Below are 115343 nucleotides of genomic sequence, written 5' to 3' on the forward strand. Positions count from 1 at the left end.
CGGCCGCGATCTCCTGCTCCGGGTCCCCGGGCACCGGTCCGCGGCGGACCTGGTTGACGACCACGACCGGCTCGACGTCGGGCAGCACCTCGCGCAGGTGCCCCAGCGCTCGGACCGTCCGCTGCAGCGCCACCGGGTCGGCGCCGCTGACACACAGCACGGTGTCCGCCTGCTCGAGCACGGTCGTCGTCGCCCCGTTGCGGCGGGGGGCTGCGGTGTCGAAGGACAGCTCCTCGTCCTCCTCGACGCAGAAGGCGCAGTCCACGACGGTCAGCTCGGACAGCCGCCGCGCCTGGTCCAGGACGGTGGCGACGGCCTGCGGACGCAGCTCCGGCCACCGGTCGGCCCGGGCCAGCCCGGTGAGGACCCGCAGCCGGGGCGACACCGCCCACGCCAGGCGGGCCAGCCGGGCGACGTCCAGCGTGCCGGCCGTGGCCTGCCGGGCGGCCGCCGCGACCCCGGGCGCCTCGTCGAGCAGACCCAGCACCTGGGCGACCACCCCGCCGTAGACGTCGGCGTCCAGCAGCAGCGTGGAGACGCCCAGCCGGGCCGCCTCGTCGGCCACCCCGACGGCGACCGTGGTCCGGCCCGGCGCCCCGGTCGGGCCCCAGACCGCCACGACCCGGCCCCGGCCGGCCGGGCGGTCTGCGGGGTCCTCGGGCACGCCCAGCGCGGGCAGCGCCGCCCGCGGGTCACCGACGTCGCGCCCGGTCGCCGGCGCCCCGGTGACCGCCTCGCGCAGCGCGGTCGCGATCCGGGCGGCGTCGGCGTCGGCCGGGAGGACCCGGGACACCCCGAGCTGCCGGAGCCGTCCGGCGGCGTCGTCGTCCCCCGGCTCGACGAGACCGACGACCGCGACCCCGGCGGCCAGCAGCCGGGACACCGCGTCGCCGTCGAGTCGACGGAGCTCGGCGGACAGCAGCGCCGCCTGACCGACCCCGGTCGCCGCCGCGGCCAGCAGGTCCGCGACGTCGACACAGCGGCGGACCACGGTCACCCCGTGGTCGGCCCGGTCGAGCGCGCCGACGAGCTCGGACTCCCAGGGCGCCCCGGTGACGGCGGTGAAGACCTGCAGTGCCATCAGCCGGTCGGCCCGGCGGTGGCGGGTGCGACGGGGGTGGCGGCCGGGGCAGGGACCGTCGCCGAGGCCGAGGCCGTGGCCGGGGGCACGCCGGGCGCGGGCGTCGGTCCGGCGTCCAGGGCGTCCCGGACGACGACCACCAACGCCCGGCCGCCGATGCCGGCCAGCACCTCCTGCACGTCGTCGGCGGCCACCGCGACCACCACCTGCACGGTCGTCGTCGCGGTGGACAGCACGCCCTCCCCGCGGCCGGAGACCGCCTGCACCGGAGCACCGCCCACGACGAGGGACACGTCCCCGGCGGCCTGCCCCGCGCCGGCCGCGGGGTCGGCCACCGCGTAGACGTCGATCAGCTGGCCCCGGGCCAGGCTCGGCGGCACGTAGCCCGCCTGGACCGGGAGCGCCAGCTGCACCAGCTCCGACGCCGGGTCCAGCGCCGCACGCGGCAGCAGGTCGCCGGCGGACACGGAGCGACCGAGCACCTGACCGGCGGGGCGGGTCGTCGTGGACAGGTAGGAGCCGGCGGCGTCGTCCAGCCGCACCGAGACCGCCACCAGGTCCTCGGCGCTGAGCACGGTCCCGGCGGCCAGGTCCCCCGAGGCGGCCCACACCGGGACGGTCGCGTCGGCGGCGGTGACCACCCGGGCGCCGACCAGGACCGAGCCCAGCACGAGGAGCACCCCCAGCACCAGCCGCAGGTCCAGCCACCGGGGTGGCCGGACCCGGCGCGGAGCCGGCCCCGCGATCTCCTCGGGGGCCGTCGTGGTGCCTGTCGTCATGCCGCTCCCCGGTGGTCGACCCGACCCGTGCGGTCGGTGGCCCGACCGCCTCCGGTGGCCGATGGGGCCACTGACCTGCGATCGGACGCAGATGATGCCGTAGGAGACCCTTCGCGTGCGGTCGCTGTCCACACCCGGGCCTGTGGACCCACCCCACGGGGGCAGCGCCGGACTGCCACACTGGGGCCCACCTCTGGAGGGAGACGACCGACCCGATGGCCACCCAGCGCTTCCTGACCCTCGACGACGTCGCCGAGATCCTCAACGTCTCGTGGGCGCAGGCCTACGCCCTGGTGCGCCGCAAGGACCTGCTGGCCATCCAGATCGGTGGCCGTGGCCAGTGGCGGGTGGAGAAGGACGAACTCGAGCGGTTCATCGAGCAGAAGTACGCCGAGGCCCGCGGCAGCACGCCCCCGTCGGCGTCGGCAGCCCGGTCCGACGCCGCGGTCGACGTCGAGGCCGAGGTCCCCAGCCAGGGCTGACCCGTCCGGGTCGGACGCGTCCGGCTCAGCCCGACGCGGGCACCTCCCCGACGAGCGCCGCCACCGCCTCCAGCGGCACGAGCCGCACCTGACGCACCGCGCTGCGACGTCGGGCCTGGTCCAGCGGGTGTTCGGCCAGCTCCAGGAAGTCCGCGCCCACCCGGTCGACCGTGCCGGTCAGCACCGTGCCCTCGTCGAGCAGGCACCGGACCGGTGCCCGGTCGCGGGCCAGCGCCCGCACCGACCGCCGCAGGTCCCAGGCCCGGGCGACCGGTCCGTCGTCCTCCCCGGGCCCGGTCTCGCGCCCCGGCCCGGCGACGGCTCGGACGGCTGACCGGGCGACCAGGACGTCGCGGCGCTGGTCGTCGACGAGCAGCAGCCAGTCGACGCCGACGTCGGCCAGTCGACCCCGCAGGTCACCCGCCCCACGACACGTCAGCAGCACCGGGTGGCCCACGGCGCCGCGCAGCCGGTCCACGAGCAGCACCCCGCCGGCCTCGGCCCTCGCCCGGGACCCTGCCGACGCCTGCACGGCCGCCTGCTCCTCGACGTCGAACCGTGCCTCGAGGTCGGCGAACAGCTGTTCCCAACGCATGGCGCGGAGCCTAGCTCGTCCACAGATCATCACGTTTGGTTGCGTTTGGTGTATTCAGTCGTGTTCAGTGCTGTTCATGACGACGACGAGGTGGTGGGCGTGACGGTGCGCCGGTGGGCGTCGACGACGCTGGCGATGGCCCTCGTGGGAGCGGGGTTGCTGACCCTCGCCCCGGACCTCGAGCTGGTCCGGGCCGCGGTCGCCGGCCCGCAGGCACTGGCCGACAGCCGCGGGCCGGACAGCCTGGTCGTGCTGCTGGCCTGGGCGCTCGCCGCGCTGACGTGGGCCTGGGGTGTGCTCGGTCTGCTCCTGACCGGCCTGGGGACACTGCCCGGCGTCGCCGGTCAGGTGGCCCGGGTCGCCGCGGTCGCGGTGGTGCCGGCGACCCTGCGGCGCGCGGCTGCCGTCGCGGTCGGGCTCTCGCTGGTCGCCGGCCCCGCGGCCGCGGCGACGGGCCCGGCGGCAGCGTCCGCCACCGTCACCGTCACTGCCGCCTCCACCGAGCAGGCGGCGCCCGCGGCCGGGGCCCCCGACTGGCCGGGGACGGCACCGGCGACCGAGCAGGCACCGGCCGTCGACCCCACCCCGGGACCCGGCTCGGACCCCGTCCCCGACTGGCCCGACGCCCACCCTCCCGGGGCGCACGTGGTGGTGCGCGGGGACACCCTCTGGCACCTCGCCTCCGACTGGCTGGTCGACCGGCACCCGGGATCGCCGCCGTCCCCCGCGGCGGTCGCCGCGGCCGTGCACACCTGGTGGCAGACCAACGCCGACGTCATCGGTGCCGACCCCGACCTGCTGCTGCCGGGCCAGGTCCTGCTGCCCCCGGCAGCGCCGTGACACCGCCACCGGTCACGGCCGCAGCGCCCGCACCTCCCCCGCCGACGGCCCGAACAGCTCGGCCCACGCCCACCCCGCACACCCGAGGAGCCCGACCGTGAGCGCACCGCTGCCCCTCCCCCCGACCGACGGCCCGCACACCCCCGCCCGGGCCGCCGCCCCGGTCGCCCCCGCTCCGGCAGACACCACCCCGGACGCGACCCCGGACTGCTGGGGCACGAGCGCCTCCGACCGGCCGAGCCGGGCGACCCGCCCGCACGGGGTGCACCTGCGACTGGTGCGCACGCCGGGCCCGCCGCTGGACACCCGGCCCGTCACCCGGCTGACCCTGCCCGGGGTGCCGTCACCGAGGCCCGCGCCCGTCCCCGGCCCACGCCCGGCGCTGGACCTGCCCGAGCCCGAGGAGTTCGGCCCCGTCGCCTCGCGGCGCAGCGACCTGCCCGACCCCGCGGTCGCCGGCCGCCGCCTGGTCACCACGACCCTGGAGGCCTTCACCGGGCGCCGCTCGTTCACCCAGTTGCACTCGGCCTTCACCCTGCCGGTCTTCGCCGCGGTCAGCCGCGGACGCCGGCCCCGGTGGTGCACCGAGGGCACCGGCCCGCTGCTGGTCAGCTCGGTGCGGGTGACCGAGCCGGTCGACGGGGTCGCCGAGGTGACCGCGGTGGCCCGTCGCAACGGGCGGGCGCACGCCGTCGCGGCGCGGATGGAGGGCATCGACGGCCGGTGGCGCTGCACCGCCCTGCAGGTCGGCTGACCAGGGCCTGGACCCGGCCACGACCCCGGACACGACCCCGGACACGACGACGCCCTCCCGACCGCAGGTGGTCGGGAGGGCATCGTCACGAGACGGGCTCGGTCGGGCTCAGCCGGCCTGACCGTGGCACTGCTTGAACTTCTTGCCCGACCCGCACGGGCAGGGTGCGTTGCGGGCCGGCGCCTTGGTCCCGGTGACCGTCGCGGTCTTGGCGGCCTTCGCCGCCCCGGACGTGGTCGGCGAGGCGTCCAGCGAGGGGGCCGAGTAGCTCAGCTGGGTCTCCGGGCGCTCGTCGAGGCCCTTCACCGCCAGCTCGGGCCCAGTGCCGGAGGACGCCGTCGCCGGCGCGGGGGTGTCGGCGGCGGGTGCAGCGGCCGGGGTCGACCGGCGGGCCTTGGCGGCCGGGGCCGCCCCGTCGGTCACCGACCCGCTGCCGGTGACCGGGACCGTCGGGGTGGCCGCCGGGGCCGCGGGCGCAGCTGCGGCGGCGGCTGCCGCGGCCTGACGGGCCAGGACCCGCTCGTTGCCGGCCTGGGCCCGCGCCAGCGCCTCGGCCTCGGCGGTGTCCTGCTTGGCCTTCGCCTCGGCCTCCTGCTGCTCCTTGGTCTTCACCTCGAGGTTGAAGAGGAACCCGACGGACTCCTCCTTGATCCCGTCGAGCATGGCGTTGAACATGTCGTAGCCCTCGCGCTGGTACTCCACGACCGGGTCGCGGTTGGCCATCGCGCGCAGGTGGATCCCGGCCCGCAGGTAGTCCATCTCGTAGAGGTGCTCACGCCACTTGCGGTCCAGCACGCTCAGCAGCACCCGGCGCTCGAGCTCGCGGGTGACGTCACTGCCCAGCGTCTCCTCGCGGGCCTCGTACCGGGCCTGCACGTCGGCCAGCAGCTCCCGCTTGAGGACGTCGGCGGTGAGTGCGGACTGGTCGCCCTCGGCGTGGTCGTCGAGCAGCTCCTGCTGGGTCAGGCCCACCGGGTACAGCGCCTTGAGCCCGGTCCACAGCTGTTCCAGGTCCCAGTCCTCGGCGTAGCCGGCCTCGGTGGCGCCGTCGACGTAGGCGGCGACGACGTCGTCGAGCATCGACTCGATCTGCTCGTGCAGGTCCTCCCCGTCCAGGACCTTGCGGCGCTCGTCGTAGATGACGGTGCGCTGGCGGTTGAGGACCTCGTCGTACTTGAGGACGTCCTTGCGGGTCTCGAAGTTCTGCTGCTCGACCTGGGTCTGCGCCGACCGGATCGCCCGGCTGACCATCTTGGACTCGATCGGCTGGTCCTCGGGGACCCGCAGGGTGTTCATCATCGACTCGAGCATCGGGCCGTTGAACCGGCGCATCAGGTCGTCGCCCAGCGACAGGTAGAACCGGGACTCGCCCGGGTCGCCCTGTCGACCGGACCGGCCGCGCAGCTGGTTGTCGATGCGGCGGCTCTCGTGCCGCTCGGTGCCCAGCACGTACAGCCCGCCCGCGGCGACGACGTCCTCGTGCTCCTTGGCGACCTGGGCCTTGGCGTCGGAGAGGGCCTCGTCCCAGGCGGCCTCGTACTCGTCGGGGGTGTCGGTGGGGGTGAGCCCACGGGCCCGCAGCGCGTCGTCGGCGATGACCTCGGCGTTGCCGCCGAGCTGGATGTCGGTGCCACGGCCGGCCATGTTGGTGGCCACGGTGACCGCGGCCAGGCGACCGGCCTGGGCCACGATCGAGGCCTCCCGGGCGTGGTTCTTGGCGTTGAGGACCTCGTGCGGGATGCCGCGCTTGAGCAGCAGCTTGGACACGACCTCGGACTTCTCCACCGACGCGGTGCCCACCAGCACGGGCTGGCCTGCCTCCACGCGCTCGGCGATGTCGTCGACGACCGCGTCGAACTTGGCCTTCTCGGTCTTGTAGATGACGTCGGAGCGGTCCTCGCGGACCATCGGGCGGTTCGTCGGGATCGGCACGACACCCACGCCGTAGGTCTGGTTGAGCTCCGCGGCCTCGGTCTGGGCGGTGCCCGTCATCCCCGAGAGCTTCTCGTAGAGCCGGAAGTAGTTCTGCAGCGTGATCGTGGCGAGGGTCTGGTTCTCGTCCTTGATCGCGACCTTCTCCTTGGCCTCGATCGCCTGGTGCATGCCCTCGTTGTAGCGGCGTCCGGCCAGCACCCGGCCGGTGAACTCGTCGACGATGAGGACCTCGCCGTTGGTGACGATGTACTCGTGGTCCTTGTGGAAGAGCTCCTTGGCCTTGAGCGCGTTGTTCAGGTAACCGATGAGCGGGGTGTTGACCGCCTCGTAGAGGTTGTCGATGCCGAGCTGGTCCTCGACGAACTCGACGCCCTCCTCGGTGACGGCGACCGTGCGCTTGGCCGCCTCCACCTCGTAGTGCCGGTCCTTCTTCATCAGCGGCACCATGCGGGCGAACTCGCCGTACCACTTGGCCGACTGCTCGGCCGGGCCGCTGATGATCAGCGGGGTGCGCGCCTCGTCGATGAGGATCGAGTCGACCTCGTCGACGATCGCGTAGTGGTGGCCGCGCTGGACCAGGTCGCCCCGGCTCCAGGCCATGTTGTCGCGCAGGTAGTCGAAGCCGAACTCGTTGTTCGTGCCGTGGGTGATGTCGGCGGCGTACTGCTCACGGCGCACGTCGGGCTTCTGGCCGGACACGATGGTGCCCACCGACAGCCCGAGGAAGCGCTGGACCCGGCCCATCCACTCGGCGTCGCGCTTGGCGAGGTAGTCGTTGGTGGTGATGACGTGCACGCCGTCACCGGTCAGGGCGTTGAGGTAGGCCGGCAGCACACCGGTCAGGGTCTTGCCCTCACCGGTCTTCATCTCCGGGATGTTGCCCAGGTGCAGCGCCGCACCGCCCATCAGCTGGACCCGGTAGTGCCGCTGACCCAGCGTGCGACCGGCGCCCTCGCGGACGACGGCGAACGCCTCGGGCAGCATCGAGTCCAGCGACTCGCCGTCGGCGTACCGCTCCTTGAACTCGTCGGTCTTGGCCCGCAGCTGCGCGTCGGTCAGGTCGACGACGTCGGGCTCGAGGGACTCGACCGCATCGGCGATCTTGGACAACCGCCGGACGAGCTTGCCCTCACCGGCACGCAGGATCTTCGAGAACACCACGTCGTCCAATGTAGTGCCGCCCCGCCACCGACCCCGGCCGCCGAGACGGGACGGCGACCGCCGGGTCGCCCGGTCGCCCGGTCAGCGCAGGACGAGCGTCCCGGCCCCCGGGTCCAGGACGACCTCGCGGCTGCCGCGGCGCACCCCGTCGAGCACCGTGTCCACCAGGGCCCGCTGGTCGTACCCGGCCGGCAGCCGCGGCGGGGTCCCGGCCAGGGCCCGGTCGACGAGACCGGTGTCCACGTGCGGGGGCTTGACGTCCAGCACGGCGACCTTGCGGGACCGCAGCTCCCGGCGCAGCACCGAGGCCCAGGCCGACAGCGCCGCCTTGGAGGCGGAGTACTCGGCCATCTGCAGGGTCGGCGCGTCGGCGACGATCGCGGACAGCAACACCACCGCGCCGCCGTCGGCCAGCCGGGGCAGAGCGGCCCGGACCAGGCTCATCGGGCCCAGCGTGTTGACCGCGAAGAGCTCCTCGACGACGGCGTCGTCGGCGTCGGCCGCGGGACCGAAGGCCACCACCCCGCTGGCCACGACGACGACGTCCAGCCCGCCCAGCGCCTGGACCGCCGCGGCGAGGGCCGCCCGGCCGGACTCCACGTCGACGGCGTCCACCGGCTGGGTGGGCACGCCCCCGAGCTCCTCGGCCAGCGCGGCCAGCCGTTGCCGATCGCGCCCGGCCAGGGCCACCCGGGCACCGGCCGCGGCCATCCCCCGGGCCAGCGCACCACCCAGCACCCCGGTCGCCCCGACCACCCACACGCGCGCACCCTGGAGTTCCACGGGACGATCCTGCCCCGCCCGCGCCGTCCCCGCCCACCGGCGCTTGCGCAGGCCGGGGAGGCGACGCCGGCGCCCCGTAGCCTGCAGCGGTGGCCCTGGACCTCTCCGACGACCTGCGCACCTTCTTCACCGAGCGGCACCTGGCGACGCTGACGACGCTGCGGGCCGACGGCACCCCGCACGTGGTGCCTGTCGGGGTCACCTTCGACATCGACGCCGGCACCGCCCGGGTCATCACCTCGGGCACCTCGGTCAAGGCCGGCCACGTCCGTGCCGGCGCCGGCACGGCGCGGGTGGCGGTCTGCCAGGTCGACGGCCGCCGCTGGACCACCCTGGAGGGCGTCGCCACCCTCCGGGACGACGAGGCCTCCGTCGCCGACGCGGTCGCCCGGTACGCCGCCCGCTACCGGCAGCCGCGGGTCAACCCGGCCCGGGTCGTGCTGGAGATCGCCGTGGACCGGGTGCTGGGCAACGTCTGAACGCGCCGCGGGCCGCCCTCCCGGCGTGGGAGGACGGCCCGCAGCTCCCCCTCAGGCGTTCGCGGTCTCCCGGACGGCGTCCTCGACGCGCCCGGCCGCCGGCTCACCGAGCCGGATCAGGCCGTAGTCGTAGGCGTGCCGGCGGTAGACGACCGTCGGGACGCCGGTGTCGGCACAGGCGAAGAGGAAGAAGTCGTGCCCGACGAGCTCCATCTCGTGCAGCGCCTGGTCCACCGTCATCGGGGTGGCCGGGTGCTGCTTCTCCCGGACGACGCGTCCGGGCAGGTGCTCGTCGAGGTCGGTCCGGTGCTGCCCCTCGGCCAGCTGCTGGTCCAGGGCGACCGCGGCGACGGCGTCGATGCGCGCGGCGCTGCCGTCGAGCCGGACGCTGGCCGGGGTGCGGCGCCCGTGGTGGACCCGCCGCCGGTCGGCGGCCCGTCGGAGCCGGTTCTCCAGCTTGGTGACGGCAGCGTCCAGGGCGGACTGGAAGTCCGCCGAGCAGGCCTCGGCACGCACGACGGGGCCCTTGCCCCGCAGGGTGATCTCCACGCGCTGGCAGTTCGCGGACTGGCGTGGGTTCTTCTCGTGGAGCAGTTCCACGTCGAAGCGCTCGATCTTGGCGTCGAAGCGCTCCAGCTGGCCGACCTTGTCCTCGACGTGCTGCCGGAAGTGCTCGGGCACCTCGACGTTGCGACCTCGGACGACGATCTCCATGTGACCTCCCGAACTCGGGTGTGATCGATCCGACGCTAGCCCCGGACGGGCCGGTCCGACAGTCCTGACCCACCCCTCCTGGGTGTCCTCACAGGTCACGGACGGTGAACACGCCGGGGCCGGGGTCCGTCGGGACGGCGCGTCGGCCCAGCGGGGTGGCCGCCACGACCGCGCCCACCACCGGCGCGTCCCGGGCGTGGCGGTGGCCGGCCAGCACCCCGGCGGCGACCGTGAGGGTCGCCCCGGTGGTGACGACGTCGTCCACCAGGACGAGCAGGGCGGGCCGCACCCCGTCCCGCCCCGGCCCGTACCGCCGCCCCCGCGCGACCGGGACGACGCTGCCGGCCAGGTTGGCCCGCCGCTCGTCCGCCGACAGCCCGGCCGAGTCCCGCACCCGGCCGCGCCGGGCGAGCAGCGGGGCGGCCGCGACCGGCAGTCCGGCATCGCGCAGCTCGCGCACGGCGGCCGCGGTCAGCTCACCGACGTGGTCGCGGCCCCGCTCACGGAGGGCGGCCCGGGTGCTGGGCACCGGCACCAGCAGCACCGGGCGGCCCGGGCCGGGGCGCACGCCGCCCGGTCCGTCGCGGGCCGCGCGCAGGACCGCGGACACCGCCAGGGCCAGCGCGGTGCCCAGCGGCGCGGCCAGATCGGCCTGTCCGCGTTCCTTGAAGGCGTTGACGACCGGGCGCACCGACCCGGCGTACCCGCCGGCGGCGACGGTGGGCGGGAACCCGGTCGGGTGGCGCCGCGGCTGGGCCGGGCGGGGGTCGGCCAGCAGCGCCGCGCACCGCGGACAGAGCACCCGCCCCGGCCGGCCGCACCCGGCGCACGCCCGGGGCAGCACCAGGTCGGCCAGCGGGGCCACCAGCCCGGTGCCCACCCGTCCCCACCACGTCACCCGGTCATGCTGCCCCGCCCCTCGCCGCGCCGGCGGCCGCACGGCCGGGTCGGGGACACCGCCACCCGGTGTGGACAGCGGACCGCGCCCACGGCTCAGAGCGGGTAGAAGGGCGCGCCTCCGGGCAGCGGTTCCGCACCGCGGACCAGCGTGCTCCAGGTGCCACCGGCGAGCTGCCAGAGCGTGCCGCCGGCCACCACCAGGGGGAGCCGGCTGGGCGCCGCGGCGACCGCGGTGGGCTGGGCGGGGAGACCCGAGGTGGTCACCGCCGTCACACCCCAGCCGTCCACCCCGACGGCGTAGGGCACCGTGCTCTCGGCGCCGGCGTCCCCGGCCAGCACCAGCAGCGCCGCGGAGTTCCGCCAGGCCACGTCCACGACCTGGGACAGCGAGGGGGCCACCGCCCGCAGGTCCCGGACGGCGACCTGGTCGTCGCTGCGCACCACCGTGCCCACGAGCACCTGGCCGCCGTCGGGCCCGTCCACGACCAGCGCGGCCCGGACACCGTCGGGTGAGAGCTGGAACTCCCGCGCCGCCCCCTGCCCGGCCAGCGTGGTCGCGCTCACCGTCTGCGGCGCACCGGACGCCGGGACCCGGATCACCTCCGTGCCGTCGCGCACGGTCCACACCTCGGGCCGGGTGGCCGCCGTGGTGGGGTCGGTGAGCGTGCCGGCGGTGAGCAGCGGGGCCAGCTCGCCGCCGTAGGGACCCAGCAGCAGGGTCGCACCACCCGCCGAGGCCGACACCCCGGCCAGGGACCCCAGCTGGTTGGTGGTCGGGTCCGCGGTCGCCGCGGCCGACCGCAGGGCGTAGACGCCCGTCCCTGCCGGTCCCGGCACGGGCTCCCCCGAGGTCACGGTGCGCAGCGCGCCGGCGTCCACGTAGTGCCCGACCGACCCCACCGGGACGGCGTCGGGGTCCAGCGCGGCCCAGTCGTCCACGGACTGCACGTCCGGGACGCCGGGGACCCGCAGCTGCTGGCCGTCGACGAGGACCCGCACCGCACGGACGTCGTCGAGCTGGTCCAGCGACCAGACCAGCTGCGCGCACAGCGCACTGGGGTCGTCGACGACGTCGGGCGGCAGCCCGGTCAGGTCGACGACGGCCACCTGGCGCTGCACGTCGACGTTGCTGCGCAGCTCGGACCCGGCCAACGGGTTGACCACGCCGGCCGCGACCGGCGTCGACGCCCCGGTGAGGAGCCGGTCGACCAGGGCGGTGGGCTGCGCCTCGCCGTCGACCAGGAAGCGCGGGTCGGGCACCACCCGGGTGCCGGTGGGGTCCAGGAAGTAGGCGCTGACCTGGTCGTAGGTGCGGGCGAAGTCGGGTTCCAGGAGCACCAGGCCGTCCGGCGGGTCGGTGATCCGCCACTCCCCCCGCTCCTGCGTGAGGGCCATGCTGCGGGTGTACGCCTGGCCGGTGCCCACGGTGAAGACGCCCTGGGTGTCCACGGCACCGACCAGCTCGGCGGTCACCTCCACGGTGCTCGCGTCGGTGGCCACCGGCGCGTAGTCCGCGCTGATCACCGTGACGCCCTCGGTGTCGCTCCACCGGTCCGCCGCCTGGGCGGTGAGGAACTGGCGGGCCACCGGGTGGTTGCGGGTGGTGCTCGCCATCGCGTCGACGAAGCCCCGCACGACCTCCTCCGGACTGGCACCGACCTCCGGCGGCAGCGCCTCGACACCGACGTCGGCCGGGGGGTCGGCGATCTGGGTGATCTCGACCGTCGGGGAGCTGGTCGGCACGGTGGTGCAACCGGCCAGTACCGCCGTCAGCACCGCGGCCAGGAGCCCGGCGCGGCCCCGCCTCACCGGGTGCCGCCGGGTCGACGGACGACGGCCGGCCGCAGCGGCAGGGGCGAACCGGTGAGCTCGGTGCCGGCGGTCAGCGGCACGGTGAGGCGGAACTGCGCGCCCTGGTCGGGCTGGCCCCAGACCTGCAGCCACCCGCCGTGCAGCCGGGCGTCCTCCAGGCTGATCGACAGGCCCAGCCCGGAGCCGCCCACGGTGCGCACCCGGGCCGGGTCGGCCCGCCAGAACCGGTCGAACACGTGCTGGGCGGCCTCGGAGGTCAGCCCGATCCCGTGGTCCCGGACGGTCACCGCGGCGGCCGTGCGGTTCGCGGCCAGGGTCATCTCCACCGGGCGTCCGGCACCGTGCTCGATGGCGTTGCCCACCAGGTTGCGCAGCACCCGCTGCACCCGGCGGGCGTCGACGTCGGCGATCACGGGGCGGGCCGGGGTGGCGACCTCGAGCCGGCACCCGTGACGCTGCGCCAGCGCGGACATGCCGTCGGCCACCCGGTGCAGCAGCGGACCCAGGTCGGTCGGCTCGGCCTCCAGGACCGCGGCCCCGGCGTCGTACCGGCTGATCTCCAGCAGGTCCGACAGCAGGAGCTCGAACCGGTTGACCTCGGCGTAGAGCAGCTCGGCCGAACGGGCGACGTGCGGGTCGAAGTCCGCCCGGGACTCGTGCAGCACCTCTGCGGCCATCTGCACCGTCGTCAGCGGGGTGCGCAGCTCGTGCGAGACGTCGGAGGTGAAGCGCTGCTGCAGCTGGGAGAGGCCCTCGAGCTGGACGATCTGCTTCTGCAGGCTGTCGGCCATCGCGTTGAAGCTGCTGGCCAGCCGGGCGAGGTCGTCCTCGCCGCTGACCGCCAGCCGCTCCTCCAGCCGCCCCTCGGCCAGCCGCTGGGCGCCCCGGGCGGCGCGCCGCACCGGGTCGACGACCAGCCGGGTGACCAGCACGCCGATGCCGACGACGAAGAGCGTGAGGGCGATGCCGCTGATGACCACGGTGCTGCGGACCAGGGACAGCGTCTCCTGCTCCTGGTCCAGCGGGAAGGCGTAGTAGAGGTCGACCTGCTCACCGCCCTGCCCGTCGATGGGCACCGGGGCACCGATCAGCAGGGTGGGGACCTGCTCCTGCGAGCCGTTGGGCACCAGGGCGTACCGGTAGACCTGGGTGCCGTCGTCCACGGCGTCCACCAGGTCGGCGGGCAGCGCCGAGTACAGGAACGGTCGACTGGCCGCCGGGCGCGGGGTGTCCCCGGCTCGGTAGACCAGCACCGTGTCGAAGTTTCCGGCCTCCCCGTTGCGGCTCTGCAGCTCCCGGACCGTCCGGTCCAGGGTGGAGCGCACGCTGGCGGCGTCGCCGGTGACGATGCCCGCCACCTGGGACTGGGCGTAGGAGACCCCGGCCTGGGCCTGGTCGACGGCGGCGTCCCGCTTCACCCGGAGCAGCTGGTCGCTGATCTGGTTGAACAGCACCACGCTGACGATGACCACGACCACGCCGGCGACGGCCATGGTGATGGCCCCGATGCGCAGCTGCAGCGAGGAGCGCCAGGCGTGCCAGGCGACGGCCGACCACCGACGCACGACCCGCTGGGCACGACGGCGTCCCCGCAGCACGCGCCGCTGCACCCCGCGACGCAGCCGGCGGAGCTCGCTGCGCCGACGGACCGGGCGGGCCGCCGGCGGCGGGGACGGCGGCGCCGGCGGTCGGGCGGTGGACGCGCTCACGCCCGGGGGCGTCCCGGCCCGGTCACGGCGGGCCGGCCTTGTAGCCGACGCCGCGCACCGTCAGCACCACCTCGGGGCGCTCGGGGTCGCGCTCGACCTTGGCGCGCAGCCGCTGCACGTGCACGTTGACCAGCCGGGTGTCCGCGGCGTGCCGGTAGCCCCACACCTGCTCCAGCAGCAGCTCGCGGGTGAAGACCTGCCGGGGCTTGCGGGCCAGGGCGACCAGCAGGTCGAACTCCAGCGGGGTCAGCGCGATCGGCTCGCCGGCCCGGGACACCTGGTGCGCCGGGACGTCGATGGAGACGTCGCCGATCACCAGGTTCTCGGCCTGCCCGGTCTCCCCCCGCCGCAGCTGGGAGCGCACCCGGGCGACCAGCTCGACGGGCTTGAAGGGCTTGGTCACGTAGTCGTCGGCGCCGGCCTCCAGGCCCTGGACGACGTCGATGGTGTCGCCCTTGGCGGTGAGCATGATGATCGGGACGCTGGACTGGGTGCGGATGTCCGCGCAGATCTGCAGCCCGTTGCGCCCCGGGAGCATGAGGTCCAGCAGCACCAGGTCGGGGCGGACCTGCTGGAACGTCGCGACCGCCCGGGCGCCGTCGGAGACGAAGGCGGGCTCGTAGCCCTCGCGCCGCAGCACGATGCCGAGCATCTCGGCCAGCGCGGCGTCGTCGTCGACGACGAGCACGCGGCCGCGGGAGGAACCGGACAGCGGAGCGGAAGGCGGCACGCCCCCCATTGTGCGTGAACCGGTCCCAGACGGACCGCACCCTCCAGGGTCGTGCCCCTGGAGGGTGCGGTCGTGACTGGCTGGAACGGCCTGCTCGCAGGGTCCCGGACCGCGCGGAGCGTGGTGCGGGGGGCGAGCAGGTCCTGTCTCAGTAGCGGTAGTGGTCGCTCTTGTACGGGCCCTCGACCGGGACGCCGAGGTAGTCGGCCTGCACCTTGGACAGCTCGGTGAGCTTGACGCCGAGGGCGTCCAGGTGGAGGCGGGCGACCTTCTCGTCGAGGTGCTTGGGCAGCACGGTGACGCCGGGGGTCTGGCCCTCGTAGGCGGCGCGGTTGCCCCACAGCTCGATCTGGGCGAGCACCTGGTTGGTGAAGGAGTTGCTCATCACGAAGCTGGGGTGCCCGGTGGCGTTGCCCAGGTTCAGCAGCCGGCCCTCGGAGAGCACGATGATCGTGTGGCCGTCGGCGAACCGCCACTCGTCGACCTGCGGCTTGATGTTGGTCTTCACGACGCCGGGGATCTTGGCCAGGCCGGCCATGTCGATCTCGTTGTCGAAGTGACCGATGTTGCCGATGATCGCCTGGTGCTTGGTGGCGGCCAGCTGCTCGGCGGAGATGATGTCCTTGTTGCCGGTCGTCGTGATGATGATGTCGGCGGTGCCGATCACGTCGTCCAGCGTGGTGACCTGGTAGCCCTCCATGGCGGCCTGCAGGGCACAGATCGGGTCGATCTCGGTGACGATGACCCGGGCGCCCTGGCCGCGGAGGGCCTCGGCGCTGCCCTTGCCGACGTCGCCGAAGCCGCAGACGACGGCGACCTTGCCGCCGATCATGACGTCGGTGGCGCGGTTGATGCCGTCGATGAGGGAGTGGCGACAGCCGTAGAGGTTGTCGAACTTGCTCTTGGTGACCGAGTCGTTGACGTTGATCGCCGGGAAGAGCAGGCGGCCGTCGCGGGCGAGCTCGTAGAGCCGCAGCACGCCGGTGGTGGTCTCCTCGGTGACGCCCTTGATCTCCTGGCCGATGCGGGTCCAGTACTGCTCGTCGGCCGCGATGGTGTCGCGCAGCACCTGCAGGACGACCGAGAACTCCTCGCTGTCGGACTCGGTGGTGTCGGGCACCGCGCCGTCCGCGGCGAACCGGGTGCCGAGGTGGACCAGCATGGTGGCGTCGCCGCCGTCGTCCAGGATCATGTTCGGGCCGATGACGGTGCCGGCCTCGTCACGGAACTCGAACAGGCGCTGGGTGCACCACCAGTACTCCTCCAGCGACTCGCCCTTCCAGGCGAAGACGGGGGTGCCGGAGGGGGCGTCGACGGTGCCCTCGGGGCCGACGGCGATGGCCGCGGCGGCGTGGTCCTGGGTGGAGAAGATGTTGCAGGAGACCCAGCGGACGTCGGCGCCCAGCGCGGTCAGCGTCTCGATGAGGACGGCGGTCTGCACGGTCATGTGCAGCGAGCCGGCGATGCGGGCACCGGTGAGGGGCTTGTCGTCACCGAACTCGGCGCGCAGCGCCATCAGGCCCGGCATCTCGTGCTCGGCGAGGGAGATCTCCTTGCGGCCGAAGCCGGCGAGGGAGAGGTCGGCGACCTTGAAGTCGTCGGCGGTCAGTACGCGTGCGCCTGTAGAGGCGGTCATGTCGCTCCAGAGTGTCCCGGCCGCGCCAGAGGGGCTGCGGCAGCGTCGGATCTGTTCGTGAGCGAGCATGCCGAGGCTTCGGCGGGGCTCGTGCCGTGGTCCAGGGTACGGGTTGGAGCCCTCGACGTCTCGCGTGTCGGGGGTTCGTCACACCCCCGACCGCGGGTTCACGTCGCGCGCAGGCCCGTCGTCGCGCGGTAGAGGACGGCCGGCCCCTGCGCAGTCAGCGGGGCACCGGCCGGGACGAAGGCCGACTCGCCCTGGTCCAGTACGAGTTCGCCGTCGTCGGTGCCGAGCACCGCCCGGCCCTCGGTGCAGAGCAGGACCTGCGGGCCCGAGGTGCGCAGGCTGCCCGGGTCCGCGCCCAGCTCGCAGCGGGTCAGGTCGAAGTCCTCGACCGGCACCGGGTACCGCAGGCCACCGGGCCCCAGGACGGGACGGATGACCGGCACCCGGCCGTCGGTGAAGTCCAGCACCTCGACGAGGGCGGCCAGGTCCACGTGCTTGCCGGTCAGACCGCCGCGCAGCACGTTGTCCGAGCTGGCCATCACCTCGACGCCTGCCCCGGACAGGTAGGCGTGCAGGTTGCCGGCGGGCAGGAAGACGGCCTCACCGGGGGCGATCGTCAGGTGGTTGCACAGCAGCGAGATGACCACCCCGATGTCACCGGGGTAGGTCGTCGCCAGGCTGGCGGCCCAGCGGTAGGTGTTGATGAACTCCGGGTCGTGCGCGGCCACGAAGGTGGCGGCCCGCTCGGCGACGGCGCTCACCAGGGACTGCCTGCGCCGTGCGGACAACGCCAGCAGTTGCGGGACCGCGACCTGCAGCCCACCGCGGGCCAGTGCGGCGATGGTGGGCTTGAGCTCGGGCAGCTGCAGCTTGGCCAGGCAGTGCAGCGACTCCTCGACCGGCCGGAAGCCGCACAGGGCCTCGACCGGGGTGATCGCGAGCAGGATCTCCGGCTTGTGGAAGGGGTCCTTGAAGGTGCGGGTCGGGTCGTCCTGCGGGACCCCGGCAGCCTCCTCGGCGGCGTACCCGACCTGCGCCTGAGCCGTCGTGGGGTGCGCCTGCAGGGACAGCGGGCTGTCCGCGGCGAGGACCTTCATCAGGAACGGGAGGCGGTCACCGAAGTGCTGACGAACCGCACCGCCGAGGAGGCGGTCGGGTTCCTCGGCGATGGCCGCGTCCAGGGCTCGCCCGTCTGCCAGCACACTGGGGGCATCGGGGTGCGCCCCCATCCACAGCTCCGCATGCGGCTCAGCCGCGGGCGAGGCCTCCCCCAGGAGCTCGGGGATCACGGTGCGACTGCCCCACGGGTAGTGCCGGATGGTGTTCGTCAGCTGCCACATCGTGGGGCAGGTTACCGGGGCGAGGGTCATCCCCCTGTCGTCGACGCACCGGTCCCCGGTGTCGAGTGCTCCGCGCGCCGGATGTCGGGCTCCAGGTAGATCACCCTCGCCATCGGGACGGCTGCCCGGATGCGGGCCTCGGCCTCGTCGATGGCGCGGGCGACCGCGGCGGCGGTGTCGTCGTGCCGCACGGCGATCTTCGCGCCCACCAGCAGCTCCTCGGGGCCCAGGTGCTGGGTCTCCATGTGGACGACCGAGAGCACGCTGCCCGAGCCCTCGAGGGCGGCGACGATCTGCCGCTGCACGTCCGGGGTGGCGGACTCGCCGAGCAGCAGGCTCTTGGTCTCCACGGCCAGGATCGCGGCGACCACGATGAGCAGCAGGCCGATGGCCACGGTGCCCAGCCCGTCGTAGACCCCGTTCCCGGTGACCACCGACAGCCCGACACCCAGCAGCGCGAGGACCAGGCCGGTCAGCGCAGCGGTGTCCTCCAGCAGGACCACGGGCAGCTCGGGTGCCCGGGCGTGCCGGATGAAGGCCCAGTAGGACTCCCCCGGCTTGCGCACGGCATCGGTCTCCTTGCGCGCGGTCCGCAGCGAGAAGGACTCCAGCACGATGGCCACCAGGAGCACGCCGAAGGCCCACCCCGGGCTGGTCAGCTCCTCGGGCTCGAGCAGCTTGTGCACACCCTCGTAGACGGCGAAGACGCCGCCGACGCTGAAGAGCACGATCGCGACCAGGAAGCCGTACACGTAGCGGTCGCGGCCGAAGCCGAACGGGTGCTGCGGCGTGGGGGCGCGTCGGGACGTGCGGCCACCGATCAACAGCAGCACCTGGTTGCCCGAGTCCGCGACGGAGTGGATCGCCTCGGCCAGCATCGAGGAGGCGCCGGTGACCAGGAAGGCGACGAACTTGGCGATCGCGATGCCCAGGTTGGCCGCCAGGGCGGCGATGATCGCCCGGGTGCCACCGTGTGCACCGGCGTCAGCCGCAGCGCCCTGGGTGTCGGGCGCGGGCTCGGCCGGGGTGCTCACGAGCGCTGGGTGTCCAGGGCCAGCGCGAGGTAAACGGCGCTGAAGTCGGCCACCGCGAGCTGGCGCGCCACCCGGGCCAGACGCGGCTCGGAGTCGTGCCCCCCGGGCTCGCCCAGTGCGCTGACGGGCACGTTGCGGTCGGTGGCCAGGCGCAACACCTGGCGCATCGCGTCCGCGGCGTTGGAGGGCTCCCGCTCCGCCCGGCCGTCGTGGTCGGCCTGGGCGTCGCGCAGGGTGATCAGGCGCAGGCGACGCCCCTCGTCGTCGGTCCGGTCCCGGAAGAAGTCGTCGGAGTCCCCGGCCGCCAGCGGCCCACCGACCACGGCGCACGCGGCGACCCGCTGGTCGGGCAGGCGGTAGTGACTGGCAGGGAGGCCGGCCAGGGTGGCCAGCTGATCGGCGACCCTGGTGGCGGCGGCCCCGGCCAGGGGGCCCTCGGCAGCGATGACGGGCAGCGCGTCGAGCAGTTCCAGGGCCAGGGTCTTCGCCGGGTTGACGAAGGACTCCCGGGCCGGCCCGCAGGCGGCGGCGACCTCGTCGAGCGCGGCGGCGACGACGTCGGTGTCGGCCGCGCCGGGGGCCAGCAGCCCCAGGTCGGTGGCCAGGCGCAGCATCGGTGTCAGCAGAGACCAGAGCGTGGCGTGCCGCACCCGCGTGTCGGGGAGTGCCACGTAGGGGGAACGCGCGGCCGCACACGCAGCGTGCAACGGAGCGCCCTCCGCCCCGATCCCGACGACGGCGACGCCCCGCCGGGCCGCCTCGTAGGCAGGGGTCACGGCGTACCGGCCGGCGCCGGTCCTGGTGGCCACGACGGCCACGTCGGAGGCGCCCATCCACACCGGCAGGTCCGGGCCGGGGACGACGTCCACGGTCACCGGGCTCGAGGGCCCCAGCAGCGCCCGCAGCACGGACGCCGCCACCGCACCCTCACGCCGGGCCACGACGACCAGACCCCGCGGCCGCCCGGCACCGGTCACCCGACCCAGGCCGGCCTCCTCGGTGAGCCGCGCGGTCTCCCGGACCTGCGCACCGGCACCGGCCACGGCCGGGAGCAGGCCGTGGGGGTCCCGGGCCCGCAGCAGCTCCGGGTCGTCGAGGACCTCCTCGGCCAGCTCGGGGGAGGTCATGCCGACCGGCGTCGTGCCTCGTCGAGCAGCAGCACCGGGATGCCGTCCCGCACCGGGAAGGCCCGGTCGCAGGTGCTGCACAACAGCTCGGCAGCCGTGGGGTCCAGGGTGAGCGGGCTGTGGTGGGTGTCGGGGCAGGCCAGGATCGCCAGCAGCGCCGGGTCGATGCCCAGGGTCTCGGGGTGGGTCGTTCCGGTCATGCGCGCACCAGCTCCAGGACGTGGTCGCGGATCTCGGTCATCCGAGCTCCGTCAGGGGCCTCGACGTTGAGTCGCAGCAGGGGTTCGGTGTTGCTGGCCCGCAGGTTGAACCAGGCCCCGTCGGGGAGCTGGACCGTGAGGCCGTCCAGCTCGTCGAAGGCGACCCGCTCGTCGGTGCCGTAGGCCGCTCGCACGGCGGCGACCCGGTCGGCGGCGTCGGCCACGGTGGAGTTGATCTCCCCGGAGGCCACGTAGCGGCTGTAGTCGGCGGTCAGCTCCGAGAGGGTGCCCGGCTGCTCGCCGAGGGCCGCGAGCACGTGCATCGCGGCCAGCATGCCGGTGTCGGCGCGCCAGAAGTCACGGAAGTAGTAGTGCGCGGAGTGCTCGCCACCGAAGACCGCGTCGGTGCGGGCCATCTCGGCCTTGATGAAGCTGTGGCCCACCCGGGTGCGCACCGGGTCCCCGCCGTGCTCCCGGACGATCTCGGGCACGGCCGCCGAGGTGATCAGGTTGTGGATGATCGTCGTGCCGACCCCGCGGCGGAGCTCACGGACGGCGACCAGGGCGGTGACCGCCGAGGGGCTGACCGGCTCGCCGCGCTCGTCGACGAGGAAGACCCGGTCGGCGTCGCCGTCGAAGGCCAGCCCGACGTCGGCGCCGTGCTCGACCACGGCGCGCTGCAGGTCGACGAGGTTGGCAGGGTCCAGCGGGTTGGCCTCGTGGTTGGGGAAGGAGCCGTCGAGCTCGAAGTACATCGGGACGACGTCCAGGGGCAGACCGGAGAGCACCACCGGCACGGTGTGCCCGCCCATCCCGTTGCCGGCGTCGACGACGACCTTGAGCGCGCGGATGGCCGAGAGGTCGACCAGACCGCGCAGGTACTCGGAGTACTCGCTGAGCACGTCTCGCGAGGAGACGCTGCCCACGACGCCGGGGTCACGGTCGAAGACCGACTCACCCTCGAGCAGCCGCTCGCTCCAGTCCCTGATCTCGGCGAGACCCGAGTCCTGACCGATCGGTGCTGCACCGGCTCGGCACATCTTGATGCCGTTGTACTGCGCCGGGTTGTGGCTGGCCGTGAACATCGCCCCGGGCAGGTCCAGGCTGCCGGCGGCGAAGTAGAGCATGTCCGTGGAGCCCAGCCCGGCCTCGACGACGTCGACCCCGCGGCTGAGCACGCCCTCGGCGAAGGCTCGCGAGAGCGGCACAGAGGTCTCGCGCATGTCGTGGGCGGTGACCACGGCCGACGCACCGGTCTCGGCGTGGACGAACTCGGCGAACGCCGCGCCGATCGCCCGGGCGACGGACTCGTCCCACTGGTCGGGGACGACTCCCCGCACGTCGTAGGCCTTGATGAGCGACGACAGGTCCGGCACGCTGATCCACCTCGGGTCCGTTGGAGCCACCCCATGACGAGGTGGCCCGACGACCCTATCGGCGCCGTCGCCGCCGTGCTGCAGCCACGGACCACGCGACGTGTGACCCCGGCGGGATCCTCAGGGCAGGTTGGGCAGCACCCGCAGGTGCCCCCGCTGCCGGCCGGAGCCGTTGTCGACCGGCTCCGCGTCGGACTCCTCCGGGCGGGCCGCCTCACGCACCGCGTCGGCCAGCGCCAGCAGGTCGTCCCCGGTCGGACCGGCGTCGTCGACCTCGACCTCGTGCCGGACGACGTCCCAGCCCCGGGGCACGGTCAGCCGCTCGGCGTGGAACTCGCACAGGTCGTAGCTGTGCGGCTCCGAGTAGGTCGCCAACGGTCCGACGACGGCCGTGGACTCTGCGTAGACGTAGGTCAGGGTGGCCGCCGCCGGTTGCGCGCAGCCGCTGCGCGAGCAGCGACGTGACTGCCTCACCACCGGTTCCTCACGGCTCGCACACTAACCGCGCCACGCGCCGAGCGTCAGCAGGCACACCGGACCGCTCGTGCCGCGGCGGCCCGGACGTAGGCTCGCCCCGCCATGGACCGTCCTCCCGCCCGCGCCCGCCGCGACCGCCACGGTCGCGGTCTCCGCGGCCGCCTCGTCCCGCCCGGCGTCCCGTTGTCCCGCAGCCGGGCCGAGCAGTTCGACGATCTCGTCCTGGACGCCGTCGAGGACCTGGAGCGGCGCTGGGAGCGCGAGCTGGCCGGTGTGGAGTTCGCCGTCGAGGACGTGCCGTGGGTCGACCACAGCAGTCCCGACGAGGTCGTCCTGGACGCCGACGTCCTCGACGACGGCAGCGTGCCGCTGGCCCGGGTCCTGCCGGGACGGCGCGAGGGCAGCACCGAGCACCCGCCGCGGATCGTCGTCTACCGCCGCCCGCTGGAGATCCGCGCCCACGACCGGGACGACCTCGCCGACCTGGTGCGGGACGTGGTCGTGGACCAGGTGGCGGTACTGCTGGGCCGGGACCCGGAGGAGATCGACCCCACGGGCTGACCGGCGCCGACCGCGCACGGACGGGTGACATGCTGCGAGGTGATGGACGCGCAGCGAGCACCGGCCCCCCTCGGACGACGACGCGGACCCCTGGTCGGTGGGGGCGTCGTCGTCGGCGTGCTGCTGGTGGTGCTCGTCGCGCTGGCCGTGACCACGGCCTCGCCGGGCCTGTGGGTGGCCGCACTGCTGGTGGCCGCGCTGGGGCTCGGGGGCGCGGCGGTGTTGCTGGCCAGCACCCCCCCGGCGGCACCGGTCCCGGGCCCGGCCCCCGCTGAGGACACCGCGACCGGGAGCCCCGAGCGCCCGGCGGCGGCGGTCCGGGAGGTCGACGACCTGCAGGCCTTCTTCGACGCGCCCCCCGGTTCGCCCACCGTCCTCCCTCCCGCAACGCCTCCCACAGCGCCTCCCGCGCCGATCCCGACGCCGACCCCGGCCCCGGCCCCGGCCCTGGCTGCCGCGCCGGTCACCCGGCCGGCTCCCCACCCCCCCCGCCGACCGGTCGCCGCCCTCGCGACGGCAGCGGTGGCCCTCGTCGTCGCGGCCGGCACGCTGGCGGTGCTGACCGACCACGGTGGCCGGCGCGACGACCGGGGCCGGGACGAGGGCCGCCCCGCAGCGGCGGCCACGACCCGGACTGTGCCGACGACCGCGTCCTCGACACCGACCACCACGCGCGCACCGCTCACCGCCGCGGCGGCCGGTGACCTGGCCTCGACCAGCGTCGACCCCGGCCGGGACGGTTTCACCGCCCGGGCCGCGTTCGAGGGCATCGTGCTGGAGCCCCGCGCAGTGGGCGCGACCGTCAGCTACCCGCGTCTGGACGTCAGCAGCGACGGCACCACGGGGGTCGCCCACCTGGAGCTCACGACCTGGAACTGCATCACCGCCACTCCCCCGGTGGACCCGGCGGCGGCCGGCTGCACGGCGTCGCTCACCGAGTACGCCGACCTGCCCACCCCCGCGCTGGAGCTGCGCGAGGTGGCGGGCGAGTTCGAGCTCAGCGGTGACTTCGAGACCTACACCCGACCCAACGGGTCCTCGCCGGTGTACACCGGGCGCAGCTACCCCATCACCGTGGAGGCCGGACCCGACGGCCGCGCGGAGGACGGGACGGCGCCGCTGGTGGGCGACCTGGAGCTGGGCACGTCGACCGCCGTTACGACGGCCGACCGGACGGCGAACACGGTCACCGCCGGCGGCTGAGTCCCGCCGAGGAGGCGGTCAGCGACACCAGGGGCCGCCCCGGGGCCTCATCGAGCCCGCCGACCTCCGTCCAGCCCCACCAGGGACGGCGGCCGTCGGGCCCCAGGAGGGTGAGCAGGCCGGCCACGACCCGGTCGCCGTCGCGGACGACGGCGTGCTCCAGGAGCCCGATGGCCGCGTGCGTCCTGACCAGCGCCCGCAGCACCGGCCGGGACCCGCCCGCGGGACGGTGGTCGAGGAAGTCCGGCAACCACTGCTCCAGGGCAGCCGCGTCGCAGGACCGCTGGACCTCACCGACGTCGTCCAGTTCGTCACGCAGGGCCCGGCTGCGGACGGTGGCGAAGGAGGCCCCGGTCCCCAGCCGGGCGGCGAGGGCGGCCGCGGTGGGGTCGCCGAGGGGCAGTCCGGTCAACGCCAGCCGCCAGGGACCGCGGATCGTCGCCACCTCGGCCACCACGGCTGCGGCCAGCTGCCCTGCCGTGTCGGGGTCCGCCGCCAGCAGCCGCCGGGGCGGCCCGCCAGGGGGCGGTGGGGCGGTGCCGTCCCCGAGCAGCCGGACCTCGGTGGTCGCCCCGCGGCGCCGCAACGACAGCAGGGCCGCCCCGGAGGGACGGCCCTGGTGGTGCGCCTCGACGACGACCGCGCGCAGCTGGGGCCGGACGAGACCGACCCGCGTGGCGTTCACCGCAGCAGTGAGCCACGGTCCCCGGGCGGTGGCCGGGGCGGAGAGCTGGGACATCAGCGGAGCGGCGGCGCGGATCTCCCGCACCACGCGTGCTCGCCCGACGGCGACCCTGCTGGACACACCCGGAGTCGACCACACGCCGTCGGGCTGCCTGCAGGACCCCGGGGCGCACGCAGCGTGACCGACGGGGCAGGCAGGCCGTCTCAGACGGCGCGGCGGCGCAACCGGCGGCGCTCACGCTCGGACAGGCCGCCCCAGATGCCGAAGCGCTCGTCCTTGCCCAGGGCGTACTCCAGGCACTCGAGCTTGACCTCGCACCCGGTGCAGATCTTCTTGGCCTCGCGGGTCGATCCGCCCTTCTCCGGGAAGAACGCCTCGGGGTCGGTCTCGGCGCACAGGGCGCGCTCCTGCCAGCCCTGCTCGTCCTCCTCCAGACCGGCGGACCAGTCCAGTGCCGACAGCCCGGCCGTGCCCTGACCGAAGCCCGACCCGGAGGTCGGCGCCGCCTGGACACCGTGCTGCTGCTTGTACTCGCTCAACCACGACACCTCTGCCATGACGATGCGTCCCCTCTCGCCTTCGTCACGGTGCGTTACTTTCCGGGCCGATCCCGGGGTGCTGCACCTGGTGACAACGAGGGAATTACACGCGTGTCGTTGTGCTGGGGTCAAGTCGGTCCGGTGTAACGCGGAGTACCACGAGTCACAGGCGTCACGGAGGGTCTCGACAGGGTCACTAAAGCCCAGGACACGCCGCACCCCTGCACAACTTCTGCCGTCGGTACCCCGGGAGTTGGTGCAGATCATTCCCGCCAGAATCCGGTGGGGACCACGGGTCTTGCCATCGGGCACCATGGTGTGCATGCGGATCGTGGTGGTGGCCGGCGGCGTCGGCGGGGCGCGCTTCCTCCGCGGCGTCCTCGCCGCGGAGCCCGGTGCCGAGGTCACCGCCGTGGTCAACACCGGCGACGACGTCACGATGCACGGCCTGCGGGTCTGTCCCGACCTGGACACCGTGATGTACACGCTCGGTGACGGGATCGACCCCGGCCGGGGCTGGGGCCGGCGCGACGAGACCTGGACCGTGAAGAGCGAACTCGCCGCTTACGGGGCCGAGCCGACCTGGTTCGGACTCGGTGACCGCGACCTCGCGACGCACCTCGTGCGCACCCGGATGCTCGACGCCGGTTACCCCCTGTCGCAGGTGACCGCGGCCCTCGCCGAGCGGTGGCAGCCCGGGGTGACCCTGCTGCCGATGTCCGACCAGCGGGTGGAGACCCACGTCGTGGTCACCGACCCCGACACGGGACGCCCGCAGGCCATCCACTTCCAGGAGTGGTGGGTCCGCCACCGCGCCGCCCTCGACGCCTCGGCCTTCGTGCAGGTGGGCGTCGACGAGGCCCGCCCCGCGCCGGGCGTCCTGGAGGCCTTCGCCGCCGCGGACGCCGTCCTGCTCGCCCCGTCCAACCCCGTCGTGTCCGTGGGCACCGTGCTGGGGGTGCCCGGCCTGCGGGAGGGGCTGCTCGCCTCCCCCGCGCGCGTCGTCGGGCTCTCGCCGATCGTGGGCGGCGACGTCGTCCGCGGGATGGCCGACCGCTGCCTGCCCGTCGTGGGGGTCGAGGTCAGCGCCGAGGGCGTCGGCCGGCACTACGGCTCCCGGGCGGACGGCGGCCTGCTCGACGCGTGGCTGGTGCACGAGACCGACCGCGCCGACGTGCCCGGTGTCGACGTCCGCGCGGTCCCGCTGCTCATGGACTCCCCCGAGGCGACCGCGGCCATGGCCCGGGCTGCGCTCGACGCGGCCGGTGTCTGAGCCCAACGGTGTCTGAGCCCACCGGCATCCGGGTCCTCCCGGTCCACGGGCTGCCCGAGTTCGCACCCGGCGACGACCTGGCCGGTGCGCTGGCCACGGCCGCGCCCTGGCTGGCCGACGGGGACGTCGTCGTCGTCACCTCCAAGGTCGTCTCCAAGGTCGAGGGCGCGCTCGTCCGGGTGCCGCCGGGCGCGGACCGGGAGGCGGTCCGCCAGGCGGCCATCGACGAGCAGACCGTGCGGGTCGTCGCCCGGCGGGGACCGCTGAAGATCGTGGAGACCCGGCAGGGCTGGGTCGTGGCAGCGGCCGGCATCGACGCCTCCAACGTGGCCACCGACCTGCTCGTGCTGCTGCCCGCCGACGCCGACGCCTCGGCCCGGGCGCTGCGGGCGGCCCTGCGGGAGCGGCTGGGCGTGACCGTGGGGGTCGTCGTCAGCGACACCTTCGGCCGCACCTGGCGGGACGGTCTCACCGACGTCGCCGTCGGCTCGGCCGGGCTCCCCGCACTGGTCGACCACCGGGGTGCGGTCGACGCGTACGGCAACCGGCTGGAGACCACCCAGGTCGCCCTGGTCGACGAGCTGGCCTCGGCGGCGGACCTGGTGAAGGGCAAGCTCGCCGGGGTGCCGGTGGCGGTCGTCCGCGGTCTCGACGTCGCCGAGCCGGCTCACGACGACGGGACCCGGCCGCTGGTGCGCCTGGGCCCCGGCGACCTCTTCGCGTACGGCACGCGCGACCTGGTGGCCTCCCGGGTGCCCGCTCCCGACCTGGTCCCCCGCGACGGCGCGACGCAGGCCGTCGCGACCGCCTTCCGCGTCGCCTCGGCGGCGCTGCCGGAGTTCCCGGTCGTCTTCTCCTACGGCGGCGCGGACGACGGCGTAATCGACGTGCACCTCACCGACACGGTGACGACGACGACCGCGCTGTCCCTGGGCGCCCTGGTGGGGGCCGCCCTCGTGCACCTGCAGGCGGAGGGCTGGGCCACCCGGTGGGAGCCGGTGGGGTCGCCGGGCGGCTCGTCGCTGGTGGGCCGGCTCTGGCTGGGGTCCCGAGCGGGCTGAGTCAGGCGCGGAAGCCGCTGGCCATCGCCGATGTGAGTGCAGACCGCCAGTGCTGACGTCCCGGCAGACCGGCCGCGTCCCACGCCGAGCCGTCGAGCACTGAGTACGCGGGCCGGGGCGCTGGCCTGACGAAGTCCGCCGAGGTCGTCGGGAGGACCCTCGACGTGTGTGCGCCCAGCTCCTCGAAGACCGCCTGTGCGAGCCCGTGCCAGCTCACCTGTCCGGCGTTCGTGTAGTGCAGGACCGGGGGCACGGCGCCGTCGGCCTCCCCGAGCGCGACCAGCCCGGCGGCCAGGTCGGCCGACCACGTGGGGGACCCGACCTGGTCGTCCACGACCGAGATCGTCTCGCGCTGGGCCTCCAGGTTGGTCATCGTGCGCACGAAGTTCCCACCGTGGCGCCCGTACACCCACGCGGTCCGGACGACCGAGGCGTCGCCGTCCACCGCCCGGACGGCCTGCTCCCCCGCCGCCTTGGTCCGGCCGTAGGCCGACCTCGGCGCCGTCGGTGCGTCCACCGGGTACGGCTCGGTGGCGTGGCCGTCGAAGACGTAGTCGGTCGAGACGTGCACCAGGCGACCGTGCCCGGCGAGCTCCTCGGCCAGCCAGCCCGGGGCGCGTCCGTTCACCAGCAGTGCGGTGTCCTCGTCGGTCTCGGCGGCGTCCACCGCCGTGTAGGCCGCCGCGTTCAGGACCACGCGCCGTTCGGCGTCGGTGGTCTCGAGCCACCCGCGGACGGCACCGCGGACCGAGGACTCGTCGGTGAGGTCCACCTGGGCGCGCGTGACGGCGGTGACGACGTCCGGACGGCCGGCGAGGGCGGCCAGCAGGTCGTGGCCGAGCTGGCCGCCCGCGCCGGTGACGAACCAGGCGGTGCTCACCGGCGGGCCGTCGCGGCGGCGGCCTTGAGCGGCTCCCACCACGAGCGGTTGTCCCGGTACCACTGCACCGTCAGCGCGAGGCCGTCCTCGAAGGACATCCGCGGCGCGTAGCCCAGCGCCCCGGTCTTCGAGTAGTCCACCGAGTAGCGCAGGTCGTGGCCGCCCCCGCGGGGGTCGACGATCTCCTGGACGTGGCTCCAGTCCCGGCCGGTCGCCTCGAGCAGCTTCTCGGTGAGCTCGCGGTTGGACAGCTCGCGGCCGCCACCGATGTTGTAGTACTCCCCCGGCGCGCCCTTCTCCACCACGAGCTGGATGCCGCGGCAGTGGTCGTCGACGAACAGCCAGTCCCGGACGTTGGCGCCCTCGCCGTACAGCGGGACCTCGTGACCGTCGAGCAGGTTGGTCACGAAGAGCGGGATGACCTTCTCCGGGAAGTGGTAGGGCCCGTAGTTGTTGCTGCACCGGGTGATCGAGATGTCCAGCCCGTAGGTCTTCGCGTAGGCCCGGGCGATGAGGTCGCTACCGGCCTTGGCCGCGGAGTAGGGCGAGTTGGGCTCGAGGATGTGGTCCTCGACCCAGGACCCCTCGTCGATGGAGCCGTACACCTCGTCGGTGGAGACGTGCACGACCCGGCCGATGCCGTGCCGGAGGGACGCCTCGAAGACCTGCTGGGCGCCCAGCACGTTGGTCAGCACGAACTCGGCCGCACCCGTGATGGACCGGTCGACGTGCGACTCGGCCGCGAAGTTGACCAGGACGTCGTGGCCCGGGAAGGCGGCGTCGAGGTCGGCGGGCACGCAGATGTCGCCCTGGACGAACCGGTACCGCGGGTTGTCGGCGACGGGGGCGAGGTTGGCGAGGTTGCCGGCGTAGGTCAGCTTGTCGAAGACCGTCACCTCGGCGTCCTCGTAGCCCGGGTAGCCGCCGGAGAGCAGGGTCCGGACGTAGTGGGAGCCGATGAAGCCGGCTCCGCCGGTGACCAGGATGCGCATGCCGAGACGGTATCGGCGGGTGGTCCCAGGACCTCAGCGCCTCACCCGTACCGGGCACTGTGCTGATCGCCTCACGCTCCCGGAGGTGGTCATCCCCTAGCGTCAGGGCAATGCGCGGGATCATCTTGGCCGGGGGGACCGGCAGTCGCCTGTTCCCGATCACCCAGGCCGTCAGCAAGCAGTTGATGCCGGTCTACGACAAGCCGATGGTGTACTACCCGCTGTCGACGCTGATGATGGCCGGGATCCGCGAGGTACTGGTGATCACGACACCTGCGGACAGCCGCGCCTTCCAGGACCTCCTGGGTGACGGCTCGCGGCTGGGCATGCGGATCGAGTACGCCGTGCAGGCCGCCCCCGAGGGACTGGCCCAGGCGTTCTTGATCGGCGCCGACTTCATCGGTGACCAGACCGTGGCACTGGTGCTGGGGGACAACATCTTCTACGGCGCGGGGCTGGGCACCGCGCTCGCCCGACTGCCCGAGCCCGCGGGCGGGCACGTCTTCGCCTACCACGTCGCCAACCCGCGGGAGTACGGCGTCGTCGAGTTCGACGACGCCGGGCGGGTGCTCTCCATCGAGGAGAAGCCCGACGCGCCCAGGAGCTCCTACGCCGTCCCGGGGCTCTACTTCTACGCCGCCGACGTGGTCGACGTGGCCCGCTCCATCACCCCCAGCGCCCGCGGCGAGCTCGAGATCACCGCTGTGAACGAGCACTACCTGCGCGCAGGCACCTTGACGGTGACAGCACTGGACCGCGGGACGGCCTGGCTGGACACCGGCACGTTCGCCTCCCTGCGCCAGGCGACGGAGTTCGTTTCCGTGGTCGAGGAGCGGCAGGGACTCAAGATCGGCTGCATCGAAGAGGTCGCCTGGCGCAACGGCTGGCTCGACGACGACGGCCTGCGGCAGGCGGCGGGGCCGTTGGGGAAGAGCGGTTACGGGGACTACCTCCTGGGCCTGCTGACCGACCGGCCGGCCTGATGGACATCCGCGAGCTCGCCGTCCCCGGCGCCTACGTCCTGGACCTGACGCCGCACGGTGACAGCCGGGGACGGTTCACCGAGTGGTACCGGGCGGACGTGCTCAGCGAGGCCACCGGCTTCGGCCTCACCCTCGCCCAGGCCAACCACTCCGTGTCCGCCCGAGGCGCGCTGCGCGGCGTCCACTTCGCCCTCGTGCCACCCGGGCAAGCGAAGTACGTGTACTGCCCCAGCGGCAAGATCCTCGACGTGGTCGTCGACATCCGGGCCGGCTCGCCGACCTTCGGTGCTGTCGACGCCGTCGAGCTGGACAGCGAGAACCCCCGGGCGGTGTACCTGTCCGAAGGCCTCGGGCACGCCTTCGTGTCGCTCGCGGACAACAGCTCGGTCACCTACCTGGTGTCCAGCGGCTACTCCCCCGGCCGGGAGTTCGGCATCAACCCGATGGACCCCGACCTCGGGCTGCCCTGGCCCACCGACGTCGAGTTCGAGCTGTCCGCCAAGGACACCTCCGCCCCGACGCTTGCCGAGGCCCGGGAGCAGGGGCTGCTGCCGACGATGGCGCAGTGCACGGCGCGGTACGACGAGCTGCGGGCTCAGTACCGCCGGTAGTCCGTCGGGGCCATACGTGGCCCGCGCTTGGGTGGCCGACTGCCCCCGATCTCCAGCAGCCGGACCACCCGCTGCCGGTGGCCGCGCCAGGGCTCCAGCAGCTCGAGCATGCCGGCGTCGTCGGTCTTGCGGCCGGCCAGTGACCAGCCGACCAGGTTCTTCAGGTGGTAGTCGCCCACGCTGACCTGGTCCGGGCAGCCGATCGCCCGCTGGGCCACCTCCGCCGCCGTCCACACGCCGATGCCGGGCACCGACCGCAGCCGGCGCCGCAGGTCCTCGCAGTCGGTGTGGTCGTCGCACTCCAGCCGGGAGGCGACGCCGGCCACCGCCAGCAGGGCCCGGCGGCGCGCGCCGTCCAGGCCACACCGGTGCCACTCCCAGTCGGTGACCGCCCGCACCCGCTCGGCCGAAGGCACCACCCGCATGCCGGCGGGGGCCGGTCCGGGCGCCGGCTCACCGGCCAGTAACAGGAGCTGCCTCCAGGTGCGGTGCGCCTCGATGCCGGTGACCTTCTGTTCCAGCACCCCGGGCACGAGCGCGTCCCAGACCCGGCCGGTACCGCCGATCCGCAACCACGGCGAGCTCCGGTGCAGCCGCTCGACCAGCGGGTGCAGGGCCGCCCGGAAGTCCTCGGGCCGGTCGTCGTCGCCCAACCACCGGGGGACGACACCCAGGGCCCAGTCGGCCCCCGGCCCCCATGCCTGGGCGTGCACCTCGCCGCCCCGGACGACGATCCGGACGGTCGCGGCGCCGGTGGGTGTGCTGGTCGTGCGCCACGCCGCCCCGTCGGGGGCGTACTGCAACGTGGGGTCACTCGTCCCCCGACGGTGGGGGGAGAGCGCACGGCGGACGTCCAGGGGCCAGTCCGGCCGCCAGGACGCCTCATGCGGGGTCTCCACCGTCACGGTCACGACACAGCCCTCCCTGTCAGCGCCAGAGGCGGCCCGATGGCTCCGTCCGCCTCGACGAGGGTAGGCCCGCAGTCAGCTGTAGCGGCCGGGGAAGCGCTCCTCCGCCGCGGCGAGCAGCTGCTTCACGCGCTCGGCATCACCCACCGGACAGACCATCGTGACATCGGCGGTGTGCACGACGACGCTGTCCCGGACGCCGACCAGGGCGACCAGGTGATCGGGATCGTCGGACAGCACGACGTTCCCGCTGCTGTCCAGTGTCACGACCAGGCCGCGGACGGCGTTCCCCGCCTCGTCGGTGTCCAGCGTGCCGGCCAATGCGGGCCACGAGCCGACGTCGAGCCAGTCCACGTCGAGGTCCACGACCAGCACCCGTCCAGGCTCCGCCGCGGCAGGCTCGAGGACCGCGTAGTCCACGCTGATCTTCGGCAGCGTCGGGAACACCTCGGCGAGCACGGCCTCGCGGTCCTCGGCAGCGACGATCCGGCGCAGGCCCTCGGCGCTCTCCGGCAAGTGGTCGGCCAGGGCGTCCAGGACCGTCTGGGCGCGCCAGACGAACATGCCGGAGTTCCAGACGTACTCCCCCGAGGCGAGGTAGCCCTCGGCAGTGGCCCGGTCGGGCTTCTCCCGGAAGGAGGCGGCCTCAGCGGCGCCGGCGACCTCGGTCGGGGCGCCCTTCTGGACGTAGCCGAACCCGGTCGCCGGAGAGGTCGGGGTGATGCCCAGCGTGACCAGCGAGCGGGGGCGCACAGCGAGGCAGTCGTAGGCCGTCCGCAGCGCGTCGGCGAACCGTTCTACCGGGCGGATCACGTGGTCGGCGGAGACGACCGCGAGCTCGGCGTCGGGGTCGACGTCGGCGACCAGCGCGGCCGCCAGCCCGACGGCGTTGGCCGTGTCCCGGGCGACGGGCTCGAGGATCAGCCGGTCGGGCCCGAGCTCGGGCAGCGCCTCGCGCACCATGTCGCCGTACCGGGCGGCGGTGCACACCCAGATCTGCTCGGTCGGCAGCACGGCCTGCAGCCGGGTGAACGCCTCGGCGAGCAGGCTGTGCGCCCCGCCGCCGTCCTCGGCGACGACGTCGAGCAGCTGCTTGGGGCGAGCCGACCGGGACAACGGCCACAGGCGGGTGCCCGACCCGCCGGCCATGATGACTGCGTGCCTCATGACGACGGCTCCTGTTCGTTGACGGTCCGTTGGAATCGGGCGCCGGCGGCGACCCGGCCGCTGACGTAAGAGAGCAGCATGCGGGCGCCCAGGCCCGCCCGGAGCGCGCCGCGAAGCGGTCTGTGCCTCCTGCGGGGGTACCGGCTGGAGAGGTAGCGGAGGGCACTGGTGTGGTGTACGCGCTGCATCCGGTGGGGCTGACGACGGGTGGCGTGGCCGCCCTCGTGCACCACGACGGCGGAGGGTGCGTAGACGTGGAGGTACCCGGCCCGGCCCAGCCGCTCGGCCAGGTCGACGTCCTCGAAGTACATGAAGTAGCCGGGGTCGAAGCCCCCCACCATGTGGAAGGCCTCGACGTCGATCAAGAAACACGACCCGGACAACCACCCCGCGGTGCGCTCCCGCGGCGCCTCGCGTTCGCGGCGGTAGCGCGCCGTCCACGGGTTCGCCGGCCAGGCCCAGCCGAACACCGCGTGGCCGGCACCGGTGGACAGCTGCGGGAGGTCGCGGGCTGAGGGGTAGAGCTCCCCGTCCTGGGTCCGGATGGCCGGCCCGACCGTGGCGGCCCTCGGCCAGCGTGCGGCAACAGCGAGCAGCTCGTCCACCGCCCCGGCTTCGAGCACGACGTCGGGGTTCGACACCAGCGCCCAACCGCGTCGGACGTCGGCCAAGCCGGCGTTGACCGCCGGGCCGTACCCGAGGTTGCCGCCGGTCGGCAGCAGCCGGACGTCGGCGTGCGCTCGCGCAGCTGCCTCGGGCGCACCGTCGGTGGAGCCGTTGTCGGCGAGCACGACGTCCACCGGTCGGCGGGTCGACGTCGGCAGGCTCGCCAGGAAGTCCTCGAGCGAGGCCCCGGGCGAGTAGGTCACCGCCACCACGCGCAACGTGTCGCTGTCCACGTGCGTCTCGTCGGTCACGTCCGCCGCCACCAGGGCCCCCTCGTCGCTGCTTGACGGTAGGCCGCCAGGTGCTGTCCGGCCGCACGGTCCCAGGTGAACGAGGCCGCCCGCTCCTGCGCCGCGGCACCCAGGGCGCGCCGGACAGGTGCGTCGGACAGCAACCCGTTCAGGCCCGCCGCGATCGAGTGCTCGTCGGTCCCGCAGTAGACGACGGCGTCCCCGCCCACCTCCGGCAGCGCGAGACGGTCGGTGGTCAGCACGGCCGCGCCGCAGGCCATCGCCTCGAGCACCGGCAGCCCGAACCCCTCCCCGAGGCTGGGGTAGGCCACCACGTCGGCGCCGGCGAGCAGGGCGGGCAGGTCCCCCAGGGGGAGATACCCGGGACGGACCACCGTGAGGCCGGCCGGGACGCCCGCCACTGCTGGGTCGACCGCGGTGTCCCAGCCCGCCCCGCCGGCCAGCACCAGCGCGGGGGGCTCGGGGAGGTCCTGCACGGCCCGGACCCAGCCGCGGACGAGCGCCGGGACGTTCTTGCGGGGCTCGATCGTGCCGAGGAAGGCGATCCAGGTCCTGCCCTGCAGGCCCAGCGTCAGGGCCACCCGGTCGAGGTCCTCGGGCGTCGGGGGGTGGAAGACCGTCCGGTCCACCCCGTGGGGCGCCACGATCGTGCGAGCGGGGTCGACCCCGCCCTCCCGGGCCACCTCGCGGGCCGTCGCCTCGGACGGGACGACGAGACCGGCTGCGAGTCGGGCCGCGATCCGCGTGGCGGTCCGGAAGAAGCGGGCCTTCACCGGTGAGTGCACCGCGGGGTCGGTGAAGAAGGTGGCGTCGTGCAGCGTGACCACGACGGGCACCCCGACAACCAGCGGCATCGTGTAGTGCGGGCTGTGCAGGACGTCGACGCGGAGCCGCCGGGCCAGCAGCGGCAACCCCACCTGCTCCCAGGCCAGTCGGGCCGGCGGGCGGGTGGCCCAGGCCGGCGCCGGGACGACCTCGGCGGCGGGGACGGCCGCCACGAAGGACGCCACGTCGTGGGCCTGTGCGACGACGACCAGGTCGACGTCCTGTCGGCCCAGCGCGGGCAGGAGGTCGTCGAGGTAGCGACCGACCCCGCCCCGGGCGACGGGGACGGCGGTCGCGTCGACGAGGACCCGGAGGGTCACGGTCGGCTCACCACTCGGTCACCCTACGGTCCGCCCGCGCCCGCCCCGGCGCCCCCCGGCCGATGGCTCTACGTTCGTGCGGTGCCCGAGCCCACCACCCTGCGCGTGGCCATGACCGTCGAGCAGTGCTGGCAACCGGTGCCCGGCGGCTCGGGGACCTACATCAGGGAGCTCGCCCGGGCCTACCGGGCGCTCGAGCACCTGAGCGTCACCGGTCTGGCCGCCAGGCACGGTGGCCGACCCGCGCCCGACGGCTCCCCGGACCTGCGGGTGTCCGAGTCGGCACTCCCCCGCCAGCTCCTCTACCGGTCCTGGCAACAGACCCGCAGCCCCCGGGCACCCCGCGGCCACGACGTCGTCCACGCCACGACCTGGGCCGTGCCGGGGCATCGGGTCCCACTCGTGGTGACCGTGCACGACCTGGCCTTCCGTCATGACCCGGGCCACTTCACGCCGAACGGGGTCGCCTTCTTCGAGCGCGGCCTGCAGATCGCCCGGGACGAGGCGGCCGCGGTCGTCGTCCCGTCCGAGGTCACCCGGGAGGACTGCGTCGCGGCGGGGATCGACCGCGACCGGGTGCACGTCGTCCTGCACGGGGTCCGGGTCGCGACGCCCTCCCCCGCCGCCGTCACCGCCTTCCGGACCCGGCACGGACTGGCGCGTCCCTACGTGCTCTGGGTCGGCACCCGGGAGCCCCGCAAGAACCTGCCCCGGCTCCTCGCGGCCTTCGACCACGTCGTGGACCGCGGCGCGGACCTGGACCTGGTCCTGGTCGGTCCGGACGGGTGGGGCGGTGCCGCGGACCGGGTCTCCGCGGTGACGCAGGACCGCGTGCACGTCCTGGGGCGGCTCGGTGTGGACGAGCTGGCCGCGTCCTTCGCCGGCGCGCGGGTGTTCTGCTACCCCTCACTGCGCGAGGGGTTCGGCATGCCGGTCTCCGAGGCGATGGCCCACGGGGTGCCGGTCGTGACCTCGCGCGGGACCGCAATGGAGGAGGTGGCTGCCGGCGCCGCCGTCCTGGTGGACCCCCTGGACGCCGCCGACGTAGCCCGCGGCCTGCTGCAGGCCGACGGCCCTGAGCACGGCCGCCTGGCCCGGGCGTCTGCGGCCCGGGCCGGGCACCTGGACTGGGCGCGCGCTGCCCGCGAGACGGTCGACGTGCTCCGTGGGGCAGCGCGCGCCTGACCGCTCAGAGCTCGCTGCGGGCCAGTTCCAGATCGTGCTCCACCATGCGGGTGACCACGTCGGCGAACACGACGGAGGGTGCCCATCCCAGCTGGGCCTGCGCCCTGGCCGGGTCGCCCACCTGCTCCGGTGCGTCCGACGGTCGGGCGAACCGGGGGTCCAGGGTCACCAGGCCCTCCCAGTCCGTGATCCCGGCTCCGGCGAAGGCGGCCGCCACGAAGTCGCGCACGCTGTGCGCCTGCCCGGTGGCGATGACGAAGTCCCCGCCGGACTCGTGCCGCACCGCACGGACCATGGCGTCCACGTAGTCCGGAGCCCAACCCCAGTCCCGGCGCGCATCCAGGTTGCCCATGGACAGCACGTCCTGACGGCCGGTGGCGATCCGGGCGACCCCCGCGGTGATCTTCCGGGTGACGAAGGTCTCCGGACGCCGTGGGGACTCGTGGTTGTAGAGGATGCAGCTGGCGGCGCGGAGGCCGCGGCGGCGGTACACCCCCACCAGGTGGTGCGCGTACGCCTTCGCCGCGCCGTACGGGGTCACGGGCCGGATCGGGGTGTCCTCGTCCTGGGGCACGTGCTCGGCCCAGCCGAAGACCTCTGCGCTCGAGGCCTGGACGAAACCCACCGCACGCCCGGTCCGCTCCTGGAGCTCGTGGGAGGCCTTGAGCAAGTGTCCCACGGCGACCCCACTTGCCTGGGCGGTCAACGCGGGCTCGGACCAGGACAGCGCGACCGAGCTGATCCCCCCGAGGTTGTAGACCTCCTGGGGCTCGACCTCGGCCACCAGCGCCTCGAGGTCGGCCCCACGCGTGAGGTCACCGGTGTGCCGGTGCACGCCGTCCGGGAGGGAGGGGACCCGTTCCTCCCCCTCCCGGACCAGCGCGTGGACCTCGGCGCCCTCGGCGACGAGTCGCTCGACCAGGTAGCTGCCGTCCTGCCCGGTCGCCCCGGTGACCAGTGCCCGGGTCGGGGTCACTGGCCGGCGAGCTTCTTCTGCTCCGCGACGTCGGAGTCCACCATCATCGTGACGAGCTCCTCGAAACCGACCTTGGGCTCCCAGCCCAGGTTCGCCTTCGCCTTGGCGGGGTCGCCGATGAGCAGGTCGACCTCGGCCGGGCGGAGGAAGCGCGGGTCCTGGAAGACCTTGTCCTCCCACTCGTCGATGCCCACGCGCTTGAAGGCGACGTCGAGCAGCTCGCGGATGGAGTGGGTCTCCCCGGTGGCGACGACGTAGTCGTCGGCCTCGTCCTGCTGCAGCATCCGCCACATGGCGTCCACGTAGTCACCGGCGAAGCCCCAGTCGCGCTTGGCGTCCAGGTTCCCCAGGGCGATCGTGTCCTGCAGCCCGAGGGAGATGCGGGCGACCGCCTGCGTGACCTTGCGCGTGACGAACTCAGGGCCGCGCCGCGGGGACTCGTGGTTGAACAAGATCCCCGAGGAGGCGTGCATCCCGTAGGACTCGCGGTAGTTGATCGTCATGTAGTGGCCGTAGACCTTGGCCACGCCGTAGGGCGAACGCGGCCACAGCAGGGTGCTCTCCCGCTGCGGGACGTCCTGCACCTTGCCGAACATCTCCGAGCTCGACGCCTGGTAGAAGCGGACCTTGGACATGTCGTTGCCCGAGTGCAGACGGGTGGCCTCCAGGACGTTCAGCACGCCCAGGCCGGTGACGTCGGACGTCAGCTTGGCGTTCTCCCACGAGTAGGCCACGAAGGAGATCGCGCCGAGGTTGTAGACCTCGTCCGGCTGGGCTTCACCGAACGCGCGGAGGAGGCTGGCCAGGTCGGTGATGTCGCCGGTGAGCAGCTTGACGTCGGGCACGGTGCGGCGGACCAGGTCGACCTTCGGGTTGTTCTGGCCCCGGATCAGGCCGTAGACCTCGTAGCCCTTCGAGAGCAGCAGCTCCGAGAGGTAGAGGCCGTCCTGGCCGGTGATGCCGGTGATGAGTGCGCGCTTCATGAGTCCTTCAATCCTCGGGGCTCGGAACCCGAGCTAGCGTAGCCGGACCACCCCACCGCCGATCCGCCGTGTTCGGCGTACCCCCAGGAGGTCTCGTGCGTGTAGGACTGGACGCCACCCCCCTGCTGGGGCAACGCAGCGGTGTGGGCAGGTACGTGGCCGGCCTCCTCTCCGGGATGGGCGAGCTCGTCGACGGCCCGGAGCTGCTCCTCACCCTCTTCAGCCTCCGCGGCCAGCTGCCCCCGACCCCGGGGCACCAGTTCTCCGAGGCCCCGCGCAGGCTCCCCGCCAGGCTGCTGCGGCGGACGTGGGCCCACTCAGCGCTGCCACCCGCCGAGGTGCTGACCGGCCGGATCGACGTCTTCCACGGCACCAACTTCATGACCCCCCCGACCGCGCGGGCGGCCAGCGTCGTGACCGTCCACGACCTGGCGTTCCTGCACCACGCGGACACGGTGACGGGGGACGCCGTGCACTACCGCACGCTGGTGCCCCGGGCGTTGTCCCGGGGGGCGCACGTGATCACGGTCAGCCGGGCAGTCGCGGAGGAGGTGAGGGACACCTACCGCCTGCCGGCCGAGCGTGTCTCCGTGGCCCACCACGGCGTGGACCCCGCGTGGGCGGCCGCAGCGCTCCCCGACGCCGGGACGCGGGAGCGTCTGGGCCTGCCACCCCGCTACGTCCTCTTCGCAGGGAACCAGGAGCCGCGGAAGAACCTCGGCCTGCTGGTCCGCGCGCACCGCGACGCGCGGCAGAGCCTGGAGGGCGTCCCACCCCTCGTCCTCGTCGGCCCGGCGGGCTGGGGCGACCGGTGGCAGGGCACACCTCCCGACCCCGCCGACGTGGTGGTGCTCGGCTACCTCTCCGACGACGACCTCCCGTCCGTCGTCCGGGGGGCCTCGGCGCTCTGCATGCCGTCGACCTACGAGGGCTTCGGGCTCCCCGTCGTCGAGGCGCTGGCCGCCGGGGTCCCCGTCCTCGCCAGCGACATCGCGGCCCACCGCGAGGTGGGCGGGGACCAGGTCCAGCTGGTGGACCCCCGCGACGCCTCGGCGTGGTCCCGGGCACTGGGCGAGCTCGACCAGGCACCGGGCACCCCCGCCACCCGCCGGGCCTGGGCGTCCCGCTACACGTGGCGCGAGTCGGCGCTGGCCCACCTGCGGGCCTGGGAACGAGCGGTCGAGGCCCGCTGATCCTCGCGCCCCGGGCGGTCCGGAGGGGTCCGGCTCAGGGGAAGCGCCGCACCGCCCGCTCGGCGTACTCCGGGCTCGAGGCGATGAGGGCGACGACGTCCACGTCGCCCCGGCCGGCGAGGGTGGCGGAGAAGATCGCCCGGCCCACCGGGTCCACGTCGCGCCCCAGCAGGGCTCGGTAGTACTGGTTCAGCCGACGCTCCCGGGCCTCGTCGGAGGTGGAGACGGCCAGGACGACCGCCGTGCGGCCCACCTCTCCCGCCGTCTGGTCCCAGTACCGACGCTCGTCCGGGTTCGCACCGCGGCCCAGGAGCGACTGGTACAGCCCTTCGACCCAGGCGAGCCCGCCGCCCTGACTGCGGACGGACTCCGCGGTCGACCACACGGCCGCCGTGAACTCGTTGGGGTTGCCGCCACCGGCCAGGAAGTCCAGCCAGTAGACAGCCCCGCCGGGGTCGGGCGCCCGACGCAGACCCAGGACGTAGGTCGTGCTGATCATCTGCCGGAACCGCTCGTCGGAGGCTGCGAAGCCCTGGGCCACGGTGAGCGGGTCTGTGCCGGCCGACAGACGCGCGGCCCAGTAGTCGATGCCGCCCCGGTCACCGGCGTGACCCAGCACGTCCAGGTAGAGGCTCTGGGCGACCGCGCGCTGCGGCGTCGTCGTCGGACCGAAGAAGAACCAGTCGCTCTTGAGGCCCAGGGCCACCCGGACCTGGTTCCCGGTGTAGGTGCGGACACCCGACGGCGTGGTCACGGACACCTGCAGGGCCCGGCCGCCGTCGGCCCCCAGCCCGTTGGCCTGTGTCACCGCGATGGCGCTGAAGCTGGACAGGCCCAGGCGGGACGCGATGGTGGCGCGGCTCAGCACCGTCGACCAGTCGTGGTTGGGGTTGCCCGCTGTCGCATCACCCAGGTCCTCGACGGCCGGGAAGGCCCCACCCGCCGTCCAGCCTCCGGTCGACGCGCTGAACTCGGTGCGCACGACGGCGCCGGACGGGCTCCTGCGGACCTGCCCAGCCGTGGCGGCGATGGCTGCGTCCGAGCGACTGTCCTCAAGCCAGCTCACCGCGCCGCCGGTCGGCTGGGTGTACGCGCCGCCGTAGACCTGGCAGCTCGTGGTGTCGCAGGTCTTGGCGTAGGACGTCCACTGCGACGACAGCGCGTAGCTGCGCGCGGCGACGGCCTGGACCTTGAGCGCCTCCATGCCACGGCCCGATCCAGCGGACCCCCAGCCGGCCGGCATCTCACGGGGGACGACGCCGCGCAGGTAGTCGTCCACGGACACGTTGTTGACCGTCGTCTGGAAGCCCCCGCCGTCCACCACCGTCATGGACCCGCGGTAGGCCCGCACCTGGCCGCTCTCGCAGGAACGGAGCTCTCCGGTGACCGTGGCCCCGCCCGCGACGGTGCCGGTGGTCGGCCACGCGCGCCAGGGGCCGGTGCAGCTTTCTCCAACGGTGACCTCGAACGTGTTGGCCGCGACCCCACGGAGGCGGACCACCGCCGCACCCACCGGGACGCCGTTGACCGCCAGAGCGGGCCCGGTCAGGACCGTCTCCCGGTTGCGTGTGCTCACGAGCTCCACGCTCACTGTCGGGGAGCCGGCGTCCGACGCCTGGGTCGTTCCGCCGTAGTAGTGGTCGAGGATGGCGCGGTGACCCAACCCACGGTCCACGGCGTACCCGTAGGCACCCCACTGGCTCATGCCGCGGCCGTGGCCGTAGCCGTGACCGGTGATGGTCACGTCGTCCGGTGCGGCGCTGGCCGGGGCCGGCGCCGGCGCTGCGACGGCGGCGACCGCGCCGACCACACAGGCCACCAGGACACGGGTCAGCCGAGAGCGGACGGCCGGACGAGCATGGGACATGGGTTGCACCCCTGACGGAGGAGCTCACGAGAGCGGTGGCCCGCGGCGGCGGTCCTGGCGCCCCGGGTCGTGCCGCGTCGTGCAGGACAGGGCGGAGACCCGGTCCGGCGACGCACTCTCCTCGTCGGCGTCAGGACGGGCGGTCTTGAGGCCCCACATCCGGGACCGCCCCCTCCGAGGGACTCCCTCAGCCGAGGGAGTCGAAGAGGGCCCCGTACTCCTCGATCGTCCGCTCGGCGCCGTAGACCGCTCGGGCCGCCGCCGCCCCGGCGACCCGGTCGGGCGGGTCCTCGAGGAGCTCGACCAGTGCGCGGTGGACGGCGGCCGGGTCCCGAGGCGCCACCACCCTCCCGAACTCGGTCCGCTGGACGGGCACCCGTACGCCCGGGATGTCGCTGGCGATGGACGGGACACCGGTCATCATCGCCTCGACCTGGACGATGCCGAAGGCCTCGAAGGAGTTCACCGAGGGGAGGGCGAAGACGTCCAAGGAGGCGTACAGGTCGGCCAGCCGCTCGTCGGGCAAGAAGCCCAGCAGGCGGACCCGGGGGTCCTCACCGACCGCCCGTCTGACCCGGTCCACGACGCTCCCTCCCGCGATCTTCGTGTGGTCTCCCGCGATGAGCAGGCGGGCGGAGGGGTCCTCCAGCATCCGGAACCCCTCCACCAGGTGCTCCAGCCCCTTCTCCTCGACGATGCGCCCCACGAAGCCCACGTGCGGACCGTGGCCGTCGCGGAACGACGGGGCTCCGCCGCGCCGGTCCAGGCAGGCGGGTGAGATCGCGTGCGTCTTGCCCTGCATCGCCGCCCGCACCCGCGAGTGGTCGGCGTAGTCGTCGCTGGAGGGCACGACGACCGCGCTGGCGCGCATCGCCGAGGCCGACGACCAGTCCATGACCCGCTGCTGCAGCCGGTCCACCCGGTTGTCCGACATCGACACGTCGCACTGGTAGGTGAGGACGGTCGGGGTGTGCCGGACCAGTGCGGTGATCGCACCCGCCTCGAGCAGGGGCATGTGGAGGTTGAGCACCCGGGCGCGACGCGCGTGCCGGGCCACCGCCAACGGGAAGGCCGGGCTGATGACGCCCTTCCCGAGACGGGCCACCACCGGGGTCCGGACCACCCGGACGCCGTTGAGCACCTCGGTCTCGGGCAGCGTGCTGTCGTGCCTGGTGGTCACGACGACCACCCGTCGGCCGCGGGCTGCCAGCCCCTCAGCCACGATGCGGGCCGCCTCGGTCAGTCCGCTCACGTAAGGGGCGTAGTACGTCAGCCCCATCACGACATCGACGTCCACTCGGTCACGGGACACGTTCGACACCTGCCATCTCGATCCAGTTGAGGGCTTGCGAGCCCGGCGGCGTGGTGGCCGCGAGGCTGATGACCGTGGTCTGTTGGCCGGACCGCATGGCGACGTCGACCGTGACCGGCTCCGGGGTCAGGTCCTCGACGGTGCTGGGCCGGTTCCCCGGCGCCGCGACCGTGAGGTCGAGGGGATCGGCGGACTCGGCGCGGAGCGTGAGCGCGACGTCGCCGGTCGCCTGTTCCGACCGCACCACCAGCACGTCCGCGTCCCCGAGGGTCGTGAAGCCCCCGTCCGGACGCGCACCGGTGTTCCACGTGTCGAGCCCGAACGGGATCGCCATCACCACGGATGCCCGATCGAGGTCCAGCAGCCGGAAACGGTCGTTGGAGTAGACGACCGCGTCGGGGTCGGCGTCCACGGCCACGCCGACCCCGACCAGCCAGTAGCGGTCGACGCCGCCGTCCCAGAAGGACTGGGTGCGGAAGTAGTCGGAGCGGACCGAGGGGTACTCCACGTCCGGTTCACCCTCCAGCGACAGCGCGAGCCACTGCTGCTCGAAGAAGCTCGGGACGACCACCGACACCCCCTCGCCGTCGGCCCCCCCGACCTCGTCGACCCAGCCCACGGCGTCGGAGAAGTCGGTGTCCACGTGCCTGGCCTGGAGGTCCACCGGAGTCAGGTACGCCGCCAGGGAGCTGCGCGTGTTGACCCCCGCCCAGGTGAGCACCGGGACGAAGGCCACGAGCACCACAGCCACGGCCGCCGGTCTGCGCCAGCGCACCGGACGGGCCGGGTCCCCGGTCCCACGTCCGACCGCCGGGGACGCCGGACGTGCCAGACGCCGGGCGAGTCGGGTGACCAGGGCACCCCAGCCGGCGACGGCCATGAACAGGAGCACGGGGACCGCGATCTCCAAGGCGCGTCGCTGGGTGTAGCCCAGGCCCGATGCGGAGAGGTAGCCGATGAACGGGACGCCGGCCGCCAGGAACCCGAGCCAGGTCCTCCGGTCGGGACCGGACACCAGGGCGAGGACTGCACCCACGACGACGAGCACCGCCAGGACGGGAGCCAGCGTGCTCGGGTCCAGCGCCGCCCCGAGGGGTCCGACCCCCACGAGGCGGCTCACGATCACCGGGAACGGAGCGTCCAGGAGCGCGCCGGGCAGGGTCTCCGTCGCTCCGCCCCGGACGCCGGTGAGGGTCTGGTAGGCGCGCCACCAGGCCAGCGGAGCGAGCAGCACACCCCACCCCACGACGGCGAGCGCGCGGCCGACGGCCGGCTTCAGACCCTGGCGGCGCAGCAGGGTGAGGGCCACCAGGGCCGGCGCGACGAAGGGCGTGTACTCGGAGTAGGTGCCCAGCAACGAGGCCAACATGAGGCCGGCGAGCACGGGGGGGACCCCTCGCCGCTCGACGGCGGACCCCACGCACGCGAGCACCAGGGGCACGAGGGCGATGCCGAGCAGCGACGCGGCGTTCTGGTTGTACAGCTGCTGGATGAGCAACGCGGAGCTGGCGACCACCACGCCGGCGGCGAGCCCGACGAGACGACGCAGTCCCAGGACGGACGCGGCGGCGATGCACCCCCCGGGGACGAGCAGGACCCAGGTGGCGATCCACGGCGTGAAGGTCACGATGGGCGAGGTGCCGGTCACGACGTTCAGCGACGCCTGCACCAGCTCCTGACCCACGCGCATGGGGAACGTGAGGGCCGACACCGCAGGACCGTCGGCGGGGACCCCGCCGTCGACGACGGGCCCGGTGCCGATGTCGGGCACGTCCAGGATCGAGTGGTCCGTGAGCCAGCTGCTCACCGAGACGTACCAGACCCCGTCGTTGCTCTGGTTGGGACTCACCACTCGGGAGTCCCCCACGACCTCCGTGGGCGCCAGGGCCACCGCGGTGAGAGGGACGGCGACGAGTACGCCGAGGACCAGCCAGGCGACCCCGCGGCGGTCGGCGAAGGACCGCAGGTGCCCTCGGCGCAGCCCGACCACGAGCAGCACCACGAGCACCGCGGCCGCGCCGAGGAGGCCGGCCCGCACCGAGAAGAAGACCCCGGTCGTGTGCAGGACCACCACCAGGAACGCCGCCCCCACGAGCGGGGCGGCCGGCAGCAGCTTGCGCCGGACCTCTGCCGAGACCGGGGCGAGGCAGACAGCACCCACGAGGGACAGCAGCAGCCAGGAAACGGCGATGAGCACGACCGTCTGGAGCATCGTGGGTCCTCCTCGTGTGGACGCGGTACCCGCGCGGAGCACCCAGGAGGGCCTGCGGACGGTCGGGACACGTCGCCGCTGTACGGCGACCAGGGCTTGCGTCCGCCACGGTCGGTAGCACCCTGCCGGGGGGACGACCGTGCCGGTGACGGTGTGACAGCAGACTAACCACGCACGCCGGGCGGACCGCGGCGCGTCGGTGGTGATCCGCGCGCCACCGCCCCGCGAGCCACACGCGACTCTCGGGTCCCTCGACACGCCCGCCGAGCCGCGCGCCGCCGGAGGGTGCCGCACCCCCCGGCCAGACGCCTGGACACCGGGCCGGGCGGACCTGGCGAGCCGGTGCACGGACCGTGACGCCCGGGCCGGACGCCTTACCATCGCCCCGTGCCTGAAGACGGTCCGTTCATCTCCTTCGCCCAGAACGCCGAGGACGTCGTCCTGTGGCGGGCCCTCTCGGGCGTCTCGCGGGGCCGCTACGTGGAGGTGGGGGCCAACGACCCCACGTCCTCGTCCATCACCCGCGCCTTCTACGACCGGGGGTGGACCGGCCTCGAGATCGAGCCCGTCACGGCCTTCGTCGACGCCTACCGGGAGCAGCGTCCCGCGGACACGGTCGTACAGGCCGCGGTGACCGACGACGGTGCCGACTCGGTCGTCATCCACGTGGTCGACGGGACCGGGCTCTCCACGCTGGACGGGTCGATCATGGACCGCCACCGCGACAGCGGCTGGACCGCCCACGAGGAGGTGGTGCCGGCCAGGAGGCTGGACGACGTCCTCGAGGAGAACTTGTCCCCCGACGAGCCCATCCACTTCCTGGTGGTGGACGTCGAGGGCTCGGAGGGCGCGGTCCTCCGGTCCGTGGACCTCCTACGGTGGCGGCCGTGGGTCCTCGTGGTGGAGGCCACGGCACCCAACTCGACCGAGCAGACCCACGGCGAGTGGGAGCCCCGGGTCCTCGAGGCCGGATACGAGTTCTGCCTGTTCGACGGACTGTCCCGCTTCTACGTGGCCGCCGAGCACGCCGACGAGCTCCGGGTCGACCTCTCCGCCCCGGCCAACCCCCTCGACCGTTTCGTCACCCACGACAGCTCACGCGCAGCAGAGTCGCTGTCCCGGAGCAAGGCCGAGCTCACCGCCCTGCGCAGCCGCCACGCCGAGGTGCTCCAGGACCTCATCCGCTGGCGGGGCAGCGTGCTCGCGCGCTGGACCGAGGCCAGCCGCGCCGGGGGGGACGGACACCCCGGCGCCCGGACCCACGAGGTGGTCCGGCTCCAGGAGGAGCTCGCCGCGATCCGCGAGACGGTCTCCTGGCGGGTCACGTCCCCCCTGCGGACCGTGCAGAAGCGTCGACTGCAGGGCCGGAGTTGAGCGGCACCGCTGTCGACGAGCACGGCGTCGGGGTGCTCGGGCGTCGCCTGCGCGCTGCCGCTGACGTCCTGGGTCTCGACGTCCCGGCCGCCGAGGGCGTTCCCGAGATCGACGCCTCGATCGTGTTCGGCGTGGTCGTCGAGCACGTCCACCGCAGTGCGACACCCGACCTCTGGCTCGTCCTGGCAGCCCTGACAGGGTCCCTGCCTGGGCATGACCTCGTGGTCGCGGCCCTCCGCCAGCGTGACCTGCAGAGCGCGGGCAACTTCGCCGCCTGGCTGCTCGAAGCCGGACACCGGGAGGCCCTGGCCGGGCACCCGGACGCCGAGATGGAGATCGTCACGGGCGTGGTCGTGGACGTCGACTTCTCGGCCAGCCACGACCTGCACACCGGCATCCAGCGTGTCGTCCGTGAGACGGTCCCGCGCTGGGACGCCGCCCACGACGTCGTCCTGACCGCGTGGACCCCGGGCGGCGGTGCCATGAGGGCCCTGCAGGGGCACGAGGCCGACCGGGTGCTCCGCTGGGGCCAGGTGGCACCTGCTGTGTCCGGGGGCAGGAACACCAGCACGCCACCCCCCTCCACCCCGACCCTGGTGGTGCCCTGGCGCAGCTCTGTCGTCCTGTTGGAGAACCCCCGCCCCGAGTGCTGCGCGGCCATCGTCGGCATGTCCCGGTTCTCCGGCAACGCGGTCTCCCTCATCGGCTACGACTGCATCCCCGCACTGAGCCCCGAGCTGATCCACCCGGGGTTGCCCGACCGTTTCATGCGCTACCTCGAGGTGGTCAAGCACGCCCGCACGGTCGCCGGGATCAGCGCCGCCGCGACCCAGGAGTTCCGCGGCTTCCGTGACATGCTCGGGGCCCAGGGGCTCACCGGTCCCGACGTGGTCGAGTGCGTCCTGCCCGTGGCTGCTCCGCCCGGCGGGGACGCCGCTCGGTCCGAGATCCCGATGGTGGTGTGCGTCGGGAGCTTCGAGCCCCGGAAGAACCAGCTCGCGGTGCTGCACGCCGCCGAGCACCTGTGGCGTTCGGGCCTCGTCTTCGAGCTGCAGTTCATCGGGGGTGGAGGCTGGCCCACCGAGTTCGACCTGATGATGCGCCGCCTCCTCGCCGAGGGCCGTCCGGTCCGCCGGCGGACGGCAGTCTCGGAGGAGGAGCTCTGGTCAGCCCTGCGTGGGGCCCGCTTCTCCGTCTTCGTCAGCCTGCACGAGGGCTTCGGACTCCCCGTCGCGGAGTCGCTCGCCTGCGGTACCCCCTGCCTGACGAGCGACTTCGGCAGCACCCGCGAGATCGCGGACGGTGGCGGTGCGCTCGTCGTGGACCCCCGTGACGACCTCGCCATCGCCGAGCAGATGCGTCGGCTGCTGACCGACGACGACCTGGTCGAGCAGCTGACCCTGGCGGCGCGGCGACGGCCCCCACGCGGGTGGGACGACTACGCGGAGCAGCTGTGGTCGCTGACGTCCCCGCTGCCCATCCACGAGAGCACGGGAGCCCGACCATGAGGACACGTCCGACGACGACCGTGTCGCTGTCCCACCGGCTCGCCTTCTCGACCCCAGCCGTCCGCCGTGCCCTGAACGCACGGGTCGCGACGGTCGTCGGTTGCCTGGAGGGCGACGTCACGGCCTCGGCCGCCGGGGACCTCCCGGACCGCTTCCTGGAGGCGTTGGCGGGTGCCGACGCCTCCGCGGTGTGGTTGGCCCTGGCCGTGCTCGACGCCGAGCTACCCACGACCGAGGACGTCCAGCGGGTCGTGCGGGCCATCCGACTGGACGGCGTCGACGTGGCCTTCGGGGCACCGGTCTCCCGCACCATCGGGGCCTGGGCCGGCCCCGGCACGGTGACCGAGGTGCAGGTCGTGCGCGGCGGCACCCTGGTCGACCTCGAGCACACGGCCCGCGCCGGGTTGGCCACCGGCATCCAGCGGGTCGCCCGTGAGACGTCCAGACGGTGGGTCCGGGACCACGACGTGCAGCTGGTCGGTTGGGGCGGGTCGCACACCCACCTGCGCTCCCTCACCGCGGGCGAGCAGCACCGGGCCCTGCACGGGGGCCCCGCACCCGCCCAGGACCGGGGCAGCCGGGAGGTCGTCGTGGTGCCCTGGGAGTCCACGTACCTCCTGCCCGAGCTGTCGCCGGAGCGGCCGCGCAACGAGCGCATCGCCGCCCTCGCCCAGTTCGCCCGGAGCCGGACCGGTGTCATCGGCTTCGACTGCGTCCCGATCACCACGGCGGAGACCACGGCACTGGGCGTGAGCGAGGCGTTCGCGACCAACCTGGCCGCCGTCCGGCACATGGACCGGGTATCGGCGATCTCCGAAGCCGCCGCGACCGAGTACCGCGGCTGGGCGAGCATGCTGGCCAGCATCGGGCAGGTCGGGCCCTCCGTGCACGCGGACGTCCTCCCGGCCGAGGCTCCGCCGGCGACCCCCGAGGCGCTGGCCTCCGTCGGCGCCGACCTCACGCTCCCCGGCCTCCCGATGGTCTTGTGCGTGGGGACGCACGAACCCCGCAAGAACCACGTCGCTCTCCTCCACGCAGCCGAGCTCCTCTGGGCCTCCGGCCTGCAGTTCAACCTGGTGCTCGTCGGCGGGCGTTCCTGGAACGACGACGCCTTCCAGGAGGCCGTGGCCGTGGCCCGGGGGCGCAACCGCCCGCTGGACGTCGTGACGTCGATGACCGACGACCACCTCTGGGCCGCCTACCGGGTGGCCCACTGTGTCGTCTTCCCGTCCCTGAACGAGGGGTTCGGGCTGCCCATCGCAGAAGCCCTCGCCTGCGGCACACCGGTCGTCACCTCGGGCTACGGCTCGATGGCCGAGATCGCGGCCGCAGGCGGTGCGGTCCTGATCGACCCGAGGGACGACGCCAGCATCGCCTCCGGGCTGCGGGCACTGCTCACCGACGTCGGCCTGCACACTGCTCTCGGGGCGCAGGCGCGGTCCCGCCCGCCACGCTCCTGGGACGACTACGCCGGGGACGTGTGGGCGTCGCTGACAACGTAGGCACGGCACCGCCCCTCCACCACGGAGGTGCGACCACCCACCTGGGGGCGTCCACCCGGTCCTCAGGCGACCCGACACCGGCTCTGCCGCAGTCCCCCCGGGGACGATCTCAGTACGGAGACACATGAGCACGCTCGAATCCGAGGGACGCAGCGCCCGCCTGGCCCAGGAGGACTGGCAGTCGAGCGCACCTGGCGGAGGCCTCTTCTCCGGCACGTTGCGGTCGGTGCGGGAGATCGCCGGACAGAAGGAGCTCCTGGGGCTCCTGGTGAGGCGAGAGCTGAAGGCCCGGTACAAGGACAGCACCCTGGGCTTCCTCTGGAGCCTGCTGCGCCCGCTGTCCATCCTGGTCGTCTACTACGTCGCCATCGGGAAGTTCCTGGGTGCCGAACGGCAGATCCCCGAGTTCGCGATCTACATCTTCACCGGTCTCATGATCTGGCAGCTCTTCTCCGAGATCGTCAGCTCGAGCACCGGGTCGATCGTGGGGAACGCAGGGCTGGTGCGGAAGATCTACCTCCCCCGCGAGGTGTTCCCGTTCGCCACCGTGGGCTCAGCCCTGTTCAACTTCCTCACCCAGCTGGTGATCCTCATACCGGCCATCCTGCTGTCGGGGAGCATCCCCACCGGCAGCCGCCTGCTCTACGTGCCGCTGTCGCTGGCGGTCATCGTGGTCTTCGCCACGGCCCTGGGCCTGGCCCTCGCCGCGGTCAACGTCTACCTCCGCGACGTGCAGTACCTCGTGGAGATCTCCTTGACCATCCTGTTCTGGGCCTCCCCCGTGGTCTACAGCTGGGCCCTCGTCCGGGACGCCCTGGGCTCCGTGGCCGAGGGCATCTACCTCGACAACCCGATCACCCTGGCCGTGCTGGGAATGCAGCGGGCCCTGTGGGTGGCCGGCACCGACCAGCCGAGCCCGGAGGGCCTGGCCGGCCGACTGGGTGTCTGCCTGGTCGTCGGACTCGTCCTGTTGTGGCTGGCGCAGCGGCTCTTCGCCCGCCTCGAGGGCAACTTCGCTCAGGAGCTGTGATGACCACGTCCCGCCCCGCCGTCATCGAGGTCAAGGACCTGTCCAAGCGGTTCGTGATCCGCAAGGACAAGTCGATCAAGGAACGGATCGTCAACGCCACGCTGTCCCGGCAGCACCGCGAGGACTTCTGGGCCCTCAGGAACGTCGACCTCACGATCGAGTCCGGCTCCACGGTGGGCCTCATCGGTCCGAACGGGTCCGGTAAGAGCACGCTGCTCAAGGCGATCGGGGGGATCATCCAGCCCACCTCGGGGACCGTCCGACGACGCGGGCGACTGGCCGCCCTCCTCGAGCTGGGGGCCGGCTTCCACCCCGACCTCACCGGCCGCGACAACGTCTACCTCAACGCCGCGATCCTCGGGCTGAGCCGCCGCCAGACCGACCTGTACTTCGACGCGATCGTCGAGTTCTCGGGCATCGAGCAGTTCATCGACACCCAGGTGAAGTTCTACAGCTCGGGGATGTACGTCCGGCTGGCCTTCGCCGTGGCCGTGCACGTGGACCCCGACGTGCTGCTGGTCGACGAGGTCCTCGCTGTCGGGGACGAGCCCTTCCAGCGCAAGTGCATGGACCGGATCAAGCAGTTCCAGCGCGAGGGACGCACGATCGTGCTGGTGACCCACGCGCTGGACCAGGTCGTCGACATCTGCACGCGCGCCGTCGTCCTGGAGCACGGGCACGTGATGCTCGACGGCAGTCCCCGGGACGCGACACGTCTGCTCCGCAAGGACTTCGACGTCACCTCGACCGCCGAGATGGAGGCGAGCGGTCCTGGCACCCACGCCCGCGTCGTCTCCGTCCAGCCCCGGGACTCGGCGGGCAACAACGTGACCGACGTCCGGCCCGGGGAGGACCTCGTCCTGCGCGTGACCGTCGAGTCCGACCAGGACCTGGCCGACTGGGTGCTAGGGATCGGCATCGACAGCCCGACCGGCCAAGCGGTCTTCGGCACCAACACCCAGCTCATGGGCACCCGCATGACGACGCTGCGCGGGCGTCGGGTCGTGGACGTCCGCCTCGCGGGTCTCCGTCTGGGTGAGGGGCAGTACTTCGTCCACGGGGCCCTGGCCCAGTGGGACGGACCCACGTTCGCCAAGCTCTCCCAGGCGGCGCCCCTGGAGGTCGGGGGCACCGGCCGCAGCATCGGCCCGGTCGGGGTCGCCGACCTGACGTCTGAGGTCGTCGACGCCGGGGCTCATCGCTGAATCCCCTGCGGGACGGCAGAGGGCCGGCGTCCAGGGTCTCCCCCTGGCGCCGGCCCTCCGTGGTGTCCCGGGTCAGGCCGGGTAGCGGCTCATGGCCCGGAGGAAGTACTCCATGCTGCTCATGACGTCCTGCCGGAGCTGCTCGTCCCCCGACCCCATCAGGACGGGGAGCCACGCCTCCTGCTCCCCACGCGCGGCGGGACGCGCCAGGTAGTACTGGTAGGTCTGGTCGACGCGGCGCATGCCCGCCTCGGCAGAGCCCCACACGGCCGCGATCACCGGCTGCGGGCCGTTGACCCGACGGACGTTGGACCAGTACTGCACCTCCCACCCGTCGGCCGCCCGGTTGAGCGCGGCCTGGTAGATGTTGTCGACGAAGGCCGCGTCGGAGCTGCCACCCCGGAGGAAGAACTCCTGGCTGGCCATCAACGTGGGACGGAGCGTGTCGATGCGCACGGCGCCACTGGCGAGGTACTGGAGCCACGTGTTCATGCCGCCCGGGTCAGGAGCCCGCCCGAAGACCTGCTGGTAGGCCTGGGTGATGGTCAGCGTGCGGAACTCGGTGGAGTTCGAGAACGCCTGGGCCACCGACCGCGTGGACCAACCACCGGTCGACAGCTTCGAGGTCCAGTCGGCCAGTCCGTTGGGATCCGGCGTGCGCACCATCATGTCCTGGTAGAGGGCCTGGACGAACGACCCGTTGGCCGGTCCACCCGCCACCGCCGCGCGGATCTCCGACAACCTCCCGTAGCCGTACTGGCCGGGACAGGTCGTGCTGCCCACGTCGCGGTGCCCGAAGATCGTCGGCAGCGTCACCCGCGCTCCCGCGGCGTACCTCGACGTACCTCCGCCACTGGACGTCAGGACGACGCTGCCGTTGCCGTTCACGCCGTACAGCGAGAACTTCCACCCGATGATGGCCGCGACCGCGTTCGCCGTGGCCTGGGGTACGGGGGTCGTGTCGTAGTTGCCCAGCATGGACACACCGAAGGTCGAGGTGTTGAACCCGCCGGCGTGTGCCCCGATGACGGTGCTGGCCAGACCGCCGTAGCGGCCCTCCCACAGCCGTCCGTACTTGTCGACGATCACGTTGTAGCCGATGTCGCCCCAGCCACGGCTCACTGTGTGGTAGCGGTAGATGGACCGCATCATCGCCGGGACCTGGTCGGCCGTGTAGTTGTTGGTGTCCGCCGTGTGGTGGAGCGTCGCCGCCTTGATGGTGGTCGCGTACTCGGGGTCCCAGGTGCGGATGTTCTCGTCGGCCCCCCACTGGGCCCGCGAGTACACGTCGGGCATCGCGAGGGCGGCGTCGGCGGTGTCCTGGATCTCCGGGGACTGCAGGGAGGCGTCCGCGTCGCTGGTCCCGGGGTCCACCAGGTCCAGCGTCACGCCGGTCGGCTGGTTCCCCGAGCGGGTCACGAGCTCGGCCTCCACGCCGGAGCTGGGGCCGGTCCACAGCGGGGCCGTGCCACCACGCAGAGCGGCCCCGGAGTCGGTGCCCTCGTTCTGGTCGGCGTCCTCCACGGTCACCGCGGTCCAGTCACCCCACTCACCGGACTCGTCCTGCACCCGCACCTGGACCACGGTGTCGGTCACCGCAGGGTCGTAGTCCCAGGTCACACCCACCAGGGAGAACGGGTCGGTGTCCGTCTTGCTCACCGACAGCGTCGGCTCGATCGCGGAGACGCCACCCACCGGCTCCGTGGTGCCCTCCTGGACCTCGGCCTCGACTGCGGGTTCGGCGACCGAGCCCATCTCGACCTCGTTCGAGGACGTCGCCACCGGTTCCGCCTCGGGCAGGGGGGCTGCGTAGACCGGGAGGACGAGCACCGTCCCGGTGAAGGCGATGAAGGCCGTGAGGCCCCCGAGAACACGTCGCACTGTCTACGAACCTCCACTCGTGGTCAGGCCCGTTACAGCCTGAACTGGAACCACTGCTCCCTGTCCATCGACAGGAACGAGGTACAGCTTGAGGTCCCCCGGGCCACGGACGTCGCACGTCACGCGACTCCCGTGCACCCAGGCTCGTTTTCGTCACTTGACGCTGACGAGCCCGGGCCCGGGCTGTCGACACCCGCCCCCGCACGACCCCCGCCGTGCCGTCGCCAGGGCCCGTGGCGCGTCCCGCCCCGGCCCGGTGACCGCCTCGTCGTATCGTCGGGGCACTCCGCAGCTGGACGACGAGGAACGCGAACCGGTGCGCCCGGCCCGACGTGAGGAACGACCATGAGCAACTCCGACGACCTGCCGCCCCGGGGCGGTGCGCCCCTCCCCCCTCGACTGGACCCTCGCGCGGGCCGGACCCAGCGGCCACGCGGGGACAGCCGCCCGGCGGGGGGACGACGGGCCGGACCGGCCCGCCTGGCCGCGTGGGCCCGCGTCGTCGCCGGCGTGCTCTCCGTGGTGCTGCTCGCCACCGGCGGCTGGGGCTGGTACCTGGGCCGCGTCGTGGAGGCCGGCGTCAACCGCACCAACGCGATACCCACCACCGGCAACGACGGGGTCTCGGAGGTCGAGGACGCCGGTCAGGCGATGAACCTGCTGCTGGTCGGGAACGACAGCCGGGCCAACGCCACGCCCGAGGAGCTCGCCGCTCTCAGCACCGAGGCCAACGACGGCATCAACACCGACACCATGATCCTGGTGCACGTCCCGGCGGACGGGTCCGCGGCCTCCTTCGTCTCGTTCCCGCGCGACTCCTACGTCGACATCCCCGGCCACGGCATGGACAAGCTGAACGCCGCCTACTCCTACGGCATGCTCGACGCCCCCGAAGGGGCCACCGACGCCGAGAAGCAGGCCCTGGGCGCCCAGCTGTTGATCCAGACCCTGAGCCAGCTCACCGGGCTGTCCATCGACCACTACGCCGAGGTCGACCTGCTCGGCTTCTTCAACCTGTCCAGCGTCATCGGCGGGGTGGAGGTCAACCTGTGCAACGCCGTGCAGGACTCCTTCTCCGGCGTCGACCTGCCCGCCGGCGTCCAGACCATCAGCGGGTCGGAGGCGCTGTCCTTCGTACGTCAGCGCCACGGTCTGCCCCGTGGCGACTTCGACCGGATCGTCCGTCAGCAGACCTTCATCGCCGGGATGATCCGCAAGATGCTGTCCGACAACGTGCTGCTGGACCTCGGCAAGCAGCGCACCCTGGTCGAGGCCGCAGCCAACTCACTGACCGTCGACCAGACACTGGACCTGTTCGACCTGGCAGGGCAGTTGCAGTCCGTGACCGCAGGCAACATCGGCTTCCAGACCGTGCCCTACATCGGCGACGACCAGGACGACGCGGGGCGCTACATCCTGAGACTGCAGGACGAGGACGCCCTCCACCAGTTCTTCGCCGCCCTGTCCGCCGAGCCGCAGACGCCGGAGGTCCCGGCGTCCGCGGCGCCCTCGGCGCCGGCGACGACCGACCCGGGCGACGTGCCCGTGGCCGTGTTCAACGGCTCCGGCGTGGCCGGGGTGGCTGCCGAGGCAGCGGGCCAGCTCGAGTCCGCGGGCTTCGTGGTCGCGAGCACGGGGAACGCCGACAGCGCCCAGTACACCTCCACGGAGATCCGCTACGCCGCGGGTGACGACGCGCTGGCCAACACCGTGGCGGCCTCCATCCCCGGCGCAACCACCGCGCAGGTCGACGACGTCGAGGCCGGGACGGTGCAGCTCGTCCTCGGTTCGGACTTCAACGGCGTGGGGCAGGCCCTGACCACGCCGGAGGAAACCGCCGCGACACCGGTGGAGGGTGAGGACGCCCGCACCGCGGCGGACACGACCTGCATCAACTGAGCAGCCACTCCGGCGTGGATCTGCCCACCGAGCTGATCCCTGCGCGGGGCCGCCTGTCTCACAGGGCCGTCGGCCGGCCCGCCCGGAGACGTGCTCGGCCGCGGGCCTGACGGTCCCCGCGACTCGCGCAGCTCGGTTCACGCGCCGGGCTCTCAGGTGAGGAAGACGCCCAACCCCACCAGGGTTGCCCACAGGAGACCCAGCAGCAGGAGGACCCGGTCGCCGAGCACGATCTCCTCGGGTGCGCCGGCGGTGCCCTTGTCGACGTCCACGGCGTACCGCAGCACCGCGAGGACGAACGGTGCGATGGAGATGGTCGCCCAGGGGGGCCCGGTCTGAGTCGCGGCCATCTCGAACGCCCACAGGCTGTACGCGGTCACGGTGACGCCGGCCGAGAGGCTCCACACGAAGCGCAGGTAGCTCGCGGAGTACTCCTGCAAGGTCCTGCGGGTGGCGGCGGCATCGCCCACCAGGATGAACTCCGAGTACCGCTTGCCCGCGACCATGAACAGCGACCCGAAGGCCGCGACGAGCAGGAACCACTGCGACAGGAAGAGCCCTGCTGCCACACCCCCGGCGATGCCCCGGAGCAGGAAGCCCGAGGCCACGACCGCCAGGTCGATGACGGGCTGGTTCTTCAGGAACACGCAGTAGGCGAGCTGGATGACGATGTAGCTCCCGAGGACCGCGGCGAGCGCAGGACGCGTGAAGACGACTGCGGAGGTCAACGCAAGGGCGAAGAGGACCACCGCCATCGCCAGGGCGGCCGGGCGGGGGACGAGCCCCGCCGCGATCGGTCGGAACCGTTTCCGGGGGTGCCTGCGGTCCTCCTCGACGTCGATCGAGTCATTGACCAGGTACACCCCGGACGCGGACAGGCAGAACAGCAGGAAGGCGATGGCGGTCGGGCGGAGCACGTCCGGGTCGAAGACGGCGCCCGCCGCCAGCGGGGCCGCCAGCACGAGGACGTTCTTGACCCACTGGCGGGGACGCAGCGCCCGGACGAAGCCCCATCCACGCGAGCCTCGGACTCCGGGGGTGCGGGGCGGCGGCGGAACCCGTGACGGCGGCGTCACGGACACAGCGGGACCGGAGGACCGGCGGGGCTCGGCACTCACCGGGACACCGCTCCCCGTCGTCCGGTCGCTCGGCGCACCCCGAGCGCCACGGCGGCCCCCAGGGCGGAGCCGGCGACGACGTCGGAGGGGTAGTGCACGCCGAGGAGGACCCGGGACACCACCATGGCCCCCGCCACGGAGGCGGTGACCGGCACACCGACGAGGGGTGCGAACCCCACGGCGGCTGCCGTGGTCGAGCAGCTGTGCGCGCTGGGGAAGGACAGCCGACTGGGGGTGCCGACGAGGGGCGGGACGTCCGGGAGGGTCGGACGCGGACGTCGCACGACCCGCTTGACCAACACCGCGGCTGCGTGCGCCGCGACGACACCGGTGACGGCGGACCGCCACTCCGGTCGGCGCCGCCCGGACAGCCAGCCGGCGCCGCCGAGGGCGATCCAGCCGAGCGCGTGCTCCCCCACGTGGGACAGCGCCTGGGCGACGGGGACGGCTCCCGTCCCTCCCAGCAGCCGACGGGTCCGGCGGAGCACGGCGTGATCGAGGCGGGCGATCGCCCAGCCCGGGGCAGCGGTCATCAGGCCAGGACTCTAGCCTCGCCCGCCCGGGGACGACGGGACCCGCGGCGCACGCGGGGAGCCCGAGCCTGTCACGCTCGTCTCATGCCCCCGGCACCTCCCGTGAACCCGGCCGACCTGCTCGCCGCCGCACTCCTGCGCGACGCCGCCGCGCCCCTGGTCACCCACTACGACGACGCGACCGGTGAGCGGGTCGAGCTCTCGGGCACCACGCTGGCGAACTGGGTCGCCAAGACCGCCAACCTCCTCCAGGACGAGTTCGACGTCGGGCCGGGCAGCACGGTCGCGGTCGCCCTCCCGGTCCACTGGCAGACCGCCGCCGTCCTGCTCGGCGTCTGGTCCTGCGGTGCCGCCGTGCTGGACACCGCCGCCGAGGACGAGGACCGCCTCGACGGCGTGGACGTGGTGCTGGCGGCCCAGGACCGGCTGCCGGCGATCGAGGAGCACGGGCTCGACGAGCTGCTCGGGCTGTCGCTGCACCCGCTGGGCCTGGGCATGACCGGGTACGTGGGCGACGCCCGGGACTTCGCGCTCGAGGTCCGGGTGCACGGCGACCACTTCGCGCCGTACCAGCCGCCGGCGCCGTCGGACCCCGGCCTGCTGCTGGCCGGTCTGCAGCTCACCCTCGGTGGCCTGGTCGAGACCGCCGTCGAGCTGGCCGGACGGCTGGGCCTGGTGGCCGGCGACCGGGTGCTGGTCGACGAGCAGGCGGCCACGGAGGCCGGCCCCGTCGCCTGGCTGCTGGCCCCGCTCGCCGCCGGGGCGTCGATCGTGCTGTGCCGCAACGCCCACCCGGGCGGCCTCCAGCACCGGGCGGAGACCGAGGGCGTCACCGCTACGCTCGGCCTCAGGCTCGACGGGATCCGCGAGCTGGGCCGCCCCGCTCGCAGCTGAGCCCGCCCAGCCACTCGATGGACGGTGGATGAGCATGGACAAGGTCGTCTCCAGTGCTGCCGAGGCGGTGGCCGACATCGGCTCCGGCTCGACCCTGGCCGTGGGCGGGTTCGGCCTGTGCGGCGTGCCGATCAAGCTGATCGACGCGCTGCTCGCCCAGGGCGCAGACCGGCTGACCACGATCAGCAACAACTGCGGGGTCGACGACGCCGCCCTCGGCGTGCTGCTCTACGCCGGGCGCATCGCCAAGACGATCTCCTCCTTCGTCGGCGGCAACAAGGAGCTCGCCCGGCTCTACCTGTCCGGTCAGCTGGACGTCGAGCTCACCCCGCAGGGCACCCTCGCCGAGCGGCTGCGGGCCGGCGGCTGCGGCATCCCCGCCTTCTACACCCCGACCGGGGTCGGGACGATGGTCGCCGACGGTGGCATCCCGGTCCGCTACGACGCCGAGGGCACCGTGGTGGAGACCTCGAAGCCCAAGGAGGTCCGCGAGTTCGACGGCGTCCAGTACGTCCTGGAGACCGCGTTGACCGCCGACTTCGGCCTGGTCCGCGCGGCGGTCGGTGACCGGCACGGCAACCTGGTCTTCCACGAGTCGGCGCAGAACTTCAACCCCCTCGCCGGGATGGCCGGGACGGTGACCATCGCGGAGGTCGAGCGGCTCGTGGAGCCCGGTGAGATCCACCCGGAGTCGATCCACCTGCCCGGCGTCTTCGTCCAGCGCGTGGTCGTCGTCGGCCCCGAGGGCAAGGACATCGAGAAGCGCACCACCCGCCCCCGTCCCGTCGCTGCCGAGGAGAACTGACGTGGCACTCACCCGTGACCAGCTCGCCGCCCGCGTCGCCCTGGACCTCGAGGACGGCCAGTACGTGAACCTGGGCATCGGCATGCCGACCCTGGTGCCCAACTTCATCCCCGACGGCGTGCACGTGGTGCTGCAGTCGGAGAACGGCGTCCTGGGCGTGGGGCCCTACCCCTTCGAGGGCGAGGAGGACCCAGACCTGATCAACGCCGGCAAGGAGACGATCACGCTCCAGCCCGGTGCCTCGTTCTTCGACTCGGCGCTGTCGTTCGGGATGATCCGCGGCAAGCACATCGACGTCGCGGTGCTGGGCGCCATGCAGGTCAACCCGCGCGGGGACCTGGCCAACTGGCTCATCCCCGGGAAGATGGTCAACGGCATGGGCGGCGCGATGGACCTGGTCCACGGCGCGCGCCGGGTGGTCCTGATGATGGAGCACGTGGCCCGCGACGGGTCACCGAAGCTGGTCGAGGAGTGCACGCTCCCGCTGACCGGCAAGGCCTGCGTCGACCGCGTCGTCACCGACCTCGCGGTCGTCGACGTCACCCCGGCCGGGTTCCTCCTCCGGGAGACCGCGCCGGGCGTCAGCGTCGAGGACGTGGCCGCCGCCACGGGTGCGCCGCTCCAGGTCGCCGACGACGTCCGGGAGATGGCGCTGCCGACCCCCGCCTGATGACCGGAACCCGGCCGGCGTCCGCCCGGCCCGTGTGAGGGGCCGGGCTACCGTGTGCTGGTGGCCCGTCCTACCGTCCTGACGCCGGATGACCGGTGGTCGCCCTGAACGGGCGCCCCCATGCCCGCCGCTCGTTCTTGTCGCTGTCCTGGGTGGCGGTGTGCGTGGCAGGGAGCGGGGTGCTCACGTTCGGATTCCTCGCCCTGGTGGCCCGGGCCATGCCCTCTGACGAGTACGCGGGTTTCGGTGCCTTCTGGTCCATGACCCTGATCCTGGGATTCGGTGCGTTCCTCCCGGTGGAGCTGGAGCTCGCGCGCTCGCTGAGCGACCGCGGCTCGACGAAGCCGCCCCCCGGTACCGGACGCACGACCGGGCTGCTCGCCGTCGGAGGCGTCGCGTCGACGTTGATCGCAGCCCCGTTGTTGGTGACCGCCTTCGGCGGCCAGACGGGGCCCCTCGTGGCCTTGGTGGCGCTGGTGCTCACCAGCGCCGGGCAGTTCGTGCTGCGGGGGATGTTGCTGGGGCGTGGACGACTCCGGACTCACGGCACGCTGCTGCTCGTGGACTCGGTCCTACGGGTCGCGTTCGCCGGGTTGGTGAGCATCCTCCTACCGGGAGCGGGGCCCACGGCCTACGCCTGGGCACTGGTCGCTGCGATCGCGACGACACACGTCCCGCTCCTGGTCTGGCAGCGCACGCGGGCGTCCGGACCGCACGGGGAGGACGTTGGCCCACTGACGGTCCAGGGCCCCTCCCACGGCTTCGGCTACGCGGTCGCGCACCTGCTGATCGGCACCCTCGCTGCCCAGGTCCTCCTCAACTCGGCCCCCATCGTCGTCGCGGCCCTCGCCGACCGGGCCGAGGCGGCTGCAGCAGCAGCGTTCGTCGCCTGCTTCACGCTGGTCCGACTGCCCCTCTTCGTCGCGGTCTCGCTCCAGAGCGCGCTCGTACCCCTCCTGGTCGGCGCCCGCCGATCGGGCGGACCGGCGGCCGCACGGGCCCTCGTCGTCCGGATCCTGCTGGGTACGGGCGGCATCTCGCTCGTCGCCCTGGCCGTGGGGGCGGCCCTGGGTCCGCCGACGGTCGGGTTGCTCTTCGGCCCGGAGTTCACGATCACCGGCCTCGACTTCGGCCTGCTCTCCGCCGGCGCTGCGATCCACCTCGGGCTCCTGGTGGTCAGTCAGGTCCTCGTGGCCGACCAGCGACACCGTGCGGTCGCCGTGGTCTGGGCGTCGGGCCTGGCAGCCGGCGCACTCGTCTTGGCGGCCGTGCCGGACCTGCTCTTGCGTGCCACGCTCGCCTTCACCGTCGGCTCGGCCATCGCCTTGTCGGTGAGCGCCTTCGCTGTCCTCTCAGGCGCCGGGGCGGTCCCGTTGCGCGAAGAGGACACCGCCGCGCCGTCGGTCACGCCCCGCCCACCCTCAGGAGCCTGAGGGGCCCTGAGGACCGTTCAGCGGAGGATGTTCCGCGCGATGACCATCCGCTGGATCTGGTTGGTGCCCTCGTAGATCTGCGTGATCTTGGCGTCGCGCATCATGCGCTCGACCGGGAAGTCCTGGGTGTAGCCGGCGCCACCGAAGAGCTGGACGGCATCCGTGGTGACCTGCATGGCCACGTCGGAGGCGAACGCCTTGGAGGACGCGGACACCATGGTCAGGTCCGGCCCGCCGGTCTCCCCGCGGGCGGCTGCGACGTAGACCAGGTGGCGGGCCGCCTCGATCTTCATCGCCATGTCGGCGAGCATGAACTGCACGCCCTGGAAGTCCGAGGTGCTCTTCCCGAACTGCTTGCGCTCCTTGGTGTAGCCGATCGCCGCGTCCAGGGCACCCTGGGCGACACCGACGGCCTGCGCACCGATCGTGGGCCGGGTGAAGTCCAGCGTCTTGAGGGCGGTCTTGAAGCCCGTGCCGGGCTCACCGATGATGCGGTCGGCCGGGATGGTGCAGTCGGTGAAGTGCAGCTCGCAGGTGGGCGAGCCCTTGATGCCCATCTTGCGCTCCTTGGCGCCCACCTCGAAGCCCGGGTCGTCGCGGTGGACGACGAAGGCGGAGATGCCGTTGGCACCCTTCTCCGGGTCGGTGACGGCCATGACCGTGTACCACTCGCTGATGCCGGCGTTGGTGATCCAGGCCTTCGCCCCGTTGAGGACCCAGGAATCGCCGTCCAGGCGGGCCCGGGTCTTCATCGCGGCGGCATCCGAGCCGGCCTCCCGCTCGGACAGCCCGTAGCTGATCATCGCGTCGCCGGCGGCGATCGAGGGCAGCACCTTCTGCTTGAGCTCCTCCGACGCCGACAGGATCACCGGCACCGACCCGAGCTTGTTCACCGCGGGGATCAACGAGGCGCTGACGTCGACCCGGGCGACCTCCTCGATGACGATGCAGGTCGCGATGGCGTCCGCACCCTCGCCGCCGTACTGCTCCTCGATGTGGGTGGCGTGGAAGCCCGCCGCCGTCAGCGCCTTCTGGGCCTCGATCGGGTAGCGCGACTCGGTATCGCACTCGGCGGCCCACGGGGCGATCTCCCGCTCGGCGATCTCACGGACCGCCTCCCGGATCGCGACGTGCTCTTCGGTCAGCGCGTACAGCCCGCCGGCGTTGCTACCCACGGGTACAGGTTAGGTGCCGTTCACCTCACGGAGAAGAGAGCCGGTCCTGCAGCTGCGCGTCGCGGGCCTCGACGGATGCCGCGAGGTCGGCCTGGAACCGCTCGACCCGGTCGCGGAGAGCAGCGTCGGAGGCCGCCAAGATGCGGACGGCGAGCAGACCGGCGTTCCGCCCGCCGTCGATGCTGACCGTCGCCACCGGCACCCCGGCCGGCATCTGCACGATGGACAGCAGGCTGTCCACGCCGTCCAGCCGGCCCAGTGCCCTCGGGACGCCGATCACCGGCAGCGGGGTCGCCGCGGCGATCATCCCGGGCAGGTGCGCCGCTCCCCCCGCGCCCGCGACGACCACCCGCAGGCCCCGGCCCGCAGCGGCCTCGGCCCAGTCGAGCATCCGGCGGGGCGTGCGGTGCGCGGAGAGGACGTGCGCCTCCCACGGGACGCCGAACTCCTCCAGCGCACGCGCGGCGGGCTCCATCGTGGGCCAGTCGGAGTCACTGCCCATCACGATGCCGACGATCGGGTCGCTCATCCGGTGCTGCTCCTCGGTGCTCGCGTGCGGGGTGCCGGTCACGGGTCAGTCGTGCTCGGGGAAGGCGAACGCCGGGTCGACGACCCCGTCGGCCAGGTAGCGGGCAGCGGCCACCGCACGGGCGCGGACCTCCTCCAGCTCGGCACCGAGCGCCGTCACGTGACCCAGCTTGCGGCCGCGGCGCTGACTCTTGCCGTACCAGTGCAGCTTCACGTCGGGCCAGTGCGCCATGAAGTGGTGGATGCGCTCGTCCAGGCCCGGCCCCGCCCAGTCCTCGTCGGCGGCGTCCCCACCCAGGACGTTGGCCATGACGACGACGGGTGCGGTCATCGCCGTCGATCCCAGCGGGTAGTCCAGGACCGCGCGCAGGTGCTGCTCGAACTGGCTGGTCCGCGCGCCCTCGATGGTCCAGTGCCCGGAGTTGTGCGGCCGCATGGCCAGCTCGTTGACCAGGACGCCGTCCGGGGTCTGGAAGAGCTCGACGGCCAGCATCCCGACGACGCCGAGGCGGTCGGCGATCCGGACGGCCATCTCCTGGGCGGCGGTGGCCAGTTCGTCGTCCAGACCGGGGGCGGGGGCGATGGCCTCGTTGCAGACGCCGTCCCGCTGGACGGTCTCGACGACGGGGTAGACCGCGACCTGTCCGAAGGGCGAGCGCGCCACCTGGGCGGCGAGCTCGCGGACCATCTCCACGCGCTCCTCGGCGAGCAGCGGTCCGTGCTCCGTGAGCAGCGCCGCCGCCTCGTCCACCCCGTCCACCACGAAGACGCCGCGACCGTCGTAGCCGCCGCGCGGGGTCTTGAGCACGACCGGCCAGGCGTTCGCCTCGGCGAAGGCCGACACCTCCGCGGGGGTGCGCACCTCGGCCCAGGCGGGTTGCGGCTCCCCCGCCTGGGCCAGTGCGCGCCGCAGCACCAGCTTGTCCTGGGCGTGCACCAGGGCGTCGGGGCCGGGGGCGACCCGGTGCCCGGCCTCCTGGAGTGCGTGCAACAGGTCGGTGGGCACGTGCTCGTGGTCGAACGTGACGACGGTGGCCCCGTCGGCGAGGGCCAGGAGGTCGTCGAGGCTGCGGTGGTCACCCAGCCGGACGTCACCGGCGACGAGGGCTGCGGACTCCGCCGGGTCTGTGGCGAGCACCCGCAGGGACTGTCCGAGGGCGATGGCCGCCTGGTGGGTCATCCGGGACAGCTGCCCGCCCCCGACCATCGCGACGACGGGCGTACCGGTACGGGGGTCGAGAACGGCTGCCATGGTGTGGCCAGGCTATCGGGCGTCCGCCGGGAGGCCGGGGGGCCTCGTGCTCCGTAGAGTCCGCAGACGTGACACTGCTGGAGGTGCTGCGCCGCCGGACGGGGGTGAGCTGGCAACTGCTGGTCAAGGAACTCGGCGCCTTCGGTGCCGTCGGGGCCGCCTGCTTCGTCATCGACATAGGCCTCTTCCAACTCCTCTACGCCCACCTGGGCTGGGGTGCGGTCACCTCCAAGCTGCTCTCCACCGTCATCTCGATGACCGTGGCCTACTTCGCACACAGGTACTGGTCCTTCAACCACCGGGCGCGCACCGGGCTGCGGCGGGAGTACCTGCTGTTCGCCCTGATCAACGGACTGACCCTCGTCCTGGGCCTGGCGATCGTCGCGCTCGTCCGCTACCCGCTGGACCAGGACGGCGCACTGGTGCTCCAGGTCGCCAACATCGGGTCGATCGCGTTGGGCACCGTGATCCGCTACCTCTGTTACCGGCGCTGGGTCTTCCCGGCGGCGGCGCCGAGCCCTGCCGCCGAGGCGCAGTCCGAGTCCCTGCCGCGAACGACTCGGCCGTCCTCGTCGCGGACCTGACAGGGGCCGGTCCTCCGCTGGCCTCAGGCCGCCAGCGACGACCCGTCCCGGCCCGCCACCACCTCGACCCGGCTGGGGATCCGCGCCCGGAGCTCCTCCACGTGGCTGATGACCCCCACGGTGCGGCCGCCACGGCGCAGCTCGTCCAGTACACCCATCACCGCGTCGAGGGCGAGCGGGTCGAGGGTGCCGAAGCCCTCGTCGACGAAGAGGGTGTCGATGCGGACGCCGCCGCTCTCGGCGGTGACCACGTCGGCCAGGCCCAGGGCGAGGGCCAGTGAGGCCATGAAGCTCTCCCCGCCGGACAGCGTCTTGGTGGGCCGACGGACGCCGGTGTACTCGTCCAGGACGTCGAGACCCAGTCCGCCGCGGGCGCCGTTGCGGCCGGCCACGTCGCTGTGCAGGAAGGTGTAGCGGCCGCCGGACATGTCCTGCAGCCGCCGGCTCGCGACCTCGGCGACCTGCTCCAGGCGGGCGGCCAGCACGAAGGACTGCAGACGCATCCGCAGCGTGTTCGAGCCCCGGCCGTTGACCAGGTCGGCCAGCGTCCCGACCCGCTCCACCCAGCTGCGGCGTTCGTCCAGGTCCACCCGGGCCGCCGTCAGCTCACCGGCCAGCGCCTCCAGCTCGGTGACCCGACGGTGGGCGTCCCGGGCCTCGGCCACGGCGGCCTCCCGTTCGGCGGTCGCGGCCCGGCAGGCCCCCTCGCGGGCCGGCACGTCGGGGCGGGGACCGAGGTCGGCCAGCTCGGGCTCGGCCAGCACGGCCGTGGCCAGGGCCAGCGCCTGGTCGTGGGTCCGCAGCGTGGTGGCCGCACGGGCGGACTCCCCGCGGTCCAGGAGGGCACCCGCGGCCTCGGCGACGTCGGCGAAGCCCTGCTCCCCGGCCCGCTCGTCCAGGCGGGCGGTCGCCTCCAGCAGGGCGGCCCGCGCCGTGACCTCGGCGGTCTGGGTGTCGACGGCTGCCTCGCACAGCTCGGCTGCGCGGGTGTGGTGCCGGAGGGCCGTCGCCAGGTCCGGGTGCCCGTCGGCGGCCGCATCGAGCTGGGTGCGGAGGTCGGTGAGCGCGTCGGCCGCGGTGGCCAGGACCGCACGCTGCCGCTCCAGCCCGGCACGGTCGGCCATGACCTGGTCGGCGGCGACCTCAGCCTCTGCGACCACGTCGGCCAGCAGCTGCCGGGCCCGCACCAGGGACGACGCGAGTCCGCGGGCGACGGCGAGTGCCTCCTCGGCGACCGCCAGCTGAGCCGCCTGGGCCGCCGCCGGGACGTCCCCGGCCAGTGCGGCAGCGGCGGCCCGGGTCGTCTCCAGACGCTGCAGCTCCGCCCGGGCGGTCTGCTGCACGGTGTCGGCCGCGGCCACGGCCCGGCCGGCCTGCTCCTCCGCCTCCGCGGTCACCGAGCCCGCCGTGCCGCGGGCCGGCGCCGGGTGCTCTACCGACCCGCACACCGGGCAGTCCTGACCGTCGACCAGGTCGGCGGCGAGTTCGGCGGCCATCCCGTCCAGCCGGGCGGTCCGCAGGTCCGCGGCGCGCTCCCGGGCATCCAGCCAGGCCGAGCGCGCCGCGGCGAGCCGCTCCTCGGCCGACCGCACACGGGGGGCGGTGGCGTCGACGTCGCGGGCGGCCCGCAGGGACGTCGTCCACCGGGCCACCTCGACCTCCCGGCCCGGGAGCTCGGCCTGCCCCCGCTCCGCAGCGGTCACCGCCGCCTGGGCCGCGGCGCGACGGTCGGGCAGGTCCCGGGCGGCCGCCTCGGCCCTCGCGATGCGCTCCTCGAGCTCGGTCACCGCACGGGCCAGCCGCGGTACCTCCCGGCCCAGCCGGTCACAGCGGTCGACGTCGGGCAGCAGGCCGCGCAGCACCGCGGCCTGGTCCCGCAGCGCCCGCACGGTGAGGGTGTCGGCGGGGCGCCCGTCGGAGACGCGCGACCAGGCCCGGGTGGCCCGGGTGGCCCGGTCCTCGGCCTGCTGGTGGGCCAGGGCCGCCCGCCCGGCCGCCTCCAGGGCATCGCGCAGGGGCTCGGCCCGCTGGCCCGCCTCCCAGCGCAGGCGCAGCGGCGCGAGCGCCCCCTCCTCGGCGGTCGCCCGGCCCAGGTCGGCCCGGGCCCGGTCGCGGCGGTCGTGCCGGTCGGCTGCCGCACGGGCCGCGGCCAGCTCCCCGTCCGTGGCCGTCACGCCTGCCGCCGCCCGTCCTGCCCGCTCCGCCGCTGCGACGTCCCGGGCCCGGGCAGACCCGCGGACCTGGCCGACCCACCGGTCGGCGCGGACCCCGGCGGCACCGAGCAGGTCGGGGGCCAGCTCCTCGGGCACGTCGACGTCCGCGGTCTGCGCGACGCGGGCCAGCAGGGTGGACAGCTGCGCCCGGGCCACGTCGACGTGCTGCTGGGCCAGTCGGCGCTCCTCGGCCAGCCAGTCCTCGGCGCGGGCGAACCGGTCGACGTCGAAGAGGGTCCGCAGCAGCCTGCTGCGGTCCTCGGGTTCGGCCCGCAGGAACCGCGCGAAGTCTCCCTGCGGCAGCAGCACGACCTGGCAGAACTGCTCGGCGGACAACCCGAGCCGGGTGCGCAGGTGCTCGGACCCCTCGTCGATGCGGGTGCTGACCGGCTCCCACCCGCCCGGGGTGAGGCGCTGGACGAGCAGCTTGGCCTGCTCGGTGGTGACGCCGGCGCCTCGCTTCTTGGGGCGCTGCTGCTCGGGGCTGCGGGTGACCACCAGCCGCTCCTCCCCCAGCGTCAGCTCGCACCGGACCTCGGTGCGGGTGCCGGCACCGGCGTGGTCGCTGCGCAGGCGCTTCTCCTCCCCGCGCGCCCCGGGGACGGTGCCGTACAGCGCGAAGACGACCGCGTCGAGCAGCGTGGTCTTGCCCGCACCGGTCGGACCCCACAGCAGGAACAGCCCGTCCCGGCCGACGTCGTCCAGGTCGACGGTGACCGTGTCGGCGAAGGGGCCGAAGGCGCTCACCGACAGCGAGTGCACCCTCATCGGGCTGCCTCGTCCCGGTCCAGCACGGTCAGCGCCCGTCCCAGCAGCTCCTGCTCGGAGGGCGAGGCGCCCACGCCGCGGACGTGTCGCACGAACTCGCCGGCGACCTCGAGGTCCGACCGCCCGCGCATCCGGTCGGTGTAGCTGAGCCCGTCGGTCACCGACCCCGTGCCCGCCCACTCCAGGTGCACGCAGTGCGGGAAGCGGGCCTGCAGCCGGCGCATCGGGTCGGCCGGGCGGACGCCGTCGGTGAGCCGTCCAGAGACGAAGTGGTCCTCGACCGCGGTGTACGACGGGTCCGCGAGCAGCTCGCCCAGCTCCCCGGTGAGCACGGACAGCTCGCGGGGGACCGGCAGCCCCACCGCCCGGACGTCGGCCAGGCCGCCGGCGTCCAGGTCGACCAGCCACACGGACTTCTGCTGGCCCGCCTCCCCGAAGGAGTAGGCCATCGGTGAACCGCTGTACCGGAGCCGGGGGGTGAGCGTCTGGGGGCGGTGCAGGTGGCCCAGCGCCACGTAGTCCACGCCGTCGAACACCGACGGGCCGACCAGGTCGACCCCGCCCACGGCGATGTCCCGCTCGGAGTCGCTGGGCTCGCCGCCACCGACGAAGGCGTGCGCCAGGACCACCGACCGCGCACCGGGCCGGAAGTAGAGGTCCGACCGCACCCGCTCCATGGCCGCGGACAGCACGGCCTGGTGCGAACGCCCGACGTCCACGCCCAGCTGGTGCCGGGCGACCTCGGGCTCCAGGAAGGGCAGCCCGTAGACGGCGACCTCGCCGTGCTCGTCGACCAGGAGCACGGGCTCGTCCAGGGCCGGCGTCGAGGCGCGGACGTGGACGCCGGAGACGGCCAGCAACCCGGAGGCGAAGCCCAGCCGCCGGGCGGAGTCGTGGTTCCCCGGGGTCAGGACGACCGTCGCGCCCGCGGCGCGCAGCCGCGAGAGCACCCGGTCCAGCACCCCGGTCGCGTCGGCGGAGGGCACGGCGCGGTCGTACACGTCACCGGCGACCAGGACGACGTCCACCCGCTCGGCGCGCACGACGTCGGCGAGCCCGGAGAGCACGGCCTCCTGCTCGGCGAGCAGGTCGGTCCCGTGCAGGGACCGCCCCACGTGCCAGTCCGAGGTGTGCAGCAACCGCATGGCCCCGACGCTAGGCGGACCCTCCGACATTCCTCGACCGGGGCCGGACTCGTGGGGCCGGTGGGGTCAGCGCTGCGGTGGGACCGGCCCGGTCTCGCCGCGGTAGTACTGCCCGATGTACCCGGCGCTCTCCTGCGCCCGACGGTCGGCGTCCTCCTCGACCATGTGGTTGAGCAGCTGCTGCACGCCCTCGGAGTCCGGGATGGCGGAGAACACGGTGGACCCGCCCTCGCCGGCGGTCTCGATGGTCAACGTGCCGGAGTTGATGATCCGGTCCCACAGCGTCTGGCTGTAGGAGACGTCGGTGATCCGGGACAGGCCGAGGTCGCGACCGGTGCGGGACAGGATGCCGACGCGGTAGAGCAGCCGGTGCGTGGTGATCACGTAGTGGGTCGTCCGCCACTTCAGCAGCGGGACGACGACGAACGCGACCCCGAGCACCACGGCGGCCACCACGACCACCAACCGGTACACGCCCTGGTTCGACCCCGCCGGGATCATCGCCGCGCCGAAGGACCCCAGACCCACGAGGACCAGGAACAGCACGACGGGCCAGAAGACGGTCAGCCAGTGCGGGTGCAGGTGCCGGACGACCTCTTCGTCGTCGGCCAGCAGCTTGTCGGGGTACGCCACGGCGACAGGATGACCGACGCGCGCCCCGCCGTCACGACCCGGCGGCGCGCGGCCGCACGTGTCGCACGTCGCCGGCGGCCAGGTCGACCCGGCCCTCGGGGGTCGCGACAACCAACCGGCCGTCCCAGTCGACGGCCTCCGCCACGCCCTGCAGCAGCTGCCCATCGGGCATCGTCACGGTGACCTCGAGGCCGACCGTGGAGCACCAGGCCAGGTAGTCCCGGGCCAGGCCGGAGGACACCGGGTCCCCGGCGTGCTCGACCCACGTCCGGTAGCGCGCCTCGAACGCGCGCAGGTAGGCCAGCAGGACCGGTCCCCGGTCGACCGCGCGACCGGTGGCCAGGGCCAGCGACGTCCCGGTGTCGGGGAGCTCGTCGGCGCGGGTGGACACGTTGACCCCCACCCCGACGACGACGGCCGGGCCGCTGGCCTCGGACAGGATGCCGGCGAGCTTGCGGCCGTCGGCGGCGAGCAGGTCGTTGGGCCACTTCAGCGAGGTCGGGACGACGTCGGACAGCGACTCGGCCAGCGCCACCCCCGCCAGCAGGGACAGCCAACCCCGCCGGGCCGCGGGGACGTCGGGGCGCAGCAGCACCGACACCGGGATGCCGGCCCGCGGCGGGGAGGTCCAGACCCGGTCCAGGCGACCGCGTCCGGCCTGCTGGTCCTCGGCCACCAGCACCAGGCCCTCGGGCTCGTCGGCGGCGGCCCGGGCGACCAGCTCGGCGTTGGTGGACCCGACCGCGGGCAGCACCTCCACGGTGCGCCACATCGACCCGTCGCGCCGGAGCACCGCGGTGAGTGCGGCGGCGTCCAGTGCGGGGCGGTCCAGGTCGGACCAGCGACCTGTGGAGTTGTCGGACACGTCACCTACGCTACGGCGCTGTGACCACGGCTGAACTCGGCAATGCCGGCGAGGACGTCCCGGCGGACATCGACATGCACACGACCGCCGGCCGGCTGGCCGACTTCGAGCGCCGCCTGGACGAGGCGGCGCACGCGGGCTCCGACCGGGCCGTGGAGAAGCAGCACGCCGCCGGGAAGATGACGGCGCGCGAGCGGATCGAGGCACTGCTGGACCCGGGCTCGTTCACGGAGCTCGACGAGTTCGCCCGGCACCGTTCGACGAACTTCGGGATGGACGCCAAGCGCCCGTTCGGGGACGGCGTCGTCACCGGCTACGGCACCGTCGACGGCCGCCCGGTCTGCGTCTTCTCCCAGGACGTCACCGTCTTCGGCGGCAGCCTCGGTGAGGTGTACGGGGAGAAGATCGTCAAGGTCCTCGACCTCGCGGTGCGTAACGGCTGCCCGATCATCGGCATCAACGAGGGCGGTGGCGCCCGCATCCAGGAGGGTGTCGTCTCCCTCGGGCTGTACGGCGAGATCTTCCGGCGCAACGTGCACGCCTCGGGCGTCATCCCGCAGATCTCGCTGGTCATGGGCGCCGCGGCCGGTGGGCACGTCTACTCCCCCGCACTGACCGACTTCATCGTGATGGTCGACGAGACCAGCCAGATGTTCATCACCGGCCCGGACGTCGTGAAGACCGTGACCGGTGAGGAGGTGACGCTGGAGGAGCTGGGCGGCGCCCGCACGCACAACACGAAGTCCGGCGTCGCGCACTACCTGGCCTCCGACGAGGCCGACGCCCTGGACTACGTCAAGGCGCTGCTGTCCTACCTCCCCAGCAACAACCTGGACCCGCTGCCGACCCTGGAGGTCGCGCCGGTCGACGTCGCACTGCCCGAGGCGGTCAGCGACCTGGACGCCGAGCTGGACACGTTCGTCCCGGACTCGGCCAACACGCCCTACGACATGCACACCGTCATCGAGCACGTCGTCGACGACGGCGAGTTCCTCGAGGTGCAGCCGCTCTTCGCGCCCAACATCCTCATCGGCTTCGGCCGGGTCGAGGGCCGCCCGGTCGGCGTCGTGGCCAACCAGCCCACCCAGTTCGCCGGCACGCTGGACATCGACGCCAGCGAGAAGGCCGCCCGGTTCGTCCGCACCTGCGACGCCTTCAACATCCCGGTGCTCACCCTGGTCGACGTGCCCGGCTTCCTGCCCGGCACCTCCCAGGAGTGGGACGGCATCATCCGCCGCGGCGCCAAGCTGATCTACGCCTACGCCGAGGCCACCGTCCCGCTGGTCACCGTCATCACCCGCAAGGCCTACGGCGGCGCCTACGACGTCATGGGCTCCAAGCACCTGGGCGCCGACGTCAACCTGGCCTGGCCCACCGCGCAGATCGCCGTCGTCGGGGCGCAGGGCGCGGTCGGGATCCTCTACCGCAAGGAGCTGGCGGCCTCCGACGACCCGGACGCCCGCCGCGCCGAGCTGATCACCGAGTACGAGGACACCCTCGCCAACCCCTACATCGCCGCCGACCGCGGGTTCATCGACGCGGTCATCCCGCCCTCGCACACCCGGGTGCACGTCACCCGTGCGCTCCGCCTGCTGGCGAACAAGCGCCAGACGCTGCCGCCCAAGAAGCACGGGAACATCCCGCTGTGAGCGAGCCGGTCCGCCCCCTGCTGCGGGTCGTGCGGGGTGAGCCCTCGGCCGAGGAGCTCGCCGCGCTCACCGTCGTGGTCGCGGCGCTCTCCCAGCGCCGCACCCGCAGGTGCCCCGCGCCGGTGGGCGCCTGGGCGTCCCGCCGCGACGTCGTCCGGACGCCGGTGCAGGCCGGTCCGGGCGGCTGGCGCGCCGCGGGGCGGTTCTCGTGAGCCGCCGGCTGGTCCTGGGCTCGGCGTCCCCGGCCCGGCTGCAGCTGCTGCGCCAGGCCGGTCTCTCCCCCGAGGTGGTCGTCTCCGGCGTGGACGAGTCGACGATCCGTTCCCCGCGGGTCGGGGAGCTGGTGGCCCTGCTGGCCGCAGCCAAGGCGCAGGCCGTGGCCAGGCAGGAGACCGACGCCCTGGTGATCGGCTGCGACTCGCTGCTGGAGTTCCGTGGCGAGGCCATGGGCAAGCCCGCGGACGCCGCCGACGCCCGGCAGCGGTGGCGCCGGATGGCCGGTCGCAGCGGCACGCTGCACACCGGCCAGGCGCTGCTGGACGTACAGGCCGGGTCGGTGTCCCGCCGCGACGTCGCCGTCGCCTCCACCACGGTGCACTTCGCGTCGCCGTCGGAGGCGGAGATCGAGGCCTACATCGGGACCGGCGAGCCGCTCCAGGTCGCCGGCGCCTTCACCCTCGACGGGCTGGGCGGTCCGTTCGTTCGGCGAATCGACGGTGACCCCTCGGCCGTCGTCGGGCTGTCGCTGCCGCTGCTGCGCGAGCAGCTGGGCAAGCTCGGGCTGGCCGTCGTCGACCTCTGGGACCGCTGAGGATCCCGTTCGACGGGGCTGTGCGACGGTCCGACGGCAGGCCGCGGCGCTCGCCACTCCTGCCGGCCCGGCCCAGGGCGACAGCCGCTCGGTGGATGTCAGGTTCGATCGGCGTCCAGATCCGATCGGGCGGCGCCTGACCGACGGGCGTTCCACGAGCCCACGGGCGACCGCCGCGAGGCGGAGATCGGCACCCCACCAAGACCGAGGTCGGATGGGACGGCCGTGAGGAGGTGTGCGGCCCGGACCGTCGCCCGAGCAGTGCGGTGCGGCGTGTCGAGGTCACGTCCCGTCAGCAGTCCAGCGGCAGCTGCGGGGACTCACGCGCTCTTGCGGAGATCCAGGACGACGGCGCCGGCAACTGGACGAAGGCCTTCGAGTCGACGTTCCACCGATGCGGCCCAATTGGGCACCCGAGGGACGGTGCTGGGGTAGAGGTACATGTTCCGCCTCGCGCGCAGCTGCCAACCGGAACTGGCGGCCGCACGGAGGAAGGGCCGGACAGGGAAGGTGCGCTCACCATCGGTCAGGACGTGGTACGCCAGGACGTAGGGGTGGACACGGTTGGGCTCCATGGCCCGCCACTGCCCACCAGGAGCCACCACGCGAGCGACCTGTTCAGCCACAGCTCGAACGTCGTCGACGTGGTGCAACATGTCGACGCTGATCACCAGACCAGCCGAAGCATCGCCCACCAAGTTCGCCAGGTCCTCGCCGGTACCCACCTCGAAGCGGACGTTGTCCAACCCTGCTGCACGCGCTTGCTCGCGGGCGAAGTCCACGTAGTTGGTGAGGGGCTCGACACCGACGAAGGAGCGGTCGGGGTGCCGTGCTGCCAGCTGGCGCACCAAGACGCCGGTCCCGGAGCCGATCTCGACCACCATGCCGTCGGACGCCGCAACGACCTCGTCGAAGAACTCCAGACGTCGCCGAGCCATGTGACCCGATGAGCGCATGTCGTCGTACCCGTCGGGGTCCCCGTCGTGGGACGCGTTCAGGGGGTGACTCGTGAGCGGCGTCTTGGCGGCGTCTGACGTCATGTGCTGGACGCTACGTTCCTGGCGCCGTCCCAACCAGCACCGCAACGCACCTACTCGGGCAACGACCCGGAGCTCTGGGACGCAAGGGGTGTGTGGTGTTCATGAGACCGGGGTCGCCCGTCAACGCAGGCCGCTGCGGGCCACACCCTCCACGAACTGCCGCTGGAAGACCGCGAACACGGCCAGGATCGGCAGGGTCGACAGCAGGGCCATCCCCATCAGCGCCGGGTAGTCGGTGCCGTACTCCCCCTGCAGGAACGCCAGCCCGATCGGGACGGTGAACAACGCCTGGTCGTTGAGCACGATGAGCGGCCAGGCGAACTCGTTCCAGCGGTACATGAACGTCAGGATCACCAGCACCGCGATCAGCGGCCGGCTCATCGGCAGCACCACCGACCAGAAGACGCGCAGGTGGCCGGCGCCGTCCAGGCGGGCCGCCTCGAGCACCTCGTCGGGGATGCCGAGCATGAACTGCCGGCACAGGAAGATGCCGAAGGCCTCGGCGGCGCGCGGCACGATGACGGCCCAGTAGGAGTCGACCCAGCCCAGCCCGGCCACCAGCTGGAACTGCGGGATCATCACGACCTGCACCGGGATCATCAGGGTCGACAGGATGACCACGAAGACCGCCTGCCGCCCGCGGAACCGGTACTTGGCCAGGACGTAGCCGGCCAACAGGTTCAGCGTTACCGACAGCGCCATCGCCACGACCGCGATGGCCAGCGAGTTCAGGTAGAAGGTGCCGAACGGGAGCAGCTCGAACGCCCGCCGGAACCCGTCGAGGGTGGGCTCCTCGGGCCAGAACCGGAGGGGTCCGCTGGTGAGTGCGCCCCCGCCGGAGAACGCCGTCACCAGCATCCAGTACAGCGGGAACAGCATCACCAGCGCGCCCAGGACGAGGGCGACGGCCCGGCCGGACAGCCAGCCCGCTCCCCCACGCTGGCGCCGCTGGGCAGGCGCAGGGCGGGTGGCCGGGCGGTCCTCGGTGGTGGTCACTGCTCGGCCTCCGTCGCCTTCTGCCGACGCCACCACAGCGCGGTCAGGACGGCGATCACCAGGTAGGTGACCACCCCGATCGTGGCGGCGTAGCCCTGCCGCCGGGCGTCGAAGCCCTCGGCGTAGGCGTAGGTCACCAGCATCTCCGTGGAGTTGCCCGGCCCGCCGCCGGTGAGCACGTAGACGATGTCGAAGACCTGGAAGCTCTCGATGACGCCGAGAACGACCAGGAAGACGGTCGTGGGCTTGAGCAACGGGACGACGACGTACCAGAGCCGCGACCACCGCCCGGCGCCGTCCATCTGCGCCGCCTCCAGGTACTCGGCGGGGATGGACTGCAGCCCGGCCAGGTAGACGACCATGCAGAACCCGACCTTGGTCCACACGCTGATCAGCACCAGCGAGACCATCGCCGCGGTCCCGTCGGACTGCCAGGCGATGCCGTCCATGCCGACCGAGCGGAGCAGCCGGTTCACCACGCCGACGTTCTCGTTGAAGATCCAGCGCCCGGCGATGGCGATGACGACGCCGCTGATCACGTAGGGGACGTAGTAGACGGCCCGCAGGAAGCCACGACCGCGCAGCGGCTTGTTGATCGCCAGCGCCACCCCGAGCCCGAGGACCAGCGACAGCGGGACCGTGAGCAGGGCGTAGACCCCGGTGTTCAGCGCCGAGCGCCAGAAGGTCGAGTCCCCGGCGAGCTCGGTGTAGTTGTCGGCCCCGACGAACTCGCGGGGACCGAAGCCGGAGGAGCTGTAGAGGGAGAGCCAGACGGTCGCGATCAGCGGCAGCAGCAGGAAGACGCCGAAGACCAGCAGGTTCGGCGACAGCAGACCCCAGGCAGCAGCCGACTCCCGCCAGGCACCGCTGCGTCCCGTCCGGGACCGGGGCGGGTCGGGCACCGGTGCGGTGACGGCGGCCGGCGCAGCGGTCGTCACGACAGCCGCCCCTCGACGTCGGCGGCCAGGTCCTCGAGCACCTGGGCCGGGTCGTCGCCGCCGAGGAACGCCTGTTCCAGGCGGTCGACCAGGGAGGCGTTGACGGCGTTGAACTGCGGCACGGTCACCTGGGCGGACAGCCCCGGGGTGATCGTGGTGGCCTGCTCCACGAAGAGCTCCATCAGGTCGGGACGGACGGCGTAGTCCAGGGTCTGGCCCAGCAGCGACGTCCGGGTGGGCAGCACGACGGCCTGCTCGCAGAACAGCGCCTGCGCCTCGTCCCCGGACAGGAAGGCCAGGAAGTCCGCAGCCGCCTCGGCGTTCACCGACTGGGAGGTGGCGACGACGGCGTTGCCCCCCAGGTCCGCCGACGCCGTCTCGTCCCGGGGCAGGAACGTCGCGCCGTAGGAGCGTCCCGAGCCGGTGAACTCCGGGTCGATCGTCGGGAGCAGGAAGTCCCCGGCGAAGACCATCCCGATGGTGCCGGCGGTGAACAGCTCGTCGACGTAGGAGCCCTTGGTGGATGTCGTGGGCGGCACCAGGCCCTCGGTGAAGAAGGACTGGGTGAGCGCGAGGGCGTCCCGGGCGGCCCGGCTGTCGATGGCCGGTGCGGTGAGGTCGTCGGTGAGCAACCGGCCGCCGCGCTGGTCGACCCAGTTCAGCCAGCGGTAGGCGCCGGCCAGCTGCCAGTTGACGCCGAAGGCGTACTGGCTCTCCCCGGTCGGCAGGGACGCCGCGACCGACCGGAACTCCTCCCACGTCCAGGCGTCGTCCAGGCTGGTCGGGAGGCGGGCCCCGGCGGCCTGCAGCGCCTCGGTGTCGTAGAGGACCAGTGAGGTGTCGGTGTGGTGCGGCACGCCGAAGACGCGGCCCTCCGACCGGACGGCGGACACGAACGCCTCACCGAACCCGTCCAGGAACCCGCCCGGCAACCGGTCGGTGAGGTCGAGCAGGGCGCCGCCGGCGGCGTAGATGCCGATGTCCTGGTAGGTCACCCGGAACAGGTCCGGCGCGCGGTCGCTGGCCAGGTTGGCGTCGATGCCGGTCAGCGCCTCACCGAAGGGCACAACGTTGAACACCACGGGGACGCCGCTGGTCGCCGTCCACTGTTCGGCGATGGTCTGGAACGCGGTCAGTTCCGCCTCCCCGGCCCAGAGCGTGAAGCTCAGCCGGCCCTCCCGGCTGGCCGAGCCGTCACTGCCGCGCAGCCCGAAGCCGGTGCCGCAGCCGGACAGGGCGAGGGCACCCGCCCCGGTCGCGGCCAGGAAGGCCCGGCGAGACAGTCCTTCCGCTGGCCCGTGAGGGCTCCGAGGTCGCAACGGCACAGTGAGACCCTGGGGTCCGGTACGCCCTGCCGCGACTCGATCTTGGTGTGCTGGCTACAGTCCGACCGTTCTCATCGAGGAGGCTGTGCACTGTGCAGAAGGTCCTGATCGCCAACCGCGGCGAGATCGCCGTCCGCGTCGCCCGCGCCTGTAAGGACGCCGGACTCGCCTCCGTCGCCGTGTACGCCGACACCGACCGGGACGCCCTGCACGTGCGGGTGGCCGACGAGGCCTTCGCCCTCGGCGGGACCACGCCCGGTGAGTCCTACCTGGTCATCGACAAGATCCTGGACGCCGCCCGGCAGTCCGGCGCGGACGCGGTGCACCCCGGCTACGGCTTCCTCTCCGAGAACGCCGACTTCGCCCAGGCCGTGCTCGACGCCGGGCTGACCTGGATCGGCCCCTCCCCCGCAGCGATCATCGCGCTGGGCGACAAGGTGCAGGCCCGGCACATCGCCACCGAGGTCGGTGCACCCCTCGTGCCCGGGACGAAGGACCCGGTCGCCGGGGGCGACGAGGTGGTCGCCTTCGCCGAGGAGCACGGGCTGCCGGTGGCCATCAAGGCCGCGTTCGGCGGCGGCGGCCGTGGACTGAAGGTGGCCCGCACCATGGAGGAGATCCCGGAGCTCTTCGACTCCGCGGTGCGCGAGGCGGTGTCCGCCTTCGGGCGCGGCGAGTGCTTCGTGGAGAAGTTCCTGGACCACCCGCGGCACGTCGAGGCCCAGGTGCTGGCCGACACGCACGGCAACGTCGTCGTCGTCGGCACCCGGGACTGCTCGCTGCAGCGCCGCAACCAGAAGCTGGTCGAGGAGGCCCCCGCGCCGTTCCTCACCGACGAGCAGCGGGCCCGCATCCACTCCAGCGCCAAGGACATCGTCCGGGCCGCGGACTACGTGGGCGCCGGGACCGTCGAGTACCTGGTCGGCGTCGACGGCGACATCTCCTTCCTGGAGGTCAACACCCGGCTGCAGGTCGAGCACCCGGTCAGCGAGGAGACCTCGGGGATCGACCTGGTCCGCCAGCAGTTCCGCATCGCCGACGGTCTCCCCCTGGAGATCACCGAGGACCCCGAGCCGCGCGGTCACAGCTTCGAGTTCCGGATCAACGCCGAGGACGCCGGCCGCGGCTTCCTGCCCGCCCCGGGCCCCGTCACCGGCCTCTCGGTCCCGCAGGGCCCCGGCGTGCGCTGGGACTCCGGCGTCGTGCTCGGCGGCGAGGTCGCCGGTGCGTTCGACTCGATGCTGGCCAAGCTGATCGTCACCGGCGCCACCCGCGCCGAGGCCCTGGACCGGGCCCGCCGCGCCCTGGACGAGCTCGAGGTCGACGGCATGGCCACGGTCATCCCGTTCCACCGCGCCGTCGTGCGAGACGAGGCGTTCACCTCCGAGCCGTTCAGCGTGCACACCCGGTGGATCGAGACCGAGTGGGACAACCAGGTCCAGCCCTACGGTGCCGCGGCCGACGCCGACGAGCCCGAGGAGCGGCAGACCGTCGTCGTCGAGGTCGGCGGTCGCCGGCTCGAGGTCTCCCTGCCGGCCGGCCTCGCCTCCGGCGGTGCCCCGGCGGGTGCTGCCGCCAAGCCCCGCAAGCGCGGTGCCGGAGCCGGTGGCGCCGGCGCCTCCGGTGACTCCCTCACCTCCCCGATGCAGGGGACCATCGTGAAGGTCGCCGTCTCCGACGGGGACACCGTCGCCGTCGGAGACCTCGTCGTCGTCCTGGAGGCGATGAAGATGGAGCAGCCGATCACCGCGCACAAGGCCGGCACGGTGACCGGGCTGTCCGCCGAGGTCGGGGCGACCGTGACCAGTGGTGCGGTGCTGTGCTCGATCGCGGAGGCGGCGACGGCCTGAGCCGCCGCCGAGGGCCCTTGGTCCCGCCAGTTGCCGGACCGAGAGCCCCCCCTCGCTCGGGTTCAGGTCGTGAAGACGACGGTCGACCCACCGGTCTTGACCACGAGCCGACCATCGTCCTGCAGTGCGGCCGTGGCTCCTGCCCGGCCCCACGTCCCGGAGTTCCAGGTCGCCTCCCCACGCGGGCTGTAGGACACCAGGTTCCCGTCCGGCTGCAAGACGAGTCGGCTGCCAGGCGCGTAGACGTAGGTGGCCCACACGACCCGTCCTCCCATGCCGTACAGGACCAGGTTCCCGTCCTCCTGCATGACGAGGCGGTGGGTGGCGTCCGGCGAGACCAGGTACTGGCCGGCGTACAACGCCTGCCCCGAGCTCAGGCCCGACGGCGTGTCCGCAGGCGTCGACCAGACGACCCGGCTGCCGGCGTCCGTGACCGCCGAGGCCCCGTCCGCCCGCACGGTCAGCACCGCGTTCGGGTTGTTCCACGTGTTGCTGTGCCACAGGACCTGACCCGCGGCCGAGTACTCCACCACGTTGCCGTCGGGCTGCAGGATGAGACGCGCACCCGGGGAGTAGACGTAAGAGGCCCACAGGATCCGCCCGCCCGTGCCGGAGGCGACCACGTTGCCGTCGGCCTGCATCGTCAGGCGGGACTGCCCGTTCGCCGAGACGAGGTACTGGCCGGAGAACAGCTGCTGCCCCGTCTTCAGGGTGGCCGGTGAGTCGGCTGGCGTGCTGAACAGCACCGTCCCGTCCCAAGCGAGGACCGCCACGGATCCGTCGTCGCGGACGGCCAGGCCCGCGCCGGCATTCCCCCACGTGTCCGCGTGCCAGACGACGCGGCCAGCTGACGAGTACTCCACCAGGTTGCCGTCCGGCTGCATGACCAGCCGCGCTCCAGGGGCGTAGGTGTACGTCGCCCACGAGATGCGGCCCCCGCTCCCCGTCGAGACCAGGTTGCCGTCGGCCTGGAGGGTCAGCCGGTACTTGCCGTTGGGCGACGTCAGAGACGATCCACTGGTGAGCGCCTGTCCAGAGGTCAGTTGCGCACCGGGTCCGTAGGCGCCGGACGAGCGTCCGGCGATGCGCAGGGTCGCCGTCGGACCGTTGCTCGACGTCACCATGACGGTGATGTCGTTCTTGGCGACGGCGAGCGGCGTGCCGACGGGGAGGGCGACCTGGAGGTCCCCGCTCCAGGCGTTGGGACGAGACGGGGTGCCGTCGAGCAACAACGAGGTGTCGGACCCGCTCCCGACTCGCCGGAGCACCACGCCCGAGTTGAGCCCGTAGGCATTGCGAGGATCACCGAGCCAGGCGTCCCTGGCACCGGCCTGCCGGTACTCCAGCCAGTAGACGCTCCCGTCAGAGGCGGTCAATCGAACCGCACGGACTCCTGAGGTCGCTGACACGGGCGCCAGCGTGACCGTGGTCGCGACGCTGGATGCCGTGATGGCCACCTGCTGGGCTGCAGGGAGCAGACCGAGACGTGCGGACTGGACGGCGTTGAGCGAGCCGACCTGCCCCCAGGAGATGCCCATGACGTCGTACAGGTCGTAGTAGGCACGGGTCTGGCAGGTGCCGCCCTCGATCGCCCCGTCGCACTGGTAGGCGGAGGAGTGCCCGAGGCCGAAGTTGTGGCCGAGCTCGTGGGCCATCACCGAGGTGGCGACGTCCCGGACGTAGGAGACCCCACCCGAGCCGGGCGAGGAGCCGACGGTGCCCAACCCGTAGGAACAGCTGGTCGAGGTCCGCGGCAGGTACAGCATCAGGTGCTTGCCGGGCCCGCCGGTCCAGCCCACCCGTGCGGCCGCGTCGTTCCAGAGACCCGTCGGGTCACTGCACGCCCGGCTGGAGGTGATCCACCCGGCTGCGCCGGCGACGGCGTCCAGCCGGATCGTGTCGTTGCTCTGGCTCGACCAGAAGCCGGCGACCCCGTTGTCGAGCTCGTCCACCACGGAGGTGACGGTCGTCGAGTCGGCGGTCCCCCCGGCCGGCACGACCAGGACGACGGTGACCGTGTTGGTCGGCGCCGCACCGGCCGCCGCGGTGGTCGGATCGGGTGCAGCGGCCTGCAGCACCTGGGCGTCCAGGACCTCACGGGCCTCGTCGAAGCCCTGCTCGGCGCTGGCCTCGTCCGTCACCTCCTCGCCGACGGTCACTGCGACGGTCGATCCGACGGGAGCGCTGGGAACGTCCTCGGTGGGGACGCGGACGGCGTCGCCCTCGGCCGGCTGGATCCAGGTCAGGGGCACCTCGTCGGCGGTGTGCTCGTCCGCGTGGTCGTGCTCGTCCGAGTGGTCGTGCTCGTCGTGACCCAGCACCTCTTCGGCCACCGGGTCCGGCCAGGCCTGGACGAGCTCGCCGACGACGGTGTCCCCTGCGTCCACCGTGCCCGCGTCACCGGTCGCGGGCGGCGGGGTGGGAGTGGGCTCGGGCGTCGCCGTCGCGTCCGGACCCGCCGTGGCGGGGGTGTCGGTGGCCGGCGCCGTGGGCTCCGGCGTGGGCTCGGCGTCCGGGGTCGACGTCTCCTCGGCAGCGGTGGTCGGCACGCCACCCGGCACCTCCTCCGCACTCGCGACCGGTGCGACCAGGAACGAGGCGAGGACTGCTGCGGACGCGACGAACACCGAGGCGCGGAGAGCGCGGCGGGGGCGTGCTGAGTTCACGATTGCTCCTGAGCAGAGGGGTTCCGCTCAGTGCATCGGCCGGACCGGCACGGTGCTGTAGTCACACCACCCGGACGGGGTGGCGACGACGGTCACTCGTCGTCGGAGTTCATCAACCGCCGTCCGGCCTCGGTGATCGACCCGGACAGCGAGGGGTAGATGGAGAACGTCTGGGCCAGGTCCCCGACCGTCAGGCCCTTGCTGACGGCCAGGGTGATCGGCAGGACCAGCTCGGAGGCGCCCGGGGACACCACGACGCCACCGACGACGACGCCGGTCGAGCGGCGGGCGAAGATCTTGACGAACCCGTCCCGCATGTCGCTCATCTTGGCGCGGGCGTTGGTGGCCAGGGGCAGCTGCACGGACTCGATGTCCGAGCCCTCGACGATCGACTTCTCCTGCACCCCGACCGTGGCGATCTCCGGGTGGGTGAACACGTTGCCGGCGACGGTCTTGAGCCGGATCGGGCTCACCGCCTCGCCCAGCGCGTGCCACATCGCGATCCGGCCCTGCATGGCCGCCACCGACGCCAGCTGGAAGACCCCGGTGACGTCGCCCGCGGCGTAGATGCCGGGCACCGACGTCCGGGACACCCGGTCGACGACGACGTGACCGGCCTGCGAGGTCGCCACCCCGCACTTCTCCAGGTTGAGCCCGTCGGTGTTGGGCACGGTGCCCACGGTCATCAGCGCGTGCGACCCGGTGACCACCCGGCCGTCGGTGAGCCGGACCTCGACGCCGGTGGCCGTGCGCGTGACCGACTCGGCGCGGCCCCGCTCGGCGATCTTGCCGCCGCGGGACTGGAAGACCTTCTCCACCACGGCGGCCGCGTCGGCGTCCTCACCGGGCAGCACCTGGTCGCGGGAGGACACCAGGGTCACCGGGACGCCGGCCTCCAGGTACCCGGAGGCGAACTCGGCCCCGGTGACGCCGGACCCGACGACGACGAGGTGCTCGGGGAGGTCCTCCAGGTCGTAGACGTCCCGCCAGGACAGGATCCGCTCGCCGTCGGGCTCGGAGCCGGGGAGCACCCGGGGGTCCGCGCCGGTGGCGATCAGCACGACGTCGGCCTCGAGCTCCTCGCGGACCCCGCCGTCGCCGTCGCAGACCTCGACCCGGTGCGCGATGAGGCCGCGGATCTCGTCGGAGAGCCGGGCGTGCCCGCTGATGGTCCGCACGCCGACGCTGTCGAGCCGGGCGTGGATGTCGGCGGACTGGGCGACGGCCAGGCCGCGGATGCGCTGGTTGACCGCGGCGATGTCCAGGCTGACCGTGGCCCAGTCCGAGCCCTGCAGGCCCAGCACGGCCGAGTCGCGGACCGCGGTCATCGCGCCGGCGGCGGCGATGAGGGTCTTGGAGGGCACGCAGTCGGTGAGCACGCTGGCACCACCGAGTCCGTCGCGTTCCACGACGGTCACCTCGGCACCGAGCTGGGCGGCCACCAGGGCGGCCTCGTAGCCGGCCGGTCCGCCGCCGATGATCACGATGCGGGTCATGTGTGGTCCAACTCCCGGGCTGAGCGGTGGGTGTGCAGCCCCAGTCTCCCCGCTCGCGACGGTGTCGTCCGCCACCACCCCGGTCAGGCTCGCCACACGTCCAGAGCTCAGGCGGTCCCCCGCACGTCGAGCCGGTAGGTCACGTCGACGACGAAGCCGTGGCCGTCACCGCCGCGCATCGCGACCTCGTGCTGCCCGGCCCCGAGCGGGGACAGCGATCCCCAGAGGCCCCAGACGGACATCCACACGGGCCTGCGGGACCGGTTCACACCGTTCAGGAAGCCGCCGCGCACGACGAACGGGTCGTGGGTGGCGACGACGTCGACGGCGGTGTCCACCCCGTCCACGGACAGGGTGCCGAACGCCTGCTCGACCACCTCCGGGCGCTGGTCGACGAACCACATGGTGAAGACGGGGAAGAACAACTCCCGGCGGGGAGGGACCACGAGGTGCCGGACGACCGGGTCACCGCCGTAGGAACCCGCCAGGAACCAGACGTCGTCTGGTTGGTGCAGTCCGCCGCGGGCTCCGGACGTGTCGGCGATCGGGCTGCGGAAGAAGCTCGGTGTGGCAGCCCACTGGACCCATCGCGCGGCCAGCCCCTGTGGCGAGCGGGGTGGGTACTGGTTCTGCGGCGAGGAGGACGTCACGGCGTCGAACGTAGGTGCGGTCGTGAACGCCGCAGCCACGACCCCGGCCCCGTTGCGGAGCTGTGACCTCCCCCGGGGTGTGAGTCAGCCGAGGGCCGGCGGGTCCGCCAGGAACGTCGCCACCAGCTGCCGCGCCGCCAGAGCCGGCGTCAACTCCCCCGCCAGCACCTGCTGCTCCAGGCCCGGGGCCGAGGACCGCACGGCCGGGTGCTCCCGGAGCCGGGCCTCCAGGCCGTCGCGGACGAGCTGCCAGGTCCACCGCACCTGCTGGCTCTGGCGACGCCGGTCGAACTCCCCGGAGGCCCGCAGCCGGTCGGTGTGGGCGACGACCTGGGACCACACCTCGGCCAGGCCCTCCCCGGTGAGCCCGGCGCAGGTCAGCACGGGCACGTCCCAGTCGCCGGTGCCGCGCAGCATCCGGATCGCCCCGGCCAGCTCGCGGGCGGCCGTGCGGGCCTCACCGGCGGCCGGGCCGTCGGCCTTGTTGACGGCGATGACGTCGGCGATCTCCAGGATGCCGCGCTTGATGCCCTGCAGCTGGTCCCCGGTGCGGGCCAGGGTCAGGAACAGGAAGGTGTCGACCATCTCGGCGACGGTGACCTCGGACTGCCCGACGCCGACGGTCTCCACCAGCACCACGTCGTGGCCGGCCGCCTCGACGACGACCATGGACTCCCGGGTCGCCTGGGCGACCCCGCCGAGGGTGCCGGCGGTGGGCGAGGGCCGGATGAACGCGGCCGGGTCGACCGACAGCCGTGACATCCGGGTCTTGTCCCCCAGGATCGACCCGCCCGATCGCGCGGACGACGGGTCGACCGCGAGGACGGCGACCCGGTGGCCGGCGGCGGTGAGGTCCACCCCCAGCTGGTCGATGAAGGTGGACTTGCCCACCCCGGGCACCCCGCTGATCCCGACCCGCTGCGCGCCCCCGGCGTGCGGCAGCAGCTCCACCAGCAGCTCCTGCGCCTGCTCCCGGTGCTCGGGGCGCCGGGACTCGACCAGCGTGATCGACCGCGCGACGGCCCGCCGGTCACCGGCGAGCACGCCCTCGGCGAGCGCCGGGACGTCGACCGCCCGCGCCATCAGTGCCCGAGTCGGCTGGCGAGCTCGCGCAGCAGTTCCTGAGCGGCCTCGGCGATGACGGTGCCGGGCGGGAAGACCGCGGCGGCGCCCATCTCCTTCAGCGTCGGGACGTCGTCGGGCGGGATGACCCCGCCGACCACGATCAGCACGTCCTCGGCACCCAGGGCGGCCAGCGCATCGCGCAGCGCGGGCACCAGGGTGAGGTGCCCGGCCGCCAGCGAGGACACCCCGACGACGTGCACGTCGGCCTCGACCGCCTGGCGGGCGACCTCCTCCGGCGTTTGGAAGAGCGGGCCCACGTCGACGTCGAAGCCGAGGTCGGCGAACGCGGTGGCGATGACCTTCTGCCCGCGGTCGTGGCCGTCCTGGCCCATCTTGGCCACCAGGATGCGCGGCCGGCGGCCCTCGGCCTCGGCGAACTCCTCGGTCAGCGCGCGGGTGGTCGCCATCGGCCCGGACTCCCCTGCCTCCTCGCGGTAGACCCCGGAGATGGTGCGCACCTGGCCGGCGTGCCGGCCGTAGACGGCCTCCAGGGCGTCGGAGATCTCCCCGACCGTGGCCTTGGCCCGGGCGGCGTCGACGGCCAGGGCGAGCAGGTTGTCCTCCAGTCCGTTCCCGCGGGTGCCCTCGGCGGCGGCCCGGGCGGCGTCGGTCAACCGGGCCAGCGCGGCCTCGCAGGCGGCGGTGTCCCGCTCCTCGCGCAGCTCCCGCAGCCGCTGCACCTGCTGGGCCAGCACGTCGGCGTTGTCGACGCGCAGCACCTCGATGGCCTCGTCGGCGTCCACCCGGTACTTGTTGACCCCGATCACCGGCTGGCGGCCGGAGTCGATGCGGGCCTGGGTGCGGGCGGCGGCCTCCTCGATGCGCAGCTTGGGGATGCCGTCGCTGATCGCCTGCGCCATCCCGCCGTGCGCCGCGACCTCCTCGATGTGCGCCCACGCCTCGGCCGCCAGGTCGTGGGTCAGCTTCTCCACGTACGCCGACCCGCCCCACGGGTCGATGACCCGCGTCGTCCCGGACTCCTGCTGCAGCAGCAGCTGGGTGTTGCGGGCGATCCGGGCGGAGAAGTCCGTCGGCAGCGCGAGCGCCTCGTCCAGGGCGTTGGTGTGCAGCGACTGGGTGTGCCCCTGGGTGGCGGCCATCGCCTCCAGGCAGGTGCGGACGACGTTGTTGTAGACGTCCTGCGCGGTCAGCGACCAGCCCGAGGTCTGCGAGTGGGTGCGCAGCGACAGCGACTTGGGGTTGGTCGCGCCCTCCCGCTCCACCAGCTTGGCCCACAGCAGCCGCCCCGCCCGGAGCTTGGCGACCTCCATGAAGAAGTTCATCCCGATGCCCCAGAAGAAGCTCAACCGGGGCGCGAACGCGTCGACGTCCATCCCCGCCGCACGGCCGGCCTTCAGGTACTCCACGCCGTCCGCGAGGGTGTAGGCCAGCTCCAGGTCGGCCGTGGCCCCGGCCTCCTGGATGTGGTAGCCGGAGATGGAGATCGAGTTGAAGCGCGGCATCTTCTGCGACGTGTACGCGAAGATGTCGCTGATCACCTGCATCGAGGGCCCCGGGGGGTAGATGTAGGTGTTGCGGACCATGAACTCCTTGAGGATGTCGTTCTGGATGGTCCCGCTCAGCTGCTCGGGGGCCACCCCCTGCTCCTCCGCCGCGACGATGTAGAGCGCGAGCACCGGCAGCACGGCGCCGTTCATCGTCATCGACACGCTCATCCGGTCCAGCGGTATGCCGTCGAAGAGCTGGCGCATGTCGTAGATCGAGTCGATGGCCACCCCGGCCATGCCGACGTCGCCGGGCACCCGCGGGTGGTCGGAGTCGTAACCGCGGTGGGTGGGCAGGTCGAAGGCGACCGACAGGCCCTTCTGCCCGGCCGCCAGGTTGCGCCGGTAGAAGGCGTTGGACGCCGCAGCGGTGGAGAAGCCGGCGTACTGCCGCACGGTCCACGGCTGGGTCGTGTACATCGTCGGGTAGGGGCCGCGGCCGAAGGGCGGCAGACCCGGGTACCCGTCCAGGTGGTCGAGCCCAGCGAGGTCCTCGGCCGTCAGCAGCGGTGGGACCGCGATGCCCTCGGGCGTCTCCCATGCGGCCTCGCCGACCGACCGGCCGGTGTGCGCGGTGAACGCCGCCGCCCAGTCCGCAGCGGCGTCGGCCTGCGCGGGGACGCCGAGGTCCACGGACCCGAAGTCGGGGATGGTGCTCATGCCCGCGCTCCCAGCAGCTCGTCGAGGGTGGTGCCCAGCACCGCGACGGCGTCGCAGCCGGTGAACACGTGGCCGTCCACGCCGTCCACATCGGGGTCGGGCTTGCCGGCCAGCCACACCCGGGTCGCCCCGGCCGCGCGCAGCTCGGCGACCAGGCCGGCCGCGTCGGCGCGATCACGGTCGGACCCGCAGATGCAGGCGACCGTCGTCCCTGCGTCGGCGAAGCCGGAGGCGCCGTCCCCGGTGGGTGTCGCCAGGCCGCCGGCCTGGAAGAGGTTGCTCGCGAAGGACACCCGCGCGGTGTGCGCGGCGGGCTTGCCGATCGTGGCCAAGTACACGGCGGGGCGGGCATCGGCGGCGTCGGCCCGGTCGCGCAGCGCCTCGAACGCCTCGGCGGCCCGCACCCGGGGCAGACCGCCTGGTCCCGGGGGCAGCACCTCGGCGGCCGGACGGCGGCGGGGCAGCCCCTCGGCGAGGTTCGGGAACTCGCTGACCCCGGTGATCGGGTCGCGGCGGGTGGCCAGGCGCGACGACCTGGCCTCCCACGCAGCGGCGACCCGGGCGTGCACCAGCCCCGAGGACAGCGCCGCGGCGTACCCGCCGGCGCGCTCGATCTCGGTGAACCAGTCCCAGGCCGCGTGGGCCAGGGCGTCGGTGAGCGACTCGACGTACCAGGAGCCCCCGGCGGGGTCCAGGACCCGCGCGAGGTGGGCCTCCTCGGTCAGCAGCGCCTGGGTGTTGCGGGCGATGCGGCGGGCGAAGGCGTCGGGGAGGCCGAGGGCTGCGTCGAAGGGGGTGACCGTGACCGCGTCCGCCCCGCCGACGCCGGCGGCGAAGCAGGCCACCGTGGTGCGCAACATGTTGACCCAGGGGTCCCGCCGCGTGGTCATCACCGATGACGTGACGGCGTGCTGCCGCATGCCCCGGGCCTCGGCGGAGACACCGGCGACCTCGCCGACCCGGTCCCACAGACGGCGGGCGGCGCGCAGCATCGCGATGGTCGTGAACTGGTCGGCGGTGGCGGCGAACCGGAACTCCAGCTGGGTGGCCGCCTCGTCGAGGGACAGCCCGCCGTCGGTCAGCGCCCGGAGGTAGGCGACCCCCGCGGCGAGCGCACAGCCCAGCTCCTCGACGGCGGTGGCACCGGCGTCGTGCACCACGGTGGCGTCGACGACGAGGGCTCGCAGGTCCCCGTGTGGCGCGGCCCGGCGGGCCAGCTCGGCGAGGCCTCCCAGGCTCTGCTCCTGCCCGGAGGTGGCGTGCACGCTCAGCGGGTCCAGGCCCAGCGAGCCACCGGGAGCCAGGTCGGTGCGGCCCTCGACCAGGTCCAGGAACGCCTCGGCGGCGGGCACCCCGCCCTGCAGGGTCACCGGCGCGAGGTCCAGCAGCACGTCGGTGAGCACCTCGCCCAGGGAGTCCACCGGGACCGCGCCGTCACCGAGCACCAGCCACAGGGAGGTGACGCCGTGTTCGAGGTCGGCGGCGACAGCCTCGCGGGTCGTCGCGACGTCGGGGTCGGCGTGCCGCTGCCGGACGTCCCAGCCGGCCGGGATGCCGCCGCCGGCGGCCTGCGCGTCGACGGCCGAGGGGGCCGGCCGGACGACCCGGCTGCCGCGCACGTACGGCGGTGCCCCGGGGACGCCGGTCGGGGGCAGGTCGGCGACGTCGGCCGCGCTGTACAGCGGGGCGACGTCGACGCCGGTGGCCACGGTGCGGCGCAGCGCGTCCTCCACCGGGTCGGGCAGCTCCTCCCGACCGGCCTTGCGCAGCACCCCGGCCACCGCCTCGCGCCACTGCTCGCGGGTGACCGCGGGGAAGCCCGCGGCCAGGGACAGCTGCGCCGGGGCGGCGGGCTCGTCGGGCACCTGGGCCGCGTCCATGGGGGACTCGGCCGTGGCGTCGTGGTCTGACTGGTGGCTCATCGTCGGGTCACCGGCTCTCGGGAGAAGCGTGCTGGCTTTGTACCGCAGGGGTCAGACAGAGCCCGACCGGGAGGGCGCAGGAGTGGCGGGGTTCACAGCGTCGGCGGCCAGGGCCGTCAGCGCCGTGCGGGCCAGCAGCCGGACGCCGACGCCGATCGCGCGCTCGTCCACGTCGAACGTGCCGCGGTGCAGGTCCAGGGGTTCACCGCCGCCGTGCGTGCCCAGCCGGGCCAGCGCGATCGGCAGCACCTCGGCGAACCAGCCGAAGTCCTCGCCGCCCATCGACTGCGGGGACAGGACGACGCCGTCCTGCCCGACGGTCTCCAGCGCGGCCGAGCGCAGCAGGGCGACCCCGCGCGGGTCGTTGACGACCGGCGGGACCCCGCGGACGTACTCGACGTCCACGGTGGCCCCGGAGGTCTCCGCGACCTGCCGGATCAACCGGCGCACCATCTCCTCCGCGGCGTCCCAGACCGTGCGGTCCAGCACCCGCACCGTGCCGCGCAGCATGCCGGTCTGCGGGATGGCGTTGGCGGCCACGCCCGAGCCGACCGCACCCCAGACGAGCGACATCCCGGCGCGGGGGTCCACCTGTCGGGACAGCAGGCCGGGCACCTCGGTGATCACCCGACCCAGGGCGTGCACCAGGTCGACGGTCAGCTGGGGCCGGGCGGTGTGCCCGCCGGGGCCGGTCAGCGTGACCTCCAGCCGGTCGCAGGCCGCGGTGATGGACCCGGTCCGCAGACCCACCCGGCCCACCGGGACCGAGGGGTCGCAGTGCAGCGCGAAGGCCCGGGTCGCCCCCTCCAGCACTCCGGAGGCCACCACCTCCAGTCCCCCGCCGGGCACCTGCTCCTCGGCCGGCTGGAACACGCAGCGCACCGTGCCGGGCAGCGCGTCGAGCTCGGCGAGTGCCTGCGCGACGCCGAGCAGCACCGTGGTGTGCACGTCGTGCCCGCAGGCGTGGCACATGCCCTCGCGGGTGGAGGCGTAGGGCACGTCCTTGAGGTCGGCCAGCGGCAGCGCGTCGATGTCGGCGCGCAGCACGACCACCGGTCCCCCGCGGCCGACGTCGCAGACCAGCCCGGTGCCGTTGGGCAGCCGGCGCGGGGTCAGCCCGACCTGGCGCAGCTGGCGCTCCAGGTAGGCCGTCGTCTCGTGCTCGACGAAGCCCAGCTCGGGGTGGGCGTGCAGGTGCCGCCGGACCCCGACCAGGTCCTCGTGGTGGGCCTCGACCCACCGGTCCACCGTGTCCTGGGCACTCACGCAGGCGCCCCCGGCAGGGCAGCCGGGTGCGGCAGGCCGTCGCGCAGCTCGGCCAGCAGGCTGTCCACGACCGGCTCGAGACGCCCGTCGTGGGCCTCGGCGACGGCACGCTGGCGCTGGTAGGACCCGCCGACCTCGATGACCCGCAGCACGTCGGTGAGCTCCTCGGTGCAGTCCAGCCGCCGCGCCGTGGGCATCAGCTCCTCGACCAGGTCGCGCAGCGCGTCCTTGACCGGCCGCACCGTGCCGCGCTCGTCGACGATGATCTCGGCGTCCAGGCCGTAGCGGGCCGCGCGCCACTTGTTCTCCCGCAGCACCCAGCTGGCCGGCACCGGCAGCGTGTAGCCGCGGTCGATCTCGCGGTCGAACTGCTCGACCAGGCACTGGCTGAGCGCGGCCACCGCGCCGATCTCGTCGAGGGTCGGCAGGCCGTCGCAGATCCGCAGCTCGACGGTGCCGAAGTCCGGGTGCGGGCGGATGTCCCACCACACCTCGCGGACGCTCTCGATGGCGTGCGTGGAGATCAGCGTCTCCATGTAGCGCTCGAAGTCGTCCCAGCCCGAGAGCTGGTAGGGCAGCCCCGCCGTCGGCATGCCCTCGAACACCTTCGAGCGCGCGCTGGCCAGGCCGGTGTCGGCCCCGACCCAGTACGGCGAGGACGCCGACAGGGCCAGGAAGTGCGGCACGTACTGGGTCAGTGCGTTGACGATCGGGATGATCTTGTCCGGGGAACGGACGCCGACGTGCACGTGGACGCCGAAGATCTGCAGCCGGCGGGCCAGCCACTGCATCTTCTCGACCAGCTGGGTGTACCGCTCCTTGGGGCTGATCTGCTGGGTCTGCCAGTCGGTGATCGGGTGGGTGCCCGCGCACATGAGGCCGAGCCCGCGCCGGTCGGCCGCCTCGACGACCTCGGCCAGCGTGCCGGCGAGGTCGGCCTTGGCCTCGGCGACCGTGCCGCAGATGCCGGTGATGATCTCGATCGTCGACTGGAGCAGCTCGTGCTTGGCCTTGGGGTGCTCGTCGGCGTCAGCGGGCTTGAGCTCGGCGAGGATCTCGGTGGCGCCCGAGGTCAGCTGCCGGCTCTCGCGGTCGATGAGCTGCAACTCCCACTCGACCCCCAGGCTGGAGCGCTCGGAGGAGGTGAAGGGGATCTGCACGCGGCGAGTCTAGGGAGGGAACCCCGACCCCGCTGACCTACGACGCCGCGGTGGCCAGGCTGGGACGGACGTGGGCCCAGCGCTCCGCGGGCACCTTGCTCTGCACGTGGGCAGCGGCAGTGGCGGTCGCCTTGGACCCGAAGGAGTCCTGGTCGATGCGGAACATGCACGCGTTGCGGCCGATGACGACCAGTCCGCCACCGTCGAGCACCTTGCCTGCCCCGTCCCTGGCGGGCTCTTGGCGGTACACGCTGTCCAGCGCGGCCCAGGGGACGAAGTGGACGTCACCGTCCTCGTCGACGTGACCGACCCCGTCGTCGGCGAGGACGAACCGCCGCTTCTTGGCCGCCCCCGGCAGGACCCGGACGAGCGCTGACGGGCGGAGGGTGCGGCCGCTCGGCACGTCGCTGCTCCAGCCGCAGGCACGCCAGCGGTCCAGGCCGGGCAGGCCCGCGAACTCCGACCACTCCGGGACCTGGAGCAGGGCCGAGGCCCACACCGCGCGCGCGGCGTCGCGCACCATGTCGACGGTGACGCCGGCGTAAGCGACCTGGATGTCGGTGTTGGAGGTGTGGACGAGACCCAGGAGCTCGCTGACCGCGGCGTCGATGAGGTTCCCCAGCAGCAGGTCGTCCTCGTCGGCGTCCTCGAGTTCCTGCTGGGTCCCCTCGACCACGTGCGCCAGCTCGTCGGGGCTGGGACCGGCCTGGCACAGGGCGCGCCACTGCTCCCACAGGATGGTGGCCACGGCCCCCTCCTGGCCCTCCCGCGCGTCGACCGCCAGGACGATCTCCCGACGGCCCCGGTCGACGTCCTGGGTGACGATGCCCGACGAGTAGCTGAGGCCCCTCTCCGTGCGCGCCACGTCCTGGACGCGCTCGCGCACGACGTCGAGCGCCACCCGCAGCGCCGGGTCCCACGGGCCCGTGGACGTCACCATCAGGCCGACGCCCGCCGCCCAGCTCTTGCCCCAGGCGGCGCCGTGCTGCTCGCGCGCCGCAACCGCGTCGTGGACCGGCCGGGGCCCGCGCGGGAGGTCCAGTCGCAGACCCTCGGGCAGCTCGCCGTGACAGACCAGGACCGCGTTCTCCGCGACGAACCACCGGCGGGCGTGGGCCGTGATCGTGTCGTCGGACAGGTACTGGGGCCCCGGGCCCCCGGGGTAGGCGACGCCGAGACCGCTCAGCCCGTAGCGCTGGGCGAACATGCTCTCCACGAAACCGCCGACGCCGGAGCAGTCCTCGGCCTGCAGCACCCCGATCTCGGCATCGGCGCGCGCCAACGACAGCTCCCGCAGACCCGTGCAGACACCCTCGATGAAGCCAGCCACCGCCGCGGGGCGCCCCGTGGCGTGGAAGTGCGTCGAGTCGACCGTCGTCATGCCGTTCCGCTGGAGGTTGCTCTTGGGCAGGGTCCCCATGACGAGGTGCTCGACCAGGTGGGTCACCTCGCGCGTCGCGAAGGTCTCGTCCCGGACCCCCACGCCGAAGACGAGTGCCATGGTCGTACGCCGGGCACCCGGCAGGTGGAGGACCCGGACGCCGTCGATCTCGATGCGCTGCACGGCGAGATGATGTGTGTCCCGGCCGTCGGGGGCAACGAGGTCGGCCTCGGGGGGCCGGCGTGTCGACCCCACCGGACCCCGACGCAGGGGTCCGTTCTGTCGCCCCCCTCGGCTAGCGTCGTCGTCGTGAGTCAGACGCCTGCCCAGACCTCCCCCACCGATCCCGCCGCGCTGGCCGCCCGCGCCGCCGACGACCTCGTCGCCGCCCTGGGCGGGCAGCACGACGTCGCCGTCGTCATGGGGTCGGGCTGGGCGCCGGCCGCCGACGCGTTCGGGCCGGCCGAGGCCAGCGTCGCGATCGGCGAGCTGCCGGGCTTCGCGGCACCGACGGTGACCGGGCACGGCGGGGAGATCCGCTCGGTCCGGGTCGGGGACACCCGCGTGCTGCTCTTCCTGGGCCGCACCCACCTCTACGAGGGACGCGGCGTCGAGCCCGTGGTGCACGGCATCCGGACGGCGGCCGCCGCCGGCGTGCGCACCGTGGTGCTGACCAACGCCGCGGGCGGTCTCTCCCCCGACCACACCGTCGGCCAGGCGGTGCTGATCAGCGACCACCTCAACCTGACCGCCCGCTCCCCGTTGGTGGGGGCGACCTTCGTCGACCTGACCGACCTCTACGCCAAGCGGCTGCGGGCACTGGCCCAGGAGATCGACCCCTCCCTCGTCGAGGGCGTCTACGCGGCCCTCCCCGGCCCGCACTTCGAGACCCCCGCCGAGATCCGGATGCTCACCACGATGGGCGCCGACCTGGTCGGCATGTCCACCGCACTGGAGGCCATCGCCGCCCGGGCCGCCGGCGTCGAGGTGTTCGGCCTGTCCATGGTCACCAACGCCGCCGCCGGCATCACCGGCGAGGCGCTGGACCACGTCGAGGTGCTGGAGGCCGGCAAGGCCGCCGCCGGGCGCCTGGGCGAGTTCCTGGTCGAGTTCATCGGCCGGCTGCCGCAGCAGGTGCAGGCATGAGCGGCCCCGTCCTGCTGACCGGCGCCGCCGGGTACATCGGCACCCTGCTGCGCGGCGGGCTGCCCGAGCGCGGGCACGCGCTGCGCTGCCTGGACGTCGTCCCGGTGACCGACACCCGGCCCGGCGAGGAGCACCTCGTCGCCGACGCCACCGACCTGGCTGCAGTGACCGCGGCCGCGCAGGGGGCCAGCGCGGTCGTGCACATGGCCGGCATCTCCACCGAGTCCACCTGGGAGGCGATCGCGCACGCCAACATCGACGGCACGTACGTGGCCCTCGAAGCCGCCCGGCTGGCCGGGGTGCCACGGGTCGTGCTGGCCAGCAGCAACCACGCCACCGGGATGTCGCCCCGGGTCGAGAACGCCCAGACCGACGCCCAGCCACGACCGGACACCTACTACGGGGTGTCCAAGGTGGCCATGGAGGCGCTCGGCTCGCTGTACGTCGACCGCTACGGCCTGGACGTCGTCTGCCTGCGGATCGGGTCGGCGCTGCCCGAGCCCCGCGCGCCGCGGCACCTGTCGACCTGGCTGTCCCCCGAGGACACCGTCGGCCTCGTCGACGCCGCCCTCACCGCACCCAGCCCCGGCTTCGCGGTCGTGTGGGGCGTGTCGGCCAACACCCGCAACTGGTGGGACCTGAGCTCGGCCCGCGCACTGGGTTACGAGTCCGTCGACGACGCCGAGATCTACGCCGAGGCGATCACCAGCGCGTACGGCGAGCCCACCCCGGGCACCGTCGAGCACGACCGGCTCGGTGGCGAGTTCGCCGGACCGGACTTCGCGATCGACGCGGTGACCGCCCGCGCCCAGCAGGCCGACCCGTCGTGACCGCGGGCGCCGGCCGGCCGGACCTCGACGCCGTCGCGCGCTGGGTCGCCGACGACCCGTATGCCGGTGACCGGGCCGAGCTGCAGCAGCTGCTCGACCGGACGGCCGCCGGGGACGACGCGGCCGCCGAGGACCTGGCCCAGCGCTTCGCCGGCACGCTGACCTTCGGGACCGCGGGGCTGCGTGGGCCACTGCGGGCCGGGCCGGCCGGCATGAACGCCGCCGTCGTGGCGCGGGCCGCCGCCGGCCTCGGCGCCCACCTGGCAGCGGAGGGGCTGGCCGGGCGCGGGATCGTGATCGGGTACGACGCACGGCACCGCTCCGACGAGTTCGCCCGGGTCAGCGCTCAGGTGCTGGCCGGCGCCGGGTTCGCCGTCCAGGTGCTGCCGCGGCCGCTGCCGACCCCGGTGCTGGCCTACGCGGTCCGGCACCTGGGCGCGGTCGCCGGGGTGATGGTCACCGCCAGCCACAACCCGCCACAGGACAACGGCTACAAGGTCTACCTCGGTGACGGCGCCCAGCTCGTGCCGCCCGCCGACCGGCAGATCGAGGCGGCCATCGGCTCCGTCGGCGCCGCCCGCGACCTGCCCCGCAGCGACGAGTGGACCACCCTGGACGACGACGTCGAGGCCGACTACGTGGCCGCCGTGGTGCACGCCCTGCAGCCCGACCGGGTCGACGCGCAGGCCCGCCGCCGGCTGGTCGTCGCGTACACGGCCATGCACGGCGTGGGGACGACGACCACCCGCAGCGTCTTCGCCGCGGCCGGGTTCTCCGCCCTGCACGCGGTGCCCGAGCAGGAGCACCCCGACCCGGACTTCCCGACCGTGTCCTTCCCCAACCCGGAGGAGCCCGGCGCCGTCGACCTGCTCACCGCGCTCGCCGACCGGGTGGGCGCGGACGTGGCGATCGCCGAGGACCCCGACGCCGACCGGTGCTCGGTGGTCTGCGGAGGACGCCAGCTCACCGGCGACGAGGTCGGCGCGCTGCTGGCGGACTGGCTGCTGCGCCGCGGGGTCACCGGCACCTACGCCGCCTCGCTGGTCAGCGGCTCCCTGCTGGCCGAGCTGACCGCCGCGCACGGGCAGCCCTCGGAGCGCACCCCGACCGGCTTCAAGTGGATCATCCGGGCCGGCTCGTCGCAGGCGCCGCTGGTCTACGGCTACGAGGAGGCGCTGGGCTACGCGGTGAGCCCCGGCGTGGCCCGGGACAAGGACGGGGTGTCCGCCGCACTGGCCGTCGCCCTGCTCGCGGCCGAGCTGGCCACGACGGGGCGCACGCTCACCGACCGACTCGACGAGATCGCCGTCGAGCACGGCCTGTTCGCCACCGGCCAGCTGTCGGTCCGGGACGAGGACCTGGCCGTCATCGCCGACGCCATGGCCCGGCTCCGGGCGCAGCCGCCGGCGACCCTGCTGGACCGCGCCGTCACCGTCGAGGACCTCGCCCGGGCAGAGACTCCGCTGGACGCGGTGCGGCTGACCGGCGACGGGGTGCGGGTCGTCGTCCGGCCCAGTGGCACCGAGCCCAAGCTCAAGGCCTACCTGGAGTCCGTCGTCCCGGTGCCGGACGCGGCCGGGGTGGCTGCCGCCCGCGCCCGCGGGCAGGTCGACCTGGACCGGCTGCGCACGGAGATGTCCACCGCTCTGGGTCTCTGACCGCGCCGGAGACGACCGCGCCAGCGACGACCGCCCGGAGACGACCGAGGGGGCGCACCGGGACGGTGCGCCCCCTCAGGGCTCGAACGGGTGTGCCCGTCGGCTCAGCGCCAGTCCGACGGCGGGTAGTCCGGCGCCCGGTCCTGCGGGCCCGGGGTCCAGGACCCCGGCTGTGACGCCTGCGGCGGCGCGCCCCAGCCCGACTGGGCTCCCGGGGACTGCGGGCCCGGCTGCGCACCCCACGACTGCGCACCCCACGTCTGGGCACCCCACGGCTGCCCGTCCGGCCCTGCTGTGCCGTCGACGGGCGGGCCGTAGCGGTTGGGCCCCGGCTGGCCGGGGACGATGCCGCAGATCCCCAGCAGCGCCAGCTGCCCGAACACCGGCAGCACGTTGAGCAGCAGCCACCACGCCGACCGGCCCTGGTCGTGCAGCCGGGTGACCTGCGAGGCGATCGAGGGCACGACCGTCAACAGGCCCACGCCGGTGACGAACGGCCCGTACTCGATGGCCAGGGCCGCCTGGGAGTCCGCAGTGGCCACGTCCAGCGAGGTGTAGCCGAAGGACACGTCCACCGCGAGCGCCAGCGCGCTGAGCAGGAAGAACGGCAGCACGTAGTGCAACCAGAACACCCGACGGGTGATCCGGCCGCGCGGCACGTACCAGGTCAGGAAGTCCACGGTGTCCCCGTTCGTCGTGCGCGTGAGTGCCAGGACGACGGTAGCGCCCCGAGAGGCGCTTCAGCCGACGGTCTGCCGGCTGCCCGCCTCGATGGCCCGCTCGGCCGCGGCGAGCACCCGGACCTGCTCCGCCCCGAACGCGGCGTCGCACGGGTGTGCCCCGCCGGTCAGCGCGGCGGCCATCAGCTCGTCCACGGCGACCGCGTGCGCCTCACCCGCCGTGGCACCGTCCTCGGGCAGCAGCACCAGGCGGCCGGCGTCACCGTGCACCCAGAAGTCCTCCCCGGCCGACAGCGTCGACGCCGTGGCCGACAGGGTGACCGTGCTGGTCGGCCCGGCCTCGTGCTCGAAGACGACGCTGACCGTGCCGTCGGCGGCGCGGGCGCCCTGCGCGGCGACGACCGGGCCCAGCGTCGGGGTCAGCAGCGACAACGCGTGCGGACCCAGGTCCCACAGCGGCGCACCCGGCTCGGCCCGCCAGACCGAGCCGCGGAACGGGCTGTCGGCGGCGAAGGTGCTGGCCAGCCAGGTCACCTGGCCGCCCACCAGCGACATCCGGGAGGCCTGGTCCAGCCAGGTGTGCGTCGAGGTGCGGAAGCGGTAGGTCACGAAGACCACCGAGGCGACCCCGGCCGCGGCCGTGGCCGCGACGACCCGGTCGGCGTCGGCGACCGACAGGGCGACCGGCTTCTCCAGCAGCACGTGGCAGCCGGCCTCGGCGGCCCGGACGGCCAGGTCGGGCTGCACCGAGGGCGGCACCGAGATGCTGACGGCGTCCACGTCGGCCAGCAGGGCGTCCAGGTCGTCGGTGCCGGGCACGTCGTACTCGGCGCCCAGTGCCTGCGCCTTGGCCGCGTCCCGGCCCCAGACGCCGACCAGCTCGGCCTGCGGGTGGGCGTGGAGCGACGCGGCGTGGACCGTGTTGGCCCAGAACCCGCTGCCCAGGACGGCGAAGCGCATCAGACGGCGCCGAACTGGCGGTCGCCGGCGTCGCCCAGGCCCGGGACGATGTAGGCGTCGGAGTTGAGCTCGGAGTCGATGCTGGCGGTGAAGACCCGCAACGGCAGCCCGGACTCCTCGAGCCGGGCGATGCCCTCGGGGGCGGCCAGCGCGCACAGCACGGTGATCGAGGTGCAGCCGCGCTCGGTGAGCAGCGTGCAGCAGTGCACCAGTGAGCCACCGGTGGCCAGCATCGGGTCCAGCACGAAGACCTCCCGGTCGACGAGGGACTCCGGCAGCGAGGCCATGTAGGCCTCGGGCTGGAAGGTGACCTCGTTGCGGGCCAGCCCGACGAAGCCCATCTGGGACTCCGGCAGCAGGGAGTGCGCGGTGTCGGCCATGCCCAGGCCCGCCCGCAGCACCGGCACGATCAGCGGCGGGGCGGCCAGCCGGTAGCCGGTCGTCGTCGTCACCGGGGTGGTGATCTCGTACTCCTCGACCGCCAGCTCCCGGGTGGCCTCGAAGACCAGGAGCTCGGTGAGGTCCCGCAGCGCGGCGCGGAACGCGGCGTTGTCGGTGCGCTCGTCGCGCATCCGGGTCAGGCGGGCACGGGCGATCGGGTGGTCCACGACGGTGAGCTGCACGGCGGCCACCGTAACGGCAGGCGCCCGTGCTGTCGGTGGTGTCGGGGATGATGACGGGCGTGACACCCACCGGCAGCACTGCACTGGACCCCGCCGCACCGGGCGCCGTCGCCGCGCCGGGCGCCCCGCGGACCCTGGACGCCTACGCCGACGTCACCCGGTCCGACGCCGCCTTCCGTGCCTTCCTGCACGGGTTGCCGGGCGTCGACCAGGTCGGCGCCGAGGCCCGGGCCGCGCAGCTGGGCACCCGCTCGATCAAGACGACGGCGAAGGCCTGGGCGATCGACACCGCCATCTCGATGGTCGACCTGACCACGCTGGAGGGCGCGGACACCCCGGGGAAGGTGCGCGCGCTGGCCGCCAAGGCCCGCCGTCCTGACGCCACCGACCCCGGCTGCCCGCCCGTCGCCGCGGTCTGCGTCTACGGCGACCTCGCCGGGGTGGCCACCGAGGCGCTGGCCGGCAGCGGGATCCACACCGCCGCCGTCGCCACCGCGTTCCCCTCCGGCCGGGCCAGCCGGGCGGTGAAGCTGGCCGACGTCCGCGACGCCGTGGCCAACGGCGCCGACGAGATCGACATGGTCATCGACCGCGGTGCCTTCCTGGCGGGGCGGTACCTCGACGTGTTCGAGGAGGTCGTGGCCGTCAAGGAGGCCTGCGGCAGCGCGCACCTCAAGGTGATCCTGGAGACCGGCGAGCTGCGCACCTACGACGCGGTCCGCCGCGCCTCGTGGCTGGCCATGCTCGCCGGCGGGGACTTCATCAAGACCTCCACCGGCAAGGTCTCCCCCGCCGCCACCCTGCCGGTCTGCCTGGTGATGCTCGAGGCCGTCCGCGACTTCCGCGCCGCGACCGGGGTGCAGATCGGCGTCAAGCCCGCCGGCGGCATCAAGACCACCAAGGACGCCGTCAAGCACCTGGTGATGATCAACGAGGTCGTCGGGCCGGACTGGCTGTCGCCGGACTGGTTCCGCTTCGGCGCCTCCAGCCTGCTCAACGACCTGCTCCTGCAGCGCCAGAAGCTCCGCACCGGCCACTACTCCGGCCCCGACCACGTGAGCGTCGACTGATGAGCCCCTTCGAGTACGCCCCCGCCCCCGAGTCCCGCTCGATCGTGGACCTGCAGCCCAGCTACGGCCTGTTCGTCGACGGCGAGTTCACCCCCGGCCGGGGCACCCCCCTGACGACGGTCAACCCGGCGACCGAGGAGGTGCTCAGCGAGATCGCCGTGGGCACCGACGCCGACGTCGACCGCGCGGTCCGCGCCGCCCGCCGTGCCTTCACCCGGGTCTGGGGCCCGATGCGCCCGGCCGACCGCGGCAAGTACCTGTTCCGCATCGCCCGGCTGCTGCAGGAGCGGGCCCGGGAGTTCGCGGTCCTGGAGACCCTGGACAACGGCAAGCCGATCACCGAGTCCCGCGACGTCGACGTGCCCCTGGCCGCCGCGCACTTCTTCTACCACGCAGGGTGGGCCGACAAGCTCGACCACGTGGGCCTGGGCGCAGCCCCCCGTCCGCACGGTGTGGCCGGTCAGGTCATCCCGTGGAACTTCCCGCTGATGATGCTGGCCTGGAAGGTCGCCCCGGCCCTCGCGGCGGGCAACACCGTCGTCCTCAAGCCGGCCGAGACCACCCCGCTGACCGCCCTGCTGTTCGCCGAGGTCTGCCAGCAGGCCGACCTGCCCCCGGGCGTGGTCAACATCGTGACCGGCGCCGGGGACACCGGCCGGGCGGTCGTCGAGCACCCGGACGTGGACAAGGTCGCCTTCACCGGCTCGACCGAGGTGGGCAAGCAGATCGCCCGCGCCGTCGCCGGCACTTCCAAAGTGCTCACCCTGGAGCTGGGCGGCAAGGCCGCCAACATCGTCTTCGACGACGCGCCGATCGACCAGGCCGTCGAGGGCATCGTCCGCGGCATCTTCTTCAACCAGGGCCACGTCTGCTGCGCCGGCTCCCGACTGCTGGTGCAGGAGTCGGTGCACGACGAGGTAATCGCCTCGCTGCAACGCCGCATCGGCACGCTGCGGGTCGGCGACCCGCTGGACAAGAACACCGACGTCGGGGCGATCAACTCCGCCGAACAGCTCGCCCGCATCAGGGAGCTCGTGGGCATCGGCGAGGCCGAGGGCGCGCACCCCTGGCAGCCCGCCGGCGAGCTGCCCGACCGCGGCTTCTGGTTCAAGCCGACCGTCTTCACCGACGTCTCCCCCGCCCACCGGATCGCCCGCGACGAGGTGTTCGGCCCGGTGCTGTCGGTGCTGACCTTCCGGACGCCGGACGAGGCGGTCGCCAAGGCCAACAACTCCACCTACGGGCTGTCGGCCGGCATCTGGTCGGAGAAGGGCTCGCGGATCCTGTCGATCGCGAACCAGCTCCGGGCCGGCGTGGTGTGGGCCAACACGTTCAACCAGTTCGACCCGACGTCGCCCTTCGGTGGCTACAAGCAGTCCGGCTACGGACGCGAGGGCGGCCGCCTGGGCCTGCGCGCGTACCTGAAGGAGTCCTGATGCCCGAGCGCCTCGAGGTCCGCAAGACCTACAAGCTCTACCTGGGCGGGAAGTTCCCCCGCTCGGAGTCCGGCCGCACCTACGAGGTCACCGACAGCCGCGGCCGGTTCGTCGCCAACGCCGCCTGGGCCTCCCGCAAGGACGCCCGGGACGCCGTCGTCGCCGCCCGCGGGGCCTTCGCCGGCTGGTCGGGTGCCACCGCCTACAACCGCGGCCAGGTGCTCTACCGGGTCGCCGAGGTGATGGAGGGCCGCGCGGCCCAGTTCGCCGACGAGGTCGCCGCCGGCGAGGGCCTGTCGGCGACCAAGGCCCGGGCCGCCGTCGACGCCGCGATCGACCGCTGGGTCTGGTACGCCGGGTGGACCGACAAGCTGGCCTCGGTGCTGGGCGGCACCAACCCGGTCGCCGGCCCCTACTTCGACTTCTCGCTGCCCGAGCCCACCGGCGTCGTCGCCGTGCTGGCGCCGCAGCGGTCGTCGCTGCTGGGCCTGGTCAGCGTGGTCGCCCCGGTCCTGGCCACCGGCTGCACCGCGGTGGTGGTCAGCTCGAAGGAGCGCCCGCTGCCGGCGATCACCCTGGGCGAGGTGCTGGCCACCTCCGACGTCCCCGGGGGCGTGGTCAACCTGCTCACCGGGGACGCCGCCGAGATCGGCCCGTGGCTGGCCGAGCACGCCGACGTCGACGGCATCGACCTGGCGGGCTCCGGGACGACGGCGATGGAGCTGGAGCGCTCGGCGGCGGGCACGCTCAAGCGGGTGCTGCGCACCACCGCCGAGGAGCCCGACTGGACCGCCGACCCCGGCCTGTCCCGGATGACCCCGTTCTTGGAGACCAAGACGGTCTGGCACCCGATCGGCCTCTGAACCCGTCTCCTCGCGCCTCCCCGAGTGGGGCCCCACCCCCAGTGGGTGGCTCAGCCTCCTGACGGGTGGCTCAGCCTCCTGACGGGTGGCTCAGCCGCCTGCTGAGCGGCTCAGCCACCCCACGGGTGGCTGAGCCACTGCGGACGGTGGCTGGACCACCTGGCAGGGGCATGGGCCACCGTCGACGGTGGCTGGACCACCTGCTGGGCGGCTCAGCCACCCAGCGAGGGAAGAGGCGGGCGGGGCGTTGCGGCGCGTGGGGGACGATGGTGCCGCGCGGGCCGGCTCAGCGGTCGCGGAGGAGCTGCTCCAGCAGCGCCTGCAGCGGGGCGGTGTCCGGGCGGCCGGACAGGCCGGCCAGGCCCTCCAGGTACAGCCCGTCACCGACCAGTCGGACCAGTCTCGCCAGGACCGGGTCGGGGATCCGGTGCTCGAGGGCGGCGGTCCAGGCCCGGTCGGCGTCGGCGAGGGCGGCCCGGGCCGGGGTGAGACCGGCGCCGGCCAGCCGGAGCGCGGCCTGGTAGGTCCGGGTGAGCGGCCCCTGCGCGTCCTCCGCCGAGGAGGTCAGCCAGTAGGCGACGGCGCCCTCGGGCGCGGCGAGCAGAGCCTGGACGTCGGCCTCGACGAAGACCCGGAGCCGTTCGCCGACGCCCTCGACGAGGGCCTCCTTGCTCGGGAAGTGGTAGAGCAGGCCACCCTTGGACACCCCGGCTGCCGAGGCCACGGCGTCCAGCGTCACGGCGGCGCCCCCGCCGTCGACGAGCAGGGTCTCGTAGGCGTCGAGCACGCGGTCACGGTTCGAGGGACGGGGCACGGATCGTTACTGTACCGTCTGGACGGTACAAGCCTGCACCGAGTGAACGCGTCGAGCGAACGAGGACCCATGAGCACCGCCACGGTCGGCAACCCGGCCACCAGCACCACCCGCGCCGGACGACGGGAGTGGCTCGGCCTCGCCGTGCTGATGCTCCCGGTCCTGCTCGTCTCCGTGGACGGCACGGTGCTGACCTTCGCCGTCCCCTCGATCACCCGGGCGCTGGTGCCCAGCGGGACCGAGCTGCTGTGGGCCGTGGACGTCTACCCGCTGGTGCTCGCCGGCCTGCTCATCACCGCCGGCACGCTGGGCGACCGGTTCGGCCGCCGGCGGATGCTGCTGATCGGCGCCGCCGGGTTCGGCATCGCCTCGGTGCTGGCCGCCTACGCCCCCGACATCCGCTGGCTGATCGCCGCCCGCGCCCTGCAGGGCCTGTTCGGGGCGGCGCTGATGCCCTCGACGCTGTCCCTGCTGCGCAACCTGTTCCTGGACCGGCAGCAGCGGCGGCTGGCCATCGCCGTCTGGGCGGCCGGGTTCTCCGGCGGCGCGGCCCTGGGCCCGATCCTGGGTGGCTACCTGCTCGAGCACTACTGGTGGGGCTCGGTCTTCCTGGTCAACGTGCCCGTGCTCGCCGCGCTGCTCGTCGTCGGCCCGCTGCTGCTGCCCGAGTCCCGGGACCCCTCCCCCGGACGGCTGGACCTGGTCAGCGTCGGGCTCTCGCTCACCACGATGCTGCCCGTCGTCTACGCCATCAAGACCCTGGCCACCGGCGAGGTGTCGGTGACCAGCGTGGGTGCGGCGGTCCTCGGCGTCGCCAGCGGGATCACCTTCGTCCGCCGCCAGCTCACCCACCGCGACCCGCTGATGGACCTGCGCCTGTTCCGCTCCCGGGTGGTCAGCGCCGCGATCAGCGCCAACCTGCTGAGCATCGCCGCGCTCACCGGCCTGCTGCTCATCACCTCGCAGTACCTGCAGCTCGTGCTGGACGTCAGCCCGCTGGACGCCGGCCTGCTGCTGGTCCCCGGCCTGGTCGCCTCGGTGCTCGCCGGGCTGGCCGCCGTCCCGCTGGCCAAGGTCGTCCCGGTGCGCTGGCTGGTCGTCACCGGGCTGCTGCTCGGGGTCGCCGGCTACGTCGTCGCCACCCGGCTGGGCCCGGACTCCGACGTCGCCGTCGTCGTGCTGGCCTTCGGTCTGGTCGCGGCCGGTGCCGGGCTGTCGGAGACCCTCACCAACGACGCGATCCTCACCGCCGCACCGCCCGAGCGCGCCGGGCAGGCCAGCGCGGTCAGCGAGACCGCGTACGAACTGGGCACCGGGCTCGGCGTCGCGGTCCTGGGCAGCGTGCTCGGCGCGGTCTACACCGCCCGGCTCGTCCTGCCCGCGGGCGTGGACGGCGCGGACGCCACCGCGGCCGGGACGCTCGGCGGCGCCGTCGACGTCGCCGACCGCCTGCCGGGCGACACCGCAGCCGCCCTGACGGCCAGCGCGCAGGACGCCTTCAGCGCCGGGATGGACGCCGCGGCCGGCATCGGGGCGGTCGTGATGGTGGGCGCCGTCGTCCTCGTGGCGACCGTCTGGCGGGCGGACCGGACACCGCAGGACGACCCGCGGGGCTGATCACAGCCGGACACGGCAGGATGGGCCCGTGGCCAGGCCCAGCATCGTCCCGATCGCCCTCACCCTCGACGACCGCACCGGCTACACGCTGTGGGCTCCCCCGTGGGAGGAGGACGGCGAGGAGTGGCAGGCGTTCCTCGGCGGCACCGAGGGCGACACCTCCGTGGTGCACCTGTTCCCCTCCCCGGCCGCCCTCGCCGACTTCTGCCGCAGCCGTACCGACCACGACCTGGCCGACCACCCCGTGTGGCCGGTCGTGGCCGGGCTGGACGCCGCGGACCTCACGCCCGACGACGACCACCGCTACGACCTCGACGGCGTCTACGACGTCCTGGCCGAGAACCCCGACCGGTGGGCCGTCGAGGAGCTGGCCGCGACGTTCGAGATCGTCGGCCGGCTGGCCGAGGTCTGCGACACCGCCCCCGACGAGGACGAGGACGCGGACGACGACGACGAGACCGTGTTCGAGTCCGTCGCCGAGCTGATGGCCAAGCCCGAGGTCGCGATGCTCGGGCTCGGCATCGACGCGTTCGTCGGCCGGGCCGGCGAGGACGCCTGGATCTCCCTGGGCGGCGCCGTCGACGAGCTGTTCGAGGACGTCGTCGAGGAGCTCGACGAGCACCTGGACTGGACCGGCGCGGGCACCACCGACGCGGACTCCTACCCCTCGGCCAGCGAAGAGGCCGAGACCGTCGTCGGGGACGCCGAGACCGAGACCGACGACGATGACGATGACGATGACGACGGCGACGCCACCCCGGCGCGGGCGACCGACCGGGTGCCCGCCGGTTCCACGGCGGCCCCCGTCGAGAGCGTCACCCCCACCAGCGAGATCCGCAGCGCCAGCCGGCTCACCGCCTCCCCGGCCGCCGTCGCCGCGGCCCAGGAGTTCTGGGAGGCCGTCGGCATCCTGCCCGTCGAGGTCGTCGTCCCCGAGGGCGCCGGGCTGACCCTGCGCTGCTACGTCGAGGACGAGGCCCGCTTCCTGGGCCGGGACGGCGAGGTCTTCCTCTTCGGCACCCCGGTCGAGCTGGCCGCCTTCATCGCCGGCGACGAGACCCACGACCTCACCGAGATCGCGTCCTGGGCCGAGGTGGCCGACACCGACACCCTGCCGCTGCCTGCCGACCAGGACCGCTACGACCTCACCGAGCTGGCCGAGGTCCTCACCGAGGTCGCCGACGGTGCTGCCGGGCTGGTCGACCACGGCGTCCTCACCCAGCCCGTCGAGGGCGTGCGAGACCTGGCCGAGTACGCCGGTCTGGCGCGGGTCGAGGAACTGCTGGGATCGGGGACCCCGCTGGGCCAGGCGGTGGCCCGCAGCGAGCGCGAGCCGCAGGCCGCCCTGCGCGCCGAGGACGCCGCCGCCCTCACCGGGCCGTGGGACGACGTGGTCGCCGAGGTCAGCGGGGCCCTGGTCTTCCGCGACTGAGAGAGGACCCGGCTGCCCCCCGCGACGTGCTCCGCGCGCCGCGGGACCCTGCAGCCGGGCCGTTGCGGCTCTGCTGGACGACGAACGGCCGGTCCCCTCCGAGGAGGGGACCGGCCGTCAGCCGTGCGTCAGGTCAGTACGAGCGGGCCGGGCGCGGGGGGCGCCCACCCTGGCCGCCACCGGTGGGGCGGGCGCCGGGCGAACGGCGGTCCCCGTAGGTGGGCCGGTCACCGGCCGGGCGGGCCGGACGGTCACCGTAGGAGGGCCGGTCACCGGCCGGGCGGGCCGGACGGTCACCGTAGGAGGGGCGGTCGCCGGCCGGGCGGGCGGGACGGTCGCCGAAGCCCTCGCGACGGGGACGACGGTCGCCGCCACCCTCGCGACGCGGGCGCCCCGAGGACGAGCCGCCCCGCGAGGGACGGACCGGACGCTCGACGGGCTCCACGTGCACACCGGAGGCGACGAGCTCGGCGATCGGGGCGTCGCCCGGACGGATCCGGGACACGTCGGTGTTCACCGCGGCCTGGCGGAAGCGGCGCTTGGCCTGGCCCACCTGGTCGGGCAGCAGCAGCGAGACGACGACACCCGCGGCACCGGCGCGCGCGGTGCGGCCGGAGCGGTGCAGGTAGGTCTTGTGGTCTGCCGGCGGGTCGTAGTGCAGGACCAGCGACACGTCGTCGACGTGGATGCCGCGAGCGGCGACGTCGGTGGCGACCAGGACCGGCGAGCGGGCGTCGGTGAACGCCTCGAGCGCACGGCGACGGGCCGACTGCGGCAGACCGCCGTGGATCGGCTCGGCCTTGATGCCGACCTGCTGCAGGTTGTCGGCGAGCCGGTCGGCGCCGTGCTGGGTGCGCACGAAGATGATCGTGCGGCCCGGGCGGGCGGCGAGCTGCTCGGTGACCCGCAGGCGGTCCGGGAAGGACACGCTGTAGGCGCGGTGCTCGGCCGGCGGCGCGGAGTCCGCGGCGGTGACGACCGAGTGGCGGGCCGGGTCCTTGAGGTAGCGGCGGACCAGGCTGTCGACCTCACCGTCGAGGGTCGCGGAGAACAGCAGCCGCTGACCGTCGGTGCGGGTCTGGTCGAGCAGCTCCTTGACCACGGGCAGGAAGCCCAGGTCGGACATGAAGTCCGCCTCGTCGATGATCGAGATCTCGACGTCGGCCAGGGAGCACTCGCCCTGGTTGATCAGGTCCTGCAGGCGGCCCGGCGTCGCGATGACGACGTCGACACCGCGGCGCAGCTGCTGGATCTGGCGGTACATCGAGGCACCGCCGTACACCGCAGCGAGCTGGACGCCGTTGGACTGGCCCAGGGGGGCCAGCGCGTCGTGCACCTGCTGGGCGAGCTCGCGGGTCGGGACGAGCACGAGGCCACGCGGGGCGCGGCGGCCGTGCTGGACGTCCTGGCCGAGGCGGTGCAGCAGGGGCAGACCGAAGGCCAGCGTCTTGCCGGAACCGGTGGCGGCCTTGCCGAGCACGTCGCGGCCGGCCATGGCGTCGGGCAGCGCCGACGTCTGGATGGCGAAGGGGTGCCGGATGCCCTTGCGCTCCAGCGCGGTGACCAGCTGCTGCTGGAGACCGAGCTCGGCGAAGGAGGGTCCGGTGGGCTCGGGGGCCGCCTCGACCACGAGGGTCTCGGTGACGGCCTCGGCGGCCTCAGGGGTGGTGGTGCTGGTGTCGACAGAGTCGAACGAGGACAAGCGGGAACTCCGATACAGATCGGGGCGCGTCCCGTGGGTGGTGCAGGGCTGCCGGGAGGACCGGCGCCTTCACTGGTGATCGCGTGCGTCGACTGTGACGCTGGATCTGCACGGATGCGCTCTTCCCCGGACAGGACCGTCCGGGAGGATGGCCGGCACTCGCCGGCACACCCAGGTTAGCAGCGATCCGCCCCGTGGCATTCCCGCCGTCGGGTGGGCAGTGTCACCCCGGGTCTCACCCCCGTGTCGCCCCCCGTGTCGCCCGCAGCGTCAGCCGAGCAGGTCGGCGTACCCCGCCCGGACGTCGGCGAGCAGCCGCGCGCGGTCCTCCTCGGGGAGGAACGCACCGGCCACGGCGCGCTCGGTGACGGTCTGCACGTCGTCCCAGCCCCAGCCGTGCGCCTGGACGACGGCGGCGAACTCGCTGGTCACCGACACCCCGCTCATCAGCCGGTTGTCGGTGTTGAGGGTGACGGCGAAGCCGGCCCGGTGCAGCCGCCCCACGGGGTGGCGGGCCAGCGAGGAGTACGCGCCGGTCTGCACGTTGGACGACGGGGCGACCTCGAGGGTCACCCGCTCGTCGAGCACCCGCTGGGCCAGCGGGCCGAGGGGGCCGCCGTCCTCGGGCACCTCGTCGGCGATCCGCACACCGTGGCCCAGGCGCTCGGCCCGGGCACCGTCCAGGGCGCCGCGGATGCTCTCGATGCCATCGGCCTCCCCGGCGTGGATCGTGCGGTGGGCGTGCGCCCGGTCCAGCTCGGCGATGGCCGAGGGGTGCCGGTCGGCCGGGAAGCCGATCTCGGGGCCGGCCAGGTCGAAGCCCACGACACCGGCGTCGCGGTAGCGGACCACCAGGCCGGCGACCTCGTCCCAGCGGTCGGCCTGGCGCATGGCGCACAGCAGCGCGCCGACCCGGATGGGGGTGCCCCGGTCCACGGCCTCCCGGGCACCGGTGGCGAAGCCGTCGAGGATGGCCTCGACCGCGGCCTCGATCGGCATCCCGGACAGCAGCTCGGGGGCCATCCGGACCTCGGCGTGCACGACGCCGTCGGCGGCCAGGTCCAGCGCGCACTCTCGGGCGACCCGGTGCACGGCCTCGGGGGTCTGCATGACCCCGACGGTGTGCGCGAAGGTCTCCAGGTAGCGGACCAGCGAGCCGGAGTCGGCGGCCTGCCGGAACCAGGCACCCAGGGACTCCGCGTCCTGTGCGGGCAGCGCGGTGTAGCCCACGGCGTCGGCCAGCTCGAGCACGGTCTGCGGCCGCAGCCCGCCGTCCAGGTGGTCGTGCAGCAGCACCTTGGGGGCGCGGGCGAGGGTCTCCGGGGTCAGCGGCGCGGGCATCCGCAGGACGCTACCCGCCCCGGGTGGACCGCCGGTGGCAGCCTCGCAGACGAGTCCTGGCCCCGATGGCGGTCGCAGGGGACGACGACGCGGCGGACCCGAGGACGGGACCGACACACTGCGCGCAGGCAGGCTGCCGCGCTGGGTCAGCCGTCGGCCTTGTCCCGCCAGCGGAACGTCATCACGCACAGACCCAGGCCGATGACGACCCAGGCCAGCAGGACCAGCGCGACCCGGCCCAGCTCCCAGCTGCCGGCCGGTTCGCTCAGCGCCAGCTGCTCGGGCAGGAACACCGAGCGCAGGCCCTGGGCCATCCACTTGAGCGGGAAGACCGAGGCGATGGTCTGCATCCAGGTGGGGATCTGGTCGAAGCGGAAGAACACCCCGGAGATGAACTGCAGCACCAGCGCGAACGGGGTGACCGTCGCCGAGGCCGAGCGGCCGTTCTTGGCCAGGCTGGAGACGGCGATGCCCAGCAGCGTGCAGGCCGCCGAGCCCAGCAGGGCCACCCACAGGAAGGTCAGCCACTGGGTGCCGCTGGGCAGGTCGATGCCGTAGAGCACCACCCCGACCAGCAGCAGGATGACGATCGTCGCCACGGTGACCGCGAAGACCTGGACGATCTTCCCGATGAAGTAGGCGCTCTTGGGCATCGGCGTGCCCGACAGGTGCTTGAGGGTGCCGTCGCTGCGCTCTGTCGCGATGCCGATGGCCATGTTCTGCAGGCTGGCGCCCAGGATGCCCGCGGCGATGACGCCGGCCATGAAGTACTGGGTGAAGCTGACCCCGCCGCCGATGTCGTAGTCCAGGACGGCACCGAAGACGACCAGCAGGATCACCGGGAACATCAGGGTGAACACGACGGACTCGCGCTGCCGGAAGAACTCCTTCAGCTCCACCCCGGCGCGGACCCGGTAGACCCGCGCGAGCGCGGGCAGCCGGGTGGTGGGCGCGGTCATGCCGACTGGCCGATCATCTGCAGGTACACGTCTTCCAGGGTCGGGCGGGCGACGGCGAGGTCGGGCACCTCGCCGGGGAACCGGGCTGCCAGCCCGGCGACGAACGCGGTCGGGGTGGGCGTGGCCTCGGTGCGGCGGGCGCCGTCCTCGGTCCAGCTGACGACGGCGGGCGCCTGCCCGCGACCGCCCAGCTCGGCGGGGACCGCGACCTCCACGAGCCGCCCGGCGGTGATGACGCCGACCCGGTCGGCCAGCTCCTCGGCCTCGTCCAGGTAGTGCGTGGTGAGCAGCATCGTCGTCCCCAGCTCGCGCAGGGAGCGGATCAGCGACCAGAACTGCCGGCGGGCCTCGGGGTCGAAGCCGGTGGTGGGCTCGTCCAGGAACAGCAGCGCGGGCTTGCCGACGATGCCCAGCGCGACGTCGAGCCGGCGGCGCTGGCCTCCGGACAGCGAGCGGCCGCGGGCCCTGGCCTTCTCGGTCAGCCCGACCAGCTCGAGGACCTCGGCGGGGTCGCGGGGGTCGGGGTAGTACGCGGCCTGCGCGGTGAGCAGCTCCAGGCAGGTGAGCTGGCTGTCCCCGGCGCCGGACTGCAGCACGATGCCGATGTCGGCCCGCCAGCGTCGCCCGCCCGACGCGGGGTCCACCCCGAGCACGGCGACGTCGCCGCCGTCCCGCGAGCGGTAGCCCTCGAGCACCTCGACGGTGGTGGTCTTGCCGGCGCCGTTGGGGCCCAGGAGCGCGAAGATCTCACCGCGCCGGATGTCGAGGTCCAGGCCGTCGACGGCGTTGCGGTCGCCGTAGCGCTTGACCAGACCGCGGACGCTGATCGCGGCGTCGGGGTCCAGCGGGGTGGTCGGCTGCTCCGCGACGGGCGCGGGGGTGGTGCTCACGGGGAACGAGTGTCCCCCATCGACCTGGGTGGAGTGCCACGCAGCAGGGAACCTGCGCTGTGGCACTCCACTCAGGCGGTGATGCGGTCGACCACCAGGGGCAGCGGGACGTCGTCGGTGTCCACCCCGACGGCGCCCTCGAGGGCGCCCAGGGCGCGCTCGATGCGGGAGGCGTCGTCGGTCTGCAGCTCCAGCAGCGGCTGCCCGGCGGTCACCTGCTCCCCCACCCCGGCGTGCCAGACGACGCCCGCGGACGCCGAGACCGGGTCCTCCTTGCGGGCCCGGCCGGCACCCAGCCGCCACGCGGCGACGCCGAGGGAGAAGGCGTCCAGCCGGGTCAGCGTGCCGGTGGCCGGGGCCACCACGACGTGCCGCTCGGTGGGCTGGGGCAGGGCCGCGTCGGGGTCCCCACCCTGGGCGCGGATCATCGCCCGCCACACGTCCATGGCGCGGCCGTCGGCCAGTGCCGCGGCGGGGTCGACGTCACCGCGGCCGGCGCCGGCGAGCATCTCCCGGGCCAGCGCCAATGTCAGCTCGACCAGGTCGGCCGGTCCCCCGCCGGCCAGCACCTCGAGGGACTCCGCGACCTCGACGGCGTTGCCCGCCGCGCGGCCCAGCGGGCGGTCCATCGCCGTCACCAGGGCCACGGTGTGCACGCCGGCGGCCTCACCCAGGCCGACCATGGTGCGGGCCAGCTCGCGGCTGCTCTCGACGTCCTTCATGAAGGCGCCGCTGCCGGTCTTGACGTCCAGGACCAGCGCGTCCGCGCCCTCGGCAATCTTCTTGCTCATGATCGAGCTGGCGATCAGCGGGATCGACTCGACGGTGCCGGTGACGTCGCGCAGCGCGTAGAGCAGCTTGTCCGCCGGGGCCAGGTCGTTGCCGGCTGCACACACCACCGCGCCCACGTCGCGCAGCTGCTGCACGTACTCCTCGTCGGTGAGCTGCGCGCGCCAGCCGGGGATGGCCTCCAGCTTGTCCAGCGTGCCGCCGGTGTGCCCCAGCCCGCGCCCGGACAGCTGCGGGACGGCGACGCCGCAGGCGGCCACCAGGGGCGCCAGCGGCAGCGTGGTCTTGTCCCCCACCCCGCCGGTCGAGTGCTTGTCCGCGGTCGGCCGGCCCAGGCCGGTGAGGTCCTTGCGGACGCCGGAGTCGATCATCGCCTGGGTCCAGGTGGCCAGCTCGGCCGGCGTCATGCCGCGGAAGAACACGCTCATCAGCAGCGCGCTCATCTGCTCGTCGGGCACCTGGCCGGCGGTGTACGCGCCGATGACCCAGCGGATCTGGTCACCGGTGAGCTCGACGCCGTCCCGCTTGGCCCGGATGACGTCGATGGCGTCGTGGGTGCTCACCGGGCGGCCGCCGCGACCAGGTCCTCGGGGCCGAAGGCGTCCGGGAGCACCTCGCGCATCGGCACGATCCCCAGCGACACCGTCTCGATCATCATCTCCGCGCCGCCGAACTCCCAGAGCAGCTGCCGACAGCGCCCGCAGGGCATCAGCGGCTGCCCGTCCCCGCCGACGCACGCGACGGCGACCAGGCGGCCGCCACCGGAGCGGGCCAGCTCGCTGACCATGCCGCACTCGGCGCACAGCCCGATGCCGTACGAGGCGTTCTCCACGTTGCAGCCGGTGACCACCCGGCCGTCGTCGACCAGCCCGGCGACGCCGACCGGGAAGTGCGAGTACGGGGCGTAGGCGTGCGTCATGGCCTCGCGGGCCGCCGAGCGCAGCGCGTCCCAGTCGATCTCGGGCATCAGTGTTCGCCTCTCCGGTACACGAGTCCGTCGGCCTTGGGCATCCGCAGCCGCTGGGAGGCCAGTGACAGCACCAGCAGCGTGGTGATGTGCGGGGTGAAGGAGACGATGCCCTCGGGCAGCTCGTCGATGGTCAGGTAGGCGCTCAGCGAGGCCGCGGCGAAGACGGCGGCGGTGACGGCCTGGGCCAGCTTGCGGCGGGTGACCTGGTAGACGGCCACGGCCAGCAGCAGGACCGCGACCAGCAGGAGCAGCGCGACGACGCCGGTGCGGCTGCGCAGCTGCAGGGCGTCGGCGAAGCCGAAGAGCCCGGCGCCGGCGGCCAGGCCGCCGGGGCGCCAGTTGCCGAAGATCAGCGCGGCCAGGCCGATGAAGCCACGGCCGTTGGTCTGGCCCTCGCGGTAGATGTTGGCGATGAAGACCAGGAAGACACCGCCCAGGCCGGCCAGGGCGCCGGAGACGATGACGGCGGTGTACTTGAGCCGGTAGACCGGCACGCCCAGGGAGTCCGCGGCGGCCGGGTTCTCCCCGCAGGAGCGCAGCCGCAGCCCGAACGCGGTCTTCCACAGCAGCAGGTAGGCCGCGGGCACCAGCAGGACGGCGACGACGGTGAGCACCCCGACGCCGGAGGACACCCCACGCAGCACCCCGGCCAGGTCGCTGAGCAGGAACCAGCCCTTGGACTCCAGGTCCCCCAGCAGGTCCGGGCCGGAGGACAGCACCGGCAGGGAGAACGTCGGCGGCCGGGAGGACAGCGCCGGGGACTGGGTGACGCCACCGCCGGCGGGGTTGTCGGTGTAGAGCGTCTCGGAGAGGAACCGGACGACACCGCCGGCCAGGATGTTGATCGCGACGCCGGAGATGACGTGGTCGACACCGAAGGTCACGGTGGCCACGGCGTGCAGCAGCCCACCCAGGGCGCCCATGACCAGTCCGCCGACGACCGCGCCCTGCCAGCCCCACTGGTAGCCGGCGAACCCGGCGCCCCAGGTGCCCAGGATCATCATCCCGTCCAGGCCGATGTTGACCACGCCGGCGCGCTCGGCGAACAGACCGCCCAGGGCGACCAGCAGCAGCGGCACGGCCAGCAGCAGGGTGGCGGCCATCGTCGAGGACGACGTCAGCGCCTGCTGCCCGGAGACCACCCGCACGGCGGAGACCAGCACCAGCAGGCCCACGACGATCCAGGTGATCCGGCGGCCCCGGCCACCGCCCAGGAAGAGCTCGGTCACCGGCCCGCGCGAGGGGGCGGTGGCGACGGCGCTGCTCATGAGGTGCTCCCCGTCGGGCTGGTGCGGCCGGCGGCGCCGGTGGCGTTGGTCAGGGCGGGTCCGGTGCCGACCGGACCGTCCGGCGGCGGTCCGCCGTCGGGTCCCTGGCCGCCGCCGGTGCTGCCGTCCCCGGTGGAGGGCGGGGCGACGGCGCTGCCGGACTCGGCCTGGCGGCGGGTGATCCGGCGGGACACCTCGTTGGCCACGACCACGGCCAGCACGATGGTGCCCTGGATGATCGTGACCACCGAGGACGGGATGCCGGCGATCTGCAGCGGCACCGCCGCCCGGTCGAGGAAGGCGAAGAGCACCGCGGCGATGGCGATGCCCAGCGGGTTGTTGCGGCCCAGCAGGGCCACCGCGATGCCCAGGAAGCCCAGTCCCGAGGTGAACTCGGTGCCGTAGGTGTGGTTGGAGCCCAGCAGGTCGGGCAGGCCGATCAGCCCGGCGGTGGCACCGGAGAGCAGCATGGTGGTGAGGACCATCCGGCGGGCGTTGACGCCGCTGGCCGAGGCCGCCGACGCCGACAGGCCGGTGGCCCGCAGGTCGAAGCCGAACCGGGTGCGCTTGATGACGACCGCGACCACGACGCCCACGACGAGGGCGACCAGCAGGAAGCCGTAGAGCTGCCGCGGCGGGTCGGCCAGGCCGATGGCGCCGAAGACCCCGTTGAGCGAGGGGAACCAACCCGACTCCGGGATCTCCTCGGTCGTGATGATCGAGGCGCCGGGCTCACTGCCGCGCAGCGGGCCGGTGAGCAGGAAGGACGCCAGCCCCAGCGCGATGAAGTTCAGCATGATCGAGCTGATCACCTCGCTGACGCCGCGGGTGACCTTGAGGACGGCGACGATGCCCGCCCACACGGCCCCCACCAGCATCGCCACGACGATGATCACCAGCACGTGCAGCGGGGCGGGCAGCGAGACCGCGGCCCCGGCGCCGGCGGCGAGCACGGTGGCCATCCGGTACTGGCCCTCGACGCCGATGTTGAACAGGCCCATCCGGAAGGCCACGGCCACCGCGAGACCGGCCAGGAAGAGCGGGACCGCCCGGTTGAGCACCACCACGATCGCGGTGGTCTGCTGGCTGGGGGTGTCGCCGAAGTCGACCATCACCTCCAGCGCCCGGAAGGGGTCCACGCCGATGGCCAGCATGACCGCCGCGGAGATCACCAGGGCGATGAGGACGGCCAGGACCGGGGCCAGCAGGGTCTGCCCGACACGGGTCAGCGCCTTCACGCCGCACCCGCCGGGGTGCCCGCGACCGCACCGGTCATGTAGCCGCCGAGCTGCTCGGGGGTGACCTCACCGGGGTCCAACGTGGCGACGACGCCGCCGCGCAACATGACGGTGAGCGTGTCGGACAGGCCGATCAGCTCGTCCAGGTCCGCCGAGATCAGCACGATCCCCATCCCCTCCGCGCGGGCGTCCTTGAGCAGCTCCCAGATGACGGACTGGGCACCGACGTCGACCCCCCGGGTGGGGTGCGCGGCGATGAGCAGCCGCGGCTTCGCGCTCATCTCGCGGCCGACGATGAGCTTCTGCTGGTTCCCGCCCGACAGCGCCACGGCCAGGGTGTCCGCCCCGGGGGCCCGCACGTCGTACTCGCGCATGATCCGCTCGGTGTCGGCGACGGCGCCCTTGCGGTCGATGAAGAAGCCCTTGGCCGACGGCGCCTCGGTCTGGTGGCCCAGCACCCGGTTCTCCCACAGCGGCGCCTCCAGCAGCATGCCCTGGCGGTGCCGGTCCTCGGGGATGAACCCGATGCCCCGCTCCCGGCGGGTGCGGGTGGTCCAGCCGGTGATGTCCTCGGCGCCCAGCACGATGGTGCCGGCGGCCAGCGGGCGCAGGCCCATGATCGCGTCCACCAGCTCGGCCTGGCCGTTGCCCTCGACACCGGCGATGCCCAGCACCTCGCCCTCGCGGACGGTCAGCGTCACCTCGTCCACCGCGGGGCGGGTGCCCTGCCCGGCGACGGTGACCCCGGTCAGCTGCAGCACCGGGGTGTCCCGGACGGTGGAGGTGCGGGTCTGCGGGGTGGGCAGCTGGGCCCCGACCATCATCTCGGCCAGCTGCTTGGCCGTCGTCGTCGCCGGGTCCGCGGTGCCCACGGTCGTGCCCCGGCGGATCACGGTGATGGAGTCCGCGACCTTGCGGACCTCGTCGAGCTTGTGGGAGATGAAGATGACCGTCAGACCCTCGCGCTTGAGCTCGGCCAGGTTGCCGAAGAGCTCG

General features: G+C 73.6%; 101 protein-coding genes (2 of these 101 cut by a window edge). 35 read left to right on the forward strand and 66 right to left on the reverse strand.

Translation table 11 applies throughout. The features are described from left to right. Both ASG41_RS01595 and ASG41_RS01600 read right to left on the reverse strand, forming a co-directional pair. A protein-coding gene (locus tag ASG41_RS01595; RefSeq protein WP_056288736.1) for a chromosome partitioning protein crosses the window boundary here: on the reverse strand, positions 1-1081 show its 5' portion. The gene continues 200 nt to the left of window position 1, outside the view; 1081 of the gene's 1281 nt are visible here — the first part of the coding sequence; the start codon lies at positions 1079-1081; its stop codon lies beyond the left edge, outside the window. Continuing rightward, positions 1081-1860: an SAF domain-containing protein gene (locus tag ASG41_RS01600; protein WP_056288739.1), complete on the reverse strand. Its 780-nt coding sequence runs from the start codon at positions 1858-1860 to the stop codon at positions 1081-1083. Before ASG41_RS01600 ends, ASG41_RS01595 begins: the two co-directional genes overlap by 1 nt. A gap of 215 nt (positions 1861-2075) precedes the next feature. On the opposite strand from ASG41_RS01600, the gene ASG41_RS01605 reads away from it, so the two are divergent. Next, positions 2076-2342, forward strand: a complete 267-nt coding sequence (locus ASG41_RS01605) for a helix-turn-helix domain-containing protein (RefSeq protein WP_056288741.1) — start codon at positions 2076-2078, stop codon at positions 2340-2342. A 25-nt stretch (positions 2343-2367) separates the two neighbouring features. Here ASG41_RS01605 and ASG41_RS01610 read toward each other — a convergent pair whose 3' ends face one another. Beyond that, positions 2368-2937 carry a hypothetical protein gene (locus tag ASG41_RS01610; RefSeq protein WP_056288743.1) on the reverse strand — a complete coding sequence of 190 codons (570 nt, stop codon included), beginning with the start codon at positions 2935-2937 and terminating at the stop codon, positions 2368-2370. Between the two features lie 48 nt (positions 2938-2985). Here ASG41_RS01610 and ASG41_RS01615 point away from each other — a divergent pair, with 48 nt between their 5' ends. Further along, the gene (locus ASG41_RS01615; RefSeq protein WP_235564344.1) at positions 2986-3777 is read left to right on the forward strand and encodes a hypothetical protein; all 792 of its coding nucleotides are present in this window, start codon (positions 2986-2988) and stop codon (positions 3775-3777) included. Positions 3778-3874: 97 nt separating this feature from the next. After that, complete coding sequence (locus ASG41_RS01620) at positions 3875-4531, forward strand: Rv3235 family protein (RefSeq protein WP_235564346.1); 657 nt, start codon at positions 3875-3877, stop codon at positions 4529-4531. 108 nt (positions 4532-4639) lie between these two features. Here ASG41_RS01620 and secA read toward each other — a convergent pair whose 3' ends face one another. Both secA and ASG41_RS01630 read right to left on the reverse strand, forming a co-directional pair. Beyond that, positions 4640-7627, reverse strand: coding sequence for a preprotein translocase subunit SecA (secA, locus tag ASG41_RS01625; protein ID WP_056288749.1), 2988 nt, complete (start codon positions 7625-7627; stop codon positions 4640-4642). A gap of 81 nt (positions 7628-7708) precedes the next feature. Then, positions 7709-8410, reverse strand: coding sequence for an SDR family oxidoreductase (locus ASG41_RS01630; protein ID WP_056288752.1), 702 nt, complete (start codon positions 8408-8410; stop codon positions 7709-7711). An 89-nt stretch (positions 8411-8499) separates the two neighbouring features. On the opposite strand from ASG41_RS01630, the gene ASG41_RS01635 reads away from it, so the two are divergent. After that, on the forward strand, positions 8500-8889 hold the full coding sequence (locus ASG41_RS01635; protein WP_056288754.1) for a pyridoxamine 5'-phosphate oxidase family protein: 390 nt from the start codon (positions 8500-8502) through the stop codon (positions 8887-8889). A gap of 51 nt (positions 8890-8940) precedes the next feature. On the opposite strand, the gene hpf is transcribed toward ASG41_RS01635, so the two are convergent. The 12 genes from hpf to ASG41_RS01695 form a co-directional block, all read right to left on the reverse strand. Beyond that, entirely contained in the window at positions 8941-9603 is a 663-nt protein-coding gene (hpf, locus tag ASG41_RS01640; RefSeq protein WP_056288756.1) for a ribosome hibernation-promoting factor, HPF/YfiA family, read from the reverse strand. Positions 9604-9691: 88 nt separating this feature from the next. After that, positions 9692-10501 (reverse strand): ComF family protein, encoded by an 810-nt coding sequence (locus tag ASG41_RS01645; protein ID WP_157518897.1) that lies wholly within the window; start codon positions 10499-10501, stop codon positions 9692-9694. A 95-nt stretch (positions 10502-10596) separates the two neighbouring features. Next, complete coding sequence (locus ASG41_RS01650; protein WP_056288763.1) at positions 10597-12312, reverse strand: LpqB family beta-propeller domain-containing protein; 1716 nt, start codon at positions 12310-12312, stop codon at positions 10597-10599. Continuing rightward, a complete protein-coding gene (gene mtrB / locus ASG41_RS01655; protein WP_056288766.1) occupies positions 12309-14024 on the reverse strand; it encodes an MtrAB system histidine kinase MtrB in 1716 nt (571 codons plus the stop codon). The genes ASG41_RS01650 and mtrB overlap by 4 nt, the downstream gene beginning before the upstream one ends. Before the next feature lie 22 nt (positions 14025-14046). Beyond that, the gene (gene mtrA, locus ASG41_RS01660; protein WP_369799957.1) at positions 14047-14754 is read right to left on the reverse strand and encodes an MtrAB system response regulator MtrA; all 708 of its coding nucleotides are present in this window, start codon (positions 14752-14754) and stop codon (positions 14047-14049) included. 148 nt (positions 14755-14902) lie between these two features. Next, positions 14903-16390 (reverse strand): adenosylhomocysteinase, encoded by a 1488-nt coding sequence (gene ahcY, locus ASG41_RS01665; RefSeq protein ID WP_056288771.1) that lies wholly within the window; start codon positions 16388-16390, stop codon positions 14903-14905. A gap of 167 nt (positions 16391-16557) precedes the next feature. Then, a complete protein-coding gene (gene manA, locus ASG41_RS01670) occupies positions 16558-17739 on the reverse strand; it encodes a mannose-6-phosphate isomerase, class I (RefSeq protein WP_056288774.1) in 1182 nt (393 codons plus the stop codon). A gap of 26 nt (positions 17740-17765) precedes the next feature. Next, the gene (locus ASG41_RS01675) at positions 17766-18773 is read right to left on the reverse strand and encodes a cation diffusion facilitator family transporter (RefSeq protein WP_056288778.1); all 1008 of its coding nucleotides are present in this window, start codon (positions 18771-18773) and stop codon (positions 17766-17768) included. Next, positions 18770-19900 (reverse strand): SIS domain-containing protein, encoded by a 1131-nt coding sequence (locus ASG41_RS01680; RefSeq protein WP_056288781.1) that lies wholly within the window; start codon positions 19898-19900, stop codon positions 18770-18772. The genes ASG41_RS01675 and ASG41_RS01680 overlap by 4 nt, the downstream gene beginning before the upstream one ends. Beyond that, positions 19897-20067 carry a Trm112 family protein gene (locus ASG41_RS01685; RefSeq protein ID WP_369799970.1) on the reverse strand — a complete coding sequence of 57 codons (171 nt, stop codon included), beginning with the start codon at positions 20065-20067 and terminating at the stop codon, positions 19897-19899. Before ASG41_RS01685 ends, ASG41_RS01680 begins: the two co-directional genes overlap by 4 nt. Before the next feature lie 29 nt (positions 20068-20096). Continuing rightward, a complete protein-coding gene (locus ASG41_RS01690) occupies positions 20097-21476 on the reverse strand; it encodes a phosphomannomutase/phosphoglucomutase (protein ID WP_056288785.1) in 1380 nt (459 codons plus the stop codon). Positions 21477-21596: 120 nt separating this feature from the next. Further along, a complete protein-coding gene (locus ASG41_RS01695; RefSeq protein WP_056288788.1) occupies positions 21597-21950 on the reverse strand; it encodes a DUF3499 domain-containing protein in 354 nt (117 codons plus the stop codon). A 105-nt stretch (positions 21951-22055) separates the two neighbouring features. Here ASG41_RS01695 and ASG41_RS01700 point away from each other — a divergent pair, with 105 nt between their 5' ends. Continuing rightward, positions 22056-22514, forward strand: coding sequence for a metallopeptidase family protein (locus ASG41_RS01700; protein WP_056288791.1), 459 nt, complete (start codon positions 22056-22058; stop codon positions 22512-22514). 42 nt (positions 22515-22556) lie between these two features. Continuing rightward, positions 22557-23717, forward strand: coding sequence for a hypothetical protein (locus ASG41_RS01705; RefSeq protein WP_056288793.1), 1161 nt, complete (start codon positions 22557-22559; stop codon positions 23715-23717). Here the strand turns inward: ASG41_RS01705 and ASG41_RS01710 are convergent. Both ASG41_RS01710 and ASG41_RS01715 read right to left on the reverse strand, forming a co-directional pair. After that, positions 23701-24489, reverse strand: coding sequence for a GNAT family N-acetyltransferase (locus ASG41_RS01710; RefSeq protein WP_235564348.1), 789 nt, complete (start codon positions 24487-24489; stop codon positions 23701-23703). The two genes, ASG41_RS01705 and ASG41_RS01710, sit on opposite strands and share 17 nt — an antisense overlap. 116 nt (positions 24490-24605) lie before the next feature. Continuing rightward, a complete protein-coding gene (locus tag ASG41_RS01715; protein ID WP_200938699.1) occupies positions 24606-24863 on the reverse strand; it encodes a WhiB family transcriptional regulator in 258 nt (85 codons plus the stop codon). A gap of 400 nt (positions 24864-25263) precedes the next feature. Here ASG41_RS01715 and cofD point away from each other — a divergent pair, with 400 nt between their 5' ends. Both cofD and ASG41_RS01725 read left to right on the forward strand, forming a co-directional pair. Next, positions 25264-26214, forward strand: a complete 951-nt coding sequence (gene cofD / locus ASG41_RS01720) for a 2-phospho-L-lactate transferase (RefSeq protein ID WP_056288801.1) — start codon at positions 25264-25266, stop codon at positions 26212-26214. Between the two features lie 8 nt (positions 26215-26222). Further along, positions 26223-27275, forward strand: coding sequence for a coenzyme F420-0:L-glutamate ligase (locus ASG41_RS01725; RefSeq protein ID WP_056288804.1), 1053 nt, complete (start codon positions 26223-26225; stop codon positions 27273-27275). A gap of 1 nt (position 27276) precedes the next feature. On the opposite strand, the gene rfbD is transcribed toward ASG41_RS01725, so the two are convergent. Further along, entirely contained in the window at positions 27277-28155 is an 879-nt protein-coding gene (rfbD, locus tag ASG41_RS01730) for a dTDP-4-dehydrorhamnose reductase (protein WP_056288809.1), read from the reverse strand. Beyond that, the gene (gene rfbB / locus ASG41_RS01735; protein WP_056288812.1) at positions 28152-29147 is read right to left on the reverse strand and encodes a dTDP-glucose 4,6-dehydratase; all 996 of its coding nucleotides are present in this window, start codon (positions 29145-29147) and stop codon (positions 28152-28154) included. The genes rfbD and rfbB overlap by 4 nt, the downstream gene beginning before the upstream one ends. Positions 29148-29257: 110 nt before the next feature. Between rfbB and rfbA the strand changes: the two genes are divergently transcribed. Both rfbA and ASG41_RS01745 read left to right on the forward strand, forming a co-directional pair. Beyond that, positions 29258-30130 (forward strand): glucose-1-phosphate thymidylyltransferase RfbA, encoded by an 873-nt coding sequence (rfbA, locus tag ASG41_RS01740; RefSeq protein ID WP_056288815.1) that lies wholly within the window; start codon positions 29258-29260, stop codon positions 30128-30130. Beyond that, complete coding sequence (locus tag ASG41_RS01745) at positions 30130-30741, forward strand: dTDP-4-dehydrorhamnose 3,5-epimerase family protein (protein WP_056288817.1); 612 nt, start codon at positions 30130-30132, stop codon at positions 30739-30741. The genes rfbA and ASG41_RS01745 overlap by 1 nt, the downstream gene beginning before the upstream one ends. On the opposite strand, the gene ASG41_RS01750 is transcribed toward ASG41_RS01745, so the two are convergent. The 4 genes from ASG41_RS01750 to ASG41_RS01765 all read right to left on the reverse strand — a co-directional run bounded on the left by ASG41_RS01750 (position 30726) and on the right by ASG41_RS01765 (position 34878). Further along, entirely contained in the window at positions 30726-31652 is a 927-nt protein-coding gene (locus ASG41_RS01750; protein ID WP_082556454.1) for a DNA-3-methyladenine glycosylase, read from the reverse strand. The genes ASG41_RS01745 and ASG41_RS01750 overlap by 16 nt on opposite strands. A gap of 72 nt (positions 31653-31724) precedes the next feature. After that, entirely contained in the window at positions 31725-32816 is a 1092-nt protein-coding gene (locus tag ASG41_RS01755; protein ID WP_056288820.1) for a mannose-1-phosphate guanylyltransferase, read from the reverse strand. Further along, positions 32813-33733 (reverse strand): glycosyltransferase family 2 protein, encoded by a 921-nt coding sequence (locus tag ASG41_RS01760; RefSeq protein WP_235564349.1) that lies wholly within the window; start codon positions 33731-33733, stop codon positions 32813-32815. The genes ASG41_RS01755 and ASG41_RS01760 overlap by 4 nt, the downstream gene beginning before the upstream one ends. Continuing rightward, the gene (locus tag ASG41_RS01765) at positions 33730-34878 is read right to left on the reverse strand and encodes a glycosyltransferase family 1 protein (RefSeq protein WP_056288823.1); all 1149 of its coding nucleotides are present in this window, start codon (positions 34876-34878) and stop codon (positions 33730-33732) included. Before ASG41_RS01765 ends, ASG41_RS01760 begins: the two co-directional genes overlap by 4 nt. Positions 34879-34959: 81 nt before the next feature. On the opposite strand from ASG41_RS01765, the gene ASG41_RS01770 reads away from it, so the two are divergent. Next, positions 34960-36063, forward strand: coding sequence for a glycosyltransferase family 1 protein (locus ASG41_RS01770; protein ID WP_200938673.1), 1104 nt, complete (start codon positions 34960-34962; stop codon positions 36061-36063). Positions 36064-36067: 4 nt separating this feature from the next. Here ASG41_RS01770 and ASG41_RS01775 read toward each other — a convergent pair whose 3' ends face one another. Together ASG41_RS01775 and ASG41_RS01780 are read right to left on the reverse strand one after the other, a co-directional pair. Next, positions 36068-37039 carry a GDP-mannose 4,6-dehydratase gene (locus ASG41_RS01775; RefSeq protein ID WP_082556455.1) on the reverse strand — a complete coding sequence of 324 codons (972 nt, stop codon included), beginning with the start codon at positions 37037-37039 and terminating at the stop codon, positions 36068-36070. Then, a complete protein-coding gene (locus ASG41_RS01780; protein WP_056288825.1) occupies positions 37036-38022 on the reverse strand; it encodes a GDP-mannose 4,6-dehydratase in 987 nt (328 codons plus the stop codon). The genes ASG41_RS01775 and ASG41_RS01780 overlap by 4 nt, the downstream gene beginning before the upstream one ends. A gap of 95 nt (positions 38023-38117) precedes the next feature. On the opposite strand from ASG41_RS01780, the gene ASG41_RS01785 reads away from it, so the two are divergent. Then, positions 38118-39215 carry a glycosyltransferase family 1 protein gene (locus tag ASG41_RS01785; RefSeq protein ID WP_082556456.1) on the forward strand — a complete coding sequence of 366 codons (1098 nt, stop codon included), beginning with the start codon at positions 38118-38120 and terminating at the stop codon, positions 39213-39215. 34 nt (positions 39216-39249) lie between these two features. Here the strand turns inward: ASG41_RS01785 and ASG41_RS01790 are convergent, their stop codons facing one another. The 3 genes from ASG41_RS01790 to ASG41_RS01800 form a co-directional block, all read right to left on the reverse strand. Beyond that, the gene (locus tag ASG41_RS01790) at positions 39250-41082 is read right to left on the reverse strand and encodes a SpoIID/LytB domain-containing protein (protein WP_082556457.1); all 1833 of its coding nucleotides are present in this window, start codon (positions 41080-41082) and stop codon (positions 39250-39252) included. Between the two features lie 187 nt (positions 41083-41269). After that, complete coding sequence (locus ASG41_RS01795) at positions 41270-42394, reverse strand: glycosyltransferase family 4 protein (RefSeq protein ID WP_200938674.1); 1125 nt, start codon at positions 42392-42394, stop codon at positions 41270-41272. Then, positions 42384-44606 carry a hypothetical protein gene (locus ASG41_RS01800; protein ID WP_056288834.1) on the reverse strand — a complete coding sequence of 741 codons (2223 nt, stop codon included), beginning with the start codon at positions 44604-44606 and terminating at the stop codon, positions 42384-42386. Before ASG41_RS01800 ends, ASG41_RS01795 begins: the two co-directional genes overlap by 11 nt. A 387-nt stretch (positions 44607-44993) precedes the next feature. On the opposite strand from ASG41_RS01800, the gene ASG41_RS01805 reads away from it, so the two are divergent. The 5 genes from ASG41_RS01805 to ASG41_RS01825 all read left to right on the forward strand — a co-directional run bounded on the left by ASG41_RS01805 (position 44994) and on the right by ASG41_RS01825 (position 51225). Beyond that, positions 44994-45980 (forward strand): FkbM family methyltransferase, encoded by a 987-nt coding sequence (locus tag ASG41_RS01805; protein ID WP_056288837.1) that lies wholly within the window; start codon positions 44994-44996, stop codon positions 45978-45980. Further along, positions 45977-47488 carry a glycosyltransferase family 1 protein gene (locus tag ASG41_RS01810; RefSeq protein WP_056288840.1) on the forward strand — a complete coding sequence of 504 codons (1512 nt, stop codon included), beginning with the start codon at positions 45977-45979 and terminating at the stop codon, positions 47486-47488. Before ASG41_RS01805 ends, ASG41_RS01810 begins: the two co-directional genes overlap by 4 nt. Beyond that, on the forward strand, positions 47485-48990 hold the full coding sequence (locus ASG41_RS01815) for a glycosyltransferase family 1 protein (protein WP_157518899.1): 1506 nt from the start codon (positions 47485-47487) through the stop codon (positions 48988-48990). The genes ASG41_RS01810 and ASG41_RS01815 overlap by 4 nt, the downstream gene beginning before the upstream one ends. A 124-nt stretch (positions 48991-49114) precedes the next feature. Beyond that, positions 49115-50020, forward strand: a complete 906-nt coding sequence (locus ASG41_RS01820; protein WP_056288845.1) for an ABC transporter permease — start codon at positions 49115-49117, stop codon at positions 50018-50020. Beyond that, complete coding sequence (locus ASG41_RS01825) at positions 50020-51225, forward strand: ABC transporter ATP-binding protein (RefSeq protein ID WP_056288848.1); 1206 nt, start codon at positions 50020-50022, stop codon at positions 51223-51225. Before ASG41_RS01820 ends, ASG41_RS01825 begins: the two co-directional genes overlap by 1 nt. Positions 51226-51297: 72 nt before the next feature. On the opposite strand, the gene ASG41_RS01830 is transcribed toward ASG41_RS01825, so the two are convergent. Further along, on the reverse strand, positions 51298-53106 hold the full coding sequence (locus ASG41_RS01830; RefSeq protein WP_082556458.1) for a DUF4214 domain-containing protein: 1809 nt from the start codon (positions 53104-53106) through the stop codon (positions 51298-51300). A 345-nt stretch (positions 53107-53451) separates the two neighbouring features. Between ASG41_RS01830 and ASG41_RS01835 the strand changes: the two genes are divergently transcribed. Further along, positions 53452-55005, forward strand: a complete 1554-nt coding sequence (locus ASG41_RS01835) for an LCP family protein (RefSeq protein ID WP_056288852.1) — start codon at positions 53452-53454, stop codon at positions 55003-55005. 152 nt (positions 55006-55157) lie between these two features. Here the strand turns inward: ASG41_RS01835 and ASG41_RS01840 are convergent, their stop codons facing one another. Beyond that, on the reverse strand, positions 55158-56123 hold the full coding sequence (locus ASG41_RS01840; RefSeq protein ID WP_200938675.1) for a decaprenyl-phosphate phosphoribosyltransferase: 966 nt from the start codon (positions 56121-56123) through the stop codon (positions 55158-55160). Beyond that, entirely contained in the window at positions 56120-56656 is a 537-nt protein-coding gene (locus tag ASG41_RS01845) for a phosphatase PAP2 family protein (protein WP_056288855.1), read from the reverse strand. Before ASG41_RS01845 ends, ASG41_RS01840 begins: the two co-directional genes overlap by 4 nt. 84 nt (positions 56657-56740) lie before the next feature. Here ASG41_RS01845 and ASG41_RS01850 point away from each other — a divergent pair, with 84 nt between their 5' ends. The 4 genes from ASG41_RS01850 (at position 56741) to ASG41_RS01865 (ending at position 60458) form a co-directional block, all read left to right on the forward strand. Then, positions 56741-57550 carry a TIGR03089 family protein gene (locus tag ASG41_RS01850; protein WP_056288857.1) on the forward strand — a complete coding sequence of 270 codons (810 nt, stop codon included), beginning with the start codon at positions 56741-56743 and terminating at the stop codon, positions 57548-57550. 34 nt (positions 57551-57584) lie between these two features. Continuing rightward, positions 57585-58355, forward strand: coding sequence for a CoA transferase subunit A (locus ASG41_RS01855; protein ID WP_056288860.1), 771 nt, complete (start codon positions 57585-57587; stop codon positions 58353-58355). Between the two features lies 1 nt (position 58356). After that, the gene (locus ASG41_RS01860; protein WP_056288865.1) at positions 58357-59025 is read left to right on the forward strand and encodes a CoA transferase subunit B; all 669 of its coding nucleotides are present in this window, start codon (positions 58357-58359) and stop codon (positions 59023-59025) included. A gap of 179 nt (positions 59026-59204) precedes the next feature. Then, positions 59205-60458, forward strand: coding sequence for a lipopolysaccharide biosynthesis protein (locus ASG41_RS01865; RefSeq protein WP_157518903.1), 1254 nt, complete (start codon positions 59205-59207; stop codon positions 60456-60458). Between the two features lie 17 nt (positions 60459-60475). Here the strand turns inward: ASG41_RS01865 and ASG41_RS01870 are convergent, their stop codons facing one another. From ASG41_RS01870 to ASG41_RS01880, 3 genes are read right to left on the reverse strand one after another with little or no spacing between them, the layout of a single operon-like run. Next, on the reverse strand, positions 60476-61633 hold the full coding sequence (locus tag ASG41_RS01870) for an acyl-CoA dehydrogenase family protein (protein ID WP_056288873.1): 1158 nt from the start codon (positions 61631-61633) through the stop codon (positions 60476-60478). Positions 61634-61658: 25 nt separating this feature from the next. Then, entirely contained in the window at positions 61659-62162 is a 504-nt protein-coding gene (gene purE / locus ASG41_RS01875; RefSeq protein ID WP_056290135.1) for a 5-(carboxyamino)imidazole ribonucleotide mutase, read from the reverse strand. Positions 62163-62207: 45 nt separating this feature from the next. After that, positions 62208-63413, reverse strand: a complete 1206-nt coding sequence (locus tag ASG41_RS01880) for a 5-(carboxyamino)imidazole ribonucleotide synthase (RefSeq protein WP_056288875.1) — start codon at positions 63411-63413, stop codon at positions 62208-62210. A gap of 68 nt (positions 63414-63481) precedes the next feature. Here ASG41_RS01880 and ASG41_RS01885 point away from each other — a divergent pair, with 68 nt between their 5' ends. Further along, a complete protein-coding gene (locus tag ASG41_RS01885) occupies positions 63482-63997 on the forward strand; it encodes a GtrA family protein (RefSeq protein ID WP_235564359.1) in 516 nt (171 codons plus the stop codon). Between the two features lie 23 nt (positions 63998-64020). On the opposite strand, the gene ASG41_RS25150 is transcribed toward ASG41_RS01885, so the two are convergent. The 4 genes from ASG41_RS25150 to ASG41_RS01905 all read right to left on the reverse strand — a co-directional run bounded on the left by ASG41_RS25150 (position 64021) and on the right by ASG41_RS01905 (position 69621). Beyond that, positions 64021-66978, reverse strand: a complete 2958-nt coding sequence (locus tag ASG41_RS25150; protein WP_056288878.1) for an AAA family ATPase — start codon at positions 66976-66978, stop codon at positions 64021-64023. Further along, positions 66975-68123 carry an exonuclease SbcCD subunit D gene (locus ASG41_RS01895; RefSeq protein WP_056288881.1) on the reverse strand — a complete coding sequence of 383 codons (1149 nt, stop codon included), beginning with the start codon at positions 68121-68123 and terminating at the stop codon, positions 66975-66977. Before ASG41_RS01895 ends, ASG41_RS25150 begins: the two co-directional genes overlap by 4 nt. Positions 68124-68189: 66 nt before the next feature. Further along, complete coding sequence (locus tag ASG41_RS01900; protein ID WP_056288883.1) at positions 68190-68756, reverse strand: PH domain-containing protein; 567 nt, start codon at positions 68754-68756, stop codon at positions 68190-68192. A gap of 31 nt (positions 68757-68787) precedes the next feature. Further along, on the reverse strand, positions 68788-69621 hold the full coding sequence (locus ASG41_RS01905; RefSeq protein WP_056288886.1) for a biotin--[acetyl-CoA-carboxylase] ligase: 834 nt from the start codon (positions 69619-69621) through the stop codon (positions 68788-68790). A gap of 74 nt (positions 69622-69695) precedes the next feature. On the opposite strand from ASG41_RS01905, the gene ASG41_RS01910 reads away from it, so the two are divergent. Genes ASG41_RS01910 through ASG41_RS01920 form a run of 3 tightly spaced genes read left to right on the forward strand, consistent with a single transcriptional unit; the run spans position 69696 to position 72081 of the window. Beyond that, the gene (locus ASG41_RS01910; RefSeq protein ID WP_056290144.1) at positions 69696-71270 is read left to right on the forward strand and encodes an acyl-CoA carboxylase subunit beta; all 1575 of its coding nucleotides are present in this window, start codon (positions 69696-69698) and stop codon (positions 71268-71270) included. Then, a complete protein-coding gene (locus ASG41_RS01915; RefSeq protein ID WP_056288890.1) occupies positions 71267-71482 on the forward strand; it encodes an acyl-CoA carboxylase subunit epsilon in 216 nt (71 codons plus the stop codon). The genes ASG41_RS01910 and ASG41_RS01915 overlap by 4 nt, the downstream gene beginning before the upstream one ends. Next, positions 71479-72081: a nucleoside triphosphate pyrophosphatase gene (locus tag ASG41_RS01920; RefSeq protein ID WP_082556459.1), complete on the forward strand. Its 603-nt coding sequence runs from the start codon at positions 71479-71481 to the stop codon at positions 72079-72081. Before ASG41_RS01915 ends, ASG41_RS01920 begins: the two co-directional genes overlap by 4 nt. 320 nt (positions 72082-72401) lie before the next feature. On the opposite strand, the gene ASG41_RS01925 is transcribed toward ASG41_RS01920, so the two are convergent. The 4 genes from ASG41_RS01925 to ASG41_RS01940 all read right to left on the reverse strand — a co-directional run bounded on the left by ASG41_RS01925 (position 72402) and on the right by ASG41_RS01940 (position 76380). Next, a complete protein-coding gene (locus ASG41_RS01925; protein ID WP_056288893.1) occupies positions 72402-73121 on the reverse strand; it encodes a class I SAM-dependent methyltransferase in 720 nt (239 codons plus the stop codon). A 120-nt stretch (positions 73122-73241) separates the two neighbouring features. Continuing rightward, complete coding sequence (locus ASG41_RS01930) at positions 73242-74117, reverse strand: carbohydrate ABC transporter permease (protein WP_056288897.1); 876 nt, start codon at positions 74115-74117, stop codon at positions 73242-73244. Beyond that, positions 74114-75055: a carbohydrate ABC transporter permease gene (locus tag ASG41_RS01935; RefSeq protein ID WP_056288901.1), complete on the reverse strand. Its 942-nt coding sequence runs from the start codon at positions 75053-75055 to the stop codon at positions 74114-74116. Before ASG41_RS01935 ends, ASG41_RS01930 begins: the two co-directional genes overlap by 4 nt. Beyond that, on the reverse strand, positions 75052-76380 hold the full coding sequence (locus ASG41_RS01940) for a sugar ABC transporter substrate-binding protein (RefSeq protein WP_056288905.1): 1329 nt from the start codon (positions 76378-76380) through the stop codon (positions 75052-75054). The genes ASG41_RS01935 and ASG41_RS01940 overlap by 4 nt, the downstream gene beginning before the upstream one ends. Positions 76381-76472: 92 nt before the next feature. Between ASG41_RS01940 and ASG41_RS01945 the strand changes: the two genes are divergently transcribed. Then, positions 76473-78230 carry a biotin carboxylase N-terminal domain-containing protein gene (locus ASG41_RS01945; RefSeq protein WP_082556460.1) on the forward strand — a complete coding sequence of 586 codons (1758 nt, stop codon included), beginning with the start codon at positions 76473-76475 and terminating at the stop codon, positions 78228-78230. 62 nt (positions 78231-78292) lie between these two features. Here the strand turns inward: ASG41_RS01945 and ASG41_RS01950 are convergent, their stop codons facing one another. The 9 genes from ASG41_RS01950 to ASG41_RS01990 all read right to left on the reverse strand — a co-directional run bounded on the left by ASG41_RS01950 (position 78293) and on the right by ASG41_RS01990 (position 92244). Further along, positions 78293-80896: a reprolysin-like metallopeptidase gene (locus ASG41_RS01950; RefSeq protein ID WP_157518905.1), complete on the reverse strand. Its 2604-nt coding sequence runs from the start codon at positions 80894-80896 to the stop codon at positions 78293-78295. 92 nt (positions 80897-80988) lie between these two features. Continuing rightward, positions 80989-82392, reverse strand: a complete 1404-nt coding sequence (locus ASG41_RS01955; protein ID WP_056288911.1) for an NAD(P)H-quinone dehydrogenase — start codon at positions 82390-82392, stop codon at positions 80989-80991. Between the two features lie 107 nt (positions 82393-82499). Next, complete coding sequence (locus ASG41_RS01960) at positions 82500-83042, reverse strand: hypothetical protein (protein WP_157518907.1); 543 nt, start codon at positions 83040-83042, stop codon at positions 82500-82502. An 84-nt stretch (positions 83043-83126) separates the two neighbouring features. Then, positions 83127-84125 carry a methylmalonyl Co-A mutase-associated GTPase MeaB gene (gene meaB, locus ASG41_RS01965; RefSeq protein WP_056288918.1) on the reverse strand — a complete coding sequence of 333 codons (999 nt, stop codon included), beginning with the start codon at positions 84123-84125 and terminating at the stop codon, positions 83127-83129. Beyond that, the gene (scpA, locus tag ASG41_RS01970) at positions 84125-86332 is read right to left on the reverse strand and encodes a methylmalonyl-CoA mutase (RefSeq protein WP_056288920.1); all 2208 of its coding nucleotides are present in this window, start codon (positions 86330-86332) and stop codon (positions 84125-84127) included. Before scpA ends, meaB begins: the two co-directional genes overlap by 1 nt. Beyond that, positions 86329-88254 (reverse strand): methylmalonyl-CoA mutase subunit beta, encoded by a 1926-nt coding sequence (locus ASG41_RS01975; RefSeq protein WP_200938676.1) that lies wholly within the window; start codon positions 88252-88254, stop codon positions 86329-86331. The genes scpA and ASG41_RS01975 overlap by 4 nt, the downstream gene beginning before the upstream one ends. 51 nt (positions 88255-88305) lie before the next feature. Further along, on the reverse strand, positions 88306-89520 hold the full coding sequence (locus ASG41_RS01980; protein WP_056288922.1) for an amidohydrolase: 1215 nt from the start codon (positions 89518-89520) through the stop codon (positions 88306-88308). After that, on the reverse strand, positions 89517-90680 hold the full coding sequence (locus tag ASG41_RS01985; protein WP_056288925.1) for a glutamate--cysteine ligase: 1164 nt from the start codon (positions 90678-90680) through the stop codon (positions 89517-89519). The genes ASG41_RS01980 and ASG41_RS01985 overlap by 4 nt, the downstream gene beginning before the upstream one ends. A gap of 37 nt (positions 90681-90717) precedes the next feature. Beyond that, positions 90718-92244, reverse strand: coding sequence for a hypothetical protein (locus tag ASG41_RS01990; protein WP_056288928.1), 1527 nt, complete (start codon positions 92242-92244; stop codon positions 90718-90720). Between the two features lie 126 nt (positions 92245-92370). Between ASG41_RS01990 and ASG41_RS01995 the strand changes: the two genes are divergently transcribed. From ASG41_RS01995 to ASG41_RS02005, 3 genes are read left to right on the forward strand one after another with little or no spacing between them, the layout of a single operon-like run. Next, complete coding sequence (locus ASG41_RS01995; protein ID WP_200938677.1) at positions 92371-93207, forward strand: purine-nucleoside phosphorylase; 837 nt, start codon at positions 92371-92373, stop codon at positions 93205-93207. Further along, positions 93204-94037 (forward strand): NAD(P)-dependent oxidoreductase, encoded by an 834-nt coding sequence (locus tag ASG41_RS02000; protein WP_056288931.1) that lies wholly within the window; start codon positions 93204-93206, stop codon positions 94035-94037. Before ASG41_RS01995 ends, ASG41_RS02000 begins: the two co-directional genes overlap by 4 nt. Continuing rightward, entirely contained in the window at positions 94034-95695 is a 1662-nt protein-coding gene (locus ASG41_RS02005; protein ID WP_056288934.1) for a phospho-sugar mutase, read from the forward strand. The genes ASG41_RS02000 and ASG41_RS02005 overlap by 4 nt, the downstream gene beginning before the upstream one ends. Positions 95696-95799: 104 nt before the next feature. Here ASG41_RS02005 and ASG41_RS02010 read toward each other — a convergent pair whose 3' ends face one another. From ASG41_RS02010 to upp, 3 genes are read right to left on the reverse strand one after another with little or no spacing between them, the layout of a single operon-like run. Then, complete coding sequence (locus ASG41_RS02010; protein ID WP_056288937.1) at positions 95800-96375, reverse strand: DUF805 domain-containing protein; 576 nt, start codon at positions 96373-96375, stop codon at positions 95800-95802. A gap of 60 nt (positions 96376-96435) precedes the next feature. Next, positions 96436-97335, reverse strand: coding sequence for a Gfo/Idh/MocA family protein (locus ASG41_RS02015; protein WP_056288938.1), 900 nt, complete (start codon positions 97333-97335; stop codon positions 96436-96438). Next, entirely contained in the window at positions 97335-97958 is a 624-nt protein-coding gene (gene upp / locus ASG41_RS02020) for a uracil phosphoribosyltransferase (protein WP_056290161.1), read from the reverse strand. The genes ASG41_RS02015 and upp overlap by 1 nt, the downstream gene beginning before the upstream one ends. Positions 97959-98092: 134 nt before the next feature. On the opposite strand from upp, the gene deoC reads away from it, so the two are divergent. Genes deoC through ASG41_RS02035 form a run of 3 tightly spaced genes read left to right on the forward strand, consistent with a single transcriptional unit; the run spans position 98093 to position 101327 of the window. Further along, complete coding sequence (gene deoC / locus ASG41_RS02025) at positions 98093-99028, forward strand: deoxyribose-phosphate aldolase (RefSeq protein WP_056290163.1); 936 nt, start codon at positions 98093-98095, stop codon at positions 99026-99028. Continuing rightward, a complete protein-coding gene (locus ASG41_RS02030; protein WP_056288941.1) occupies positions 99028-100464 on the forward strand; it encodes an aldehyde dehydrogenase family protein in 1437 nt (478 codons plus the stop codon). The genes deoC and ASG41_RS02030 overlap by 1 nt, the downstream gene beginning before the upstream one ends. Next, complete coding sequence (locus tag ASG41_RS02035) at positions 100464-101327, forward strand: aldehyde dehydrogenase (protein WP_056288944.1); 864 nt, start codon at positions 100464-100466, stop codon at positions 101325-101327. The genes ASG41_RS02030 and ASG41_RS02035 overlap by 1 nt, the downstream gene beginning before the upstream one ends. Positions 101328-101613: 286 nt before the next feature. Here ASG41_RS02035 and ASG41_RS25020 read toward each other — a convergent pair whose 3' ends face one another. Continuing rightward, positions 101614-102141 carry a TetR/AcrR family transcriptional regulator gene (locus ASG41_RS25020; RefSeq protein WP_082556462.1) on the reverse strand — a complete coding sequence of 176 codons (528 nt, stop codon included), beginning with the start codon at positions 102139-102141 and terminating at the stop codon, positions 101614-101616. A gap of 69 nt (positions 102142-102210) precedes the next feature. Between ASG41_RS25020 and ASG41_RS02045 the strand changes: the two genes are divergently transcribed. After that, positions 102211-103758: an MFS transporter gene (locus ASG41_RS02045; protein ID WP_056288950.1), complete on the forward strand. Its 1548-nt coding sequence runs from the start codon at positions 102211-102213 to the stop codon at positions 103756-103758. Between the two features lie 28 nt (positions 103759-103786). Then, positions 103787-105190: a hypothetical protein gene (locus ASG41_RS02050; RefSeq protein WP_056288952.1), complete on the forward strand. Its 1404-nt coding sequence runs from the start codon at positions 103787-103789 to the stop codon at positions 105188-105190. A gap of 133 nt (positions 105191-105323) precedes the next feature. Here ASG41_RS02050 and ASG41_RS02055 read toward each other — a convergent pair whose 3' ends face one another. The 9 genes from ASG41_RS02055 to ASG41_RS02095 all read right to left on the reverse strand — a co-directional run. Then, positions 105324-106892: a DEAD/DEAH box helicase gene (locus tag ASG41_RS02055; RefSeq protein WP_056288954.1), complete on the reverse strand. Its 1569-nt coding sequence runs from the start codon at positions 106890-106892 to the stop codon at positions 105324-105326. Between the two features lie 270 nt (positions 106893-107162). Then, the gene (locus tag ASG41_RS02060) at positions 107163-108233 is read right to left on the reverse strand and encodes an adenosine deaminase (protein ID WP_056288958.1); all 1071 of its coding nucleotides are present in this window, start codon (positions 108231-108233) and stop codon (positions 107163-107165) included. Positions 108234-108379: 146 nt separating this feature from the next. Next, complete coding sequence (locus ASG41_RS02065) at positions 108380-109192, reverse strand: ABC transporter permease (RefSeq protein WP_056288961.1); 813 nt, start codon at positions 109190-109192, stop codon at positions 108380-108382. Beyond that, positions 109189-110082: an ABC transporter ATP-binding protein gene (locus tag ASG41_RS02070; protein ID WP_200938678.1), complete on the reverse strand. Its 894-nt coding sequence runs from the start codon at positions 110080-110082 to the stop codon at positions 109189-109191. The genes ASG41_RS02065 and ASG41_RS02070 overlap by 4 nt, the downstream gene beginning before the upstream one ends. A gap of 71 nt (positions 110083-110153) precedes the next feature. Next, the gene (locus tag ASG41_RS02075) at positions 110154-111434 is read right to left on the reverse strand and encodes a thymidine phosphorylase (RefSeq protein ID WP_056288964.1); all 1281 of its coding nucleotides are present in this window, start codon (positions 111432-111434) and stop codon (positions 110154-110156) included. After that, the gene (locus ASG41_RS02080) at positions 111431-111838 is read right to left on the reverse strand and encodes a cytidine deaminase (RefSeq protein ID WP_056288966.1); all 408 of its coding nucleotides are present in this window, start codon (positions 111836-111838) and stop codon (positions 111431-111433) included. The genes ASG41_RS02075 and ASG41_RS02080 overlap by 4 nt, the downstream gene beginning before the upstream one ends. Then, complete coding sequence (locus ASG41_RS02085) at positions 111838-113109, reverse strand: ABC transporter permease (RefSeq protein ID WP_056288969.1); 1272 nt, start codon at positions 113107-113109, stop codon at positions 111838-111840. Before ASG41_RS02085 ends, ASG41_RS02080 begins: the two co-directional genes overlap by 1 nt. Beyond that, on the reverse strand, positions 113106-114347 hold the full coding sequence (locus ASG41_RS02090) for an ABC transporter permease (RefSeq protein ID WP_235564364.1): 1242 nt from the start codon (positions 114345-114347) through the stop codon (positions 113106-113108). The genes ASG41_RS02085 and ASG41_RS02090 overlap by 4 nt, the downstream gene beginning before the upstream one ends. Further along, positions 114344-115343, reverse strand: the 3' portion of a protein-coding gene (locus ASG41_RS02095) for an ABC transporter ATP-binding protein (RefSeq protein ID WP_056288974.1). Its footprint extends 533 nt past the window's final position; 1000 of the gene's 1533 nt are visible here — the last part of the coding sequence; its start codon lies off the right edge, out of view; its stop codon occupies positions 114344-114346. Before ASG41_RS02095 ends, ASG41_RS02090 begins: the two co-directional genes overlap by 4 nt.

The organism is Modestobacter sp. Leaf380 (assembly GCF_001424485.1).
GTDB lineage: Bacteria > Actinomycetota > Actinomycetes > Mycobacteriales > Geodermatophilaceae > Klenkia.

Bases quoted from the DNA above. Each gene is read 5' to 3' on its own strand.
- ASG41_RS01745 (WP_056288817.1), top strand. From the start codon at position 30,130: ATGGACATCCGCGAGCTCGCCGTCCCCGGCGCCTACGTCCTGGACCTG.
- ASG41_RS01895 (WP_056288881.1), bottom strand. From the start codon at position 68,123: ATGCGGTTGCTGCACACCTCGGACTGGCACGTGGGGCGGTCCCTGCAC.
- ASG41_RS01790 (WP_082556457.1), bottom strand. From the start codon at position 41,082: ATGTCCCATGCTCGTCCGGCCGTCCGCTCTCGGCTGACCCGTGTCCTG.
- ASG41_RS01780 (WP_056288825.1), bottom strand. From the start codon at position 38,022: ATGAAGCGCGCACTCATCACCGGCATCACCGGCCAGGACGGCCTCTAC.
- ASG41_RS02035 (WP_056288944.1), top strand. From the start codon at position 100,464: ATGCCCGAGCGCCTCGAGGTCCGCAAGACCTACAAGCTCTACCTGGGC.
- ASG41_RS01700 (WP_056288791.1), top strand. From the start codon at position 22,056: ATGGACCGTCCTCCCGCCCGCGCCCGCCGCGACCGCCACGGTCGCGGT.
- ASG41_RS01845 (WP_056288855.1), bottom strand. From the start codon at position 56,656: ATGACCGCTGCCCCGGGCTGGGCGATCGCCCGCCTCGATCACGCCGTG.
- ASG41_RS01605 (WP_056288741.1), top strand. From the start codon at position 2,076: ATGGCCACCCAGCGCTTCCTGACCCTCGACGACGTCGCCGAGATCCTC.
- ASG41_RS01755 (WP_056288820.1), bottom strand. From the start codon at position 32,816: ATGAGGCACGCAGTCATCATGGCCGGCGGGTCGGGCACCCGCCTGTGG.
- ASG41_RS02015 (WP_056288938.1), bottom strand. From the start codon at position 97,335: ATGCGCTTCGCCGTCCTGGGCAGCGGGTTCTGGGCCAACACGGTCCAC.
- ASG41_RS01925 (WP_056288893.1), bottom strand. From the start codon at position 73,121: ATGACGTCAGACGCCGCCAAGACGCCGCTCACGAGTCACCCCCTGAAC.
- ASG41_RS01610 (WP_056288743.1), bottom strand. From the start codon at position 2,937: ATGCGTTGGGAACAGCTGTTCGCCGACCTCGAGGCACGGTTCGACGTC.
- ASG41_RS25150 (WP_056288878.1), bottom strand. From the start codon at position 66,978: ATGAGGGTGCACTCGCTGTCGGTGAGCGCCTTCGGCCCCTTCGCCGAC.
- ASG41_RS01835 (WP_056288852.1), top strand. From the start codon at position 53,452: ATGAGCAACTCCGACGACCTGCCGCCCCGGGGCGGTGCGCCCCTCCCC.
- ASG41_RS02065 (WP_056288961.1), bottom strand. From the start codon at position 109,192: ATGACCGCGCCCACCACCCGGCTGCCCGCGCTCGCGCGGGTCTACCGG.
- cofD (WP_056288801.1), top strand. From the start codon at position 25,264: ATGCGGATCGTGGTGGTGGCCGGCGGCGTCGGCGGGGCGCGCTTCCTC.
- ASG41_RS02030 (WP_056288941.1), top strand. From the start codon at position 99,028: ATGAGCCCCTTCGAGTACGCCCCCGCCCCCGAGTCCCGCTCGATCGTG.
- ASG41_RS01955 (WP_056288911.1), bottom strand. From the start codon at position 82,392: ATGACCCGCATCGTGATCATCGGCGGCGGACCGGCCGGCTACGAGGCC.
- ahcY (WP_056288771.1), bottom strand. From the start codon at position 16,390: ATGACCGCCTCTACAGGCGCACGCGTACTGACCGCCGACGACTTCAAG.
- ASG41_RS01820 (WP_056288845.1), top strand. From the start codon at position 49,115: ATGAGCACGCTCGAATCCGAGGGACGCAGCGCCCGCCTGGCCCAGGAG.
- rfbB (WP_056288812.1), bottom strand. From the start codon at position 29,147: ATGCGCATCCTGGTCACCGGCGGAGCCGGCTTCATCGGCTCCCACTAC.
- hpf (WP_056288756.1), bottom strand. From the start codon at position 9,603: ATGGAGATCGTCGTCCGAGGTCGCAACGTCGAGGTGCCCGAGCACTTC.
- rfbA (WP_056288815.1), top strand. From the start codon at position 29,258: ATGCGCGGGATCATCTTGGCCGGGGGGACCGGCAGTCGCCTGTTCCCG.
- ASG41_RS02045 (WP_056288950.1), top strand. From the start codon at position 102,211: ATGAGCACCGCCACGGTCGGCAACCCGGCCACCAGCACCACCCGCGCC.
- ASG41_RS01680 (WP_056288781.1), bottom strand. From the start codon at position 19,900: ATGACCTCCCCCGAGCTGGCCGAGGAGGTCCTCGACGACCCGGAGCTG.
- ASG41_RS01825 (WP_056288848.1), top strand. From the start codon at position 50,020: ATGACCACGTCCCGCCCCGCCGTCATCGAGGTCAAGGACCTGTCCAAG.
- meaB (WP_056288918.1), bottom strand. From the start codon at position 84,125: ATGGCGCGGGCGGTCGACGTCCCGGCGCTCGCCGAGGGCGTGCTCGCC.
- ASG41_RS01880 (WP_056288875.1), bottom strand. From the start codon at position 63,413: ATGGCAGCCGTTCTCGACCCCCGTACCGGTACGCCCGTCGTCGCGATG.
- ASG41_RS01910 (WP_056290144.1), top strand. From the start codon at position 69,696: ATGCACACGACCGCCGGCCGGCTGGCCGACTTCGAGCGCCGCCTGGAC.
- ASG41_RS02080 (WP_056288966.1), bottom strand. From the start codon at position 111,838: ATGCCCGAGATCGACTGGGACGCGCTGCGCTCGGCGGCCCGCGAGGCC.
- ASG41_RS01975 (WP_200938676.1), bottom strand. From the start codon at position 88,254: ATGAGCCACCAGTCAGACCACGACGCCACGGCCGAGTCCCCCATGGAC.
- ASG41_RS01850 (WP_056288857.1), top strand. From the start codon at position 56,741: ATGCCCCCGGCACCTCCCGTGAACCCGGCCGACCTGCTCGCCGCCGCA.
- ASG41_RS01815 (WP_157518899.1), top strand. From the start codon at position 47,485: ATGAGGACACGTCCGACGACGACCGTGTCGCTGTCCCACCGGCTCGCC.
- ASG41_RS01855 (WP_056288860.1), top strand. From the start codon at position 57,585: ATGGACAAGGTCGTCTCCAGTGCTGCCGAGGCGGTGGCCGACATCGGC.
- ASG41_RS02060 (WP_056288958.1), bottom strand. From the start codon at position 108,233: ATGCCCGCGCCGCTGACCCCGGAGACCCTCGCCCGCGCCCCCAAGGTG.
- ASG41_RS01800 (WP_056288834.1), bottom strand. From the start codon at position 44,606: ATGCTCCAGACGGTCGTGCTCATCGCCGTTTCCTGGCTGCTGCTGTCC.
- ASG41_RS01705 (WP_056288793.1), top strand. From the start codon at position 22,557: ATGGACGCGCAGCGAGCACCGGCCCCCCTCGGACGACGACGCGGACCC.
- ASG41_RS01600 (WP_056288739.1), bottom strand. From the start codon at position 1,860: ATGACGACAGGCACCACGACGGCCCCCGAGGAGATCGCGGGGCCGGCT.
- ASG41_RS02000 (WP_056288931.1), top strand. From the start codon at position 93,204: ATGAGCGGCCCCGTCCTGCTGACCGGCGCCGCCGGGTACATCGGCACC.
- ASG41_RS02085 (WP_056288969.1), bottom strand. From the start codon at position 113,109: ATGAGCAGCGCCGTCGCCACCGCCCCCTCGCGCGGGCCGGTGACCGAG.
- manA (WP_056288774.1), bottom strand. From the start codon at position 17,739: ATGTGGCAGCTGACGAACACCATCCGGCACTACCCGTGGGGCAGTCGC.
- scpA (WP_056288920.1), bottom strand. From the start codon at position 86,332: ATGAGCACCATCCCCGACTTCGGGTCCGTGGACCTCGGCGTCCCCGCG.
- purE (WP_056290135.1), bottom strand. From the start codon at position 62,162: ATGAGCGACCCGATCGTCGGCATCGTGATGGGCAGTGACTCCGACTGG.